Source organism: Priestia sp. FSL W8-0524 (genome assembly GCF_038005965.1).
Taxonomy (GTDB): domain Bacteria; phylum Bacillota; class Bacilli; order Bacillales; family Bacillaceae_H; genus Priestia; species Priestia zanthoxyli.
On the sequence record NZ_JBBOUG010000001.1, the window covers coordinates 4,621,036 to 4,736,378 of the forward strand.

Sequence of the window (115,343 nt, forward strand, 5' to 3'; positions counted from 1 at the left end):
TGTTAAGGAAGCAAAGAATAACATGCCAAACAGCTGTTTAAAGGCTGGAAATTCATTAATAATTTGCGGGAAAACAACAAAGGCTAGTCCTACGCCTCCCTGAACCACCTTATCGATTGGGATACCTTGCTGAGTAGCCATAAAACCAAGTGCGCTAAACACACCGATTCCTGCTAGTAATTCAAAAGCGGAATTACCGAATCCAGTAATAAACGCATTATTAGTTAAATCAGATTTTTTTGGAAGGTAACTGGAATAAGTGATCATAATAGCAAAACCAACAGATAAACTAAAGAAAATTTGACCATATGCTGCAATCCAAACCTTTCCATCTCCAATTGCGCTCCAGTTTGGTTTAAAAAAAGCGTGCAGACCTTCCATCGCTCCGTCCAATGTTACTGCTCGAATGACAATGATTAAAAATAGAACAATTAGTGTTGGTAAAAAGATTTTATTTGCCGCTTCAATTCCTTTTTTGATTCCTTTTAATAACACACCTAACGTCACAATCCATACAAGTACAAGCGGAATTAAAACATGTAATACGATGCTTCCTGTTTGTCCTGGTGCTTCGGCTAACTTTAAGTAATCTCCATATAAAAACGCTTCCGTATCCTTTCCCCAGCTTAACTTAAATGAAAAGATAAAATACGACATCGCCCATGCGATAATAACGGAATAGTAAACTGAAATAAAAAAGGAAATAGCTACTTGCCACCAGCCTAGCCACTCAGCCTTTGGACTTAGTCTCGCTAATGATAAAGGAGAAGAACCTTTATATTTATGACCTATAGCAAACTCCATGATTAAAATAGGAATCCCTGCCGTCAACAAAGCAAATAAATAGGGAAGAAAAAATGCTCCTCCTCCGTTTTCATATGCAGTAGCTGGAAACCTCCATATATTCCCTAGTCCAATTGCTGAACCTGCTGCTGCTAAAATAAACCCTGCTCTTGATCCCCACTGCGGCCTATTTTCCACCGTAATTCCCCCTCTTGTTCTCTCCCTACTCTCTTTTTATCGCAGATCAACGAGAATTTTTATAATTTTTAGATTATTCTTCCTATAACTTCCTATCTCAAATTATAGAAGGGAGAAGATAGTATGTCAAAATATTTTTTATAGAAAATTCAGACAAATTAACCAATGAATAAAAGCAGGTATGAAAGTCTTTTTGAACTTCCGTACCTGCTTTTTCAATAATACTTTATCACGTTAATATAATATTGTTAATTTTTCTTCGGAAGTTCAATCGCCGGAGAAGACGAGTTTCCACCGTTAAAATAGTCAGGAACATTTCCAGGAATAACGGTGCCTCCGACTGGGATTGTAGCCGTAACGGTTGTTTTTTTAGTTGCAAATGGGATAATGATTTGCATGTTTACTTTCACTTTGATAGATACTTCAAGAAACGCATTATTTATTCCATACTCCTCGATTTTTCGCACTACGTCTGTTTGAACGTCACCAATAGCATGAAATTTAACCGGAATCAGCGGACCCAGATTTCCAAGCAGCGCATTATTAGTCGCTTGCCCAAGCGGAACTTGGTAGACAATTCCTTGATTCCGCAACTTTTCATTTTTTTCAATACGAATATCTGTTGGAAGTTCAAGTGCATCTAAATTCCCTTTCTCTGCTTCTTTTAAGTTAGCCTGGACAAATGACGTAGTTTGAGCTCTAACTCGGTTCACAAGCGCTGTGTCAATTTTGGCTACTTGACCGTTAGGTGTAGATTCCACTTTAATGACATCTACGTCGAGCTGATCGAGTACCTGTTTATTCACCGCTTTATTAATAACTAAAGTTGCAATCTCTTTTGTTTGTGCTTCAGCATATTTCATCAACGTTGGTTCAATCCCTCTATTAATTAGCCATAATCCTACCCCTGTGGAAAGCATAAAAAAAAGAAAGGTGAGCAACAGAACGTAACGAAAAGGAAGCGGGCCTTTTCTTGTTAATTTCCGACGAAGTTTAACCAAAAAAAATCCCTCCTTACAAGCTATATGTATGCATGTATAAGGAGGTTCACGCTTCTTTTAAAAAGTTTTATCTTAAATTCTCGACTATATTAAAGCATTTTCAATAAAGCATCTTTGCCAATTGTGCCTTTAAAAATCCCTCTTTTTTCAGCTTCAAGCGTTACAGATTCAAGCGGCGCTTCAAGAAGCTGCTCAATTGTACGTACACCTACAGCTCTTCCAGCTATTATTTGACGATCAGCTAATTTATCATTTAATAGACCTACGTCTAGTGCTCCGCACATAATGTAGCCTTTATCTGATGAAATGGTTAACAAAGTTGTTTTTGGCAGCAATACGGTAACTGCATTAAACGTATGACCTTCAATTACGATAGGCGCTAAGGTAATCATAGTAGCTCACTCCTTTCTTAATCAATTTATGATTTTGAAAGAAAAAAGTGAGGTTTTACATATACTTTTCTACCTATTTAACGTTTAGAGTAATCCTTATACATTTTATAGACCTCGGTGCTAAAATTCGTTAAAAAAATCTAGTTGCTTAGGAGCTAAATTCTCATATTCAATATTTAATAAGCTCATGAGCTGTTTGGCATTATGTACAGCATCTCCGCCGGAGTTATTATTAAATAACAGGTAAATGTCCTTCGTTTGTTTTTGCAGCTTTTCAAGACGTTCTTTCCACTCTAGAAGCTCTTTTTCATTGTAGCGATACAAAAACCTTACCGCTCGCCAATTGCCTTCTGCGGGCTTATTCCAACCGTGTACGTTTCGTCCATGAAAACGTATAAGTGTTTTCTGTTTATCTGTAGCATGAATCACAATGGGAATAGATCCTTCTCCTGCCTGCGGTTCATCACAAATACCATGAATCCACTTCTCTTGTTCCATAAACGTTAACGTTTTATCATAGAAAAATGGTTTAAACCAAGATTGATTTCGAAACTCCAGTGCTACTGGCAAATCTCCAAACTTCTCACGGCTATACCTCAAATAGGCTACGTTTTCTTTTGTACAGTCAAACCAAGGCGGCATTTGAAATAAAATCATACCAAGCTTATTTGAACTTACGTACGGCTTCACTGATTCTAAAAATGCATGAAACATTTCTTCTTTGCTATCAAACGGATTTCCTTCTCTCATATGCCCCGTCATGCCTTGATAGGCTTTTACCACAAAACGAAAAGATTCCGGCGTATCATTCATCCACTTTTCTACATTTGACTTAGGTTGAATGGCGTAAAAAGATGAATCGACTTCAACAATTGGAAAATGGCCTGCGTATACGGCAAGCTTGTCTCTTGATGAAACACCCGCTTCATATAATGAATCATGATCTCCCCAGCCTGTAACTCCAATATAAATCATGCCATTCCTCCTCTATTTTCTTAGATTGCTTTTCTTTATTTTAATACAAACGATACAAAAAAACTCGTTTGCTTAAACAGCAAACGAGTTTTTATCTATTATTAACCGATTGAACCTTCCATTTCAAATTTGATTAGACGGTTCATCTCTACTGCATATTCCATTGGAAGCTCTTTTGTAAATGGTTCAATAAAGCCCATTACAATCATTTCTGTCGCTTCTTCTTCAGAAATACCGCGGCTCATTAGATAGAATAATTGTTCTTCAGATACTTTTGATACTTTCGCTTCGTGTTCAAGTGAGATGTTGTCATTTAAAATCTCATTGTACGGAATTGTATCAGAAGTTGATTGGTTATCCATAATTAGCGTATCACACTCAATGTTCGCACGTGCACCTTCTGCTTTACGGCCAAAGTGTACGATACCGCGGTATGTTACTTTACCGCCTTGTTTTGAAATTGATTTTGATACGATCGTTGAAGATGTGTTTGGTGCTAAGTGAATCATTTTTGCACCAGCATCTTGGTGCTGTCCTTTACCAGCAAGGGCAATAGATAATGTCATACCGCGTGCGCCTTCGCCTTTTAAGATAACAGCTGGATATTTCATTGTTAACTTAGAACCGATGTTTCCATCAATCCATTCCATTGTTGCGTTTGCTTCACAAACTGCACGTTTTGTTACAAGGTTGTATACGTTGTTCGCCCAGTTTTGAATTGTTGTATAGCGGCAATACGCGTCTTTTTTGATGATGATTTCTACAACGGCACTGTGAAGAGAGTTTGTTGTATAAACAGGTGCTGTACAGCCCTCTACATAGTGGACGTGTGAGCCTTCATCAGCAATAATTAACGTACGCTCAAACTGTCCCATATTTTCAGAGTTAATACGGAAATAAGCTTGTAATGGTGTATCTACTTTTACGCCTTTTGGTACGTAAATGAATGATCCACCAGACCAAACCGCTGAGTTAAGAGCAGAGAATTTGTTATCCGTTGGCGGGATAACTTTTCCAAAATGCTCGCGGAAAATATCTTCGTTTTCTTTTAGCGCCGTATCTGTATCTTTAAATACGATACCTTGCGCTTCAAGATCTTCTTTCATATTGTGATAAACAACTTCAGATTCGTACTGAGCTGATACACCCGCAAGATATTTTTGCTCTGCTTCAGGAATACCAAGTTTATCAAACGTTTGTTTAATTTCTTCAGGAACTTCATCCCAAGAGCGTTCAGACTTCTCAGATGGTTTTACGTAGTACGTAATTTCATCAAAGTCTAAGCTTGCCATGTCTCCGCCCCACTGTGGCATTGGCATGTTGTAGAAGTGCTCTAGAGATTTCAAACGGAAGTCAAGCATCCATTGTGGTTCCTCTTTCATACGAGAAATTTCTTCTACGATTTCTTTTGTTAAACCGCGTTTAGAGCGGAAAATTGATACGTCTTTATCGGAAAATCCATATTTATAATCGCCGATTTCTGGCATTTTTTTAGCCATCTTTTATTACCCCCTACTTGATAGGATTGGGAATGAATGAAGGTCTTATTTTTGTTCGTTAAGACCTTTTTCCATCGCTTTCCACGCTAGTGTTGCACATTTAATACGCGCAGGAAATTTTGCTACACCTTGAAGTGCTTCAATATCTCCTAAATCTATACTATCATCATACTCTTTACCTTGCATCATGTCAGAGAAGATATGGGCCATTTTAAACGCTTTGTCTACTTCTTGACCTTTAATTGCTTGTGTCATCATTGAAGCTGATGACATTGAAATTGAACATCCTTCACCTTCGAACTTTGCATCCACCACTTTGCCGTCCTCTACTTTTAAAGAAAGTTCAATGCGGTCTCCGCACGTCGGGTTATTCATATGAATGTTCACAGTATCTTCATTCAATGTTCCACGATTACGCGGGTTTTTATAATGGTCCATAATTACTTGACGATAGAGAGTATCTAAATTATTAAAAGCCATTTGTAAAATACTCCTTCGTTTTTATTAATGATGACACCAATTTATCTACTTCTTCTTCCGTGTTATACAGATAGAAGCTTGCACGTGCAGTAGACGATACGTTTAAATATTTCATCAGCGGCTGCGCACAGTGATGACCTGCACGAATCGCAATTCCATCAGCGTCTACTACTGTTGCAACGTCGTGCGGATGCACATCTTCAATATTAAACGTCACAACACCCGCTCGCTCTTTCGGTCCGTAAATCGTAATTCCATCTACTTGCGATAAGCGATCCAGTGCATATTGCGCTAGCTTGTGCTCATGTGCTTGAATGTTATCTAAACCAACTTCTTCTAAGAAATCAATCGCTGCACCTAAACCAATTGCACCTGCAATGATTGGCGTACCTCCTTCAAATTTCCAAGGAAGCTCTTTCCACGTCGATTCGTATAAGTTTACGAAGTCAATCATTTCGCCGCCAAACTCGATTGGTTCCATTTTTTCAAGAAGCTCTTTCTTTCCATAAAGAGCGCCGATTCCAGTCGGTCCGCCCATTTTATGTCCAGAGAAAGCAAAGAAATCACAGTCTAAATCTTGTACATCCACCTTCATGTGAGGCGTACTTTGCGCACCATCCACAACCATTACTGCACCGTTAGCGTGTGCAATTTCTGCAATTTCTTTTACTGGGTTAATTGTACCCAATACGTTAGATACTTGCATAATCGATACAATTTTTGTGTTAGATGTAATCGTGCTTTTCACCTCTTCTAGTGAAAGTGCATGATCTTCTGTTAATGAAATATATTTTAACGTTGCACCTGTTTCCTTGGCAACTTGCTGCCAAGGAATGATGTTACTGTGATGTTCCATATAAGTAATCACAATTTCATCACCAGGTTTAAGATTCGCACGGCCATAGCTTGCAGCTACTGTATTAAGAGCTGTCGTTGTACCGCGCGTAAAGATAATCTCTTCCGTTGATTTTGCATTAATAAACTTACGAACCTTTTCACGAGCGCCTTCGTATCCGTCTGTTGCTCTTGTACCAAGCGTGTGAACACCTCGGTGTACGTTTGAGTTATATTCTTTGTAATACTTCTCAATTGCTTCAATTACAGCAAGCGGCTTTTGTGAAGTTGCTGCACTGTCTAAATAAACGAGTGGGCTGCCATTTACCTCTTGGTCTAAAATAGGAAATTGTTTACGAATATCAGAGATATTCATTATCGAACTTTCCTTTCAATTAAATCCGTTAATTGTTTTTTAACCGTTTCGATTGGCAACTCGTTTACCACTGGTGCTAAGAACCCGTGAATAACTAGACGTTCTGCTTCTGTTTGCGGAATACCGCGGCTCATTAAGTAGTAAAGCTGAATTGGATCTACGCGTCCAACAGATGCAGCGTGTCCTGCTGTTACATCATCTTCATCAATTAGAAGAATTGGGTTTGCGTCTCCACGTGCTTTTTCACTTAACATTAACACACGGGATTCTTGCTCAGCGTTTGATTTAGATGCACCGTGTTCAATTTTACCGATACCGTTAAAGATTGAAGACGCGCTTTCTTTCATAACGCCGTGTTTTAAAATGTAGCCTTCAGAATGTTTTCCGAAGTGTACGATACTTGTTGTTAAGTTTTGAGACTGCTCTCCACGTCCAACTGTTACCGTTTTTGTATCTCCATATGAACCGTCGCCCATTAGATACGTTGTATTTTCTGAAACTGTATTTCCTTCACTCATTAAGCCTAAAGCCCACTCAATGCGACCATCTTTGCCCGCTACGCCGCGGCGGTTCACATAAGTAGTTGTACCTTTAGCTAAGTAGTCAACAGCTCCAAACGTTACTTTTGCATTGCTGTTAGCGAATACTTCCGTCACGATATTGACAACACCGTGTGACTCTTCAGCAGTAGCAATGTAGTTTTCTACATATGTTACTGAGCTGTTGTCTTCAGCTACAACAATAACATGGTTGAATAAAGCTGCTTCTTCATCTTCACGGACAAATACAGCTTGAAGAGGCTCTTGTACTTCTACATTTTTAGGAACGTATACAAATACCCCCCCGTTTAATAACGCTGCGTTTAATGCAGTTAAACGGTGCTCATCTACTTTAACTCCGTCTTTCATGAAGTACTTCTCAACAAGGTCGCTATGCTCTTTAGCAGCTGTTTGAATATCTGTGAAGATAACGCCTTGAGATTTTAGCTCTTCTGTTAACGTTGAGTATGCAGCTGTTTGGTCACGCTGAACATATAGATTCTTAACCGCTTCTGTATCAATCAGTGCTTTAACCACTTCTGGAAGCTCGTCTACAGATGAGATTGTGCTTGCCTGTGAAGTGTGCTTGTCAAAAGCAGTAAAGTTCCATTTCGAAATGTTTGTTTTATCTGGCTTTGGAAGTGCAAGATCTTCTGCTTTCGCAAGAGCTTGTAAGCGAAGATCTAGCAGCCAACTTGGTTCATTAGCTTCTTTTGAAAAGCTGCTGATGTACTCTTGATCAAATGGTAATTTCGTATCAATAGTCATAGAGATCCTCCTAACTCTTAAGCTTCTTGCTCTACAGTTTCGTCTTCAATACCTAATTCTTGTTTGATCCAGTCATAACCTTCTGCTTCTAGACGCTGCGCTAATTCTGGTCCGCCTGATTTTACAACACGACCTTGCATCATAACGTGAACTTTATCTGGTGTAATGTAGTTTAATAAACGTTGGTAGTGAGTGATCATTAAGCAACCAAACTCGCTGCCGCGCAGTTCATTAATACCTTTTGATACAACTTTTAACGCATCGATATCTAAACCAGAGTCGATTTCATCTAAAATTGCAATTCCTGGTTGAAGCATCATTAATTGAAGAATTTCGTTACGCTTCTTCTCACCGCCAGAGAAACCTTCGTTTAGGTAACGCTGAGCCATGTCTTGATCCATTTCTAAGAAATCCATGTTTTTGTCTAATTGACGGATGAATTTCATTAGTGAAATTTCTTCGCCTTCTTCACGACGAGCATTAATTGCTGAACGTAGGAAGTCTGCGTTTGTTACCCCGCTGATTTCACTTGGATATTGCATCGCTAGGAATAGACCTGCACGAGCGCGCTCATCTACTTCCATCTCAAGTACATCTTCGCCGTCTAGCGTGATGCTTCCTTGTGTAACCTCGTATTTAGGATGTCCCATGATTGCTGAAGATAATGTTGATTTACCAGTACCGTTTGGTCCCATGATTGCATGGATTTCGCCGCCCTTAACTTCTAAATTAACACCTTTTAAAATTTCTTTACCTTCAATTGCAACATGAAGATCTTTAATTGTTAAAGTTGACCCTGCCATATTAAAACCTCCAGTTATAGACGTATATAGTAAAAAACGATATACCTATATCTTTTTAATTATTCTCATTTTATTCTCATTACAATCTTATAACAAATGAAAACTTATAGCAACCTTTTGACCCAAAAGGTTTTAAACCATTATGTACGTTTTTTAAGACTAAATCCACTCATAAAAAAGTTGCCTTAAAAGACTCGATAGAGCCTTCTAAGACAAGCTTTTTACCCGCTTTATTTACTTAGTGCGTGTGGCTAGTCAGTTCTGAAACACACTCTTGGACAAGCGTAACGGACTGACTCATCGCTGCGCCTCCGCCAAATGCCGCTGATACTCCGCATGCTTCTAAAATTTCTTGCTCAGTTGCACCTTGATCAATGCAGCCTTTTGTATGATAAATCATACAGTACTCGTCTTGAGCTACTACGCTGATTCCTAGCGCGATTAACTGCTTTTCTTTTTTAGAAAGAGAACCTTCTCCAAAACATGCTTCAGTAAACGCATTAAACGTTTTTGTTACTTCCGGCAATTTTTCGCTAAATTTCCCAACACCCATTTTATAATCATGAAGTGCTTGCTCAGTTGAATGACGTGCTTCTTGCTGCATAACGTCAGCTCCCATCATCAGTAAAGTTTTCACGGTTAGTATGCGTGAGAAAAATAAGAGTTATTCGTTTTGATGCATACAAAAAAGCACTTGCCCAGAGTGGGCAAGCGCTTTTCTTCTATTATTTATTTACCGGCAATACTCCGCCTTTGTATTTTTCTTTAATGTAGTCTTGAATTTCTTTAGAGTGAAGAACTTTTACTAAAGCTTTCACTGTATCTTTATTTTCGTCACCTTTGTGAACCGTAATGATGTTTGCATATGGGTTGTTTTCTTTGCTTTCCACTGCGATTGGATCTTTTACTGGATCTAAACCAGCATCGATAGCATAGTTAGCATTGATAACAACAGCGTCACCTTCATTGTTTTTGTACATTTGAGGTAACAATCCGCCTTCAACATCGGCTTTAAATTTTAAATTCTTAGGGTTTTCTACAATATCTTTAATTTGTGCGTCTGTTTTCTTTACGCCTGGTTTTAATTTGATCACGCCAGCTTTTTCAAAAATCGATAAAATACGTCCTTGCTCTGCTACTGCATCACGCATAATAACTGTGCCGTTTTTCGGAAGATCTTTTAAGCTTTTGTATTTTTTAGAGTAGATACCAATTGGTTCAATGTGAATGGCACCGGCACTTACGAAATCATACCCTTTTTCACCTTTATGATCTTTTAGCACTGAATTCATATAAGGAACGTGCTGGAAGTAGTTTGCATCAATTTCATTGTTTGCAAGAGCTGTGTTCGGTAAGATGTAATCTTGGAATTTTTTAATCTCTAAATCAATTCCTTGTTTTTCCAAAATAGGTTTTGCTTGTTCTAAAATTTCAGCATGAGGCGTATTAGATGCACCCACGACAATTTTCTTTTCATCTTTTGATCCATTGTTAGATCCACACGCCGCTAATCCTACTACTAGCGCAGATGTTAATGCTAAAGCTGAAAGCCATTTTTTCATAATAAATAATCCTCCCTTTATCTTTTATCAATTTTTGCAGTAATCGCATCTCCAATAAGTTGGATAATAAATACAATAATCAAAATTAAGATCGTAGCGGCTAGCGTTACGTCATTATGACTGCGCTGGAATCCTTCTAAATATGCAAGGTTTCCAAGACCTCCAGCTCCAATCACACCCGCCATTGCCGTATAGCCGACTAACGCAATGGTTGTTACTGTCAAACCGGAAATCAAAGCTGGCAGCGATTCAGGTAACAGCACTTTAAAGATAATAGTGCTTGTTGTGGCTCCCATTGATTTAGCAGCTTCAATAACACCTTTATCAATTTCACGCAGACCAATTTCTACAAGACGCGCATAAAATGGTGCTGCTCCAACAATTAAAGCCGGTAACGCTGCATTAGCGCCTAAAATACTTCCTACCAATGCTTTGGTAAATGGAATCAGTAAAACAATTAAAATAATGAATGGAATGGAACGAAAGATATTTACAACCGCCGACACAATGGCATATAAAGGTTTGTTTTGCCAAAGCTGTCCTTTGGACGTTAAAAATAAAAGCAAGCCCAATAAAATACCTAGAACAAATGTGGCTACAACTGAAATAGCCGTCATATATAGTGTTTCATTTGTCGCTTGAATAAAATCATCTAAAATAACGTTTGGAAATAGTTTCTCAAGCATTTGTCATTACCTCCACTTCTACCTGCTGCTCATGAATGTATGCAATGACTTTTTCAACTTCTGTTAATTCTCCGTCTAAATGAACGAACAACGTCCCGTATGAACCTGTTTGTGTATGAGAAATCTTTCCTTGCAAAATATTAATCGTTACATCAAACTGTTTTAAAATCGTTGTAATGAGCGGTTGCTCTGCTTTTCCGCCAACAAACGTCAGCTGAATAATTTGCCCGCTTGGATACAGCTCTTTTACTTGTTCAATCGTTTCAAACGTTTCCTCTGGTTCAGAAATCTGTTGAACGAATCGTTTTGTAATCGGCTGCTTAGGTTTTCTGAATACTTCTAGCACTTGTCCTTCTTCTACTACTGCCCCATTTTCCATAACGGCTACTCGATGACAAATTTTACGAATGACGTGCATTTCATGAGTAATCAATACAATGGTTAACCCTAGCTTCTCATTAATATCTACTAACAGATCTAAAATAGAATCTGTCGTTTGAGGATCAAGCGCTGATGTTGCTTCATCACAAAGCAATACTTTTGGATTGTTCGCTAGCGCTCGAGCAATCCCAACACGCTGCTTTTGTCCGCCGCTAAGCTGTGATGGATAAGCATCTTCACGCCCTTCAAGCCCGACTAGCTTAATAAGTTCGTCTACTCGTTTCATTCTTTTTTCTTTTGAAATCCCTGCTATTTCTAACGGAAAGGCAATATTTTCTCGTACCGTACGCGACCACAAGATATTAAAGTGCTGAAATACCATACTAATTTCTTGTCTAGCTTTTCTGAGTTTTCCGCCTTTAATTTTTCCAATATCATTACCTGCTACTTCGACCGTTCCTGTCGTTGGTGTTTCTAATCCGTTTAGCAAGCGAATCAAAGAACTTTTCCCCGCTCCGCTATAACCAATAATTCCGTAAATTTCACCTTGGTTAACGGTTAGATTCACATTATCAACAGCTGTTACTTGACCGCTTTTGGCCTGATAAATTTTTGTAACGTCTGTTAATGTAATCATATTTCTTCACCTTCTTTAATAAAAACTTAATTATGTTAGGTTGCCCTATAGGATGAAAAAGCCGTAAAACAATTTTCCCCATTAAAAAAGCCTCTCTGCGCATGACAGAAAGGCTCGATATTTAATCCTTTCTCTCATCTTTCAAAGCGCATAGCTTTGCAGGAATTGGCACCATTTCAGTTAGTCTGACGGTTGCCGGGTTTCACAGGGCTCAGTCCCTCCACCTCTCTTGATAAGAGTTCGCAACAATTATTTTGTTTTTGGGAAATATTCATTCATTTATGAACATTCATGAGTGTGATTTTAGCATGTGTCAGATAGGCTGTCAACAGATTTTGTTCTTGGGATAATATCCCAAGATTTCAACAGCCCCAACGGTTCGCTCTCTTTCCACTTCTTCATTTTAAACAAACGTTTGATTATCGAAGCTCCTCGAGTACGTGCTCGATGGAATGAAACGCGTAGAGTTTTTTTACCATTTCACCATTTTCCACTTCAATCAAACAAGGTACGCTTTCAATAGAAAATAATTCTGCTTTTGAAGGCATATAATTTAAATTGCTCATTCCGATGGTTACATCCGGCAGCATCGCTTCTGCCACGGTTAACATTTTTTTTGCCAGCTGACATGTCCCGCAAAAAGGCGTATGGAAAAAGATAAAGGCTCTTTCTCCTTCTTTTAACTGATCATCCAGCTGTTTTTCGCTCCATTCTTGCATGTTGCTCATTCCTTTTATGTTAAAAATTCTGCATTAACATCGATATTGGCACTCAGCAATACTGTTGCTATGTGATGTCTAGGGGCGGCAGCAACTTCTCGGTACATTTTATCAATATATAGATGCTCTGCTTCCGGAAGCTCTCGTTTAAATTGTTTTCTCAGCTTATTCCCTGAATCATCAGAGTCAACGAGTATGTATACCTCTTTGTTAAACGTACAGTCAATAATTTCATCCAGCTTTGATAAACTAATCGTACCGTTTGTACAAATAATTTCAATTGGTTCTCGAATGATATCTTGAATACGCTTTTTATCTGACTTTCCTTCGACAATAATTACTTTTTCAATTTCAATTAGCCCCATTTTCATCACCCATAATCGTCAGTTGTATAGTAACATCATTTCTTTATGCTATACAATATTCGTTAATGTATCACAGTTCACCTGTTTTTTAAAAGAAATTTGCAAGAAAGAACTCTTTTAAAAGGCAGTTTAGGCCATATTATCTCTATAAAACAAGAAAAACAGCGGCAGTTGCCACTGTTTAGCACCATCCTGCTTCTTCATCGCAGTCTGTATATTTTTGCGTTTCACCTTGTTTTTGTACGTCCGCGTATTGATAGAACTTATTATTTTCTTGCGAATATCCTTCTTCAAAGCGGTATTCATTGCCGCTTGTTCCGTAGCTAACTTCACCAATTGGCTGCTTATCAACGTATAATTTCATACCGCCGTCATGAAATTTAGCTGTAACGCGATCTGTAACGTCCATTTTTTGTTTTTCAAACATAAAAAGACACTCCTTTAGCTTGTTTACTAATAGAGTGTCCAGTCAAAAACTTTTCATAAAGACAATTTATGGAGGAATATTATCCTTCGTTTGTCATTTCTTCGTATTGCTCTGCTGTCATCAGCTTGTCTACTTGAGAAGCATCAGATGGTTTGATTGTAATCATCCATGCTTCTTCGTATGGAGATTCATTAACAAGTTCAGGACTATCGCCTAAGTTGTCGTTTACTGCTACAACTTCACCGCTAATTGGTGCGTAAAGCTCAGAAACTGTTTTTACTGATTCAACGCTACCAAACGGCTCGTCAGCTTCTACTGTTGCTCCTACTTCTGGCAGTTCAACGAATACGATGTCTCCAAGCTCAGCTTGAGCGAAATGTGTAATACCTACGCGGACAACGTCTCCTTCTGTTTTTACCCATTCATGCTCTTCAGAATAACGCAAATCTTTTGGTGTACTCATCTTAATCCCTCCAAAATATGTATCGTAATTTGTTTATATAAAAAGCGCCTTCAACGTGGAGAACACTTTCTACAACCTAAAATAACTTCCTATTAACAGTGTAACGTAAAAGGTAAAAATTTTCTATTTGAAAACTTACTTCCACACGTCCTCAAACTGCTCTTCTTTGAAACCAAGCGTTACTTTTTGTCCATCTGTTAGCAGCGGACGCTTAATTAACATGCCATCTGACGCAAGAATAGACAGAAGTTCGTCTTCACTCGCACTGCTTACTTTATCTTTAAGACCTAACTCGCGATATTTTTTACCGCTTGTATTAAAGAATTTTTTTAATTCTAGGCCGCTGTTCTGATAGTAAGCTTGCAGCTGCTCTTTTGTTGGCGGATTTTCTACAATATGAATTTCTTCATATGCTACTCCGTTATCATCGAGCCACTTCTTTGCTTTTCGGCACGTACCGCACTTTGGATATGAATAAAAAAATAATGACATTTCGTCAACCACCCTTTATTTTAAGCTTTTTTCGTATTTTAACACATCCTTTATCATTTACCTAGATAGAGGCTTCTTAAACAAAAAGGAGCTCGCAAAACGAGCTCCTTTTTCCTTAAACTGTGAACTTCTCTACTTCTAGAAGCGTTTTTGCAACCTCGCGCTTTACGCTAATTACATTGATTGGTGTATAGCGAGTTAATTTGCGAAGAGACGAAAGCATGACTCTAAGCGTATCACCTTGTTCAACGCCAATTAACGTTTCTTTTGCATCTGCTTCGATTCGATTAAATGCTTCTTGGCAGAATACTTGCGTGTATTTTAATTTTAAGCTGTTTTGATCTACTCCTGTTTTGGAAATGGCTTTTTCAGTACGTAAAACAGTAGATTCCATTGCATATACGTTACTAATCATATCAGAAATATTAACGAGAATTTCTTGTTCTTTTTCTAATTCTTTGCCATACTTTTGTGCAGCTAATCCCAAAAGCAAGAGCGCAATTTTCTTCCCGTTTTGCACAAGCATTTTTTCTTGATCTAACGGCTCATTTCCTACTTCCTGCGGCATAAGCATCATCAATTCTTCTTGAAGCGTTTGTGCTTTTTGAAGCAGTGGAAGCTCTCCTTTTAGCGCTTTGCGTAAATATGTGCCTGGTACTAAAAGACGGTTAATCTCATTTGTTCCCTCAAAAATACGATTAATGCGAGAATCGCGATACAGACGCTCAATTTCATACTCGCTCATAAAACCGTAGCCTCCATGAAGCTGCACGCCTTCATCTACAATGTAGTCAAGAGCTTCCGTGGCAAACACTTTATTTAATGAACATTCGATAGCATATTCAGCAATGGAAGCAGCAATTTGTTTTCCGTCTTTTTGCTGTTCTTCTGAAAGCTGGCCCATATGGTCTTCAAAAAGTCCTACCGTACGATATACGGAGCTTTCAGTTGCATACAATTTAGAAGCCATTGTGGCTAACTTTTCTTGTGTTAATGAGAATTTAGCAATTGGCGTTTTAAACTGCTGACGCTGGTTAACGTATTGAGACGTAATTTCTAACGCACGTTTCCCTGCTCCAACTGCTCCAACTCCAAGCTTATAGCGCCCAATATTTAAAATGTTAAAGGCAATCACATGGCCTTTTCCAATTTCACCTAGCACGTTTTCTTTTGGAACAAGCGCATCTTCAAGAATCAACGTTCTGGTTGATGAGCTTTTGATTCCCATTTTCTTCTCTTCCGGGCCAACCGAAACGCCTGGAAATTCGCGCTCAACGATAAAAGCAGAAAATTTATCGCCGTCAATTTTTGCGTACACCACGAATACATCAGCAAATCCAGCATTCGTAATCCACTGCTTTTCTCCATTTAACACATAGTGTGTACCTTCTGCGTTAAGGCGAGCTGTTGTTCGAGCACCGAGAGCATCCGAACCAGAACCCGGTTCAGTCAGCGCATAAGCCGCTATTTTTTCCCCTACCGCTAAAGCAGGTAAATATGCTTGTTTTTGCTCTTCTGTTCCAAATAAGACGATTGGCAATGACCCAATTCCTACATGAGCACCATGAGTGATGGAAAATCCGCCTGCTCGAGACATTTTTTCAGCAATTAAAGCCGAGGTAATCTTATCTAAACCAAGCCCACCGTATTCTTCCGGTACATCTGCACCAAGCAAGCCTAATTCACCAGCTTGTTTTAATAGCTTTACAGAACGGTCAAATTCATGCTTTTCTAAATATTCCACTTGCGGAAGGACTTCGTTTTCTACAAATTCATCTGTCGTCTTGGCAATCATCTTTTGTTCAGATGTATAATCCTCCGGCGTGTAGACGCGGCTTGCATCGCCTTCTTCAATTAAAAAACTTCCACCTTTAATCATTTGTTTTGTTTTATTTGACATGTTCATATCCCCCTTTGAAATGATTATGCTAACAATTCAAATACACCAGCAGCTCCCATTCCTCCACCAATACACATGGTGACAATTCCAAACTGCTCATTTCGACGCTGCATTTCGTGCATTAAGCTAAGAGTCAGCTTAGCTCCAGTACAGCCTAATGGATGACCTAAGGCAATAGCGCCTCCGTTTACATTTACTTTATCTTCATTAATATTTAATTCACGAATAACGCCAAGTGCTTGAGAAGCAAATGCTTCATTTAATTCAAACAATCCGATATCAGAAAGCTCCAGCCCTGCTAGTTTAAGAGCTTTAGGGATGGCAGCTACCGGGCCAATCCCCATTACTTCAGGCGGAACTCCTCCAACTGCAAATGAGCGAAACTTAAGCAAAGGCTTTAAGCCTTCTGCTTCAGCTTGTTCTTTATCCATTAGAAAAACGGATGCAGCTCCGTCACTTGTCTGCGAAGAGTTTCCAGCTGTGACGGATCCTTTAACCGAAAAGGCTGGACGAAGTTTCCCTAATACGTCCGCAGTTGTGCCAGGACGAACTCCTTCATCTTGAGAGAACATCAGCTTTTGTTCACGTAGCTTATTGTTTTCATCGATTTTCCGAAGCGTCACTTCCACAGGAACAATTTCGTCGTTAAACTTCCCTTCTTGAAGTGCTTTTGCTGCTTTTTGATGGCTGCGTACGGCAAATGCATCCTGGTCTTCACGTGAAATGCCGTATTTCATCGCCACTTGTTCTGCTGTATGTCCCATGCCCATATAATACTCCGGCGCATTTTCAACCAGCTGAACATTCGGACGCGCTACGTTTCCAAACATCGGAACAAAACTCATTGATTCTGCTCCTCCAGCTAACACTGCTTTGGCTTGCCCTAGCATAATTCGTTCTGCACCGTAGGCAATACTTTGCAAACCTGATGAACAATAACGATTAATCGTTATTGCTGGCACCGTATAAGGCAAACCTGCAAGAGCGCCAATATTTCGAGCCATATTCAAACCTTGTTCTGCCTCAGGCATCGCACAACCAATAATTAAATCATCAATCGGTCCTTCGTATCCGCCTGCTCGGCGAAGAGTTTCTTTAACCGCAATAGCTCCCAAATCATCAGGTCTAACACTTGCCAATGAACCTTTTTTTGCTTTTCCGACCGGTGTCCTAGCACCTGCTACAATAACTGCTTCTCTCATTTTTTCTCCCCCTTAATTGCGCAGTGGCTTTCCTTTAACTAACATGTGCTGCATACGTTCTTGAGACTTCGCTTCTCCAACAAGGCTTAAAAATGCTTCTCTCTCTAAATCAAGCAAATACTCTTCATCCACTTTGGAACCAAACGCTACGCGTCCTCCAGCTAATACAAATGCTAACTTACTAGCAATTTTGTAATCATGTTCTGATATATATCCTGAATATTTCATGGATTGAGCTCCTAGCAGCAACGTTGCATATCCTGTTTCTCCAACGACAGGAACTTTAGTTTTTACAGGCGGTTTATAGCCCGTGTCGTGTAAAGCAAGGACTGAGTTCTTTGCATCATTCAGCAAGTGATCTCCGTTTACACTGATAGCATCATGGCGGTTTAAAAAGTTCAGCTGCCTAGCTTCTGCAGCAGAAGTAGATACTTTTGCAGTAGCAATTGTTTCAAATGTTTTATTGGCAATTTGCTGAAGATCGAGCGTTACACCGTTCGGTAAACCATTTAGCTGTTTGATATAAAGCTCCTTGTTACCTCCTCCGCCAGGAATTAACCCGACTCCTACTTCTACAAGGCCCATGTAAGTTTCAGCAGAAGCTTGGATTTTAGCTGACGGTAAGCAAATTTCTGCTCCGCCTCCAAGAGTCATCGCAAATGGAGCTGCAACAACCGGCTTTTCGTTATATTTCACCTTCATCATTGCCTGTTGAAATTGTTTAATGACAAGCTCAACTTCAAAATAATTGTCATCTTGTGCTTCCATCAAAATCATAGCTAAGTTAGCGCCAACGCAGAAATTTTTTCCTTGGTTTCCTATGACCAGCCCCTTATAATTCTTGTTCACTTCTTCAAGAGACTGATTCAATAAGCTGATAATATCTAGCCCAATCGCATTGTTAGGAGAAGTAAACTGCAGGCATGCCACATCATCTCCTAAATCAATTAAGCTCGCTCCGCTGTTTTCTAAAATGACATTATTTTGAGAGCGTAAAGATGACAGGTGGATCACCTTTTTATTTTCTTTTACTGCTTTATACTCATCCTCTTCGTAGTAAAGCGTTTGACCTTCCATTTCTTTATAAAAGCTTGTAAATCCATTTTCCTGCATTTGTTTTACCCACTGCGGGATGGCTAAGCCAGACTGCTCCATCTTCTCAATTGATTTTTCTAAACCAATTGCATCCCACGTCTCAAAAGGACCCATTTTCCAGCCAAATCCCCACTTCATAGCTTGATCAATGGCGACGATATCGTCGGCGATTTCATTTTTCAACTGTGCTGCATACACAAGAACGGGGCTGATAATGTTCCAAAGAAGCTGTCCAGCACGATCATCAGAATATATAAGCGCTTTCATTTTGTTTTGCAGCCCTTTTGCCTGCTTACTTAATTCGGTAGAAGCTGTTTTTAACTTCTTTCTTTCGACGTATTGAAGTGTATTAGGATCAAGTTCTAAAATTTCCTTGCCTTTCTTTAAAAAGAAGCCTTGCCCCGACTTGCTTCCCAGCCAGCCATTTTCCTGCATTTGTTTCATAAATAAAGGCACGTCGAATACCTCTTTTTCTTTGCCTTCCACTTTGTCAAACACATTGTTGGCCACATGAATAAATGTGTCTAGTCCCACTACGTCTAACGTTCGAAACGTTGCGCTTTTTGGTCTTCCAATTAAGGGACCCGTCACAGAGTCAACTTCTCCCACGCTGTAATTACCTTTTAACATTTCTTGAACGGTCACAAGTAAACCGTACGTACCGATACGGTTGGCGATAAAGTTAGGCGTATCTTTTGCAATAACTACTCCTTTACCCAATACATCTTCACCAAACGTTTTCATATATTCAACAATTTCTGATTTTGTGTCATGAGTTGGAATAATTTCTAATAACTTTAAATAACGAGGTGGATTAAAAAAGTGCGTTCCTAAGAAATGCGCTTTAAAATCTTCTGAGCGTCCTTTAGCCATTTCGTGGATCGATATTCCTGAAGTATTTGAACTTACAATACTTCCTTTTTTTCGTACGCCGTCAATTTTTTCAAACAACTGCTGTTTAATATCAAGGCGTTCCACTACTACTTCAATGATCCAATCGCAGTCGCTTAACTGCTGTAAATGATCTTCAAGGTTTCCCGGCGTAATTAACGATAGTGACGACTTCGACGTTAAAGGTGCCGGTTTTTGCTTCGTTAATTTAGCTAAAGCAGTTGTGCTCAACCGATTTCTGACTTGCCTATCTTCAAGCGTTAGCTGTTTTTTTTCCTCGTCTGGTGTTAATGAAGCTGGAACCACATCTAGCAAAAGCGTTGGAATTCCTACATTCGCTAAATGAGCTGCAATTCCAGAGCCCATAACTCCTGAACCTAAAACGGCGGCTTTTTTTATGTTCATAATTATCCCCACATCCCCTTTGATATATTGAATGAATGGTCATTCATTTTATGTGTAAAAAAAGAGAGTCACTGTTAATCTCTGTTTTTACTATAAAGCATTTTTAAAATTTTCGCAATATATTCACAATATTATCTCTAACTATTTTTAATGTGTTTGGTTATCTTAATACACAGGAGGTGATTTTGTGAGTAAATTAAAGAAAGATCCATCTTCAGCAGGCGTAAGCGCAGCAAGCGTTAAAGGAAATGCTGGACCGGTTAATGAACCGCACGGACGCGGCAAAAAGACATCTCAAAACCAGCAGTACACAAAGCATAATACACAAGGACATTAACCTCAAAATCGAACATGAGTAATCGAATCATGTTCGATTTTTGACTATTTCTTATTCTGTCATCACGACCATTTCATGGTTATTTTTTTACGATTCCTTTTAAGACAAATGCGACATTTGCAGGTCTTTCTGCAAGGCGCCTCATAAAGTACCCATACCAGTCCGTTCCATAAGGAACGTACACTCTCATTTGATATTGTTCTGCTACGAGCTGAACCTGCCTTTCTGGTCGAATACCGTATAGCATCTGGAATTCAAACTGATTCATTGAAATTCCATGCTTTTTAACAAACTCTTTTGTATACTGAATGATTCGTTCATCATGAGTAGCAACTGCTGTGTAGTGACCGTTTAATAAATGAAGTCCAATTATGTTTTTGAAGTTTTCGTCTACGTCTTCTTTATCAGGAAAAGCCACGTCTGCCGCTTCTTTGTACGCTCCTTTTACTAACCTTAATTTAGGAGCATAAGCATCTAATTCGCGAACGTCACTTTCTGTTCGATATAAGTATGCCTGAAGTACCGTCCCTACGTGGTCATACTCACTTTTTAATTGTTTAAACAGCTTAATCGTCTTGCTGCATCGCTTATAATCTTCCATATCAATCGTCACGAACACGCTATATTTTTCCGCTTCATTTAGAATATGACGCATATGATGAAGCGCCAGATCTTCAGAAATATCAAGTCCCATAGACGTTAATTTCAAAGAAATTTCTGAATCTAACCTTTCTTTGTGTATAAGATGGATGGCCTTTATGCATTGAGCCACAGCATTATTGACTTCAGCTTCACTTTCCACAAACTCTCCGAGATAATCAATCGTTACTTTTAATCCCTGTTCATTTAGCTTTTTTATCACACTAACAGCTTCATCGATGGTTTCCCCTGCAACAAACCTTGCTGCCCCAAAACGTAAACCATAGCGCTTAGCCAGCTTTGTTAACTTTTTGCTTTTTGATAACAATAAAAAAAATTTTCTTATCGTTTGTTCCAAAGCAACCCCCCGCCTTCACTTGTCATACACCTCACAAATTTTATCTAATTATCATTAATTTTACCATTTTATCAACCAGATAGATAGGCACCCTTCATTAACATATGCACACTAGATCAAAAAGCTACCTGGAGCTTTTTTGATAAAAAAACATTCATCAGCTTCGTGATGAATGTTTTTATTCTGGTTTTCGCTGTGACGCTCGATGCGCTTCATTCAGCTCTTTTATTTCCTTCACAATTTCAATCATTTCCGCTTTTGCGTCTGGATATAATTGATTCCAATGCTTTGTTAAAGGCGGCATAGATTTTGAGATATGGTTGTAAAGTGCCCACATTTTCACTTTTTCCTGCAGCTGTTCATCACTTTCTCCAACCATTAGTTCCGTATACTTTTCAATCAAACCGTCGAATTGCTCTTGAAAGGTTTTACTCATGCGCAGTCACTCCTTTCTTTGGTTTACAAATAACCGGACACGTTCGACAATAAGTCTCTTTGGCTCCTGTTTGGTAGGACAAACAGCACGTTTTTCGTACTCTTATCTCCTGCTTTTGTTTCTCTATATATTGAGGAGGTGAACTGTACCGAGCAAGCGGATTGTTATGATATGAACCAAAGTGACGTCCCTCAGCTTCTTCTAACACGTATCGTAAATTCTTTTGCACTTTCACATTGTCTATTTCTTCGTTTGCTAAAAGCAAATCATAAAGCCAGTGAATATAAACAGCTACGTTTTCCCACAGCGTCAGCTTTGAGATTTTTGTCACTTTACGCAGTACTGACCACATCGGCTCAATTTGATGAGCAAACAATTCATCAAGAAGTTCATCAAGAAGAATTTCGCGATTATCCTCTGTTACTTCTGTCGTCTCAATTTCTGAGATAAACACTTTTGGAAGCCACATCGTTTCAACTTGTTCGGTATGCAAAGATACATTTTTAGTCGATACATTTATCTTTTTTTGAAACACAATAAATGAATACAAAGCCGCAACCACAACAAAACTATACCGCTTTGCTAACATTGAAGCAGCTGCTCTCAAACTAGCGGCCTCCATCGTCTCTTGAATCCATAATAGCTGCACCTTCACCTTACTTTCATCCATGCAGCTGGCAGGAGAAAACCTGTACAGCGAGTTATCTTTAAACGTACAGCGGAATTTTTCTGCTAACTCGCTTTGCTCATTCCTACTGAGCATGCTGCGTTTCAACTCGCAGCTTATTCACAATACATCGTCCGCGCCCATGAGGAATACAAAGAGGCGTTCCAAATAACGGATCAACCGTCACTTCACAGTTCATATTAAAGACTCGCTGTACTAAATCGCAGTTAATGACTTCTTCTGGTCTTCCCTGTGCATAGATTTTTTTATCTTGAAGCGCCACAATATGATGAGCATAGCGGCAAGCTAAGTTTAAATCATGCAGCACCATTACGATGGTACGATTTTCTTTTTCATTCAGTTCAAACAACAAGTCCAAGATCTCAATTTGATGCGTCATATCTAAATATGTTGTCGGTTCATCAAGTAAAATAATATCTGTATCTTGCGCTAGTGTCATGGCAATCCATGCGCGCTGACGCTGTCCCCCAGAAAGCGAATCAACTTGACGATCTGCCAAGTCTGCTAAGCCTGTTGCTTCCAGTGCATTTTGCACTTTTTCTTCATCCTCTTGAGACCACTGGCGGAACCAATTTTGATACGGATAGCGCCCTTGTTTAACAAGCTGCAGCACAGTCAGACCTTCAGGTGCAACAGGACCTTGAGGAAGGATTGCTAGCTGCTTTGCAATTTCCTTGGTAGGAAGAGAAGAAATTTTAGAACCTTCTAGTAAAATAGAGCCTGCATGTGGCTTCAATAACCTTGCCAGTGAACGCAGCAGCGTAGATTTTCCGCATCCATTACTGCCGATAAAAACCGTAATCTCACCCTTTGGGATGGTAACGTCAAGCTCATCTATAATCATCGCTTCTCCATATGATAATGTTAGCGACTTTGTTTCTAACGAATGCATGCGAATCGCTCCTTCTACAAAGAATGCTATACGTTTCTTTGTTTGTATAGTAAATAAATGAAGTATGGTGCGCCAATTGCAGCTGTAAATACACCTGCTGGCACTTCGATTGGCAAGAAGAATGTTCGGCCAATTAAATCTGCTGCTGTGATTAAAATCGCTCCGATTAGTGCCGATAGCGGTATTAAAGCGCCGAATGACGAACCTACAAGCTTTCGGGCAATATGTGGAGCAAGTAACCCTACAAAGCTAATTCCACCGGCAAATGCAACGGCGCTCCCGGTTAAAGCTGTGCTCATCAGCAATAGTGCCAATCGATTTTTTTGAACGCGACTTCCAACGTTAGTCGCAATTTCTTCACCTAATTCTTGAACATTTAAATTTCGAATCATTAAAATCGTAATTATAACCAGCCCTGCAGTAACTGGAACTAGTACGGAAACACTGGCCCAATTTGAACCATACACCGTTCCGGTAATCCAAATATTTGCCTGGCTAGCGCGGTAGATAGGACCCATAATCATAAACAGCGTGGTCATAGCTTTCGTTAACGCTGTTAATCCAATTCCTATTAATACTAGTGTAATAGGAGAGACACCATTTTTCCAGGCAAACACATAAAGTAAAAGCGCCACTGCCACGGCACCTAAAAATGCGCTAACAGGCATCCAATTAATACTTACGGTTAACGAGTTGCTTTTATCACTAAATAGTGTCAAAAATAACACTACACCAACTGACGCTCCTCCTGTTAATCCAATTAAGTCTGGTGAAGCAAGCGGGTTTCTCACAAGCCCCTGCAAGATAGCGCCCGCAATAGCTAGACAAATACCAGCACAAATGGCAACAATAATACGCGGCAGTCTAAAAGATGTAACAACTAATCGTTCAAACTCCAACCCATGACCCGCTAAAATTTTAATTACACGAAAGGGATTAATAAATAAGTCACCCGTACCTGCACTTAACAAAAAGAGTGCAACAAGGACAGCTGAAAATCCGGTAATGATTAGAGCAGCTTTTATATTAACTAAAAATGAAATTCTCTTTAAGCGAAGAGATAAGTATGTTTTCATGACGTCTTCGCCCCTTTCCTTGCCATATAGATAAAGAAAGGTGTACCAATAACAGCAGTCATGACTCCAACAGGGATTTCTTGAGGCATAATGACGTACCTTGCGCCAACATCAGCTAATAAAATTAAAATCCCGCCGACAACCGCACTATAAGGAAATACCCAGCGATAATCTTGTCCTACGATTGCTCTTACAACGTGAGGAACAATGATTCCTACAAAGCTAATGGGACCGGCTACTGCAACGGCTCCCCCCGCTAAAATCGCAATAATGATGCCGCTTATAATTTTGACAAGAGCTGTTCTTTGACCTAATCCTTTGGCTACGTCTTCACCAATCGTTAAAATATTAATTTTTGAAGCGATAAAAAAAGTAACAATAATTGCTGGCACTACATAAGGCAGTATGCCATACAACATTTCAACCTTGCGTCCTTGCACAGACCCTGCCAGCCAAAAGAGGACTTGATCAAGCGAAGATTCATCCACAGCTAGCAGTCCTTGTGTTAAAGAAGAGAAAAAGGCTGCAATAGCCGCTCCTGCGAGCGTCAGTTTGATAGGCGTTAGCCCTTCTTTTCCAATGGACCCAAGAAAATAGACAACCACTACGGTTAGTGCCGCTCCTACAAATGCAATCCATGTAAAAGCTTGAAGTGAATTGACCGAAAAAATCATCACTGCAACAACAATAAAAAAGCTGGCCCCAGCGTTCACACCGATAATATCCGGTGAAGCAAGTGGGTTTTTCGTTAACGCCTGCATCATTGCTCCTGCAATTCCTAAACAAATACCTACCACAGCACCGATTATAGCGCGCGGCAATCGAATATTTTGAATAACTATGTGCTCATTCGAACCGTTAAACGCTTGAAAAGCTTCAAATGCTGTTTTGATACTTGTATCTGTGTATCCGAGTACGATACTTAATCCAATACAGATTAAAAGCAGCATGATTCCAATGATGAGCCCCATTACTTTCATTTGAACACTGCGTAGCATCATTTTCATTGCTCTCCTCTAAGATGATTCCTATATATCTAACCTTTAGTTTAGGAAACATTGAAAAAAGTGTCAATGATTTTGAGAATCATTTTCAATTTTTAATTGACACCGCTTAAAAGTTAGAATATTATCTTAATTGTTAATGAAAATCATTATCACTTACGAGGGGGAAAAGATGTGAATACATATTCTAAAGGCAAGTTGTCATATTTGTTGTCCATTCTTACCATTATGACACTGCTTGTGCTGGCAGCCTGCGGTAATTCAAACGGCGCTGACAGCGATAAAAAAGAAAAAACTGAGGGTTCTGGCGAAACTTACACAGTAAAACACGCAATGGATAAAACCGATATTAAAGGAACGCCTAAACGAGTGGTTGTTTTAACGAACGAAGGTACTGAAGCTCTTCTTGCAATGGGTGTAAAGCCTGTGGGCGCTGTTCAATCATGGTTAGGAAATCCGTGGTATGACCATATTAAAGGTCAGATGAAAGGCGTTAAAAGTGTGGGTACAGAAAGCGAGCCAAGCTTAGAAGCAATCGCTGCTTTAAAGCCTGACTTGATTATCGGAAATAAAATGCGACAAGAAAAAGTATACGATCAGCTTAGTCAAATTGCTCCGACTGTATTCTCTGAGGAGCTGCGCGGAGATTGGAAATCAAACTTTAAGCTATATGCAAAAGCTGTAAACAAAGAAGAAAAAGGTAAAGAAGTATTAGCTGACTATGACAATCGCGTAGCAGATTTAAAGAAACGCCTTGGAGATCAGTTAAAACAAAAAATCTCAGTTGTACGTTTTACAGCTGGAGACGTTCGTATCTATCATAAAGATTCATTCTCAGGTGTTATTTTAGATCAGCTTGGATTTGCTCGCCCTGAGTCTCAAGACAAGGATGATTTTGCTGAAATGAATGCAACAAAAGAACGCATTCCGGCAATGGACGGCGATCAGCTATTTTACTTCTCTTATGAAACGGGAGACGGTGAAGCAACAAAGCTTGAAAAAGAATGGATAAACGATCCTCTCTTTAAAAAGCTAAAAGTGGCTCAAGAAAATCATGTTCATAAAGTAGATGATGCTACTTGGAATACAGCAGGCGGTGTGTTAGCAGCTAATATCGTCCTTGATGATATTGAAAAAATCTTCTTAGATAAAAAACAATAATAATATGAAAGAAAGAGCTTCGACGAATCGAAGCTCTTTCTTTCATGTATAATGTATTTCCTTTCATCGCACACTAACCGTGGTCTCACTTTATTAAATAGGAGTGGTGAAAATGAATTCAAAAAAACAGCCTAAAAAGCAGCCAGATACAAATGAAATGGCTGACCGTCAGTTCGAAACAGAAGATTATAACCGACAAGATGCACTCTCACAAGGTCTAGCAGAAACACATGAGCAAATAAGCGACGCCTATCAAGAAGGATCATTTGAAGATACAGATCGTTAATAAAAAAAGAGCTGACTCTAAGTCAGCTCTTTTTTATTTTGAATGCTGCCATGCCGTTTTAGGCAATGACATGGACATCCACTGCTGGCGCTTTGATTTATCAATCGTCACTTTCTTTGCTTTAATTCCTTGTTGAATCAGCTGTTTCATTAGTTTATCAATTGACTTCATCGCTATTCACCTCAAAAGCGGAAATTTGTCTTGCTTCTACTCTTTTACTTTTTTGCGCTTAAACTTCATAAAAAACTCATAGACAATTGGAACGATAATGAGCGTAAGCAGCGTAGAACTTGTTAGTCCTCCAATCACGGTAACCCCTAGCCCTTTTGAGATAAGGCCTCCACCTTCAAATCCAAAAGCTAATGGAAGCAGTGCACCAATCGTTGCAATAGCTGTCATTAAGATCGGGCGAAGACGTGTCATTCCAGCTTCTAGTAAAGCTTCACGCGTTGAAAGACCCTCTTGCTCTTTATGAATCACGCGGTCAATCAGAACAATCGCATTGGTTACCACAATTCCAATCAACATAAGAGCTCCAATCATCGAAGAAATACTAATCGTTTCCCCAGAGATTAAAAGTGCCACTAGCGCACCAATGAGTGTAAATGGAAGTGAGAATAAGATAGCAAATGGCGCTAAACCTCCACCAAATGTCAGTACAAGTACGAAGTACACGATACCAATGGCTGCGAGCATGGCAATTCCTAATTGACTAAATGAGTCATTAATTTGCTCTGATGCTCCGCCAAAGTTAATGTCCATATCACTTGGCAAATCAATTTTCTTCACTTCTTTTTGGACGTTAGAAGAAACGCCGCCTACATCGTCACTCTTAATATCGGCACTTACCTCTGCATAAATTTTATTATCACGGCGCGTTACCGTATTCGACGTTTTACCTTTTTTAATATCGACAACTTCATTTAATGTAACTTCCTGTCCAGTTTGAGAGGTCACTTTTGTGCTTGAAAGTTCGGCAAAAGTAGAGAAATCCTCTTTTTCTTTTGGAAGGTATACGTTAATTTCGTTTCCGTCTTTTTGGATAGTTGTTAATACTTCACGCTGTCCAAGGTTGGAAATCTGCATTCCGATTTGACTAGCAGACAAGCCGAGTTCAGCGGCTTTCTTTTGGTTCGGTACTAGCGTATATTCATCAAACGTATCTGAAAGCGTAGAATCGACATTTTTCAGTTCTTTATGCTTTTCTAAAACGCGCTGAACTTTGTCAGCATAAGGTTTGATTTCGTCTAAGCTATCTCCGTAAATAAGGACGTTTAATGAATTATTGCTGCCGCTAGACGCCGTATTCATGGAGCCCCATTCACCTTGATTCGCTTGTTTATTAAGAGCTTTTAATACTTTATCCTGCTCTTTATCAAAGTTTTGTGTATCCTCGTCATATTGCACAAATGTTAAAACATTATTTTTGCTTCCCGGATTAAAAGAGTTACCTTCACCGAACGAATACTGAACCGTTTTGACACCATCTCGCTTCATCAAGTACGCTTCTGCGCGATTCGCTGCTTTTTCCACGTCGCTTTGAGACTGTCCGGCTTTCGGTGTATACGTAAGCGTCAGCGTTTTTTCTTGATCGGATGATAAAAAGCTAACCCCAATAGAAGGAACTAAAAATAAACTTCCTACTAACAGTAGTACGGCTAACCCAAAGGAAATAAGCTTATGGTTTAGCGTCCAGTTCAAAATTCGCTTATATCCGTGCGCTAGTTTGCTTGGCTTTTCTTCTTTGACTTTTACATTTGTTTTAAATAACGAATGAGCAAGCATTGGCACGAGTGTTACCGCTACTAGCAGTGATGCTAACAGTGCAAAAACAACCGTTAACGCAAACGGTAAGAATAGCTCTCCTACCGGTCCTTCTACGAGACCTAACGGTAAGAATACGGCCACGGTTACGACTGTAGAAGAAAAAATCGGAACAAACATTTCTTTCGTCGCCGCGACAATTAAATCTTTTCCTGTAAGCTTTTCTTCCTGATAAGCCATGCGGCGGTAAATATTTTCAATAACGACAATGGAATCATCTACAACCCTTCCGATGGCTACAGTCATCGCTCCAAGCGTCATAATATTTAAAGAGATATCCATTGATTTGAGCGCCAAAATGGCGATTAATAGCGAAAGCGGAATTGAAATAACGGCAATAATCGTTGAACGAATATCACGTAAAAATAAAAGAATAATAATAACCGCAAAGACCGCACCGATAATAGCTTTATTTAGCATCGTATGAACAGAATCTTCAATCGGTTTACCTTGATCAAAAATATTGTCAACGTGAAGGTCTTTATTTTTCTTTTCTAGGCTATTCATTTTTTCTTTAATATCATTTACAACATTTACTGTGTTCGCATCCTTCGCTTTGACAACTTGTACAGCAATTGAAGGTTTTCCGTTCGTGCGAGAAATGGATTCTGCTTTCCCCGTCACTTTAACATCCGCAATTTCTTTTAATTTCACAGTTGGAATCGAAGCTGCGGACGGCGCCTGCTGCACGGCTCCTTGTGTTTGCTGCTGGCTCATTCCTTGTTGCTGACCTTGAGCAGCTCCTTGACTAGGCACAGCTGGAATCTCTAAGTTTTCCAAATCTTTTTCTGTTGTCATCTTTCCGTCTACCACAACAGATTTTTGAGATCCATCCATCGTATACGTACCAGCCGGCACTTTTGCATCGGATGCTTGGATCAGCTTTTTCACCGTATCTTCATCGAGTCCCAGCTGCTTGAGCTTGTCTTGTTTGAATACAAGTTCTGCTTCTTCAACTTGTTCTCCTGACACGCTGACCGAAGAAATGCCTTGCACTTTTTCAACTTGTGGAACAACGGTATTTTTTACATACTTCGTTAAGTCTTCTAATGATTTTTTATCATCTGAAACACTTAATGAAATAATCGGAAAATCACTGATGCTTTGTCTTGAAACATTTGGTTCCTCTACATCATCTGGCAGATCCACGTTTGAAAGAGCTCGTCTGACTTCGTCTTCTGCCTTCTCCATATTTTTACTAAAGCCATATTCAACTTGAATGGTAGCCATATTTTCATAAGAAGACGAGCTAACTGTGTCAACGCCGCTCAGTCCCTGAAGCTTTTGTTCAATTGGCTTACTCACCTTGTCTGCCACTTGTTCCGGAGTGGCGCCCGGATAAGTTGCACTGACTGTTACAACAGGCGTTGATATATCAGGAATGGTCTCTAGCTTCATATTAAATCCTGAATACAGCCCTGCAATAATGACAAAGAGTGTTAACAGCCATACTGCAAATTTATTTTTCAATGAAAATTTAATAAACTTCCCCAATGCATATCCTCCTTCAAATATATGTATACTAATAAAATTGACTGATTGGTCACAACAACTTAAAATATAAATGACTAACCGGTCAGTGTCAACCCTAAGCAGTCTCTCTCCTAATATGTTCATAATAAAGACATATTTACGATAAATCTTTTTTAGAGGAACTGACTCCCGTTCTTAACTTTGATATATACCTTTATCTTTTTTAGTGTATGATACTATTATCTAACGAAATGAATGGTCAAATTGTTCAATAAAGGAGGTAGAATACTTGAAAGAAAAAGAAAAAAGAATAATTGAAGCTTCGATTAAGCTTTTTGCAAAAAAAGGATTTAATGCTACCTCTGTGCAAGAAATTGTAGATGAATGCAACATTTCAAAAGGTGCATTTTACCTGCACTTCAAATCTAAGGATGCACTTTTATTATCAATTCTAAACTTTTACTATGAAAAGCTCTTTAGCTCTGTTTATGCTCTCGACGAGGAAGTAAACGATGCCCGCAGCCGCTATATGAATCAGCTCATCTATTTCTATGAATTTATTACAGAGCACAGAGATTTTATTATCATGCAAATCCGGGAAAAATCGATTCCATTTAACAAAGAAGTGGAGACCTTTGTTCATAAAATGCAGCGAGAAACGTTTTACTTTCATCGCAAAAGCCTCGTTAGCGTATACGGAGAAGACGTAACTCCTTATATCTCCGATTTAACGAAAATGATTGAAGGTATTCATCATTCCTTTTTAGAAATTATTATCTTCAATCAATACGAGCTTACCTTTAAAGAAGTCGCGCAGTACATAATGGAACGAGTTGATGTATTAGTAGAAGATTTATTAGCTAGAAAACCTCGTCCCCTTATTCCCGCTTCTTTTGGTGAAGATATATACGGAAAGGAACGAACGACTTTTCTAAGTAAAAATGAGCAGGTAAAACAAGCTCTTGAGGAAATTAAACATCTGCTAGACACCAGTGATCATATTTCTGATGAACACGCAGACAGCTTTCACATTTTACAAACGGAGCTAAAAAAAGATAAGCCTACCGCTGCTATTGTAAAAGGCATGGTTGGAAATTTAACGGAACTTAAACCGTTGGAAGAACCGCTTAATCTTTTAACAGCTTTACTCCAACAAAAATAACAGAAGGCTTCAAGCCTTCTGTTATTTTTCTGCTTTTGAACTAGATACTCCCCCAGATAACACGAACTTCATTGCTTCTTCCGGCTTAATATCTAACCATTCAATTTCTTCTTTTGGAATCAAAAAAGTAAAACCGGCTACTTGAAAAGTTTGTGGAACATAGACAGCGACATGGTCTTTTAACGAGTGAATAACCTCTTCTACTTCTTCAGAGGTCACAAACCCTATGACTTTCATTGACGTGCCGGGCATTGGCACTAAAGCTACTTTTGAAAAAGACTTTTTCTCTCCAAGAAAAGATTGAAATGTATCTTTAATGACACTATATAGCGTTTTAACAAGCGGTATTTTTTCTAACAATCGATCAATTAAGTTAATAATTTTCCCAGCGAAAAAACGGGTAGATAACCACCCTAAGAACGTAATTAAGACAAGCGTTGCTAAGATTCCAATACCAGGTATATAATCCTGCTTCATATAGGGCTTCAATACGTTCCCTAAAATGCTGTCTAAAAAATTAAATACTCTTACCAAAATATAAATAACAAGGATAATAGGGACAATCGTTAAGAGTCCATTGATAAAACTTTTTATGATTGCTTTCATGCAAACACCTCATTTTTCCTGACATACTGCTGTTCATTATACAATGGATTTGTTTTGCTGCGTCTTTTTATTTCTATTCACATACGTATAAACTAGCGACGTTTTATCAAAATAATAGATGGGTACATGAACATACATACTTATATATTTATTTTTTCGGAGGGATACAATTGGGACGTTTAGAATCAAAAATTGCTGTTATTACAGGGTCAAGCTCTGGTATAGGAAAAGCAACTGCTGAGCGCTTTGCGAAAGAAGGAGCGGTTGTTATTTGTGCCGATATTAATTTGGACGGGGTAAAAAAAGTAGCAAAAGAAATTAAAGACGCTGGCGGCGAAGCATACGCCTACTATATCGATGTAGCTGAAGAAGAAAAAGTAAAAGAGTTCACAGCGGAAATTGAAAAGAAATTTGGAAAAGTGGATATTCTTTTTAATAATGCGGGGACAGACACAGAAGGCGGCAAGCTTCACGAATACCCTGTAGAACTTTGGGATCGCTTAATGTCGGTAGATTTACGTGGAACATTTCTTGTAAGCAAATACGTTATTCCGCTGATGTTAGAAAATGGCGGGTCGATTATTAATAATTCATCCGTATCTGGACTGGCAGCAGACTTAGACCGTTCTGGCTATAACGCGGCGAAAGGTGCTATTACCAACTTAACAAGAACCATGGCAATTGACTACGCTCGTGAAGGTATTCGCGTTAACTCAATTGCTCCTGGAACAATTGAAACGCCTCTTCTTGATGATTTATCAGGCGCTGAAGAAGGAAAAAAATTCAGAAAAGCATATGAATGGGTCGATCCCATGGGCCGTTTAGGCAAACCAGAAGAAGTAGCCGGTGCCGTATTATTTTTAGCATCCGATGACAGCTCATATGTAACGGGTGACTGCATTACGGTAGATGGCGGTCATATGGCGTATACATGGCCTGGAAAAATGCTTTACGATAAAATGTGAGAATACAATTAGCTCTATACCTTAATGTATAGAGCTTTTCCGTTTGCATTTTTTCTTTAAAATAGACGTGACATTATGTCAAGACAGGTGTAAACTTAAAGCAAAATTCTTTGCTTCTAGGAGGAAGACATGAAAACAAAACAATTATCAGAACGTCAGCTTCTTGGCATCGCAGGGCTAGGATGGCTCTTCGATGCAATGGATGTTGGCATTTTGTCTTTTATCATTGCAGCTCTTCACGCTGAATGGGGACTTTCCCCTACTGAAATGAGTTGGATAGGCAGCGTTAACTCGATCGGGATGGCCGTTGGAGCTCTCGTGTTCGGGCTGCTGGCTGATCGAATTGGGCGAAAAACCGTTTTTATTGTGACTCTTGTTCTTTTTTCAGTGGCAAGCGGACTTTCGGCTCTTACTACTACCCTTGCTGCTTTTTTAGTATTTCGATTTTTAATTGGAATGGGTTTAGGAGGAGAGCTGCCTGTTGCTTCTACCCTTGTGTCTGAGACCGTGGCGCCGGAAAAACGCGGTAAAGTGGTCGTCTTGTTAGAAAGTTTTTGGGCGTTCGGCTGGCTACTGGCAGCGCTTATTTCTTACTTTGTAATCCCAGCTTACGGGTGGCAGCTAGCTCTTATCCTAACGGCTATACCAGCATTTTATGCCATTTATTTGCGCATCAAACTGCCAGATTCTCCTCAATTTTTAGAGGCGACAAAGGAAAAGAAACCGTCTATTGCGGACAATGTAAGAAGCGTGTGGTCTAAGCCTTATCGTCAATCTACCGTTATGCTGTGGGTTCTGTGGTTTTGCGTTGTATTTTCATATTACGGCATGTTTTTATGGCTACCTAGCGTCATGGTCATTAAAGGATTTAGCTTAATCAAAAGCTTTGAATATGTATTGATTATGACATTAGCTCAACTGCCTGGCTATTATACGGCTGCTTGGTTTATTGAACGCATGGGCCGAAAATTCGTATTGGTCACATATCTGTTAGGTACGGCTGCCAGCGCATATATCTTCGGAAATGCAGAGTCACTTTGGCTGCTACTAACAGCAGGTATGCTGTTGTCTTTCTTCAACTTAGGCGCTTGGGGAGCTTTATACGCGTATACACCTGAGCAATATCCGACATCTATTCGAGGCACAGGGGCTGGAATGGCAGCTTCTTTTGGACGAATTGGAGGAATTTTAGGACCGCTGTTAGTTGGGTATATGTCAACCCAAGGTGCGTCTTTAACGATTACGTTCTCCATCTTTTGTGCAGCTATTTTAATCGGTGTTGGTTCGGTTGTTTTTCTAGGAAAAGAAACCAAACAAAAGCAGCTCGCATAAAAAAAAGACGCTCTTTTAGAGCGTCTTTTTTTTTGCTTATTATTTATTTTCTACTAGCTCTTTTTCGCCTGTATCTACTTCCACGTCACGCTGAGCAAATACTTTCTTGGCTACGCTTAAAGCATTTAACACGCGAGGGAAACCCGTATATGGAATTAATTGAATGATGCTCTCCACAATCTCATTCGGCTCTAGTCCAGCTGTTAAACCTGTGTTTAAATGCAGCTCAAGCTGAGGCTCTGTACCCTGAGTAACCAATGACGAAATGGTAACTAAAGCTCGCTGCTTATTCGTTAAACCTGGTCGTGAATAAATGTCTCCATAGGCAAATTCAATAATATATTTCCCAACGTCAGGAGCTAGGTCTTTTAAGTCTTCCGTAATTTTTAAATGAGTCGAAATATCATCGTTACTCGTTAACGTATATTCCATTAATTTATCTAAACCTTTTTGATAACTATTTTGTGCCATGTAAAATCAGCCTCCGTATTTTTTACTGACACCGCGCGGAATCAATGTTTGTTTTCGTGTATGTTTTCTACACTATCTACTTTAACGCACATTCTTTCTTTCGTAAAATACATATATTCAATACAACATATGCATTTTATCTATATAAAACAGAATGCTGTTCATTCATATAGTGAAGGAATTGTTTAGAGGCATATGAAATATATTTATCTTTTTTTAAAATCAATCCTAAATCCCATGAAATTGAAGGATTGGTAATAGGAATTGCTTTTACAACAGCAGAATCCACTTTTGCTGCAATGGACTGTGGAAAGATAGATACACCTAAGTTTTCCGCAATCATTTCACCAATAAAATCCCATTGAGAGCTCTCGTAAGCTACGTTAGGTTCAAATCCTGCTTGTTGACACGCCTGAATAAGCCGGTCGTGAAGCGTAAAATCTTCATTAAATAAAATAAATTTCTCTTGGGCTAGTTCATTAATTTCCACATGAGTTTTAGAGGCCAAAGGATGAGAATGGTGAACATATAAAAGCATTTTTTCAGAGATAAAAGGATTAATATCAAAAAGATGTTCATTTACTGGAAGCACCGCTACACCTAAGTCTAACTCTCCTTTTTCTACTGCTTTTTGAACACGATTGGCTCCGTATTCAATAAGTTTAATTGTGATATCTGGATAGAGCTGCTGAAACCCTTTAATAATCTTTGGAAAGAACAGGACTCCAATCAATGGAGGAATTCCAATTTTAATCATGCCTTTTTTCAGATTCATCACATCATATAGATAAGTCGATAGCTCATCAATGGATGCCATAACTTTTTGTCCTTGCGCATACACAACTTCCCCGGCATCCGTTAAATCAATCTGTCTTGCGGACCGATCAATTAATTCTACTTCCAATTCTTCTTCTAAGTTTTTCACCATTTTGCTCAAGGTCGGCTGTGAAATATGAAGACTTTGAGATGCTTTAGTAAAGCTCCTTAATTTAGCGACTTCTAAAAAATAATTAAGCTGACGAATATCCATCTCTGCTCCTCCTATAGATAAAGCGAATATATTTTATCTTATTTATTCATTTTACCTATTATTTTTTAAGATATACAGATAAAAAATATAAAGAAAAGATGGACACATAATAAATCAATTTACTCTAAATAAGGACAAATGGGATAAAGGCGCTAGTATGGACCGCTTGTGACACGGCTGTTGATTTCCGTGCAAGGCTTCGCTTTCCGCGGGCGGGCGCTGAGCCTCCTCGTCACTTGCGCTCCTGCGGGGTCTCACCTGTTCCGCTTTTCCCGCAGGAGTCTTCGCCTTGCCCTCCAATCAACACCTAAAAGCTACTACATGCACGAAACCTACGCTTACCATAACATCAAAAAATCCGAACGATTTATCGTTCGGATATACCTTCACCTAAAATACTTTTGTCCTGTCCTTTTTTACTACGGTTATTTAAAATATTTTGGCTGCTTGTGCTGCTTGTTCTAAGCCACTTTCAATAATTTCTTGAGCACGATCCGGAAACTGATTATGTCCTTCAATAATAACGGAGTTCACGTCCGTGATTCCAAAGAATTGAAGTACGCTGCTAACATATTTAACAGCCATTTCGACCTCAGCTGCTGGACCTTCTGAATATACTCCGCCACGCGCGTTTAATAACATCACCTTTTTATCGCCCAGTAATCCCACAGGACCTTCTGGCGTATACTTAAACGTTTTGCCTGCTTGATTTAAATAATCAAAGTACGTATGAAGCACGGCCGGCACAGTAAAATTCCAAAGAGGAAAGGCAATGACAATTTTATCAGCTTTCACAAATTGTTCTAGGTAACGATTAGCAATTTCTGCTGCTTTGTTTTCCGCTGCCGTCACTTCTAGCCCTCTTGCTAATTTAAACTGACCGTTTATCATGTCAGCACCTAAATAAGGAAGTTCTTCTTTGAACAAATTTAGCTCCATTATTTCTTCACCTTGGTGCGATTGTTGATAGCTTTCTAAAAACGCATCATATAATTTTACGCTGACCGCTTCACTTGCCGATCTGTCATTTGCTTTTATAAAAAGAGTATAACTCATACTAAAACCTCCACTGATTGTTGATACTCTTATTTTATTCGCTTTGTCCTTGCGTTTCGCACGACTTTATAATGAAATACTTTCATACTTTAGTCGGAGAAATCTTATATAAGTAAGAATTTTTAAAGAGCCAAAAATCACATTGACAACGATAATCATTATCATTAAAATTAGAGAGAAATTATTATTTATCATTTAACGTAAGGGGAGCTTTTTATGTGGTCAAGTTTGGCTTTGTCGCTTCGTGAAGGTTTAGAAGCATCGCTTATCATTGGAATTATTTTAGCTCATGTTACAAAAATCGGCCGAAAAGACTTAAAATATTCCGTCTTTATTGGCGCTGCTGCTGGCCTTATTTTCAGCTTAGTATTTGGCTTTATTGGTTTTAATGAGGCGAAAGAGTTAGAAGAAGAGTCAGAAGAAATTTTTGAAGGAGTCATGATGCTTTTAGCTGCAGGCCTTATTGCTTATTTTATTCTGTGGTTGCACCGAAGCAAAGAAGTGACATCTTCAGTTACATCAAAAATTTCCAAAAGCTCTTCCAAGTGGGGATTAATCGTTTTAGCCTTTTTATCTGTCTTTCGTGAAGGAACAGAACTAATCATTTTTAATCTGACACAAGTGAATCAACACGCCTCTTCTATTGTATTCGGCAGTATAAGTGGCATTTTGCTGGCCGTCGTTATTACATACATTTTGTTCAAAACAGCTATTAAGCTGAACCTTTGGATTATTTTTAAAGCGCTTGGTATTTTCCTTATTTTTATTGGGGGAGAGTTATGCGGTGAAGGTTTGGTTAAGCTATTTGAAGCTGGTGGAGAACCCCTTGAGATAATTGGATTTAGTGTATTTACAGTTGCATCACTGTATCTATTCTTCCAAACGGAGTTAAAAAAATTAAGAGTAAGAAAACAAAAATCAGCATCATAATCATAAAAAAGCCCCCTAATGGCGGCTTTTTTAGTTTATAGATGAAACGGGAAGATGAATCACAACTTCCGTTCCTTGTTCTTCTTCACTTTTAATAAAAATCTCGCCTTTATGCTGACGGACAATAGTTTGTGCAATCGATAGTCCAAGCCCCGTTCCTCCCGTAGCTCTGCTTCTAGCTTTATCCACTCGGTAGAAACGTTCAAAAATATGTGCAAGATCTTCTTTTGGAATACCAATTCCATAGTCTTTCACTTTGATAATGACATCTTCCTGCTTTTTTTCCACGGTCACTTCAATTTTATTCGTACTGTATTTAATTGCATTATCAAGCAAAATAATCAGCACTTGCTTCATTTTCAGTTCATCCACTTGAATCATAATGGGCGTTTGATCATAATGAAGAACTAATTCTCTTTTGTATACCTGCTGCAGCTGCTTAACGATTTGTTCAAAAATAAGAACAAGATCTGTTTGCTTCATATCAAGCGTTTGTTCTTTTTCCACACTTGCCAGATCAAGCAGCGTTTCAATCATTTTTTGCATTTTGGTTGCTTCCGCATAGATGGTGTCGATCGCATCCAGCGTAATTTCTTCATTTTTAATCCCTCTTCTTCTTAATAAATTAGAATAACTGCGAATAACGGTTAGAGGGGTTTTTAATTCGTGAGAAGCATCAGAAACAAACTGATTTTGCTTTTCAATATTTTCTCGCAAGCGGTCAATCATATGATTAAACGTAACGGTCATACCCTGCAGTTCATCTCTCGTCTCCGTTTGAATGAGAACTTTTTTAGGAACACCGCTCTCTTCAATCTCTTTCATCGTTGTGACCATATTTTTAATAGGATGCATAATGACGCGTGATAACCATCTTCCTCCTAAAAGCGACAGTAAAATGGACACAAGAGAACAAAAAATCAAAATTGATAGCAAAATATCTTTGCGGGTTTCAAAACCAGTCAGGAGCTCACCAATCTCAAGCGTTTCAACGACTTGATTATTGACTTTGACAGGCATGCGAATAACCAATACTTGTTTTTCTCTAATTTTGCGAAGCTTCACTTTTTTTTTCTTTGAAAATTCGGGCTTAATTTTCACCAGATGAGGATCATTTGATACTTGATTAATGACCGTAGAATTTTCTGAGACTGTTCGGATAAATGAATGGTTGGTCAAATAAAATTTTAGTAACTCTGGCGAAAGCTCCACGGAATGATCTTGCTGACCTTTTTGAATAATCTCGCGTGCTTTTTCGAATAAAATGTCCTGTTCCATATTCACCGTAGATTTAGTGAAGGAGAAAAAAACAACGATGTTCATGATTAATAAAATAACCACTAGCCATGCTGTTGTCAGCAAATTAATCTTCGTCGTGATCTTCATGTTTCTCCTCTTTCATCATATATCCTACGCCCCGCACCGTATGAATGAGAGAAGTAGAAAAACCTTCATCTACTTTTTTTCTTAAGTGGCGAATATACACATCAATTACGTTTGTTTCTCCTTCATATTCATATCCCCAAACGTTTGTGAGAATCCCTTCTCTCGTGACAATTTTATTTTTATTCGTAAGCAAATACACGACTAAATCATACTCTTTCGGTGTCAACGTAATGGATTCATTGTTTCTTAGGACTTCCCTTGTTTCAAGATTAATGGTCAAATCACTGATCGTTAAGAGCTCTGCTTCAGCTTCTTTCGTTCCTGATGCTTCTACGAGCGAACGATAGCGAATACAAGAGCGAACTCGTGCTAACAGCTCTTCAATTTCAAACGGTTTTGTAACATAATCATTAGCCCCTTGGTCTAACCCCATTACCTTATCTAACGTCGTATTTCGGGCAGTTAATAAAATAACTGGCGTAAACACTTCCGCTTTCCGAAGTCTTCTTAACACCTCAATACCGCTCAGACTTGGAAGCATCACGTCGAGCAAAATGAGGTCATATTGAGCGGATATTGCCGTCTCTAAACCCGCTTTCCCGTCGTACTCAACATCTACTTCATAATCTTCAAATTCCAATTCAATCTTTAGCACTTTCGCAATTTGCGCTTCATCTTCCACAATTAAAATTTTCTCTTTCATATTATGCACCTCTCACCACATGTCTTAAGTGAAAGAATAGCTTCTTTAGATAAAAAAACAACACCTTTTTCAAAAGATGTTTGTTTTTTTATCTAAACCCTACTTTTTCAACATACTTGTTCTTTAGCTTATCCTTATTGTTTGTAAACATGAATGTTTTACGCATGAAGACCAATCGTTTGCTTTTCACCTAGAATCCAATTGACTACTGCTAAAAGTTCTTCAGGCGTTTGTGCTTCGATTTCTTTATGGTAAGCAGCAATCGCGTTATACAATGTGCTCATTTTATCAGCATCCTGCAGCACTGTCTGCAGCTGACTTTCTAACGATTGATCCGCCTTTAGTTCTTGAACTAAGTTTCGCTCTGTTAAATAGCGTAAATTCACCTCTTCTTGACCCGGTAAAGCAGAATGAACAAAAATCGGTAAATTTTTGCGAAGAGCTTCACTGACCGTGATACCACCTGGTTTTGTTACAATAGCATCCACTCGCTCATACAGTTCATTCATTTCTGTGCGTGATGAAATGTACGGAATTGGTGTAACGTGTTGTAGTTCCCACCCTTTGATTTCTTCATATAACTTTTGATTTTTGCCGCATAAGACAAAGTAATGAAAATGGCGCGCGTCTTTTAAATCATTGTAAAAATCCATAATATTGCCTAGACCGCTGCTGCCTCCGGCAATTAAAATATTTCGGTTACCATGATGCTTAACAGTTCTTGTTTTTGTTATTTCTTCATGTACCGGTATCCCTGTGACCATCATATTTTGAAGTGGAATTTCACTTTGAGCACGAAGCCCTCTTTTTACTTCTTCACTAGGAAGAAAGTGAAAGTCAATCTCTTCTTTTCCCCATAAATTATTAATAAAGAAATCCGTGTAGACATTTATAATAGGAACATTGCACTTGCCTTTTGCTTTTAATTGGCTGAGCAAATAAGAAGGAAATCCATGTGTGCATATAATTAAATCCGGATTTTCTTCTTTAACTAAGTGCTCCATTTTTTTTGCAAATACGTGATGATACCATTTAAATGAATGAACAGGCGGTTCATAAAAGAGATGTTTGTATGCCATATTGTATGTTTCTGGAGCATAACGAATCCATTTCAAATATGTGCCTGTAACCACTTTTTCTAATAGTTCGTTTGTATAACTTAATAAATCTATTTTTTTATAACAAATATTTGTTGTTCTTCTTTCCAATATATCCATTAACGCCTCTGCCACTTGATGATGGCCAGAAGGCATTTTTAGAAGAGGTAAAAATAAAACCTTTTTCAACTGTTTCATCTCCTATTCTAAAAGCAGTTTCTTCCTCTCCTTTTTATATCATTAAATGCCCTTGAATTTCGGATTTTAATTGATTTTTAATGTGAAATTCATCGTTTTTTTAGAGTGTCAATCTAAACTAAGAGTGAAAAGTACTGCATAAGGAGAAAACAAATGAACCTCAATTACGAAGTATTTCAATGGATTAACTCGTTTGCTGGTAAATCCAGCGCAATGGATTCTGTCATGGTTATCATTACGAATAGCGTTCCTTATTTTATAATGGCTTGTTTGCTTTTGCTTTGGTTTAGCGGAAAAACAGAAAGAACAATTTATCACCGTTATACGGCTTTATACATGTTGTTTACAATTGTCCTTTCTCTTTGTATCAATGAAGTCATTCACCTGGTGTATTACCACCCGCGTCCGTTTGTGACTCATCATGTTCATAAGCTGATTCCGCACCCGGCTAATTCATCTTTTGTCAGTGATCATTCGATTTTAGTCTTTTCTGCTGCTTGGATCATGTGGTTACGAAAAAACAAATGGAGAAGCGTCATTTTTATATGGGCTGCCATCTCAGGCCTTTCACGCATTTACGTAGGTGTCCACTATCCAGCAGATGTACTTGGAGGCATGGTAATTGCGGGAGCTATCAGCTGCTTTGTTATCTATCTTTCAGATAAAACAGCTCCTCTTATCCAGCGATTATTCTGGATTCACGATGTGATTATCAAGCGTATTCCGTTTCTGTCTCCTTACACGCATGAACAAATTAGTAAAAAAAATCATTCAGCTTAAAGACGCTGAGACAAAAATAGTATAGTTGAAGTGAAAAACGAACCACTAATCAAACCGTTTGATCAGTGGTTCGTTTTTTTTGGTTACAATGAACGTAGATTTTATCTGTTTCGTTCCTTCTGGCAGTTGATTGGAGGACAAAGCGAAGTCTTGCACGGAAATCAACTACCGTGTCACAAGCGGTCCATACGAGCTCATTTATCCGATTTGTTCGTCTTTAGATTGCATTGATTTCGTTATATCTCAATCTCTTTTTATTATTTATAAAAAAAAGATTGTTCACTTTCTTGACTTTCACTTTTATTTATTTTATATTAGTTGATGTATCAAACATTGATGTATCAAATATTAATCCATCAATAAATATCATAGAAAAAAGGGAGCGACTTTCTTGTCACATTCATGTTCTGAAAAAGCAAATGTTCTGTATGCTCTGCAAGAAGTTAATAAACAAATTAATCAAAAGTTTGAGCATTGTACCGGTGTTAGCCAATCACGTCTTGATATTTTACATCAGCTTTATGAAACAGGTGAAATGAGTCAAAAGGCGCTTCAACAGCAAGTAAACATTGATAATGCTGCAATTACAAGGCATTTAAAGCAGCTAGAAGAAAGAGATGTTGTATCACGCCGTAAAAATCCTGATGACAACCGCGTAACATTTGTAAAGCTTACGAAAAGCGGACATGAAAAAATCGGTGCATTTCGAAACGAAAAAGCTCGCTTTATTGATGAAGCATTTAAAGATTTCAGCGAAGAAGAACAGCTGCTGCTTTCAAAAATGCTTGAGCGTTTAAAAGTAAACATTTCGGCCATTGAACGGTCATAACATTTTTAACATAAAGGAGAGTTCATCATGACACAAACAAAAACACTAAACAATGATTTCCAAGATATTATTACAGGGCGCAGATCTATTCGTTATTACGATCCATCTGTCAAAATCAGCCGTGAAGAAATGAAAGAAATTTTAACAGAAGCGACGCTAGCTCCATCTTCTGTTAATGCACAGCCTTGGCGCTTTCTAGTAATTGATAGCCCTGAAGGAAAAGCAACACTAGCTCCGCTTGCTAAATTTAATCAATCACAAGTAGAAACATCGGCAGCTGTTATTGCGATATTCGGCGATTTAAAAAGCGAAGAAAATTTAGATGAAATTTACGATAAAGCTGTTGAACTAGGCTATATGCCACAAGAAATTAGAGATATGCAAATTCCAAAAATCAAAGCGCACTACGCAGCTGCTTCTGAAGAATTAAATAAAGAAACGGTATTAATTGACGGCGGTTTAGTATCTATGCAGTTAATGCTTGCTGCACGTGCTCACGGTTATGATACGAATGCTATTGGCGGTTATGAAAAAGATCAAATTGCCGAAGCATTCGGTTTAGACAAAGAACGCTATGCACCGGTTATGTTACTTTCAATCGGCAAAGCAGCAAATAGCGGTTACCCTTCTGTACGTTTACCAATTGAAAAAGTAGCTCAATTTAGATAATAAAAAAGGTGCTGTGTATTCAGCACCTTTTTTTATCCTCCACTAACGGGTGGAATAAATGCAACGGTATCTCCCGTTCCAATGATTTCTTCATCTGTTACAAACTCTTCGTTGACTGCCGTCATCGTTTGATTCAGAGAGGACAGCTTATATGTTTTTTGTACATATTCCTTTAATTCCTTCACTGTTATATCTTGCTTATCAACTGTTACTTGTTCCACTCCAGCCTCTTCACGTATAGCAGCGAAAAATAAGACGTTAATCATTTTTACATCTCCTTCAATGGCTTTCCTTCAGGATATTCTTTTGTTTCTAACTGATCGCCAATCCATTTTGTTCCATCTTCCCAAAATTCCTTTTTCCAAATTGGCACAATTTGCTTAATACGTTCAATAGCATACTCATTTGCTTCATAAGCTGTTTTGCGATGCGGAGAAGAAACCGCAATAACTACTGCGACTTCTGTTATATCAAGCTTTCCGATTCGATGAGTAATAGCTGTCAAAGCATCCGGCCACTTTTCCTGAATTTCGTCACCAATTTGGCTGAGCATTTTCACTGCCATTGGCACATAGGCTTGATATTCAAGAGAGAGCGTCTTTTTGCCTTTTGTAAATTCTCTTACCGTTCCAATAAATGTCGTAATAGCTCCCGCGTCTCTTCTAGAAACTTTTTTAATTATTTCATCTACCGCAATTGGCTGATTTACTACTTCAAATAAGTGCTGGTTCATCTTCTTTCCCCCACTTCTTTCAATAAAAAATTAAGATAAAGCTCGTCTTCTTGTAAGTGAAACATTGGATATGCTCGCTGCACTTCGTTTTTAAGCGGAATGTGACTAATCACGCATATGATATTGGTTAGAGAGGAAAGCAGAACAAGATCTTCTTCACTTCGAATCAAGACTGCTTTTGGATAGGATTCTTTTTTATATCCTTCAACAAAAATGACATCTGGCGAGAAAAATTGATAAAAATCAATCAGCTTTTTTAGGCTCCAGTCTTTACTGTTTGCCGTAAGCTGAAGGATCCCACCTCCTTCTACACCTGCCACATCGGCACCTGCTTGCTGGTGGCGATGACTGTCTTTTAGCTCACTGCTGCTATCTGGAGGTCCGCCGTGTCCATGGTGCTTAATAGAACCTACACGTAGATCGAATTGTTTCGCTTTTTTAATTAGCTTTTCCACTAAAGTCGTTTTTCCGCTGTTTTGAAATCCAACTACTTGTAAAACGGTGCAACTTGCTACCAAGGCCATTCACTTCCCTGCACGTCATCTAGCAATAAGACGTCAACCAGCATTCCTTCTTTGTACCCTCTCGTCCCTCCGGGAAATATAATTAACGTATCCGCATGAGCTAAAGAAGAAACAGCACTAGATTTTGTAAAGCTTAATGGAGAAGCAATCAGCTGTCCTTCCCTGTATGAAAGCCTGCCAGATACAAATCGCATAAAAGGATTTGGCTTTAAGAAGTCTTTTCCTAACAAAGCTTTTTCTTTCCGGAGGTGAGGGGTTCTTTTCCCCGCATATGTACTGATGACCGGACGAGCTAGCAGTTCAAAACCAACGTAGCAGGCCGTAGGGTTTCCCGATAGACCAAATAAAAGCTTGTCTTCCATACGTGCAACTGTTGTGACACTGCCTGGTCTCATCGCTATTTTATTAAAAAGAACTTCGGCCTGTAATTGCTTATACACCTCTGGTAGATAATCATAATCTCCTACTGAAACGCCCCCCGTTGTAATCAGCATGTCCACTTCTGATAGCGCAGATTTTACCGCGCTGTAGCACTGACTTAAATCATCGGGCATAATACCAAAATAGTTTACTTCTCCTCCAGCTTTTTCAATTTGGGCACGAAGCATATGAGCATTGCTATTACGAATTTTCCCTCGCTGAACAGGATCACGTACTTCCACTAGTTCACTTCCCGTTGCAAGTAATCCAACTACAGGCTTTTTGAAGACAGCTACGTTACTATAACCAAATGTGGCTAGAAGAGCAGCTACTCCCGGAGTGATATACGTTCCTTTTGAAACTAACATAGTGCCTTTTTTTGTTTCTTCTCCTTGAAACGAAATGTTATCTCCGCTGTTAAACGACCGCTTGATTTGAACGACGGGCTGGTTGTCTTTTGTATATTCTTTTGTTACTTCAAGCATTGCCACCGCATCGCAGCCTTTTGGAATAGGAGCTCCTGTCATAATACGCACAGCCTGCATCGCGTTGACTGTATGTTCAAAAACAGAACCCGCTCCTATCTCTCCTCGAACATCCAGTTCTACTGGATGAAGTGATGATGCTTTTTTCGTATCTTGTGACCGAATAGCAAAACCATCATATGGAGAACGATTAAAAGCAGGAACATCATGATCTGCCATTAAATCTTCTGCTAAAAATCTGCCGTGAGCTTCTTCAAGCGCAATGATTTCTTGCTTTCCGCTTTTGACATACTGCATCACTCGCCCAACGCATTCTCCGACAGGGATAGGAGTTCGCTTTTCTCTCATTTTTTCACTCCTTTACTCATCCTAATAAACGATAATATAAACTTCTCGCAAATTGAATATCATTCGTTCCATGAATAAATACACGGCCATCTTGAAAAATAACAAAGCGCTGCTCTGGAAGCTGACATGACAGAAGATATGGGTTGCGGTCTACTTTCCCTTGGTTTTTTAAACGCTTTTCCAATTCATCAAAGTTGTGTAAATGCTGCTGCGAGGGTCTGATCTGAACCGTCTCTCTGCCGCAAAGAACTTCTGTTTTAAGCTGATTTTCATACGCTAAGTACGGATATGTGCGTGCCGATCCGCAAGAAGAACATTCATAACTTTTCATTTTACCCGTCTTAAATTCAGCGTGCTGATTATTCCAGACGTCAAAAGTTAGAAATGTGTGTCGCAAAGCTTCAACGTCTCCCACTAAAATTTTTAATGCTTCGGTTATTTGATAGGCTGCCACAATTTGAACGGCTGGACTGATAATTCCTGCTGTCTCACACGTCGCTCCTCCCACAGGCACTTTTTTCAATATGCAGTGCAGACAAGGGGTTACGTTTGGGATAACGGTATAAGTGGTGCCATAACTCCCTACACATGAGCCGTAGATCCAAGGAACTTCATACTTATGTGACAAATCATTTAAAATAAAGCGAATGTCGAAATTGTCTGTCGCATCGATAATCAAATCAGCTGTTTGGACGATACTTTCTAAATTAGCAGGCTGAGCATCCATCACCAGCGCTTCGATTTTCACTTCTGTGTTTATTTGACGCAAACGATTTTTGGCTGCTACAGCTTTAGGCAGTTTGTTTTGCGCATCTTGTTCTGTATAAAGCTGCTGACGCTGCAGATTACTCCATTCTACATAATCACGATCTACAAGAGTCAATTTTCCAATTCCAGCACGCACGAGAGCTTCTGCACTAGCGCTGCCTAGAGCCCCTGCGCCTACAACTAAAACATGCTTACTTCTAATTTGCTGCTGCCCTTTGTTTCCAATGGGCTGGAAAAGCTGCTGACGTGAATAACGTTCTGTCACTCTTTTCTCTCCCTTTCTCGTTCAATCTATGACTTCACTATCTATTCCTTCGTCAAAGATATTTCTTTAAAAACATGCTATTATACACATAAAGCTAAGCTGCTTTACGGACGCTTATGTGCATAAATATACAAATATATTTTGATGGAGGTATTTAATAAATGTCCATTGCCGGCATTGTATTAGCAGGAGGAAAATCTTCTCGCTACGGTCAACCAAAAATGTTTGAAACCTATAACAAGAAATCATTTTACGAATATAGTATAGATGCATTAAAAGAAAATTACGTCACACCTATACTTGTGTCTACCAACCAAGATTTACTTCCTTATTTTCAAAGAAAAGATGTTTCATTTGCAGTTGAAAAATGCCCGTATCAAGGACCTTTGTATGCAATTCATCATGCTTTAACTGCAATTGATTGCCGTGCTGAATGGTTCTTTATTCTTTCGTGTGACATTCCTTTTGTTAATGCTGAGTTTGTTCATAATATGATTACCCTAACTCAGGCGAACTCAGCTGATATTGTTCTTCCTGTTCAGCCAAATCACATGCACCCGCTTCTAGCCCTCTATCACCGTAGAACGCTTCCTCTTATTGACCAACTCGTTACACAAGGTGAAAGAAGGCTTACAGGATTGTTGAATCAGGCAAACGTCCTTCGCGTGCCTTTTTCAGCAGAAGATCCTACTTTTATAAATGTGAATCATCGCAGTGATTGGCATTTATAAGGCTTTTTTTGAATTATCCACCAATATGAGACATTTCCACTTTCTCAGCGCCTTGGACCTGTCTTCCGTTAGCCCGCTCATCTGAGTAACGATCTTTCCGATGATTCCAGATATCAGAAATGGTGTCACAAACAGTATGATCAGATGCTTGTGATCGTATCAGTTTCCGGAGGTCGTACCCTTTTGACGCAAACAAGCAGGTATAGAGCTTTCCTTCAGCCGATACTCTTGCGCGTGAACAAGTCGAACAGAATGAATCTGTCACGGATGAAATGATACCAATTTCCTCTTCTGTCCCAACATACCGATACCTGGTAGCTACTTCTCCCGTGTAATGAGGCGGAATTTCTTCAAGAGGCATTTCTTGTCCAACTATATCAAGAATTTGTTTCTTTGTTATAACCTGATCCATTTTCCATCCGTTTGAATTTCCAACATCCATGTATTCAATAAAGCGCAGCGTATGTTTTTTGCCTTTAAAATATTGGGCCATCGGAAGGATATCCTGCTCGTTCTTGCCTTTTTGGACAACCATGTTTATTTTGACTGAAATCCCCGCAAGAGCTGCTGCCTCTATTCCTTCTAACACTCGTTTGACGCTTCCTCGATTTCCGTTCAGCTCTTGAAATCTCACTTCATCAAGCGAGTCTAAGCTGACGGTTACTCTTGATAATCCCGCTTTTGATAAGGCTTCTGCATGCTTCTTTAACAGTGAGCCGTTTGTTGTTATGGCAATATCATCTATACCCTCAATTTGCTTCAGACGATTGATTAGATCTGGCAAGCCTTTTCTTAGCAGTGGCTCTCCTCCCGTTATACGCACTTTTTTTACTCCTAGCGATGCGAATAATCTCGTGAGTCTCTCTAATTCATCAAACGAAAGAATATTTTCGGCAGGTAAAAATGGATAGTCTGCCCCAAAAATTTCTTCAGGCATACAATATCGACAGCGAAAGTTACAGCGATCTGTTACGGACAAACGCAAGTCTCGTAAAGGGCGCTTTAACGTATCAACTATAGTGTATGACATCTGCCTCATCTCTCCTCTCTAGCTGTCAGCTTCTCCACAGCAGATTAACTTTCTCTTAAAATTCTTTCCGGGCATGTATAAATATTCAACGAATCACTTCGGATAAACCCTACCGTTGTAATTCTCAATTCTTCTGCTAGATTTAAAGCAAGTTCAGTCGGAGCGGATTTTGAAAGAACCACTTCACACCCGATCTTCGCTACTTTCAACAAAATTTCTGAAGAAATACGGCCGCTGAAAACGACTACTTTATCCCTAATTGAAATATGGTGTTTTAAGCAATACCCATATAGTTTATCTAGAGCATTATGCCTGCCAATGTCCATTCTGCTAAGCATGAAACCATTTTTATCACAAATGGCAGCGTTATGAACGCCACCCGTTTCTTGAAACGTAGCAGCAGATTGCTGCAGCTTATTCATGAGTTGAAAACAATCCTTAATTGAAAGTTCTACCGATATATCATTCATTTTTTTAGCAGTCAGCGCATCATTTATAAAGACAAACCCTTGTCTGCTCGCCCCGCAGCAAGACGTGATATATCGTTTATTTTGAAGGTTTTGAAAATACGGGTTTAATTTATCTATTGTAACATGAACATACCCTTCTTTTTCTTGAACCCATATGTTTTTAATGTCTTTGTATTCTCGAATAACCCCTTCAGATGCTAAATAGCCAATTACCATATCTTCAATGTATTGAGGGCTACATACCATCGTGACAAACTCTTCTTCATTAATTTTCACAGTCACAGGAAACTCCGTTACAATTTTATCTTCCACGCTTTCCATTTCACCATTTTTAAATCTAAGAACTGTACGCTTCTTAACGGTCGAATTCATGTGATGTCTCCTTTTTTAAATAATGTTTTTATCAAAAACAAATACGGAAACCGCTATATTTTCTTTTATTTTCATATCTGAAAATAAATTAACCAGCTTTGCTCCTACCAATTCTTCTAGCCCTTCCGGCGGATTCGATGCATATACATCTTGAATCATTTTTGTTCGAGCTAAATGAACCATGTCACACCCTTCAGAAGTGCTTGCAATAAATGTTTCTGTCGGAGTTAAATTTCCATACAGTGTTGAGACAGCCATATTTTCAACAAAAACCGTATGTATTCTTTCCGGTCCTTTTCCAAATAAATCTTTTCGAAGCTTCCGAATAATATCATTAAATTCATGAATTGTTTTTGACATAATCAACGCTCTCCCACCGATTAAAATTAAATTGTGCATTTTATTCCTACAGTTTTTTTATCATAAATCAACACTTCAAAAAATAAAAGCCTAAAATCTTTGTAGCAAAACTTTTGAAGAGAGTTGGGTATTTAAAAAAGTTGTGCATTTAAAAACGTAGCGATATAATTATAAATAACCGAGATGGAATAATAATAATAATGAATTGTTATTACTCTATCACTTTTTCTTAACGATATAAATGGGCCGGATTGGCATATTAGTAAGACCTGCTAGTAAACTATTCCACCATGATTGCACTTCCCTTATTTAATTAGGCATGTGTATTCATGGTGGTTTTTTGTTTTATATAAAGGAGGAAAACAAATGAGTCGTGAAATCATCACTGTTCATATAAATGGCAACGAATACAAGGCAGCTTCAGGTTCTACCATACTCGAAATTATTAACCAGCAAAACATCGAGCATCCTCAGATTTGTTATGTGCCTGAAGTAGACCCTATTCAAACTTGTGACACATGTATTGTTGAAATGAATGGCGAGTTAGTTCGTTCTTGTTCTACAAAAGCTGAAAACGGCATGAAGATTGAATTACAATCAGCACCCGCAAAAGCGGCACAGACGGAAGCAATGGATCGCTTATTAGAAAATCATTTGCTATACTGCACCGTTTGCGATAATAACAACGGAAACTGTAATTTACATAATACAGCCGAAATGATGGAGATTGAACATCAAAAATACCCCTATACGCCAAAGGCCTCAGAGGATGAAGTCGATATGTCTCATCCGTTTTACCGTTATGACCCTAATCAATGCATTGCTTGTGGACAATGTGTAGAGGTTTGTCAAAATCTTCAAGTTAATGAAACGCTCTCTATCGACTGGGAAGCGAAACGTCCCCGCGTTCTCTGGGATGATGGTGTAGCAATCAATGAATCTTCTTGTGTGAGCTGCGGTCAATGTGTAACAGTATGCCCTTGTAATGCCTTAATGGAAAAATCTATGCTCGGAGAAGCTGGATTCATGACCGGACTTCCAAAAAGCGTTTTGAATCCAATGATTGATTTAGTTAAAGAAGTGGAACCAGGGTACAGCGGAATTTTTGCTGTTTCAGAGGTGGAAGCAGCTATGCGTGAAACTCGGACGAAAAAAACAAAAACCGTCTGTACATTTTGCGGAGTTGGATGTTCATTTGAAGTGTGGACAAAAGGCCGCGAAATCCTTAAAGTTCAACCTAGCTCAGATGCTCCCGCAAACGCTATTTCAACCTGTGTGAAAGGAAAATTCGGCTGGGATTTTGTAAACTCTGAAAAACGTATTACTAAGCCTTTAATCCGAAAAAATGGCGCATTTGTAGAGTCGTCATGGGAAGAAGCGCTCGATTTAGTAGCAAGCAGGTTAAACTCCATCAATCAGCAGTACGGACATGGATCCGTTGGTTTTATCTCTTCTTCTAAGATTACAAACGAAGAAAACTATGTTATTCAAAAGCTGGCTCGCCAAATGTTTGAAACAAATGACGTAGACAACTGTTCTCGCTACTGTCAGTCTCCTGCAACCGATGGATTATTTCGAACAGTCGGAATGGGAGGCGATGCCGGCACGATAAAAGACATCGCAAAAGCTGGACTGGTTATCATCGTTGGAGCTAACCCTGCCGAAGGTCACCCTGTATTAGCAACTCGTATCAAACGCGCGCATAAGCTTCATGACCAAAAACTAATCGTCGCAGATTTGCGCAAAAACGAAATGGCTGAACGCTCTGACATTTTTATCAGTCCAAAACAAGGTACGGACCAAGTATGGCTAATGGCTGTAACAAAATACATGATTGATCAAGGATGGCACAACGAAAAATTTATCCAAGAAAACGTCAACTATTTTGAAGACTTTAACTTTTCACTTGAAAAGTACACGCTTGAATATGCTGAACAAATTACGGGTATTTCAGCAGCAACACTCATTCAAATAGCTGAAATGATTCGAGACGCCGATGGAACCTGTGTGCTGTGGGGTATGGGCGTGACGCAAAATACAGGAGGCTCTGATACATCAGCGGCTATCTCAAACCTGTTGCTTGCTACTGGAAACTATCGACGCCCTGGTGCAGGCGCTTATCCACTCCGAGGCCACAATAACGTGCAAGGCGCATGCGATATGGGAACTCTTCCCGCTTGGCTTCCAGGTTATCAGCACGTCACGGACTCAGTCGCTCGAGAAAAATTTGAAAAAGCATACGGCGTGAAAATTAAAGACAAGCCGGGTCTTGATAATATCCAAATGCTTCATTCAATTGATGAAGGAAAAATGAAAGCTATGTACCTTGTAGGAGAAGATATGGCTCTTGTCGATTCGAACGCTAATCACGTACACGAAATATTATCAAATCTAGATTTTTTTGTTGTCCAAGACATTTTCCTTTCAAGAACGGCTCAATATGCTGATGTTGTACTCCCTGCTGTTCCTTCTCTTGAAAAAGACGGAACGTTTACCAATACGGAGCGACGCGTACAAAGATTGTATCAAGCATTGCCAACGCTTGGTGATTCGAAGCCGGATTGGTGGATTGTTCAAGAGATTGCAAACCGCTTAGGTGCAAATTGGACGTATACACACCCTGGTGACATCTTTTCAGAAATGGCTAGTCTATCACCTCTGTTCAGCCAAGCCAGCTACGAAAACCTTGAAGGCTGGGATAGCTTCTTATGGGGGAGCTTAGAGGGGAAAAGCACGCCTTTACTTTACGTCGATGGGTTTAATTTCCCAGATAAAAAAGCGCGCTTTGCTTTATCAGATTGGGTTCTTCCTGCTGAATTTCCAGAGGAATATGATTTGCACATTAATAACGGACGAATGTTAGAACATTTTCATGAAGGGAATATGACCAATAAATCGAGCGGTATTCAATCAAAGGTACCGGAAGTATTTGTAGAAATTTCACCTCAGCTTGCCAAGGAGCGTGAAATTGAAGACGGTTCGCTTGTCAGATTAATCTCACCGTTTGGAGCAGTAAAAGTACAGGCATTAATTACAGAGCGAGTAAAAGCAAATGAGCTGTATCTTCCGATGCACTCCGTTCATAAAGATTCGGCTATTAACTTCTTGACGGGACCTGCAGTCGACCAACGAACAAATACGCCGGCTTACAAACAAACAAAAGTACGGATGGAAGTATTAAGCAAAGGTGGAAAAACGCCTTTACCGTCTACAAATCCGCGTAACAAAAAACGTCATCCTCAAAATGGGGTCGAGGTTCAGCGTAAATGGAATCGTCCTGGCTACGTCCATTTAACAAGTAAATAGGAGGAGAAAAGATGGCACAACCTATTACAGAAATTAAAAAGCCTCTTCTAAGCGAGGAAGAAAAAAAACAGCAAAAATTAGAAGACTTGACTTCTCTGCTGGCAGATAATGAAGAAGCGCTGAATCGTATTCTCGGTATTGTCGGAGAACTTAACGACATGGGTGTTCTTGAAGCTGCTGATTCAATGATTCAAGCAAAAGAAAAAATCTCAAAAATTGCGCTTCATCAAATTTCTAGAGAACCCGTAACCAATTTAATTAATACCCTTATGGGTGCAAGCAGCGGTTTGATGAAGGCAGACCCAGAGGTAACTGCTAAACTTGTGAACAGTGCAACAGCTGGTATGAACGAAGCAAATGAATATGTAAAAACAGGAAAAAAAGTAAGTGCGTTAGCTCTTATAAAAGCGCTAAATGATCCAGATGTTAATCGTGCAATTGGATTTGGACTTCACTTTTTAAAAGGAATGGGCAAAGCGTTGGAAGAGTAAATAAGGCAGCGACTTGAAAGTTTTTCCCTTTCAAGTCGCTGTTTTCTTTTTAGGAAGTCCTTTTCTAAGTGAACGTGATATAGTTATACTAAATTGCTCTACTAAAACTAATTGAGGTGACACGATGCAACAATACTTTAAACCCTTATTCGCACTATTATTTTTAATTATGTTTACTGCTGCTTGTTCGAACGGAACAAATACGAGTCAATCAGCGGCTCAGCACCAAAACGTCAGCTTAACGATATCCGCTGCAGCCAGCTTAAAAGATGCGCTTACCGATATTCAAAAGCAATATGAAACAAAGCATCCGAATGTCGACTTAAAATTTAATTTTGGGGCTTCAGGCTCGCTGCAACAGCAAATCGAAAACGGCGCACCGGCTGATTTGTTTTTTTCAGCAGCGGAAGATAAGTTTGATGCACTGGTAAAGTCAGGAGTTATTTCTAAAGAAAATGGAACTGACTTGGTTGGCAACGATCTTGTGCTTATCGTCCCAAAGAATAATTCGGCTGCCATCAAAAATTTTGAAGATCTATCAAAGCCTGCTGTTCAAAAAATTTCACTTGGCATACCGGAATCCGTTCCTGCCGGACAGTATGCAAAAGAGACTTTTGAACACATGAATCTGTGGACAAACATTGAGCCTAAAACCGTCTATGCAAAAGACGTACGCCAGGTGCTTTCCTATGTGGAGACAGGAAACGTTGAAGCTGGAGTTGTTTATAAAACCGATGCGTTGATTTCAAAAAAAGTGAAGATTGTCGCCACTGCAGATCATAGCACTCACAAACCAATTGTATATCCTGTAGGCGTTATTAAGGATTCGAAACATCCACAAGAAGCAAAGGATTTTTATCAATTTTTACAAAGTAAGACGGCTCTTAACACGTTTAAAAAATACGGTTTCACTGCGAATTGAGATTGCTATGATTCAAGAGTTTTTATCTCCTCTTCAGCTATCGCTTAAAATTGCATTAGTAGCGGGATTTGTCGTGATTATTCTAGGCACTGTTATAGGAAAACTGTTATCAAGGAAACACTTTAAGGGAAAAGTGATGGTTGAAACGGTGTTGATGCTACCATTGGTCCTGCCTCCGTCCGTTGTTGGGTTTTTATTGATTGTCATATTCGGAAAACACAGCCTACTCGGCCGAGCAATTGAATGGGTCTTTCAACAACCCGTTATTTTTACGTGGTGGGCAGCTGTTATTGCATCCGTTGTCGTTGCGTTTCCCCTTATGTATCAATCTGCCAAAACGGGCTTCCAAGGCGTTGATCATGAAATTGAAGACGCAGCTCGAGTAGATGGTGCAAGCGAATGGAAAGTCTTTTTCTTTATTTCCATTCCTTTAGCTTCTAAAGCTATCGTAACAGGAGGTGTGTTAAGTCTGGCAAGAGCACTCGGAGAATTTGGAGCCACTTTGATGTTTGCTGGCAATATTCCAGGTGAAACTCAAACTGTTCCTACCGCTATCTACGTCGCGATTGACTCTGGAAACATGAATCTCGCTTGGCTATGGGTTATCTCGATCGTCTTTCTTTCCTTTCTTATGCTGCTTTTTGTTCAGCTTAAACAAAAGTAAAAGGATGCCTCTTACACAAAGAGGCATCCTTTTACTTTTGTACCGCTTTTTCAATTTTACATACATCATAAATTAAAAAGGAGCTAATCAAATGTAGATCATACATTTGATTAGCTCCTGTTATAAGTAAGGTAAGCCACCAAAAATATGTATTTGGTGGAGACGGTGGGAGTCGAACCCACGTCCAGAAATATCGCCACTTAAGCGTCTACGAGTGTAGTTGGCATATTGATCATTCGCGAGCTGTTCTGCCTACCAACAGGCGTCCCAGTCGCTAGTCTGATTATTCTCTTCCTTCGTCCTCAGACGGCGAACTCCGGCGTAGCCCACTTAAAGTGAGTCCCTTACCCTACCACATGGGCGATGGAGGGAGGAACCGCTAAGCTACTATTATGCAGCTAAAGCGAAGTTATTGTTAGATTTGCCAGTTATTATTGGCGTTGATGTTTTAACGAGGCCATCTCCTCGACTCGCAACCTAAGCTCGAACTATCCCTGTCGAATCCGTAACGTCCCCATATAAAAGGGAGTCGGAATGTGTAAGAAAAATTCTTACATCAGATAGCGACTTCAGTGTGCAAAATGAAATCTAACTGATAACAATATTTATTATATCACAAAATGAGCATTTTGCAATTGTAAGATTTTGTAATTTTACATCTTTTGACGATCACGAAATGCTCGTTCGATATCACGCTTGGCTTCTTTACGCTTTAAGTCTTCACGCTTATCATATTTCTTTTTACCCTTACCAAGCCCTAGTAAAACCTTTGCGTATCCATTTTTCAAATACACTTTTAACGGAACTAGTGAATAACCTGTTTCTTTTGAATAGCCAATTAGCTTGCTGATTTCGCGTTTATGCAGCAATAGCTTTCGTGTACGAAGTGGCTCATGATTGTATCGATTTCCTTGTTCGTAAGGACTAACGTGCATATTGTGTAAAAATACTTCTCCGTTTTGCACACGAGCAAAAGAGTCCTTTAAATTCACACGACCATTACGAATTGATTTAATTTCCGTTCCTTGTAGAACAATACCCGTCTCATATGTTTCTTCAATAAAAAAGTCGTGGCGGGCTTTTTTGTTTTGTGCAATTAATTTCCCTTCACCTTTTGGCATAAAACGTTCCTTCCCTTCAGCCGTACTTACGTATATGTATGATATTATGTATCATTTTACTGTATGGAAATCTAAACAACAACTAAAACGTTTAATAGAGCTGTTTTGAAGCAGAAGGTCTATCCTTCTGCTTCACTGCTGTCGATTATTTGCGCTTTTTCTTTTTACGCTTAACGTTTGGAGCGCCTTCGAAGAATCTTTTTTTCTTTTTCTTCTTTGGTTTTTGAGTAGACCACTCTTCATTTTTGCTTCGGCTGCCCTCTCGACCTTTTCCTTTATCGTCTTTGCGTGACTTTTGTTTTGCCTTAATCACTTTAGGACGATCTTTAGATAAGCGTTTGCGGCCTTCTTTCATTCCCACAATAACAAAGTCCACTGAACGCTCGTCTTTATTCACATCGGCAACTTTCACTTCAATTTCGTCTCCAATTCGGAAGACGTTGCCCGTTCTTTCTCCAATCATCGCATAATGACGTTCGTCGTAACGATAATAGTCATCCGTTAAGTCACTAACATGAACTAACCCTTCAATCGTATTTTCTAGCTCCACGAACATCCCAAAGTTTGTAACAGAGCTAATAATACCATTGAATACTTCCCCAACTTTATCAGCCATAAACTCAGCTTTTTTCATATCGTCCGTTTCTCGCTCAGCGTCAACTGAACGACGTTCCATATTAGAAGAATGCTCAGCAACATCAGGCAGAAGCTCGCGCCATTTTTCTTGCGTTTGCTGATCTGTTTTTCCTTCAATTAAATACGTACGAATGAGACGATGAACGATTAAATCCGGATAACGACGGATTGGAGACGTAAAATGCGTATAGAATTCAGCTGATAAACCAAAGTGGCCTAAACTTTCTGCTTCATATTTCGCTTGTTTCATCGAACGAAGCATAACAGTTGAAATAACCATCTCTTCAGGCGTACCCTTTACTTCTTCTAAAATATCTTGCAGCGCACGCGGATGAATATCGTTGCCTGTCCCTTTCACTGTATAACCAAAGTTTGTAATAAACTCTAAGAAACGAGTAAGCTTCTCTGCATCTGGATCTTCATGAATACGATAAATAAACGGTACGTTCATCCAGTGAAAATGTTCTGCTACTGTTTCATTCGCCGCCAGCATAAATTCTTCGATTAGCTTTTCAGCAACTGAACGTTCACGCAAAATAACATCGTGAGGATGTCCATCATCATCTACCAATACTTTTGCTTCTTTGAAATCAAAATCAATGGCACCGCGATCCATTCTCTTTTTACGAAGAATAGCTGCCAGCTTTTCCATACGCTCAAACATCGGAACGATTGGCTCGTAGCGTTCTAACACTTCTTCATCTTTATCCACTAAGATTTTGTTCACATCTGAATACGTCATTCGTTCTGTCGTTTTGATGACACTTTCAAAAATCTCATGTTTTACTACTTCACCTTGTGGATTAATTTCCATCTCACAAGAAAGTGTAAAACGGTTAACTTTTGGATTTAATGAGCAGATTCCGTTAGATAAACGGTGAGGAATCATCGGAATAACTCGGTCTACTAAATAGACGCTTGTTCCGCGCTCTGCTGCTTCTACATCAATCGGAGAACCTTCTTTAACGTAGTGACTTACATCTGCAATATGAACACCTAATTTGTAGTTTCCGTTTTCAAGCTCTGTAACCGTTACAGCGTCATCCAAATCTTTTGCATCTGCTCCGTCAATGGTTACAATAACTTGATCCCGAAGATCGCGACGGTTACCGATATCTTTTTCATCAATCGTCTCAGGTGTATCAATTGCTTGCGTTAAAGCGTCAGCAGGAAATTCTTGAGGAAGACCGTGCTTATGGATAACAGAAATGATATCGATCCCCGGATCGTTTTTATGTCCAAGAATTTGAACAACTTTTCCTTCTGCATTCATGCGGCCTTCCGGATAGGTTGTGAGCTCTACTACTACTTTATGGCCTTCAACTGCACCGTTTCTTGCTGCTTTGGGAATAAAGATATCACCTGCAATTTTTTTGTCATCCGCAATCACAAAGCCGAAATTCTTGCTTTGCGTATACGTACCTACAATTTGCTGGGTACCTCGTTCTAAGATTTTTACAATGGTTCCTTCACGACGAGCACCTGATGATTCTGATAACACTCTTGCAAGCACAATATCTCCGTGCATAGCATTGTTTGTTTCAGTAGGGGGAATAAATACATCACCCGCATCTTTTTCTTCAGGAACTACGAACGCAAACCCTTTTGCATGTCCGCTTACTTTCCCTTTGACAAAATTCATTTGTTCCGGCAGCCCGTAGCGGTCATTTCTTGCTCGGATAATTAAACCCTTCTCTTCCATAATAACAAGTGCCTTAACAAACTCTTTGAATGACTCTGCATCCTCCGTATTAAATTCTTTTGCAAGCTCTTGGACAGTCAAAGGTTTGTAATTATCCCTTTTCATAAAATCCAATATTTCATTCATATAGGGCTGATTTTCTTCTTTCACATCATGTCCCTCCTTTTTCCTTATTCGTATTATCTCTATTACCAATCAAGTGATTCCAAAAATGCATATACATCCTCGTGAAGCTGATCTCGCTCTTTATCAAAGGTAATGGTATGACCAGATTCTTCGTACCACTTTATATCTTTTGTAGGAGACTCGACGCTATTATAAATAATATTGGCGCTGTCTGTATTAATCATATGATCATGACGACCTTGTACAACAAATGTCGGTGCATAAATCATATCAACTGAATTTCGCACTTCAGCGATTAATTCCTGTAAAGACTTTAACGTGTTCATTGGTGTTTGTTTGAACTCTTCCATTTCTTGTTCAATCTGTTCAGACGATTTACCTTCACGCTTTTTATATTCGCGTGCATACGCTAAAACACCTTCATACATGACTTCTTCACTCTTTATATACATAGGCGCGCACATAGGCACAATACCCTTTATAGGTACAGTGTAACCTAATTTCAGTGAAAATACGCCACCTAGTGAAAGACCTACAGCGGCAATACTTTCATGGCCTTTACTTTTCAAAAACTCATAGCCTTCCATGACATCTTTCCACCAATCTTTTGGACCAGTATGAACAAGCTCTTCAGGCGCTACACCGTGTCCTTTATAGTGAGGTGCGTGGCATGTGTATCCTTTTTTCTCTAAAAAACGACCTAACATACGAACATCAGCAGAATTTCCGGTAAAACCGTGAAGTAATAAAACAGCCTTTTCGCCGCCTTCAAATGTAAATGGCTTTGGTTGTGCAATTTTCATATATCATTTAACTCCTTTTAGTTATAATATCTGCAGTCATAATAGAAAAAAACATGTATTTATGTGACGGTCATCACATATCAAGAGATGTGTCCGTCAACTTTTACGCTTTTATACTATATTTAGTACTTTTTTCTAAAGCTATATTATATCATTACTTAAAAATGAAATTAAAGTATTCAACACGCCCATTAAAAAAGCCACCTAATACATAAGTTGGTATACACCAAGTACGTATGCATTAGGTGGCAGTCTATCCAGTAACATATTAAAGTTTGAAATAAGATACAGCAAGTGTTAACGCAAAGAATAAGATAGATAACACTACTGTCAAACGGTGTAAAACTAAGTCAATTCCACGTGCTTTTTGTTTTCCAAATAACGTTTCAGCTCCACCGGAAATAGCTCCAGATAATCCAGTAGTTTTGCTTGATTGTAAAACGACCACAACAATCAATGCAATTGAAACAATCACTAGCAAAGTAATCAGCAATGTATGCACTAAGACACACCTCCTACACCAAGTAATAGTCAATCAGCGGGGTTTCTTCATCCCTTCTGATTGGCATTACCGGGGATAAAGTACGCGCACTACGCTAAGGTTAATTTATCATAAAAAACCCTCTCATACAAGTAATGACAGCGAAATACACCGGATTTTAACATAAAAAAACGGATGACAATCGTCATCCGTTTTTTATGATTTCAACTTATTTTTTTAAGTTGTAGAAAGATTTAGCGCCATCGTATACAGCTAGAACACCTAGCTCGTCTTCGATACGTAGTAATTGGTTGTATTTCGCAATACGGTCTGTACGGCTCATAGAACCAGTTTTGATTTGACCAGCATTTGTTGCAACAGCGATATCAGCGATTGTTGCATCTTCAGTTTCACCAGAACGGTGAGAAACTACTGCTGTGTAACCAGCACGTTTAGCCATTTCAATAGCTTCGAACGTTTCAGTTAATGTACCGATTTGGTTAACTTTGATAAGGATAGAGTTACCTACGCCTTGTTCGATACCTTGAGAAAGTTTTTTCGTGTTTGTTACGAATAAATCGTCACCAACAAGCTGTACTTTGCCGCCAATGCGCTCAGTTAATAGCTTGTGACCATCCCAGTCATTTTCGTCTAAACCGTCTTCGATTGAAACGATTGGGAATTCGTTAACTAACTGCTCGTAGAAATCTACCATTTCAGCAGAAGTTACGCCTGTACGACCTTCGCCTGCTAAGTCATATTTACCAGTTTCTTTGTTGAAGAATTCAGAAGAAGCAACGTCCATACCTAATTGGATGTCTTGACCAGCTTTGTAGCCAGCTTTTTCGATTGCTTCAACAATTACTTCTAATGCTTCACGGTTAGAACCAAGGTTTGGAGCGAATCCACCTTCGTCACCTACAGCTGTGTTTAAGCCTTTTGCAGATAAAACAGATTTTAACGCGTGGAATACTTCAGCACCCATACGGATTGCTTCTTTGAATGTAGGAGCTCCTACAGGTAAAATCATGAACTCTTGGAAGTCAACGTTGTTATCAGCATGAGAACCACCGTTGATGATGTTCATCATTGGAGTTGGTAATTGCTTCGCGTTGAATCCACCAAGGTAACGATATAATGGAAGACCTACGAAATCAGCTGCTGCGTGAGCTACTGCCATAGATACACCAAGGATAGCGTTAGCACCTAATTTACCTTTGTTTTCCGTACCATCTAGCTCAATCATAAGGCGGTCGATACCGATTTGATCAGTTGCGTCCATACCTACTAATTCAGGAGCGATAATTTCGTTTACGTTTTCTACTGCTTTTAATACACCTTTACCTAGGTAGCGAGATTTGTCACCATCGCGTAATTCTACTGCTTCGTGTTCACCAGTAGAAGCACCACTTGGTACGATTGCGCGTCCGAAAGCGCCTGATTCAGTATATACTTCTACTTCAACTGTTGGGTTACCGCGAGAATCTAATACTTCGCGTGCATAAATGTCAAGAATTGTTGGCATTTTAAAACTCTCCTTTATAATTAATTATTTAATTAATGTTTTACCTGTCATTTCTTTTGGCTGTGCTACATCTAGAAGAGTAAGCATTGTAGGAGCTAGATCCCCTAGAATACCGTCTTCACGAAGCTCTAAGCCTTGTTTTGTTACAATTACCGGAACAGGATTCGTTGTATGAGCCGTCATTGGATTACCTTCAAGTGTAATCACTTCATCAGCATTACCATGGTCTGCTGTGATAATTGCTGTACCGCCTTTAGCTAAAATTGCATCTACAATTTTGCCTAAGCACTCATCTACTGTTTCAATCGCTTTTACCGTTGGTTCTAACATACCTGAATGACCTACCATATCAGGGTTTGCAAAGTTTAATAAAATAGCGTCCTGCTTGTCGCCCTCGATTTCTGCAAGCAACGCGTCCGTCACTTCATAAGCACTCATCTCAGGTTTCAAGTCATATGTTGCTACTTTTGGTGAATCGATTAAGATACGTGTTTCACCAGGAAACTCTGCTTCACGTCCACCGCTCATAAAGAACGTTACGTGAGGATATTTTTCCGTTTCAGCAATACGAAGCTGCTTTAAGTTATTTTGAGATAATACTTCACCAAGCGTATTATCTAAGTTAATTGGCTTAAAGGCTACATATCCGTCAACTGTTTCGCTGAAGTGAGTTAGACATACAAAATGTAAGTTTTTCGGATGTTTCTCACCGCGATCAAATGAGCGGAAATCTTCGTTTGCGAACGTATTTGAAATTTGAATTGCGCGATCGGGACGGAAGTTGTAGAAAATGACTGCATCTTCGTCTTGAATTGTCGCAACTGGCGATCCGTCTTCCTTTGTAATAACAGAAGGTAAAACGAATTCGTCATAGATTCCATTTTCATATGAATCTTTTACGCACTCTTCAGCGCTTGTATATGATGGACCTTCACCGTACACCATTGCGCGGTATGATTTCTCTACGCGCTCCCAGCGTTTGTCGCGGTCCATTGAGTAGTAACGTCCTGAAAGTGTTGCAATTTCCCCAACGCCGTACTCTTCAATTTTTTCATTAAGTTCTTTTAAATACGTTTCAGCAGATTGAGGTGCTACGTCACGACCATCTAAGAACCCATGAATGTAGACTTTTTCTAAGCCTTCACTCTTAGCTAGACGCAATAATGCATAAAGATGTTCGATATGACTGTGTACACCGCCATCAGATAAAAGTCCGAAAAGATGAAGGTTTGTACCCTTTTCTTTTGCGTGCTTTACAGCTGCTACAAGCGTTTCGTTTTGTTCAAACTCGCCTTCACGAATTGCTACGTTTACACGAGTTAAGCTTTGGTACACAATTCGGCCTGCACCGATGTTTAAGTGACCTACTTCAGAGTTACCCATTTGGCCTTCCGGTAAGCCTACAGCTTCTCCAGACGCCTGAAGTGTAGCATGAGGATACTCGTTCCAGAAACGGTCGAAGTTTGGTTTTTTTGCATGTGTTACCGCATTACCTTTATCTTCATCGCGTAATGCAAAACCATCTAAGATGATTAATGCTACTGGCTTTTTACTCATTACTTACCAGCCTCCAAAAGCTGTAAGAAAGAATCTGCTTCTAAGCTTGCTCCACCTACTAAAGCTCCGTCAATGTCTGATTGAGACATATATTCTTTAATATTAGCAGGTTTTACGCTACCGCCGTATTGAATACGTACAGCATCTGCAACATCTTGAGAGAATTGTTCTGCAACAACGCTACGGATGTATGCACAAACTTCGTTTGCACCTTCAGCAGTTGAAGATTTACCTGTACCGATTGCCCAGATTGGCTCATATGCGATAACCGTTTGTTTTACTTGCTCATCAGTTAGACCAGCTAATGCTTTTTGTACTTGATTAGCTACAACTGTTTTTGTTTGGTCTTGTTCATACTCTTCGTTTGTTTCACCGCAGCAAACGATTGGTGTTAAACCGTGTTTGAATGCAGCAATTGTTTTTTGGTTTACTGTTTCGTCCGTTTCAGCAAACATTTCACGACGTTCAGAGTGTCCTAAAATTACGTAGTTCACACCTAGGTCTGCTAATGCAACAGGGCTCACTTCTCCAGTGAACGCACCGTTTTCTTCGAAGTGCATGTTTTGTGCACCAATTTTTAAGTCTGTGCCTTTAGTCGCTTCTACTAAACGATCTAAAAATAGTGCAGGTGCACATACTACTGAATCTACGCTTTCAGGAGATGGTACTGCTCCTTTTACTTCTTCAACAAAGCTAGTTGCTTCAGAAAGTACTTTATTCATTTTCCAGTTTCCTGCAATAATTGGTTTACGCATGTGTAACACCGTCCTTTGTTTATTGTGGGTTTTCACTTCACGCGTTAGATGTCCAAGAGGGTGCTGTTAAAAGTGATTCGGTCCCTTTTATCTCTTGGTCATCCTTCTTCGCTGCTTGATAATTATTTATATTATCAGTCGTCAGGTCGGTCCTCCGTCTTACTGAAACATAAACTTACTTATCGTTTAGTGCAACTACGCCTGGAAGTTCTTTACCTTCCATAAACTCTAGTGACGCACCGCCACCTGTAGAAATATGGCTCATTTTATCAGCTAGGTTGAATTTTTCAACAGCTGCTGCAGAGTCTCCTCCGCCGATTACTGAATATGTGTCAGTTGCTTCTGCTAAAGCTTCAGCTACTGCTTTTGTTCCATTAGCAAATGCGTCTAATTCAAATACACCCATTGGTCCATTCCAAATAACTAACTTAGAGTTTTTGATTACGTCAGCATAGATTTCACGCGTTTTCGGTCCTGCGTCTAAGCCTTCCCAATCGCTTGGAATGTTTTCAATTGATACAACTTGAATATTAGCATCATTTGAGAAGTCATCTGCTACTACCACGTCCACTGGCATGTAGAAGTTTACTCCGTTTTTCTTAGCTTTTTCCATGAAAGATTTTGCAAGTTCAATCTTGTCTTCTTCAAGAAGTGATTTACCTACTTCATGGCCTAGCGCCTTAATAAATGTGTAAGAAAGTCCTCCACCGATGATTAAGTTATCTACTTTATCAAGTAAGTGGTCAATTACACCGATTTTGTCTTTAACTTTTGCTCCACCAACGATTGCAGTAAATGGACGTTCTGGGTTCGATAATGCTTTTGAAAGCACATCAAGCTCTTTTTCCATTAAGAAACCTGCTACTGCTGGAATGTGTTGAGCAATTCCTTCTGTTGAAGCATGCGCACGGTGAGCTGCACCGAATGCATCGTTTACGTATACATCTGCTAATTCAGCAAACGCTTTTGCTAATTCAGGATCGTTTTTCTCTTCGCCTGGGTAAAAACGTACGTTTTCAAGTACTAAAACATCGCCTTCGCTCATGCCGTCGATTGTTTTCTTTACTTCTTCACCAAAAGCTTCGTCAGCTTTTGCAACGTCTTTACCAAGAAGAGCTTGTAAACGTTCTGCAACAGCATTTAGACGTAATTCTTCAACAACTTCGCCTTTTGGACGTCCAAGATGGCTAGCTAAAATTACTTTTGCACCTTGTTCTACTAAATATTGAATAGTAGGAACAGCTGCACGAATACGAGTTTCGTCTGTTACTTTTCCGTCTTTCATTGGTACGTTAAAGTCTACGCGACAAAATACTCGCTTTCCTTTTACATCGATGTCTTTCAACGTTTTTTTGTTCATCGTTAAAAGGCCTCCTTAAGTATTTATGGTACTAAGCAAGTAGGCTTCTATGTAATCATCAATCCACAAACCAACGTACATTTCATTTTATATATTGGCGCCTTTCTATATAAAGTGAAACTCGAGTTAGCTGTTTATGACGCTTTTTCATGTAGAAGCCAATACATAAATCAAGGAAGAGGGGGTATGCCCCTCTCTTCCTTAGCAAGTCTTATTATAGTCGTTCTATTTTCAGATATCCAATAAAAAAGGAAAGTCTAGTCGATTTCTGTCTTATTGAATCAAATAGAAGCGAATTTTAAGTTATTCTTATAGTCCTTTAGCAGCGATGTATTGAGCAAGGTCTACTACACGGTTAGAATATCCGCTCTCGTTATCGTACCAAGAGATAACTTTAACCATGTTACCTTCCATTACCATTGTAGATAATGCATCGATTGTAGAAGAGTTGATGTTACCATTGTAGTCACCAGATACTAGTGGCTCTTCGCTGTAACCAAGGATGCCTTTAAGATCGCCTTCAGCAGCTTCTTTAAGAGCGTTGTTTACATCTTCAACAGTTACTTCTTTATCAAGTTCAGCAACTAAGTCTACTAAAGAAACGTTTGGAGTTGGAACACGCATAGCTCCACCGTTTAATTTACCTTTTAATTCAGGTAATACTAGAGATACAGCTTTAGCAGCACCAGTTGAAGTTGGGATGATGTTTTCAGCAGCTGCACGAGCACGACGGTAATCTTTGTGTGGTAAGTCTAAGATTTGTTGGTCGTTTGTGTAAGAGTGAACTGTTGTCATCATTCCGCGTTTAAGACCGAACTTGTCGTTTAACACTTTAGCAAATGGCGCTAAGCAGTTAGTTGTACAAGAAGCATTTGAAATTACGTTGTGGTTAGCTGCATCGTATTTGTCTTCGTTAACACCCATTACGATTGTGATGTCTTCATCAGATGCTGGAGCAGAGATAATTACTTTTTTAGCTCCTGCTTCTAAGTGTTTTGCAGCGTCAGCGCGTTTTGTGAAGAATCCAGTAGATTCAACAACAACTTCTACGCCTTGTTTGCCCCAAGATAATTGAGCTGGGTCGCGTTCAGCAGAGATTTCGATTGTTTTACCGTTTACTACTAAGTTGCTACCATCTACTACTACTTCTGCATCTAATTTTCCGTGTACAGAATCATATTTTAAAAGGTGAGCAAGCATGTTAGCATCTGTTAAGTCGTTGATTGCTACTACTTCAACGTTATCATTTTTTAAAGCTGCGCGGAATACATTACGGCCGATACGACCAAATCCGTTAATACCAATTTTTACTGCCATGGGTATTTCCTCCTTGAATGTAAAAAGTATTTTTTTATATGAGGGATTAATTAAAATCCCTTACTAACTCTTTTGCGGCGCCTTCATCTGTAATGAGAATCGAATCATGCGCTTGTTGCATAAACGCTTTAATTGCCTTTGCTTTTGATGAACCTCCTGCAACAGCAATAACACATTTATTGTTCTTTAAATCATCGAGTTGTATGCCAACTGTTTTAACTTTATGAACAACTTCGCCTTGATGATTAAAATAGTATCCAAATGCCTCACCTACAGCATGTCCATTTTTCACTTTTTCTAAGTCAGCTTGTGGTGTTTTACGGCGTTCTGCCATTGTCATAGCGTCTCCTATTCCGTGAACAACCATACCAGCGGACTTGATTAAATGAAGCATGTCTTTAATAGATGGCTCACCGATAATGGATCGGTATGCTTCATCACTAAGCTGATCTGGAACATGAAGCAAGCGATAGTGACTCATGGACTTTTCAGCCATCTTAGCACAAATCGTGTTTGCTTGGTTTTGTACATTTTCACCTAGCCCTCCGCGAGCAGGTACAAAAAGTACATCAGGGTGTTTTGAATCAGGTGTCATCATTTCGGCAACGGCGGCAAGCGTTGTACCACCTGTAACAGCAACGGTATTTTTTTCACCAACAAGGCGCTCCTTGATACACGAAACAGATGCTCGACCCATTTCATTTTTGACCCAAGGAGACTGATCACTATCTCCAGATACAACAACAACTTCTGATAAAGAAAACGCCTCTTTTAATGTTGTTTCCAATAATCGAAGTCCTGAAACTTCCTTCATTACTTCTTCTAACTCAGCTAGAAGTAGTTCTCCCTCGTTTGTAAGCGTCATCCCACTAGGGTAAATGTCAATCAAATCTTGTTCTTTTAAGAATGTTACTTCGCTTCGTAACACACGCTCTGTTAGCCCAAGGCTTACAGCTAAGTTTCTGCGGCCAATCGGCTGCATTAAACGTATGTATTGCAAGATTTGATAGCGCTTTTGCATAACTGAGAGAAGTTCAGGTAATAATTTTCGTTGTACTTCTATTAAAGAACGCATGTTAAAATCCCCTTAAGGCATAAACTTGCTGGACATATTTTGTCCCATATAGACATATTATGTCCCACCTTGCGTAAAAAAAATTCACCCCGCTACAAAATCTATTCTAACAGGAGTGAATCCTTTATTCAACTCATGTGTTGCCTATTTTTAAAAGTAAGCGTTTTCTTAATGGAATACCTGTTATTTTTCCATATTCCACTTCTTCTCCATCCATTTCTACTACAGGAATCGCAAGGTGATACTTTTCCAGCCACTCATCGTTTTTGTAAATATCTCGTTCCATAAGCTGAAAGGGAAACTCAGACTGCATCTCTGCAAGCAGCTTCTTTGCATCATCGCATAAATGACAGCCATTTTTGGTATATAGTACGACTTCCACATTCCCACTCCTTTACTGCGTGACAAAAAGTTTTCGTTGACTGGATGGTAGAACGTTTAATTGGTCTCGATATTTGGCTACCGTTCTTCTTGAAATAGTAACGTTATAATTGCTTTGCAAGACGTTAGCCAACTGCTGATCTGAAAGCGGACGCTGTTTGTTTTCTTCTGATACTAGCTTTTTAAGCAGTTCTTTTACGTGAGTTGTAGAAGTCGCTTCGTTGTTGCCCAGTTGAATACTAGTTGAGAAAAAAGATTTCATTGAAAAGGTGCCAAAAGGCGTTTGAATATATTTGTGCCGAGTAGCACGGCTAATCGTTGATTCATGCACAGAGGTTTGTTCCGCTACTTCCTTCATCGTTAACGGCTTCAAATACGAAGGGCCCTTTTTAAAAAATGCTTCTTGTTCAACGAGTAAAGTATTCATTAATGCGTTTAATGTGTCTTTGCGTGTGTGTAAACTTTTCATAATCCATTGAAATTCACGATATTTCTCTTGCAAATAAGAAAACATTTCTTGGTTCTGCTTATTTTTCAGCTGAAGTTTGTATTGTTCGTTCACTGAAAGACGAGGTTCCAAATCCTCATTTGCATAAGCAACGACATTTCCATCTTCAATTTTCACAATAAAATCCGGTACAATGAATCGTTCATTGGACTTCATATAAAATGATCCAGGACGAGGATTTAATTTCTTAATCTGTTCATGTAATTGTTGAAGAGCTTCAAGTGAGATTTGACATAACTTTGAGATTTTCATCCATTTTTTATAAGCAAATTCCTCAAAGTGATGTGTCAAAATTTGCTCTATTTTTTCTGTCCATTGATTACTTCTTTTTAATTGGAGCATTAAGCACTCCTGCAAACTTCTCGCCCCTACTCCTGCCGGGTCCATCTGCTGCACAAGTTGAAGAGCCTTTTCAACCTGCTCTTGATCTTGGCCAAGCTGGTTAGCAAGTATGATTAACTCATCGTGCAAATAGCCAGCATCATCCAGACTATGAATAACAAACTCAACGGCTGCCTGCTCACATTCATCTAATTTTAATAATGCGGATTGATTCATTAAATGTTCGTACAGCGTTTCTTTAGGAGCTGGTATACTGCTCATATAATCTGTTGAATCAGAAGTTGCATGATTTTTTTGATTGTGAGATGTATTGACGGGCAGCTCTGAAAAATCTATAAGCGGATTTTGAAGCGCCTGCTCATGTAAAAACGCTACAATATCCATCGATGAATATTGTAAAAGAGAAATAGCTTGTGATAATTCTTTTGACATCGTCAGTTTTAACGACTGCTGCTGAAATAATCCAATCTCCATTATTTCTCCCCTCCCCTTCATCTATTTTACTATAAAAACGCTTTCAAAGAGCATGTAACTATTTTTTATATGTAATTTTTTCATCAAAAAATCTCCGTCAACCTTTGTTAACGAAGCATTTCATCCTATTTTTAGTTACTAACCATCAAAAAAGTAATAGAGCTATACACCTTTATAACTTTTCATTATAATTCGCGCCTACTACATGATCCGAGTACTAATTCGACATGACGTTTTCTTCGTCATGTCGAATTTTCTGCATTTGTATAATATATAGAAGAATTGCTTATTGAATAGTTTGTGCCATTTGCATAAACTTGTCTAAGTTTTCTGCGTCATTTTTCGTAAAAATGGTTAGCTTCATTGGTTTCTTTCCTTTAACCAACACGGCGTTTACCGTATGATCGCCAGATGTGGCTTCATACCAAACAGAATCTTTGAAGATTCCATTCTCTTCAAGATTCTTTTTCTCTGCTGCATTTTTATTAACTGCTGTTGCCGTTTGTTTAACAGATTGAGCAGCGTCATCCAGCGATGCTTCTGATGAAAGCATTTCAATACGCATAAATTGAGAATCATCTGAAGTTAACACTAACGCATCTTTTCCAGGTTCTTCACCCGTTAGTTTATAGCCGTCCATTACTTGAATAGAATAATCTTGTTCTGGGCTTTTTGTTAGTTTTGTTTCTGAAGAAGACCTTGACTGTCCACCTTCCGCCGTTTCGCTAGTCGATGATTGACTTCCTGAAGGTTCGGCTGAGACCTCAGCAGAATCCGCATCTTTTTTCGACTCTTCTTTTGCAGCGCCTGATGTTTGATCAGATTTAGAAGCTGTATCCTGCTGAACATTTTCTGCTTGATCATTAGACTTCGGCTGAGCAGAATCTTCGTTCGTCCCGCATGCAGATAGTAATAGGGCTACCGATGCACTGACAATGAAAAGTTTGTTCATGTATTTCATATTTATTCCTCCTCCGTGTTTCTTTTCCTTATATACTGTTTTATAGTATTCTGACAAATTCCGCAACCGGTACAATGGAATTAATTTCTTGCTTCCTTACGCGTATAAAGGGTTATAGAAGGAAAATAAATATTATTTTTTGAGAAGATGAGCCTTTTTACTCAAAATAAAAAACGTTGCGTAATCCGCAACGTTTTAAGACGCCCTCGACAGGATTCGAACCCACCCTAAGAGAACCGGAATCTCTTGTGCTATCCACTACACTACGAGGGCATATTTGTCACAACTTCCATTATAGGAGAGAAAACTTCTCTTTTCAATAGAATACTACGTTTATTTTTTTTAGAAGGGGGAAAAATTTTAATAATGTTAAAGAGGAATACATAGTCTTTTAAGCGAATATGTGTAGTAGAGGTTCTTTTGTTTGACCTTTATTGACCATACGTGTATTATAGGTACATAACAAATTATTCTTGTTAAGGAGGAATTTAATATGAACTTAATTCCTACAGTTATTGAACAAACAAACCGTGGTGAACGTGCTTATGACATTTATTCACGTTTATTAAAAGACCGCATTATTATTTTAGGTAGTGCTATTGATGATAATGTAGCTAACTCGATCGTTTCTCAGCTTCTATTCTTAGCTGCTGAAGACCCAGAAAAAGATATCTCACTTTATATCAACAGCCCAGGTGGCTCTATTACAGCTGGAATGGCTATCTATGATACGATGCAATTCATTAAGCCAAAAGTTTCTACAATTTGTATCGGTATGGCTGCATCAATGGGTGCTTTCTTACTGGCTGCTGGTGAAAAGGGCAAACGTTTTGCTCTTCCAAACAGCGAAGTAATGATTCATCAACCTCTTGGTGGTGCTCAAGGACAAGCTACTGAAATCGAAATTGCGGCAAAACGTATTCTATTCTTACGTGAAAAACTAAATTCAATTTTAGCTGAGCGTACAGGTCAACCGTTAGAAGTGCTACAACGTGATACAGATCGTGATAATTTCATGACTGCTGAACGCGCTTTAGAATACGGTCTAATTGACAAAGTATTAGAAAACGACCCTAAATAAGAAAAAAGCCTTTCCCACTTTGGGAAAGGCTTTTTTATGCATCGTTCTCTACGTAAGCGACTAACGCATCCATTGCTTCTTTTTCATCTACCCCTTCAACAATGAGCGTAATAAGAGAACCGTTATTAATCGCTAAGCTCATTAACCCCATGATACTTTTAGCGTTGACTACTTTCTCATCTTTCTTCAAGTACACATCAGATGTAAAACGAGTTGCTTCTTGCACGAATAGTGCCGCAACACGAGCTTGTAATCCCGTTTTTAATTTTACTTCTACTTGTTTTTCCATGATAAAATCCTCCCCCTTGCAATTCCCCTTATGTGACTGGCTGACCGGCGCGAAGCTTGTCTGCTATTTGGTCAATTTTACGCAATCGATGGTTAATGCCTGATTTGCTAATTTGACCTCCAGATACCATCTCACCAAGCTCCTTTAACGTAACGTCTTGATATTCCACACGCAAACGAGCAATTTCTCTCAGCTTTTCTGGTAAGATATCTAATCCAGCTGTTTCATCAATATAACGAATGTTTTCCACTTGACGAATGGCCGCTCCGATTGTTTTGTTTAAGTTAGCTGTTTCACAATTAACTAAGCGATTAACGGAATTTCGCATATCTCGGACAATTCTTACATCCTCAAACCGTAAAAGAGCGTTATGGGCTCCAATGATATTTAGAAACTCCGTAATTTTTTCAGCTTCTTTCAAATAGTTAATATAGCCTTTTTTCCGTTCTAATGTTTTACTATTCAATTGAAATTCGTTCATTAAATTGCATAAAGCTTCGTTGTGCTCTTCATACAATGAGAAGATTTCAAGATGGTACGATGATGTCTCCGGGTTATTAATAGAGCCACCGGCTAAAAATGCGCCTCTTAAGTAGGATCGCTTACAGCATTTCTTTTGTACTAGCTCTGGTGAAATACGATGTGTAAACGTGAATCCTTCTTCTACAATTTTTAAGTCTTCCAAAAGCATTCTTGTTTTCTCTACTAATCGAACAATATACACATTGTTTTTCTTCAGCCGCATTTTCTTACGTACAAGCAGTTCTACTGACACATCATAATTTTTCTTAAGCAGGACATAAATGCGTCGAGCAATCGCTGCATTTTCAGTTTGGACATCAACTGTGAATTTTTTATTCGAAAAAGAAAGTGAACCATTCATTCGAATTAATGCAGAGAGCTCTGCTTTTGCACAGCAATCCTTGACTTCTAAATTCGTTAACTCTTTTTTTGTTTCTGATGCAAATGACATAACTTCACCTCCAATCTACATACGGAAATAGTGTTAAACACCAGTATTCGCTTTACCTTGCAGCGATGTCAGCATAGAATACACAAGCTTTGCTACTTTTTTTGTATCATGCCTAATTACGCTGCCGTCATACTGAATAATTTGATCTTCAATCACTTCTAACCCTAATTTTAGCAATACTTCACGGTCATATTCTACAGGCTGAGCCTGCTCTACTTGATATTTCTTTTTTAAAGGTGCCGGAATAGGTGCATTATTGACAATAATCGCATCTAAAAACGCACACGGCATATGGTTGTAAAGCGCTTTAATATGATCACTTGCCTTAAAACCCAATGTCTCACCCGGCTGCGTCATCACGTTGCACACGTACACTTTCTTTGCTTTTGTCGAACAAAGCTCATTACAAATATCTTGCACCAGTAAATTCGGCAAAATACTTGTATAAAGACTTCCCGGCCCCAATACAATTAAATCGGCGCGTCGAATAGCTTTTATTGTCTCGACAAGCGGTTTCACATCGGCAGGCGATAAAAACACTTTATTAATTTTTTTATTAACTTCTGGAATTTTAGATTCACCTGTTACGATGGATCCATCTTGCATCTCCGCATGCAGCACAACACTTTGATTAGCTGCCGGAAGCACTTTCCCTCTGACGTTTAGTACTTTGCTCATTTCTCGTATAGCATGCACAAAATCGCCAGTAATAGACGTCATAGCTGCAAGCAACAAATTGCCAAGAGAATGGCCTGTAAGCTCATTTCCTGTATCAAATCGATGTTGAAAAAGCTCTTCAACTAGTGGCTCTACATCAGATAAAGCAGCTAGCACATTTCGAATATCACCAGGAGCAGGGATTTCAAGTTCATCGCGCAATCGGCCAGAACTTCCCCCGTCGTCTGCTACGGTTACGATAGCTGTAAGATCAAGAGGGTATTCCTTCAACCCTCTTAACAGCACTGGTAAACCCGTTCCTCCCCCAATGACGACAACTTTTGGAAGCTGTTCACTGCTCATCTATGATTTTCCTTTCTCCTCTCAATGTCACGATGAGAAATATGAGTTTTGTATTCATTCTGGAAATGGTGACCTAAATATTCAGCTAATGTGACGGAGCGATGCTGTCCCCCTGTACACCCTATAGCGATGACCAGCTGGCTTTTACCTTCTCGCTTGTACTGCGGAAGCATAAACGAAAGTAGGTCTACTACTTTTTCAATGAACTTTTGAGTTTCCGTCCATTTTAATACGTAAGAAGAAACCTCTTCTTCAAGCCCTGTTTTAGGACGCATATGGTCAATATAGTGAGGGTTTGGCAAAAAGCGCACATCAAAGACTAAATCAGCGTCAATAGGCACCCCGTATTTAAAACCAAATGACATCACATTAACAGTAAAAACTTGTGAAGCGTGCGAAGAAAACTGAGTTAAAATCTTTTCTCTAAGCTCTCTTGGCTTTAACTCTGATGTCTCATAAATAAGCTGAGCTCTTCCTTTTAACTCCTCAAGCAGCTCCCGTTCCATACCAATTCCTTCTAACGGTAAACCCGAAGGAGCTAGCGGATGTGAACGTCTCGTTTCTTTGTAGCGCGTCACCAGTACAGAATCTTTTGCATCTAAAAATAAAATTTGTGGCGTGACCCACGTTGTTTCACTCATGTTATCTAATGCTTCAAATAGGCTTTCAAAAAACTCTCTGCCTCGCAAATCCATAACAAGAGCAACTTTATTCATTTTATTCCCTGACTCTTTCATGAGTTCCAAAAATTTCGGTAGCAATGTAGGGGGTAAATTATCTACACAAAAGAACCCTAAATCTTCAAAACTCTGAATTGCTACTGTTTTTCCTGCACCTGACATTCCAGTAATAATCACTAATTGAATATCGCTTACAGACCCAGTACTCATTTTTCATCCCCCTCAATCTATGCATACATGTCTATTTATCATTAACAAGGATCAATTCGATAAGATAATAACTCGAAATCCGTTGTATACGTAAAGTTGCCATAAATAACACCCGACCCTTTTGCTACATAATCGATAATGTGATGATCTCCCGGGGCCATCGGCAATTCACTTACTTCACTCAAATTATGCCAACCGAGTTTGCCTTCTTCTGATTCTAGCACATTTGTCCCATCAAAATCTGTAGCAAAAAAAGTAAACATCATCCACTCAGATGAAATTTGATCGTTTTCTTTCATCGTAAATGTAAAAATACCTTTTACAGTGGGATTTTTCAAATAAATTCCTGTTTCTTCACGAAATTCTCTTACAACAGAGTCTTTTACAGATTCTCCTTGCTCCATTTTCCCACCCGGGGCCACCCACCAGTTTCTTCGTGGCTTTTGAAGCAACAATACTTTATCGTCTTTCATTAATACACAATTTGTGACCCTTTGCATGTTTTCCACCTCATCATATGTATACTGACATTTTCTTTTATTATACTACGAAACAAACTTCTCTCACAACGGAGATGAACTAACTATTACTAAATTTTCTGAAAATAAACGCTTGCTGTTATATACGTAAATTCAATCTGTTATAGTCAAAAAAAAGAGGCATAGGAACACGTCCTATGCCCGACATACATATATTTTATAAAAGGGGGTCAATTACTATCTATATAGTACCCCATCAATGTTTCACAGGTGTTACAGAACAGTTAAAACCGAATTACGTTTTGTAAACGATTGATTTCAGCCTTATTGCTGAATAGCTTTTAACTTTTCTTTTAACTCTTCTACATAGTGCTGAGCCGCTTGAGCAGCAATGCTGCCATCACCTGTAGCTGTTACAATTTGACGAAGAGCCTTTTCACGAACGTCTCCAGCTGCGAACACACCTGGTACTTTTGTTTCCATTTGCTCGTTCGTTTCAATATATCCTTCTTTATTCGTGATGTTTAGGCTTTCGAATGGTTTTGTTAGTGGAACCATTCCAACATAAATGAATACGCCGTCCGCACCAAACTCGCGCTCTTCACCTGTTTTTGTGTCTACTAACGTTACGCTGCCTACTTTACCGTCTTTTTCATTTACTTCTTTGACTGTTGTATTCCAAATAAAATCAACTTTTTCGTTGTCAAATGCACGCTGCTGTAGGATTTTCTGCGCGCGAAGCTCATCGCGTCGGTGAATAATTGTTACTTTTGTTGCGAAGCGTGTTAAATATACGCCTTCCTCAACCGCAGAGTCTCCACCGCCTACAACGACTAGCTCTTTACCTTTAAAGAATGCACCGTCACATACAGCACAATAAGATACGCCGCGGCCGCCTAGTTCTTTTTCTCCTGGCGCACCTAATTTTTTATATTCAGCACCAGTAGCAACGATTACTGAACGTGTTTTATATTCTTTGCTGCCTGCACGAACTGTCTTGTATTCTTCTCCGTCGATGATTTCTTTAATATCACCGTACGCATATTCCGCACCGAATTTTTTTGCATGCTCAAACATTTTGTTAGAAAGGTCAGGACCAAGGATATGATCATAACCTGGATAGTTTTCTACATCTTCCGTATTAGCCATTTGACCGCCTGGAATTCCGCGTTCAATCATTAGTGTTGATAAATCTGCACGAGATGTATATACAGCAGCAGTCATACCTGCTGGACCTGCCCCAATAATAATGACATCATAAATTTTTTCTTCTGTCATTTCTTTACACTCCTTTTAGGAAATTCCTTCGTAGTTGATTCCAAATTTATGGATAATTATTTCGTTACCACTATCCTAATATGTTCTTCCTATTATCGTCTATTTTTTTGCTCAATTTAATAACGTATTCACAATTTTACTGTACTTTCTAACTGTTGCAGCCGAAATGGAATATTGTTTTGCCGCATCGGCTTGAGTAATAGACTGGTTTTGTTCTTTCGCCCATATATATGTGACGGCTGCAGCCCATGCATTTACGTTCACATGCTGAAAATCATAGGATTGTTTATATACCTGTACATATACATAAAACCAAAAGCTTAAAAGATCCTGGGTATCACTTTCAGTCTGCGATTCCATCTCCAGTTCAATAACATCTGCCACCTCAAAAATCACATGTTGTTTATCCTGCCATACATACGTATATACTTCATCCAAAAGTGTACTCATATGTATGGACGATTTGATTTCTTCTAAAAGAAGCAGACGCTGCTGTTCAGGAAGCTTTTTTGCCATATACAAGCTGTAAAGCTGATCGTGAACATTGTTTGTTGCACACTTCTTTTTCGCTGTAACATCCACTTTCGATTGAAAAACCTTCGCAGCTTTTTGACTGATGCGCCAAGGCTCCTCTCCTTCTTTATCAGGAACGTCTTCCAATGCCAGCTTCCACATTTCTTTAGAGAAGGCTTCATGTCCAGTATAGTAAGAGGCGTATGAAAGCCAATAATGAAATGAGTTGTCTCCTTGAAAACCTTGTGTATAAAGCTTTTTTAACCATCTGTATGATAGTTTGTATTGACCAATCAACGCAAATGTTGCTCCAAGCTTATAGCGGTGTTCAAATGACATCGGATAAACGCGGCTAAGCCCGTCTGTAAGCTCCTCAACTTCTTTATGCTTATGGCAATAATAATAGAAAATCAGCTGATTGCATAACGCATGAAGATTTCCAGGGTTTTTCTCCAATACTTCATTCAGCAAATCCATTGCCTCATCAATTTTATTTAAATAAAAATAAGCTAACGCTAAATTATTATATGCAGACCAGAATTCTGGATACTCATCAATTATTTCAGTTAACAAATCCACTGCTTCTTCAAAATTCGTTGCTTCAAGCAGTCGTTTTGCTTGTTCTTGTTTTATAATCAGCATGTCGCCTAGCTGATTTTTAGGCTCTTCATCTTCTTCATCCACATCAATTGATAGTAAATCTAACAGATCTGTAGCCGATCGAAAGAGGTCACCATTTGGAAAATGCTCAATGTAATACATCGCGTATTTTTTTGATTCTTCAAACAGTCCAAGATGCGCATAGCTGTTGGCTATATAGTAGTAACAGCTTCCTAATGTATCGTCCATATGATGAATCACATGGAGAAAAAGCTCGTTGGCATCTTGATAATCTCCCTGCTCCGTTAAAGCTACTCCAACGTTTGTAAGAAGCTGTGGATTACGGGCATTTTCTTTGTTTGCACGCGTTAAATACTTGAGCGCTTTATCTGACTCCTCTTCTTCAAACGCCTGCAGCGCTTTTTCGAAATAGAAGTCACCCGTTTGCGAAAATGGAATTACTTGTGCCATTTTTTGAATTACTTTTGAGTGTTTTTCCATTAAGCCCTCCAAATAAGTTGATAATTTCGACGTTCGTAGTATATCACATTTGCCAAGAAGTTTAATACCTCTATTCAAAAAAGGAGCCTGCAAGCAGTCGTTTCTTGACGCAAATAAGAGAAGGTTTTGCCTCTTTTATCTAAAATGAGACAACTCCTTCTCTCCTTTCACTATGTAGCTATTAGCTAGAGTGACGTTCCTTTAATACTGATAGGACATCGTCCAAAGGCAGCTTTTGCTCACGAAGTAAAACAAGTACGTGGTACAGTAAATCCGCAACTTCCCACTTCAGCTCATCATGGTCACGATTTTTTGCTGCAATAATCACTTCACCTGCTTCTTCTCCTACTTTTTTGAGGATTTTATCTACGCCTTTATCGAATAAGTACGTCGTATAAGCTCCTTCTGGCATTTCAGCTTCACGCTTAGCAATCACTTCTTCTAGCTCATTAATAATAGCAAACCGATTATCATTTTGTTTATTTTCGCCAAGAATTGTTTCATTAAAACAGCTGTAAGCCCCCGTATGACAAGCAGGACCTTGAGGCTCCACTTTTACAACAAGAGAATCAGCATCACAGTCATATGCCATGCTCACAATTTTTTGTGTGTTCCCAGAGGTTGCGCCCTTGTGCCATAACTCTTGTCGAGAACGGCTGTAAAACCATGTTTCACGTGTATCAATTGATTTTTGAAGTGATTCTTCGTTCATATAAGCCAATGTTAAAACTTCTTTGCTCACAGCATCTTGTACAATAGCTGGCACAAGTCCATCACTGTTGAATTTAATGTTTTCAATCGTCATCGAATGCTCACTCCTTGTTGTTTTGCATAGCTTTTAATTTCTTTTACAGATGTTTCTTTATAGTGAAAGATCGAAGCCGCCAAAGCCGCGTCAGCTTCTCCTTTTTCAAACGCATCGACAAAATCTTGACCATTTCCTGCGCCGCCAGAAGCAATAACAGGAACGCTCACCGCTTGGCTGACTGCTTTGGTTAACGCTAAATCAAACCCTGACTTTTCGCCGTCTTTATCCATGCTCGTTAACAAGATCTCACCCGCACCGCGCTTCACTGCTTCTCTTGCCCAGTCGATTACTTCCCAGTCCGTTGCATTGCGGCCTCCGTGTGTATAGACTCGCCATGATTGTAAGCTTTCATCGTACTTAGCATCGATTGCTACCACAATACACTGAGCTCCAAAAAAGTCGGACCCTTCTGTAATCAGTGCTGGATTGAGTACGGCCGCTGTATTTAATGACACTTTGTCTGCACCAGCACGAAGCATTCTCTTCATATCTTCTAATGCATTAATTCCTCCGCCCACCGTAAAAGGAATCGCTAGCTGAGATGCTACTTCTTCTACAACATGTACCATTGTTTTGCGTCCTTCATGAGAAGCAGAAATATCTAAAAAGACTAATTCATCTGCGCCTTCTTCATCATAAAATTTCGCCAACTCTACAGGATCTCCTGCATCTCGAAGTTCCACAAACTGAACTCCTTTTACCACACGGCCGTCCTTTACATCTAAACAAGGAATGATTCGTTTTGTAATCATTACGCTTTCACCTCTTGAAGTGCTTCAGCTACTGTAAACTTATTTGTATAAAGTGCTTTCCCTACAATCGCACCAATAACGCCGTCAGCTTCATATTTCTTTAGTGCATCTAGATCAGCAAGCTTACTAACTCCCCCTGATGCAATCACACCTTTTCCAGTAGCCTTAGCCATTTCAACAATTCCTTCCACATTAGGACCAGACAGCATACCATCTGTAGAAATATCCGTGAAAATAAATGTTTCCGCACCAGCATTAGCCAATTCTTTTCCTAGTTCTGTCGCTTTGATTGTAGATGTTTCCACCCAGCCTTCCGTCGCAACATAGCCATCACGTGCATCAATACCAATAGCAATACGCGCACCATATTCCTTCAACATTTTTTTCACAAATTCAGGATTTGAAATAGCTGCACTTCCTAAAATAACGCGGTCAATTCCGTTTTCTAAATAGTAAGCAACGTCAGCTTCTGAGCGAATGCCTCCTCCAATTTGCACACGTACATTTAATTTCTTTTTCACGCCTAGCACAAATTCATCATTCACGCGCTTAGCCGCTTTTGCGCCGTCTAAATCAACCATGTGAATCCACTGAGCGCCTTCACTTGCGAATTGTGTGGCCATATCTACCGGAGAGTCTCCGTACACCGTTTCTTTTGTGTAATCTCCTTGAAGCAAACGGACGCACTTCCCTCCGCGCATATCAATGGCTGGATATATTTCAAATTTGCTCATACGATGGGCTCCTTTTCTCTACGAAGTTTGCATAATTTTGAAGCATTTGCATTCCGATTGCACTGCTTTTTTCAGGGTGGAATTGAGTGCCAAATACGTGTTCTTTTCCAACAACTGCTGGAACTTCAACATCATAAGGACTTGTTGCTAAAAGCACGTCTTGGTCGTTTGTTTTTACGTAATAAGAGTGAACAAAGTACACGTGACCTGCACTGATTCCATCAAGCAGAGCGGACTGCTGATGAAAATCTAAAGAGTTCCAGCCCATATGCGGAACTTTATATGTCTGTCCTTCGGCAGTAATGCCGGGAATACGCTCGACTCTCCCTTTTAACAGTTCCAGCCCTTTTGTTACACCGTTCTCATCGCTTTCTTCAAATAAAAGCTGCATACCTAAACAAATTCCAAGCAAAGGCATTCCTTTTTCTACTTCTTCTTTAATAAAGTCCGTCAGCTTTGTTTGATTCAGCTGTTCCATCGCATCTTTGAATGCTCCAACTCCAGGAAGAATCAGCCCTTTTGCCTTTCTTAGTTCTGCAGGATCTGCGGAGATGATATAGTCATAGTTTAATCGTTCAAGAGCTTTACTTACGCTGTATAAGTTTCCCATCCCATAGTCAATAATGCCAATCATTTACAACATCCCTTTCGTCGAGGGCACACCTTTGACACGCGGATCAATCGTTGTCGCTTCGTCCAAAGCACGTGCTAATGCCTTAAATACCGCTTCAATAATGTGGTGCGTATTTTTACCGTAGTGTACGATTACATGTACATTCATGCGAGATTCTAATGCAAATTTCCATAAAAATTCATATACAAGCTCTGTATCAAATGTACCGACGCGCGAAGCGGGAATGTCACCTTTAAATTCAAAATGAGGACGATTGCTTAAATCTACTACGACTTGGGCTAACGCGTCATCCATTGGTACAAACGCATTTCCATAGCGTTTAATTCCTTTTTTATCACCGAGCGCTTCTTTGAAGGTTTGACCAAGGCAAATACCGATATCTTCCGTTGTATGGTGATCATCAATCTCCGTGTCTCCATCTGCTTTTACATCAAGGTTAAACTGTCCGTGTTTTGTAAATAAATCGAGCATATGATTTAAAAAAGGAACGCCTGTATCAATGTTCGCTTTTCCTTCTCCATCGATTCCAATCGCTAATGCAATATCCGTTTCGTTTGTTGTACGTTTAATACTTGACTCTCTCATTGTGAAACTCCTTTCAACTGTGCATGTAATAAGTAAAGAAAAGAACATTTCTACTCTTTTTTTTAATCTCCGCCTTATTTTTTAAAGCGTTCTTCAACCGCCCTTGCATGAGCTTCTAGCCCTTCTAAACGAGCAAACGCTGCGATTTTTGAGACATTTTTATGCAGGGCTTGTTGGCTGTATGAAATAATACTAGACTTCTTCACAAATGAATCAACTGATAAAGGACTTGAGAATTTTGCTGTCCCATTGGTTGGAAGAACATGGTTTGGTCCAGCGAAATAATCGCCAACAGGTTCTGAACTGTATCTTCCTAGAAAAATAGCACCGGCATGACGAATGGAACCTAAAAGTTCAAGCGGACTTTCAGTCATAATTTCTAAATGCTCAGGGGCTAATTGATTCACAGCTTCAACCGCTTCTTCTAATGACCCGGTCACATAAATAGCGCCATGGTTATCAATAGAAGGTTTGGCAATTTCTTTACGTGGTAAAGATTCTACTTGCCTTTCCACTTCTTCTTTAACAGCTTCGGCTAACTTCATAGAAGGCGTAACTAAAATACTTGAAGCTAATTTGTCATGTTCTGCTTGAGACAATAAATCAGCGGCCACTTCGTTCGGCTTAGCCGTATCGTCTGCTAGTACGACAATTTCACTAGGTCCAGCAATTGAGTCAATGTCTACTAAGCCATATACTTCTCTCTTCGCCAATGCAACAAAGATATTACCAGGCCCTACAATTTTATCGACGGGTTGAATTGTTTCTGTTCCATAGGCAAGTGCTCCTACTGCCTGAGCTCCCCCTACTTTATAAATCTCTTCGACCCCAAGCTCACTCGCTGCTACAACTACTCCAGCAGGAAGCGCGCCGTCTTTTCCTGGAGGTGAAACCATCACGATACGTTTTACACCTGCCACTTGAGCAGGAATGACATTCATTAAAACGGAAGAAGGATACGCTGCAAGACCTCCCGGTACATAAACACCTACTGCATCTAAAGGCGTTACTTTCTGCCCTAAAATGGTGCCGTCTTCTTTTGTTGTCATCCAAGACTGCTCGACCATTCTTTCGTGGTAATCACGAATGTTGTCAGCAGCTTCACGAATGATTGACAGCATATCTGCATCAACCAGCTCATAAGCACGCTTCTTTTCTTGTTCTGTCACAAGCAAAGAAGAAAGCTCAACGCCGTCAAATTGGGCTGTATATCTTTTTAAAGCTTCGTCTTTTTGCTCTTGCACTTGTTTTAAAATATTTACGACAATTTCTCTTTGAGCACTCGTCCCTTGATCAATCGTACGCTTTAAGCTCACTTGTTCTGTTACACGTGTAATTTTCAATGTATGTCACCTCTTTTATACAGGTTGAACCACTTGGGCTAAACGATTCACTAAATCATCAATTCGTTCGTCTTTTAAACGATAGCTTACAGGGTTCACAATCAAACGCGATGTAATATCTTCAATGTGCTCCAATTCAACAAGTCCGTTCTCTTTTAGTGTTTGTCCTGTTGATACAATATCAACAATCCGATCAGCAAGGCCGATTAAAGGCGCTAATTCAATCGAACCATTCAATTTAATAATCTCTACTTGCTCTCCTTGCTCCCTGAAATAAGTAGATGCTACATTTGGATATTTGGTTGCCACTTTTTGAGCAATTTCTGATTTTTTAGCATTAGGCAAGCCGGCAACGGCCAGATGACATTTACTAATATTTAAATCCAACAGCTCATAGACATCTCGTTCTTCTTCTAACATTACGTCTTTGCCTGCAATACCAAGATCCGCTACTCCGTATTCTACATAAGTAGTAACGTCCATTGGTTTCGCTAAAATAAAGCGCATGTTCTCTTCAGGAATGTCTACAATCAGCTTGCGCGAATCGTCAAATTCTGGCGGCAATTGAAAGTCTGCTTGACGCAAAAGTTCAGCTGCTTCTTCAAAAATACGTCCTTTTGGCATTGCAATTGTTAATAGTTCACTCATTATTGTCCCCCCTTGCCTCGTTTTCCAATTAGAAACGTGACTTCTTCAAACTGTGCAGTAAATACATCAACATCATCAACGCCCGCAATTTCCTGAGTCACTACCCGGTATCCTTGCTTGCGCTGTTCAGCAGCTAAAGCTAATGCCTCATCTAAACGCTCTTGACTATATAATATGCCGTATACTACTGAAGGCTCATATACTTCTTCGCCCAGCGCTTCAATTAAGCGGTCGAGCTGAATTCCAAATCCTGTAGCTGGTGTTTTAGACGCGAATTTTTCAAGAAGCTGGTCATAACGTCCTCCATTACCGATATGGAAACCAACGTTTTCAGCAAAAACTTCAAATAAAATACCTGTGTAATAGCTCATATGACTGACTAAGTTAAAATCAATTTTAATTTCATCCGTTACACCGTACGCATCAAGCATATTCCATAGCTTTTTCAAATCACCAGCTGCTTTTTGCCCAGCTTCGTTTTCAACGAGTTCAACCGCTTCTTCAATCTTCTTTTCATCTCCACGCAGGTTAAGCAGCTGAAGGAGACGCTGTTTATCGATAGAAGATAAATTCAAATCTTTTACATGATTACGATAACCCACGTAATTTTTCTCATATAAAAAGCGGCGAAGCACGTTAGCACGTTCTTCATTTCCGACAATCTCTAAAAAAAGCGAATTAACGAACCCGATGTGGCCAATTGCGACTTTAAATGATTTAAGTCCCGCTCTTTTTAATGCGCCGATCATGAGAGCAATGACTTCAGCATCGCTGCTCATCGTAGCATCTCCAATTAGCTCAACGCCTATTTGTTCAAACTCCGCCGGGCGGCCACCCTCACGCTGCTGAGCTCGGAATACATTTGCTTCATAAGCTAAGCGCAAAGGAGAATTATTTAAAAGTTTTGAAGCGGCCACACGTGCAAATGGCGTTGTTACATCCGGTCGCAGCACAAGCGTATGCCCTTCTTTATCTAAAAGTTTAAACAATTGTTGATCTAAAATAGCTGATGCACTTCCTACCGTCTCGTAGTATTCCACAGTAGGTGTTGCCATATATTGATAGCCCCAGCTGCTGATTTCATCTGCCAGCTGACTGCGAACTTGTTTTTTTCTTTCAAAAAGAGCTGGCAGGGTATCTCTCATTCCAAGGGGTTTTTCAAACATAAATAACTTTGACATTCTGACACGTCCTTTAAGCTTGATTTTATCTATTAAGGAACCATTGATAGGTTGATTTTACTTTATCGCGCTAATGTATTAGCGAAATAACAAATTAAAGTTATTGATAGTTTACACCCGATAAAGTCAGCCGTCAACCGCCAGCTGTTCAAATTTACAAAAAAAACCACAGCTTAGTTCTTGCTAAGTTGTGGCTTTAGGTTCTGCTTCCCTGCGCTTTTCCATTTCTTCTTTTGTATAGATGACACGCATAGGGTTACCTCCAACAAAGAAACCGGGTGCTACATCTTTATGAACCACCGTTCCAGCCGCTACAACCGCTTCGTTGCCGATTGTTACACCTGGAAGGATGGTGCTATTTGCTCCAATCATCACTTCATCCCCAATGATGACATCTCCAAGACGATATTCCGTTATCAGATATTCATGAGCGAGAATAGTGGTATTGTATCCAATGACCGTATTGCGTCCTACTTGTATTTTTTCAGGAAACATAATATCAAGCATCACCATAAGGGCAAAGGATGTTTGAGGTCCTACTTTCATCCCTAAGCACGCTTTATACAGCCAGTTTTTCATCGAAAGAAAAGGCGTATAACGAGCGCATTGAATGATGAGGAAGTTGCGCACTACTTTCCAAAAAGGCACGGTCTTATAGACATGCCAAAGGGAGTTAGCTCCTTTAACCGGATAGCGCGTTGTTTTTCTCACTGACGTTCTCCTTTTAATATATCAATTAAATCCGTCATATTTTCTAAAATAATATCAGGGTTATAAGAAGCGATATGATCTCTTCCTTTTGCACTCCAAGCAACTCCAGCTGTTTTCGTGTAAGCTCTTTGGCCGGAAACGATATCGTGATGGTTATCTCCTACCATCAGCGCTTCTTCAGGTTTAGCATCAAGCAGATTCAGCGCTTTTTCGACCGGCTCAGGATGCGGCTTTGCATTTGTTACGTCTTCAATTGCGACAATCGTATCAAAGAACTGATCTAACTTTGTTAACTTAAGCCCCATCATGACCGTATTTCTTTGCTTAGTTGTGACAATACCTAATTTATAATTCTGCTCGTGCAGCCATTTAACTGTTTCAAGTACGCCTTCAAATTCTTTCACAAGCAAATCATGATTGGCTAGATTATGCGTGCGATACATCTCAATCATTTCGTTTACTTTCGTTTTATCCATTTCTACAAACGTGTCGTATAAAGGCGGACCCATGAACTGTAAAATATCTTCACGAGTGTATTGTTCAGGATAATAGTGATTAAGCGTATGAGTAAACGAAGCAATAATTAATTCATTTGTATCAATTAACGTACCGTCTAAATCAAACAAAACCGTATTAATCGTCATTATTTATTTCCTTCCCTTGCGTCAAATCAAATTTGTCTAAACCTTGTAGCTTTTCTTCATTTACGCCTTAGATTGTGTTTCTTCATTCTCTAAGTATTTCTGTTTACTCATTCCCGTCACGCGGCGGATAATAATTAAAATAATGGCTATGACAATCAGTGCAAGTGAAACAACTTGAGCGATTCTGAGTGTATGCGTCAGCATTAAACTATCCGTGCGAAGCCCTTCTACAAAGAAGCGTCCAACTGAGTACCAGATTAAATAAGATAAGAAAATTTCTCCTTTTCGCAGACTGGTGCGGCGAAGTACCATCAACAGGATAAATCCGGCAAAATCCCATAATGATTCGTATAAAAACGTAGGGTGATAATATGTACCATTAATATACATTTGGTTAATAATAAAATTTGGAAGGTGCAACCCTTCTAAAAAAGCACGGGTAACCGGCCCCCCATGTGCCTCTTGATTCATAAAGTTGCCCCAGCGCCCAATGGCTTGGCCAAGGATTAAACTAGGCGCAGCAATATCAGCCAACTTCCAAAATGAAATCTTTTTTACTTTCGAATACACAATGGCAGTTAATACGCCTCCGATTAAGCCACCATGAATGGCGATCCCGCCTTGCCAAATCTGAGGTATTTCGTTCAAATGCTTTGAATAGTATCCCCATTCAAAGGATACATAATAAATTCGTGCACAAATAATAGCTATTGGCACAGCAAATAGAATAAGATCAACAAATGTATCTTTTGATAAGCCTCTTCTTACGCTTTCTCTTGTCGCAATATAAAGACCCAACAGAACACCTGCACCGATAATGACACCATACCAGTAGACCGTTAGAGGGCCAATTTCAAGGAAAACGCGATCTAACGGCTGAATAGTTGCTTCCACAAGTTAACACCCTTTCTTATAAATCTTCACGGTCTCCTTCTTCAATTACATCTGTTAGACGTGCAGAAAATTGTTCTGCTGCGTTAATACCCATACGCTTTAAGCGGAAGTTCATTGCTGCCACTTCAATGATAACAGCTAAGTTTCGTCCCGGACGTACTGGCAATGTAATTTTTGTAACGTCTGTATCAATAATTTTCATTTTATCTTCTTCTAAACCAAGGCGATCATAATGTTTCTGCTGATCCCATGTCTCTAACTGAATAACAAGTGAAATTCGCTTATAGCTTCGTACAGCTCCTGCGCCGAATAGCGTCATCACATTGATGATCCCTAGTCCTCGAATTTCAAGCAAATGCTCGATTAAACCAGGCGCATTTCCTACAAGGGTGTCTTGATCTTCTTGACGGATTTCCACACAGTCATCGGCTACTAGACGATGCCCCCTCTTAACAAGCTCTAGAGCTGTTTCACTTTTACCAACGCCGCTTTTTCCCATGATTAATACACCAATTCCGTATATATCAACTAATACGCCGTGCAGGGCAGTCGTAGGTGCTAGCCTGCTTTCAAGAAAATTCGTTAAATGGCTGGAAAGTCGCGTTGTTTTAAAGCTTGAACGCAGCACGGGAACTGATTCACGCTCTGAAGCTTCGATAAGTTCTTTCGGTACATCCATTTCGCGGGAAACAATGATAGCCGGCGTGATATCTGTACACATTTTTTCCATTCGAACTTTTTTTTGTTCCTCATCTAACTGTTTAAAAAATGATAGTTCTGTTTTACCTAACAGCTGGATACGTTCTGCTGGGTAGTATGTAAAATAACCTGCCATTTCAATACCTGGACGTGAAATATCACTCGTTGAAATAGGGCGGTCGATTCCTTCTTCTCCGCTAATAAGCTCTAATTTAAATTTCTCAATGATGTCTTTTGTACGTACTTTAACCACCGTGCATCCTCCTTTTATAAACAGTCATATACCTGTTCATGTCTACAGTATATCCAACTCTCGCTTTTATGTCGCGTTTGGTTCTACTAGCCACTTTATTTTATCATTAATACAGAAAGAAAAGAAAAAAAAGATGGCATAGGCTGCATCGCCTTACCATCTTTTTTAGAAAATTAAATATTGCAAGAAAGTTATCTTCTATTTTGAAGCGGTTCAACAATCACTCGTTGAATAAGCGCATTTAGAAGCGACATAATTACCGAGGCTAAAAGCGCTGTACCAAACCCGTCAATATTAAAAGAATCTCCCATAACACTTTGTGTAATCATCAGCGTAATGGCATTAATGACGAATAAGAATAGGCCAAGCGTAAGAAATGTCACCGGCAGGGTAAGTAAAATTAAAATCGGCTTAACAAACACATTCAAAATCGATAGAATTAAGCTCGCGATAATAGCTGCACTGACCGATTCCAAGTGAAAGGTGTCAATATAACCTGCGATTACGATTAATACGAGGGCATTGATTAAAATACTAATGATTCCACGCAATAACATTTTTAGAAATCTCCTTCTTCATTTGGAACTAAAAACACAAAAATCATATATAAAATGACCGGAGTACCTACTGTAAAAAATAAACTGATGATAAACAATACGCGGAGTAGTGAAGCATCTATTCCGATATACTGAGAAATACCGCCGATAACACCCGCAAGCTTGCGATTTGTTCGCGAACGATACAACTTTCGCACGTTAATCATCTCCTTTGTTTTTTTACTAAAACAAGCATTTTCTATTTTATAACAATTGAGCCTGTTTTGGATTCAGCTAACAATTTATAGCCTTTCGGCGAAGCGACATTTGCTTTGAAACGAAGTTGTTTCATCACCGTTTCTTTTTTCTCATCTACTATTTCCATCTCAGGAAGTGTACACGTAAAATTCCCAAAGTTAGATTTCAAATCTCCATCAACGGAGAGGTGGGACGGCGTATAGAGCGTAATGCTTCCTGTAGTCGTTTTGAAAAATGCTTTTTCAATGCGCTCTCCTTTTAAATACGTATCAATATCCCCGTTAAATGTCTGAACATCAATCTTTTTTGTATCTCCATCAAATTTAACCGTTCCATTGATTGTTTCAAGCTCACATTTCGAAGCGAGTATTCGAGAAAGTTCCATATGCCCGTTTGATGTCTCCATTTCAAGAGAATGGCTATTCACATCGTAAAAGCGGATGGTGCCATTAGCTGTTTTGGCTTTCAGGTCTCGTACGCTTAGTCTTTCCCCATCGATTGAACCATTAAACATACGGAGCTTGACGCGTTCATATTCCATTTCTGGAATATAAATAATCGCTTTCACCTTCATTTGCTTTTGCTGAATTGCAAAGCGCAGTTTGCCATTTTCGATGGAAAATGCGGTATGCTGCAAGAAAGTGCGGCGCGCTTCATCCGAATTCTCTACTTTGTAGATAGCAGCTTCACACTCTATTCGTACTTCTGTACTTCCCCAAGGTCGGAGTTGAACGCTTCCATTTGCTAAATCTACGTCAATCTCTTGAATATATGCTTCTGATTGCTGAAAGATGTGCTGAACGTCAATCGAAGGACCAAAGTTAAAATCTAAATCTCCTTCTTTTACTTTTTTTACCGTTTGATCTACAAATGTAAATAATTTTTCCTTTAAAGAGCTTTGAGATGACTTAGAAGCGTACGTTTTTTTCTGTTTTCCTCCTACATAAGGGGATAGCTCAGCTTTATCAGGCGTAGCATAGTAAGAGTCATTAGCTGAGTCTTTTTCCAGTGAATTCAGCAAGGTTAAAGCCTCATCTACGCTAAGTTTCCCTTCTTCTACCATCTGTAAAATTTGTTTGCGCTTTTCACTCATACCTTCCATCTCCTCTTTACGTTTTAGTCATTTAACTTTTATCTGCTTAATATTTGTATCCCTTTTACAATATTCCATACAAACACAACAACATTAACTAAAGAAACAACAACTAAAGCTACAATTAAAAGAATAAATACCGTTCCACTAGAGCCAGTAAGAGCAGGAAGCAAGAAAAATAAGAACAAGATCGCTGTAGCGATAGGTAATAAATGTGACAAAAATGCAGTTTTTGCATGTTTCTTTACTTCTATGTTATGAACAACAAAATAAATAATAATAGGTAATAAAAATGGTGCAAAGAAAACGCTAAAATAATTTAAGGAAGATAGTATGCGATTTCCTTCCATAATAATCAGCTCCTTATATCATGTATTACGTTTTAATGAGTTAAAAAGTTTCATTCTTTATAAAAAAGACACCAATGCTGGTGTCTTTTAACGAGTTAATGCCTCTGCTTTTTCAACTTTTTTCTCCATACGCTTACGGTCACGTTCTAAAATTGGCTTCAAATAATGGCCCGTATAGGATTCTTTTACTTTCGCCACTTCTTCTGGCGTACCCGTAGCCACAATTTGTCCGCCTTTATCTCCACCTTCAGGCCCTAAATCAAGTAGATAATCAGCTGCTTTGATCACGTCTAAATTATGTTCGATCACTAGAACTGTATCTCCATTTTCAACTAAACGCTGAAGCACTTTTAATAAACGTGCGATATCATCGACATGAAGACCGGTAGTCGGTTCGTCTAAAATGTACAGCGTTCTTCCTGTTGAGCGACGGTGAAGCTCTGAAGCTAACTTTACACGCTGGGCCTCTCCACCCGATAAAGTAGTGGCCGGCTGTCCAAGCGTGATATAGCCAAGTCCTACATCGTAAATGGTCTGCAGCTTCCGCTTAATCTTTGGAATGTTTTCAAAGAAGTGAAGCGCGTCTTCAACTGTCATATCCAACACATCTGAAATGTTTTGATCTTTGTATTTTACTTCTAAAGTTTCCCGGTTATATCGTTTGCCGTGGCAGACTTCGCAAGGAACGTATACATCTGGCAGGAAATGCATTTCGATTTTAATAATACCGTCTCCTCGACAAGCTTCACAGCGGCCGCCTTTCACGTTAAAGCTAAAGCGGCCTTTTTTATATCCGCGCACTTTTGCTTCGTTTGTTTGGGCAAATACATCTCGAATGTCATCAAATACACCTGTATAGGTTGCAGGGTTTGAACGAGGCGTACGGCCTATGGGAGACTGATCAATATCAATGACTTTATCTAAATGTTCAATGCCTTTGATTTCTTTATGTTCTCCTGCTTTGCTTTTTGCTTTATGCAGCTTTTGCGCCAATGATTTGTGAAGGATATCATTTACAAGCGTACTCTTACCTGATCCAGATACACCTGTAACAGCTGTGAATACACCTAACGGAAGCTTTGCTTTTACATTTTTTAAATTGTTTTCTTTTGCTCCTATAATTTCAATCATCCGATCTTTATCTATCGAACGTCTTTCGGCTGGAAGTGGAATAAACTTCTCTCCTGATAGATATTGACCCGTTAAGGAATTTTCATCATCCATCACTTCCTGAGGCGTGCCTTGAGAAACAACGGCACCCCCGTGTACGCCCGCTCCTGGTCCGATATCAATTAAATAATCAGCTGCCATCATCGTATCTTCATCATGCTCTACAACAATCAACGTATTCCCAATATCGCGCATGTCTTGCATTGTGCGAATTAAGCGATCGTTGTCACGTTGATGAAGACCGATAGAAGGTTCATCTAAAATATAAAGAACCCCCGTCAAACGAGAACCGATTTGAGTAGCCAAGCGAATGCGCTGCGCTTCCCCTCCTGAAAGAGTTCCAGCAGAGCGGTTCAATGTTAAGTAATCAAGTCCCACGTTAATGAGAAAGCTTAGACGCTCACGAATTTCACGCAGTATCATATCCGCAATCTTCATGTCTTTTTCAGATAAACTGAGACTTTCAAAAAAGTCATATGCTTCTTTTACTGAAAAGCGTGTTGTATCTCCTATATGCTTTTCGTCAATAAGCACCGCTAAGCTTTCGCGTTTTAAACGATTTCCTTTACATTTTGGACAAGCTTGCTGAGCCATGTATTTTTCCATTTGCTCACGGATATAATCAGAACTTGTTTCATGATAACGGCGTTCTACGTTCCGAAGCACACCTTCAAATTCGATATGATTTTCTCTTACTTGGCCAAAATCATTTTCATAGCGAAAGTAAATTTTTTCTTTACCGCTGCCATATAATACTTTATCAAATAAATGTTCCGGGATATCTCGAACCGGCACATCCATGTCGATGCCGTAATGTGTACATACGGCTTCAAGCAGCTGCGGATAGTATTGAGAACTTGTTGGCTCCCAAGGTGCAATTGCGTGCTGATGAAGTGTTAAGTCATAGTTAGGAATCACTAAATCTTTATCCACTTCCAATTTCGTTCCTAACCCGTCACACGTCGGACACGCCCCGTACGGACTATTAAATGAAAACATGCGGGGCTCAAGTTCTCCAATGGAGAAGCCACATTTTGGACAAGCATGATGCTCGCTAAAAAGTAATTCTTCCTCACCTATTACATCAATAATTACTTTCCCATCTCCAAGGCGAAGAGCTGATTCCAAAGAGTCCGACAAACGAGCGGCTACACCTTCTTTGACAACAACGCGATCAATCACTACTTCAATGGAGTGCTTTTTGTTTTTTTCCAATTCAATTTCTTCTGTTATTTCACGCATTTCTCCGTCTACTCGAATGCGAACGTACCCTTCCTTTTTAATATCTTCTAATACTTTTACATGGGTGCCTTTTCGGCCAGATACCACAGGGGCCAGTACTTGAAGTTTTGTACGTTCAGGGTACTCTAAAATTCTATCTACCATTTGCTCAATCGTTTGAGACGTAATTTCAATTCCATGATTAGGACAAATCGGCTTTCCTACACGAGCAAACAAAAGGCGCAAATAGTCATAGATTTCGGTCACAGTTCCGACGGTTGAACGAGGGTTTCGGCTCGTTGTTTTTTGATCGATTGAAATAGCAGGCGACAATCCTTCGATCGAATCTACATCTGGCTTATCCATTTGACCTAAAAACTGTCTTGCATACGCCGAAAGTGACTCGACATAACGTCTTTGTCCTTCAGCATAGATTGTATCGAAAGCTAAAGAAGATTTACCAGAACCTGACAACCCTGTTAATACCACTAATTTGTCTCGCGGGATTTCAATATCGATATTTTTCAAATTGTGGGCTCGTGCACCTTTTACCACGATTTTTTCCATCGCCATGTTTTATCACCCTTCCGCTTTTAATTCTAGAATCAAGTCACGAAGCTCAGCTGCGCGTTCAAAGTTAAGCGCTTTGGCTGCTTCTTTCATTTCTTGTTCCATTTCTTCTACGAGCTTTGCTTTTTCTTTTTTATTGAGTTTATCAAATGCCGGTGCTTCTTCATACGTTTCTGTATCTTCTGCTACTACTGTTGCACGAATTGAGCCTCGAACTTCTTTTTGAATCGTTGTCGGTGTGATACCATGCTCTTCGTTGTAAGCTTCTTGAATACTTCTACGACGCTTGGTCTCATTGATAGCAATGTCCATGGAGTTTGTGATGCGATCTGCATACATAATGACATGTCCATTAGCATTTCGCGCAGCACGTCCGATGGTTTGAATAAGCGATCGTTCTGAACGCAAGAATCCTTCTTTGTCCGCATCTAATATGGTTACTAACGAAACTTCTGGAATATCTAAACCTTCACGAAGTAAGTTAATCCCTATGAGCACATCATATTTTCCAAGCCGCAGCTCTCGGATAATTTCAATACGCTCGAGCGTCTTCACCTCAGAGTGAAGATATTGAACTTTAATGCCAATTTCTTTTAAGTAGTTCGTTAAATCCTCAGACATTTTCTTTGTTAACGTCGTGACGAGCACTCGTTCATTTCGCTTAATCCGGTCGTGAATTTCTCCAATTAAATCATCAATCTGCCCTTCAATTGGTCGAACTTCAATATTTGGATCTAATAATCCCGTTGGACGGATAATTTGTTCAATCACCTCAGGCGCCTTCTCAAGTTCGTAAGGACCTGGTGTTGCTGAAACATGGACGATTTGTTTAATATGCTGTTCAAATTCATCAAATTTAAGCGGACGGTTATCTAATGCAGACGGCAAGCGGAAACCATGGTCCACCAACACTTGTTTACGCGCTTGGTCTCCATTATACATTCCTCTAACTTGAGGAATGGTAACGTGGGATTCATCCACCACAAGAAGGAAATCTTCCGGGAAGAAATCCAGCAGTGTATAAGGTGTAGAACCAGCCGGACGAAGCGTTAAATGACGAGAGTAATTCTCGATTCCTGAACAAAATCCCATTTCTCTCATCATTTCTAGGTCGTAGCGAGTGCGCTGCTCCAAGCGCTGCGCTTCTAAAAGCTTTCCTGCTTCTTTTAACTTCTCTAGCTGTTCTTCTAGTTCTTTTTCAATGTTTTGAATGGCCACACGCATTTTTTCTTCCCTCGTGACGAAGTGAGATGCCGGGAAGATAGCCACGTGTTCACGATCTCCAATAATTTCTCCTGTTAAGGCGTCGACTTCGCGAATGCGGTCAATTTCATCCCCGAAAAATTCCACGCGAATACAGTGTTCATCTCGAGACACAGGGAAAATCTCAACAACATCACCGCGAACGCGGAACGTTCCGCGCTTGAAGTCAATATCGTTTCTTTCGTACTGTACATCCACTAGCGTACGAAGCAGCTGATTGCGTTCTTTTTCCATTCCTACTCGAAGAGATACGACCATTTCTTTGTATTCTTCCGGAGACCCTAATCCATAAATACAGGATACGCTGGCAATAATAATGACATCTTTTCGTTCAAAAAGAGCAGAAGTTGCCGAGTGACGAAGTTTATCAATCTCGTCATTAATGCTTGCATCTTTTTCAATAAATGTATCTGTTTGAGGTACATAAGCTTCAGGCTGATAGTAATCATAGTAACTGACAAAGTATTCGACTGCATTATTAGGAAAAAACTCTTTAAACTCACTGTACAATTGACCAGCAAGCGTTTTGTTATGAGCCATAATTAATGTCGGCTTATTTATTTCCTTAATAACATTAGACATAGTGAAGGTTTTTCCCGTTCCTGTAGCACCTAATAATACTTGATGCTGCTTACCTTCTTTAATTCCTTTCACAATCTTTTCAATTGCCTTTGGCTGATCACCTTGCGGTTGATATGGGGATACTAATTCAAACTGATCTTTCAAATGAAGGCCTCCGTTTCTATTTTCTTGTTTTATCTATTTTTATTACGATATGTAAAAACCGAAAACACGAACTGATATTCGTATTTTATCACTTTATACTCATAAATGAAACTAATGAGTATTAATCTTATATAGTGTTTGTTTGTTTTGATTTTTTACCCTGTTACTTTATTACCCACTAAATTCTTATACTACCCTTTTCGAGGGGAATACAACTCTTTAGATGAAAGCAATAAAAGAAAGTAAGCTGCCTAATTGTTTGAAAAAGATAGGCTTTTGCGCCAATTTCTAAATTATGATACAGTATAAAAAATATGTACTGAGAGGGGTTTAGTATGGCAAGCGTTGATCAAGTTCTTATAAATAACTCCTTTATAACAGTTGAAGAATCAACTTCTTTAGCTAAAGTGAAATCTGAACTTTCCAACTATGATTTCGTTGTAGTCACAGCAAGTACCTTTTATGTAATACAAAAAGATGAACGATACCTTTTAACAGGTCATGACGAGGCATCGTCCATTAAAAAAGTAATAGCGGACACAAATTGGCCTTCATCTTCTACTTCTACGTTAGCCAATTTACAAGCCAACACAAACTGGAATAGACCAGTCCTCATTCAAGCAGAAAACCAAGAAACCACAATAGGACTTGTAACACCTTCACAGTGGATTACACATTTGCATAGCCAAAATGAGATATTAGCTTCCTATTTTGATACATTGGCAGAAACCATTAATGATGCAGTGACAGCGGTCGATCATGAAGGAAATGTAATCTTGTGGAATACTGCTGCGGAACATACGTATAAGATTCAGAGAGATAATATTATTGGTAGAAAAATCGGAGAGCATTTTAAAGATGAATCCATCATTCTACATACGATTCTAAATGAAGGGCGTCCTGTGCGCGGAACGTATCATCGTCCTAATGAACAAACTCACGTGCTCATCAATGCATCTCCTATTATAAGAAACAACCGAGTCATAGGTGGAGTCGCAACCGAACATGACATTACCAATATTGTAAGACTAAATGAAGAAATTGATGTATCTCTTCTCATTCCGAAAGATAATCCATTTTCTTCTTTTGCGGGTATCAGTCCTGAAATTAAGCAAGCCGTTGACATTGCCAAAAAAGTGGCATCTACAGATATGCCTATTTTATTAACAGGAGAACCTGGTTCTGGGAAAGAAATGCTGGCTCAGGCCATCCACTACGGGGGATCCAAACATAAAGAACCTTTTTTATCTTTAAATTGCGCCACTATTCCATCTGGACTTCTGGAAATTGAACTCTTTGGTCATCAAAAAGACGTCTTTTCAGAAGATCCAACGACCATTGCAGGAAAACTGGAGCAGGCTCATAACGGGACGTTATTTATTGAAGAAATTGATAAAATGCCTCTTGAAATTCAAGTTAAGTTTCTCCGTTACTTGGAAGAACGAGCCTTTTATCACGTTGGAGGCACGGAAGAAATTCAAGTCCAAACCCGAATTGTAGCCTCTACTACGACGCCTTTGGAAGAGTTGCTAAAAGCCGGTGAATTCCATGAAAATCTTTACTATTTGCTGACCGTCATTAATATTATCATTCCGCCGCTTCGAGACCATAAAGAAGACATTGAAGCATTAACGCAGCAATTTGTACAGGAATTTAGTAAAAAGTATAAAAAGAAGGCTCCTTTCATCAGCTCTGAAGTTCTCGAAGCCTTTATGCAATACGATTGGCCAGGAAATATTCGCGAGCTGAGAAATACGATTGAACGAATGATTTTTCTTAGTGATCAGTCGTTGATTACCCTTACGCACCTTCCTGACAATCTGAAGGATGCCAGTTCTTTCACAGAAGTTCAAAAAGAAGAAGATTCTCTCCAAGAAGCTAGGCTAATAGAAGAGACTCTTCAAAAAACCTATGGAAACAAAAGTGCAGCAGCAGATCTGCTTGGCATTTCGCGCGGCACCCTTTATAACAAAATCAAAGAATACGGATTAAACTAATTAAAAAATTCGACACGAAGCTCAGGATACTTGTGTCGAATTTTTTATGTTTCTTGGACTGAACTTATTTGGAGAAATTTTTTAATACGAACCATACGTTGGCGGGGCGTTCGGCTAGGCGTCTCATGAAATACCCAAACCAATCAATTCCGTAAGGAACATAAACCCTGACTTTATATCCTTCTTTGACCAGACGATCCTGTAGCTCTACGCAAATTCCATAAAGCATTTGGAACTCAAACTGATCATTTGAAATGCCGTTTTCTCTTACTAATCGTTTTGTATACTGAATCATTTCCTCATCATGACTTGCTACAGCTGTATAGTGTCCATTTAATAAATGCATTTTAATGATTTTTTTATAGTTTTCATCTACGTCTTTCTTTTCCGGAAACGATACTTCTGGCGATTCTTTGTAAGCTCCTTTTACCAGACGTAAATTGGCTTGATATTGATGTAAGTCATTCATATCTTGTTCTGTACGATAAAGATACGCTTGAATCACAATTCCAATATTATCAAATTCTTTGCGTAATTCTTTATACATATCAAGGGAGATTTGGCAGTGCAAGTAGTCTTCCATATCAATTCGAACAAAAATATCATTCACTCTGGCTGTGTGTAGAATTCTGCGCATATTTTCCATACAAAGCTCTTTGCTAATATCCAATCCTAAAGAAGTCATCTTTAATGATAAATTTGATTGAACGCCCGATGCTGCAATGGCTTCTAGTGTCTGAATGCACATGGCTGTAGATAACCTAGCTTCCTCTTCTGTAAAAACAAATTCGCCTAAATGATCGAGTGTCACAACTTTCCCACCATTGTTAAGCTCCTTGGATGTTTGAATTGCTGATTCAATTGAGTCTCCAGCAACAAAACGAGCTGCCCCCATCCGCAATCCATACTTTTTAGCTAATTTATTCATTGAATGATTTTTGCCAAGCGACTGAAACATCGTTCTCATTAACACTTCCATCGATACTAAACCTCCTTCTATTTTTAAAAATCAAAATAAATATAATTTTCAGATTAATTTCTTTATTTTTCTATACCCCAACTACATATTTGTACACACATTTAAAATAATTTACACAAAATTGTTTAAGTTATTTTATTTACAAACATATTTGTATAATTAATTTAATTATACTCATTTATCGATGGAACCGTAACAACAGTGTTATGAGTTCTAACTCGTTTTTCGACATAAAAAAGCTCTCCACATTTCGTAGAGAGCTTTTGCGTACGTTTTGATAATAGGACGATTCACTTATCATCAAAGCAACAATCTTTATTTTCCAGCTGCTAGCATGCCTTTTGCATATATAAAACCAATGGCTGCTGAAAGTAAATCTATTAAAATAATAAGCGGATAATCTGCGTACCCTTTATATACAGAAACAGCTATCAACAAAAGCGTCAGCGCTGTGGCAACATATAGGTTATATGTTACTCTAGCAAACAGAACAAGCAATATGGCGGGTAGAAAAACTGCGGCAATCGTTTTGACTTCCACAAACATTTCTCCTTTTTATCCGTCTTTTAACCAGCTTGTGAATTACGTTTTGTATAATTGTGTACAAACAAAATACCTAGTTCATGATGTTCGTTGTCATACAATGCTCGCTGAGTAAAGCGAACTTCTCCATTTTCGTCAATAACTTCTAGCTTACAAAAAGCACGGTTATTCACTTGTAATGCTTCATAAAATTTATGGACTTCAGATATAGCGATTCCATTTACTTTAATAATCACTTCTCCTACTTTCAAACCCATTTTCTCTGCCGGAGAATGAGGGATGATTCCTAACACAACCAAACCTTGTGTACGCTTAGTAAATAGTGCGGGCGCTTTTTCATCGCTTCGACGCTGCTGCAAACGAATCCACTCTCTTCCTATGATCGCTAGAATAACAACAGCGACAGCGGCAGGAGGATAAAAAATAGCAGCAATTGTAATAATCGTTAATCCCACGCCTAATGCTAATACACGCTTACCGGTAAATTCAATAGATTTAAATGGAACCATACTTTGAATTCGCTGATAAAAACCGATAGCAAAAGGAACAAAAAACAGGCTAAATGATGTTCCGTCAATAGATAACACAGGCCACCATGGAAACACAGACGTAATGGCGCTGCCTGGAATTAAGACAAAAAGCGGAACAACCCATAATTTTTGAGAATAATGAGCCCCAATTTCCTGCCCTCTTTTACTTTTCACAATGGCTGGAGACGTACCTTTTGCTCCAAACTTCCAAATTAAATATCCTTCTGCTAATACAAGCAGCGACATTAAAATAGTAAGAGAAGGTAAATCTGCGTTATGAGCTTGCACAGACCACGTTTGAATAAATCCTTCACCGAAACCAGCTGCAGGAATAAGCAAGGTCGCAAGCACAGCCAGTCCTACGGTATAAGAAGGAGAAAGCCATTTAAACGTCCACGGGCCGCTTATGATAAAAGTTAAAACAGCTACAAGTACAATCGTTCCTATAGATACATAGACACCTAGCAACACGGTAACAACGGATAAAATCAAACCAATAATGATACCTGGAAAAAATAAATATTTTGCTTCTAAAATAAAATCAAACACGCGAACATGAAAATTCTGACGCTCTCTCTTGACGCGAGAAAGACCTACAAAAAACGAGACGAGCAGAAATAAATAAGTTAACGGGTGCAAAAATAAACGCCCGATACCTTTTAAAAGCTCTAATGCAAAATCCATTTTTTCACCACCTGTATTTTTCACATTTTTATTACAACATTTACGATTGATTGTTATGTATCATAGGCTTCTTTATTTTATCAAAATGCATCACTAACCGACAATGTTGTTTTTACTAAAAAAAGTTCCGTGCTTTGGAAAAGCACGGAACTTTTTCTGCTTCTTATTGACTAGCTAGCTTTAAAGCCGTTTGAAGCTGACGATCTTCATCTTTGGATTTAATTTTTTCTAATAGTTTTGTTTGTAAAAGCGCTGCTGTATCTTCATCAATTTCACCTGTAGCTTTTTGCTTATTGGCTTTTTGGAATGCAGTTACAGCTGTTTCTGTCTCTTTACTAAAATATCCGTCTGTACGTCCAGGTTCAAAGCCAAGGCCTTTTAGCATCACTTGAGCATTCTTCACTTGGTCACCTGTCATATCACGTGTTAATGGCTTTTTATCAACTTGAATTGGATTTGCATAATAGTAATCCGGCTGCTTGACTTCTACCGTTGGTTTTATACCTTTTTCGTTAATCCAGTTTCCATCAGGCGTTAGCCATTTATAGAACGTTAATTTTAAATTACTGCCGTCTTCCATTGGAACAGCTTGTTGAACCGTTCCTTTTCCATAGGATTTTTCACCGACTAGCTTGTATCCGCCTGCTTCTTTTAATGCCCCGGCAAGAATTTCAGAAGCAGATGCACTTCCTCCATCAATCAAGGCCACAATTGGATAATCCTTTTGCTTTTTCATTGAAGAAACCACTTTTTGACGTTCACCGTTACGATCTTCAATTTGAATGTATGGCTTTTTATTCGTTACTAATTTATCGAGCATTTTTTCAACACTCGTTAAATAGCCACCAGGATTTCCACGAACATCTAGAACTAAACCATCAATATGTTTATTTTCAAGTTTTTTCAACTGTTTCGTAAATTCGTCTCCCGTTGATTCAGAGAATGACGTAATTTCCATGTAACCAATTTTTTTATTGTTTACATTTTTAACAGAAGAATAGACGGTTTCAATTGGAATCTCATCTCTTACAACTTTTACTTTCATCGTTTCTTTCACGCCTGGTCTTTGAACATCTAATGTCACGGTAGAGCCTTTTTTACCTCGAATTTTTAATACCGCTTCATTCAATTCAAGACCCGCGATACTTTTACCATCGATCTTTAAAATCTGATCATTTGGTTTTAATCCTGCTTTTTCCGCAGGAGATTGTTTAAACGGAGCTACGATTGTTACTTTTCCATCTACCATGCTTACTTCAGCACCAATCCCCTCAAACGATGAATCAAGAGACTGCGTGAATTGCTGTGCCGTTTTCTTATCCATGTAAGATGAGTGAGGGTCTCCTAAGGTTTGTACCATTCCTTGGATTGCGCCATCTAATAATTTTTTGTCATCTACATCTTTGTAATATTTTGAAGATATCAGTTCGTAAGCCTGCTTGATTTTGTCTAGCTCTTCCTTTTCCACTTTACTATCATTTGAAGAAGTTGTAAGGGGGGTACTGACCGTTCCAGCATTTGCATACTGAATGCCAAAATATGTACCTGCTGCTCCAACAACTAAGGAGAGTGCCATTAATAGTGCAACGATTTTCCGATTCAAGTTCTTTCATCCTCCTCAACCTTAAGCCATCTCTTCTTATTATAATAGATACAACCAAAACTATGTAATAAAAAGGATGCATGTGTTATTTGTAGCAAAAGGCACCACACAAATCAAGTGCGATGCCTTTTTGTTAAACTATATGTTGAGCTTGTACCACGTATGCTAGGAACTTAAAATTTAATATAACGTTCAGGGTTTACAGCAGAGCTTTTGCCTTTCCAATCGCCCTTATGCAATTCAAAATGCAGGTGAGCACCAAACGAACGTCCTGTGTTCCCTATATAACCTAATTGTTGACCTTTATTGATAGATTGACCACTTGAGACGCTGTAGCTCTCTAAGTGAGCATAAACTGTAACCCACGTCTGACCTTCGACATTGTGACGAATAAATACGGCATTACCAAAAGAAGAAGAATGATATGCTCTAATTACTTTTCCGCTTGCTGCGGCTACAACTGGCACACTTTCTCCTCGCTTTCCAATATCAATACCGTAATGTCCTCTTCCAAACGTTTCTCGATATCCAAAATGAGATGTTACCGGGCCCTTTGCCGGCCTCATAAACGACCCGCTTGTAACAGGTGGTGCCTCCTCTGTTGCCCCGGCTTTTTCAATTTCTTGCTGTTGAGCTTGTGCTGCATTTTTTTGATCGGCTAAAATAGAAGCTTGCTCTTCTAATCCAACGGCTTCTTCATTAAATTCTTTTTCCTGATCTTTGAGCGTTTGCATGAGGTGATTCTTTTCATCCACTTGTTTTTGCAGCTGCGCACGAAGATTTTTAAGTTCTTCAAGCGCTTGATTTACTTCCGTTAGCTTGTTTTGAACTTTTGTTTCTTTCTCTTCTTTTGCCTTTTTATCAGCTTCATGCTGCATTAACAAATCGCGGTCAGCCCCTACAATTGTCGAAACCGCACTCACTCTGCTAATAAAGTCTCCGAAGCTTTCAGAGCCTAGCAGTACATCTATGTAATCCACAGACCCGCCGTTTTCTTGTAAAGCACGAGCACGCTTTTTTAATAGCTCATTTCGTTTTTCAATTCTTTTTTTTACAACGTCAATTTCATTTTTCAGCTTTTCGATGTCTTGCTTTGCTTTTTCTACTTCAGCTTCACGGCTGCGGATGTCTGCATTTGTCTGTCCGACTTCTGAATCCAAACGCGCAATCTCAGCTTCTTCGTTTTTTTGCTGTTCTTGAACTTCTTTTAATTTCTCTTTATTTTGATTAATATTTTGGTTCACATCGTTACTTTTTTTCTCTAAATCACTGAGTTTAGTAGTGCTGGCACTTTCTGCATAAGCAACTTTTTCATTACCTATCCAAGCTGTACCTAGTCCAACTAAAACTGCTGCTGTCATTACTAATGTCTTACGTGTCATTTGTTTCTCCCCATTTGCACATATTTCCCCGTATAAACGGGCATTAGCAAGACCCCCATTAGCACTTTTTTCTATTTTTATCTGTAATTACACAACAACCTCACATCTGATAAACATCAAATGTGAGGTTGTTATAATCTATTATGTTAAAAATCTATCTTTATTTTCGTAAGAATTTACGGATGGATAATGTACTTCCCCACATCCCAATTAGACCACCGATTACAAGTAGTAATAGCGATACTTGAAGCACGAATGGAAAAGCAGGTAAAAGTTCAAAGAATCCATCGAACTTAGGCTGAACTTCATTATATAAAACGCTGTACACACCGATAATAACAGCAATTGGCACAATAGAACCAAGCACTCCTAAAAACAGACCTTCAATAAAGAACGGCCAGCGAATAAAGGAGTTTGTGGCTCCAACTAAGCGCATAATTTCAATCTCTTCACGGCGAGCTACAATCGTAATTTTAATTGTATTTGAAATGAGGAACATCGCTGTAAATAGAAGCCCTAAAATCAGTACTACTCCGATATTACGAGCTACTTTCAGCACTTTAAATAACTTTTCAACTTGATCTTGTCCGTATTGAACTTTTGCTGCATACGGATATTTCTCAATTTGTTTAGCTACTTTTGCGACATCAGTCGGCTCTTTTGTTTTAACAACAAACACATCATTTAATGGGTTTTGCTGCTCAAACGGTTCAAAAGCTTGTCCTTCATCACCCATACTATTAATTAAATCTTTTAACTCTTTATCTTTAGAAGAAAACGTCACCGTATCAACTTGCTTAATTGCATCTAGCTTTTCTTTCATTGCTTTTCGATCATCCGCTGTCGCTGCAGCATCAACGTGAACGCGAATTTCCACATCATTTTCAATCAATTTAGCAATGTGGTTTAAATTCATCATCAACATAAAAAATACGCCTACAAGCAAGAGCGTCACGGTAACCGCGCTTGCAGATGCGAATGTCATCCAGCCGTTTCTTCCTAAACTTTTAGATCCTTCACGTAAGTGGCGACCGAATGTCCTAGCCTTCATATCCGTATTCACCTCTTACTTCATCACGCACAACATTTCCATTTTCAATCGCAATTACGCGCTTTCGAATTGTATTTACAATTTCACGGTTATGCGTTGCCATTAAAATAGTCGTACCGCGTTTATTAATCTCCTCAAAAATATCCATGATTTCCCACGAAGTCTCCGGATCAAGGTTCCCTGTCGGTTCGTCGGCGATGACAACCTTAGGACTATTCACAATTGAACGCGCAATAGACACACGCTGCTGCTCTCCTCCAGATAATTCATCAGGGAAAGAATCCATTTTACCCTTTAACTTAACAAGCTCTAGCACCTCTAGCACTCGCTTTTTAATTTCTTCGGGACTTTGCTCAATTACTTCTAGTGCAAAAGCAATGTTTTCATAGACCGTTAATTTTGGAAGCAGCTTGAAATCTTGAAAGACTACACCAATATGACGTCTAAAGATAGGAACTCTGCTATCTTTTATTTTTGCTACATTTGCACCGTTTACAATGATATTTCCTGAAGAAGGCTTTTCTTCACGATACATCATTTTAATAAAAGTGGATTTTCCTGCTCCACTTGGTCCTACGATATAAGCAAACTCACCTTGATTAATCTTGATGCTAATGCCATTGATTGCTTTTACACCGTTCGGATACGTTTTATATACATTTTGCATTTCAATCATAAGTAATCACCTAATCAAGTGTGTTATTTTAATACTATGTAAAACTTGTCAAAATACGACAAAACTCTACAATTCAAACCAAAAATTCGACTCTTCTCACGCGCTTTCTCATTATAACATCACTCTTCGTGAAAATAAGCCCCAAAAATATTACATTTTTATTCAAATATGACATAAGTAGGATATTTTTAGCAGGGTATGAGAATTTATCCTTATTTTTAATTCTGTTGTTTTTTGCTGTTCATTTTTTTACGAATATCGTTAGACAAAGCACATTCATGTCTACTTTTTTACAAACAAGGTATGATAAATAAGAAAAACGATGAGGAGAGATAACATGATCACTATTTATGGAAGTTCACGGGAAAACGGAAATACGGAAGAATTGGCTAAAGCAGTCTTAAAAGATATCAATACTGAAGAAGTTTACTTACGTAGGCATACCATTAACCCCATTACTGATATGCGTCACGATGAACATGGATTTACCAATCAACAAGATGATTATTATGATATAGCGAAAAAGATGGCAGCGCACGATACTATTTTATTTGTTACGCCTCTTTACTGGTACGGTATGAGCGGATTGATGAAGAACTTTGTGGATCGTTGGTCTGAAAGCCTTAGAGATTCGACAATCAACTTTAAAGAACAAATGAAAAATAAGCGCGTCTATGTATTAGTAGTCGGGGGCACAGGCGCATCTGTAAAGGCCCTTCCTCTTATTATGCAATTTCAATACATTGTCGATTTTATTGGTTCTTCCTTTAGCGGATACATCATTGGAGAAGCCAATGCACCTGGAGACATAGCAAAAGATGTCAAAGCTCAACAGCAAGCTATTGTCTTAAATGAACAATTAAAGCAGCTTTAACACAAAAATAAGACGGATACCCGTCTTATTTTTTCTTTGCCAGCCAAGCCGCAACTTTTTTGGCATCTTCTTCATTAATCAGTCCTTTTGGCATACCGCCTTGACCATTGTTAATAATGTTTTCAATTTCAGCTTCTGAGTGCTTGCTGCCTACATGCTGCAAGCTTGGCCCATTTGCTCCTCCTAAATCTACACCGTGACAGCCTGTACAGTTTTTCTTCACAATATCTTCTGCACTCGCTGAAGATTCACCGGCAGATTCATTTTTGGAACTGCCTCCGCCGCACGCGGACAAAACAAGCGCTAGGCCAATTGTTAACGTTAATAATACTTTTTTCAAGCCTTCTCCCCCTTGCTGTAGAGTTTTCACTCTATTATAACCTACTCAAGAATGTTTAAAACACTCTGTTTACAAGGACTTTGTTTCAATTTCATGAATTCTCTCATCGTATTTATGTATGAGGTCAAGCAATTGATTCGTTTCCTAAACGTTTTTTGTATACTACGCGTGAAATTGTCACACTGAGCTCATATAAGAGCAGAAGCGGGACAATGACTAAAATATCCGAAATAAAATCAGGAGGAGTAATAAGCACAGATATCACAATTAAAGCAAAATAAGATAACTTCCTTGCTTTAGCTAACCTCACTGGATTTAGAACCCCTAAACGCGTTAAAAATAAGACAACTAAAGGCATTTCAAATAAAAAACCAAATGGTAAACACAGATTAAGCATAAAACGGAAATAATGCTCCGCCGTAAACATGAGTGAAAACTGATCATTCGACAAACCTGTTAAAAATGCTAAAACCATTGGAAATAAAACAAAATAACCAAACCCCAAGCCACTTACAAATAAGAGAAAAAAGAATGGAATGAAGGTAATCATAATCTTATACTCTTCCTTTTTTAATCCCGGTGAAACAAACCGAAATACTTGATAAGCAGCTACTGGAAGTGTAAAAGCAAGCGCAAAAACAAATGCAATCACCATATAAATCCATACAATTTCACTTGGTCCAAGTACAGCAAGCTTGCCGTCCAAATCTTTCACTAGCCACTGATAAATATCTTGTACAAATACAAAACTGACAATAAGTAAAACTACAAATGCACAAAGTGTTTTAATAATACGAACACGCAATTCTTCAAGGTGCTCCATCAAGCTCATTTCTCCCATTGTCTATTTCTCCTTTCTGACAAGTAGAAATAGACGAGTTTCCTCGTCTATTTCCTTACTTACAATGTCGATTCATTCCTTTTTTGTTCAGAAACGGTTGCTGCCTGCTTTTCTTTAACACTTTCATCATCTGATACGAGCCCTTTTGCTGCTCCTTTAAATTCAGTTAATGTTCGCCCAAACGCCCGTCCAACTTCCGGCAGCTTAGACGGCCCAAAAATAATTAACGCAATGACCAAAATAATAACTAAACCAGGAATTCCAATATTAGAAAGCATACTTGACCTCCTTTCCATTACTCAATTTACTGCTGTACTTTTTCTTTCTTTTTCAACTCTTGTTTTTCATGTGCTTTCCCGTGTGCCCGCATACGATCTTCCTCTACTTCCTTAGAAATCTTTAGCCCACGCGGCACGTTATTTACTTCAACTTCTGTCATACCTTTTCCATCTTTTTTATATTGAAAGGAAGCTCGAGTTGAAATTTCCGCACCAGGTTCTGTTACAAAAGGCACAACGCGATAATCAGCTTGCCATATATCAGAAGTGACCGTACACCTTACATATCCTCTGTAATCATTAAAGAATGTGAGATGTGGATTTTGACTTAAAATTTTATCCGTATCAGCTCGTTTATCTGCTCCGTTCCCTCCGGAAGTGATGGAGGTGCCAACGAACTCTGCACCAATAATTCTTGAATTAAGATTGGCAAAATCCGTGTGTAAATTAGAAGCCCAGTTAGCGTGCACATCTCCAGTTAGTACAATGACGTTGTCCAACTTTTTCTTTTCAATAAAATCAATAACACGCTGACGATTCGCCGTATACCCATCCCATGCATCCATGCTGTATGTAGGCTTAGCCGCCGTTCCAAATTTTCTGGGAGCAAAGAAAATTTGTTGAGCCAGTACGTTCCAATGACACGCTGATTTTTCAAGATTAGTAAAAAGCCATTTTTCTTGTTCAATCCCTAATAGCGTACGTTTAGGATCAAGAGATTCTGGCGTTTGCGGCTTTGTTCCGTCTCCATTTGCTTGATCGTCTCTGTATTGACGCGTATCCAACACTTGAAAGGAAGCTAGTTTCCCATATGAAAAGTCACGATACAATCTCATATCCGTTCCGTGAGGCAAGGATGTTTGACGCAAAGGCATATGTTCGTAATAAGCTTGATAAGCTGCCGCGCGGCGTTGAATAAATGCTTCTACTGATTGTCCTTTTTCAGGAATTACATTTGCATAATTGTTTTCTACTTCATGATCATCCCACGTCACAATCCAAGGAAAAGCAGCATGAGCAGACTTCAAATTGGCATCTGACCTGTACTGAGCATGCCTGTTTCGATAGTCTTGAAGCGTTTGAATTTCTGCGCTGCTGTGAGTACGAACATTTCCGCTTGCAGCCACATACTCGTTTGGTCCATATTCATAGATGTAATCGCCCAAATGAACCACAAAATCCAATTGTTCTTTAACCATATGTTCATAAGCTGTAAAGTAACCATGTTCATACTGTTGACACGAAGCGAATGCAAACGTCATGCTGGCTACTTCTGCATTTGCTGAAGGAAGTGTTTTTGTTTTTCCAACCGGGCTTAACTCATGACCGCTTTTAAATCGATAATAATAAATACGGCCTGGCTTTAATCCTTTTACATCAACGTGAACAGAGTGAGCAAGTTCAGGTCTAGCTATTTCTGTTCCTCGTTTGACAATTCGATGAAAGTCTTCATCTTCGGCAAGCTCCCATTTTACTGGAACGGGTTGATTAGGCATTCCCCCGCCATTCAATGGGTCTGGTGCTAATCTTGTCCAAAGAACAATACTATCTGCTAAAGGATCTCCCGATGCGACGCCTAAAGTGAACGGATAACTTGAAAATTTAGGCGCTGCCGCTGAAACTTCTACTGCATTTAAACCGATAGACTGAGCAATTGTTAAGCCAAGTGATACTCCTGCTACTTTTCCAGCTCCTTGTAAAAAACGCCTTCTATCAAACCCTTTACTCGAAGAAAAACTGTTCTGTTTTACTTGCTCTATTAATTCGTGTAACGATTTATTTGCCACTGCACATGCCCCTTCCTCTTGATTTAACTCAAATTATAAAAGCTGTTTGTAAAAGAGGTATAAAGGATTGTAAAGAAGCATTTACCATAAAATAGGTATTTTAAACCATTTTATTTCATTGACAAAATAAGCGAACGGACGACAGCAACCTTTAAATTTCTGCATTTTCTTAATTTTCTATCTACAAATAGTTCTTTACGCTCGTTTTTCTTCATTCAAATTTTACAAAGTCCTAACAACTAAAAAAAGGCAGCATACCGAGGTATACTGCCTTTTGATTAAATATGAGAACGTAAATACGCATCAATAAACGGATCTAGATCTCCATCCATTACACTTTGCGTGTTTCCGACTTCGGTATTTGTGCGGTGATCTTTTACTAACGAATACGGATGGAATACGTAAGAACGAATTTGACTTCCCCATCCAATATCTTTTTGTTCTCCGCGGATTTCAGCTAGCTGTTCTTGCTGCTTCTCAATTTCTAACTGATACAACTTAGATTTTAACATCTTCATTGCTTGCTCACGGTTTTTAATTTGTGAACGTTCCGTCTGACAAGATACGACTACATTAGTTGGGAGGTGAGTAATACGAACAGCTGAATCTGTTGTATTGATATGCTGACCTCCGGCACCGCTTGCACGGTACGTATCAACCTTCAAATCTTCCGTACGAATATCAATTGAAATTTCATCGTTAAATTCCGGCATTATGTCGCACGATACGAATGACGTATGGCGACGGCCTGATGAATCAAACGGAGAAATACGAACGAGACGATGAACGCCTTTTTCAGCTTTTAAATACCCGTACGCATTATGGCCTTTAATTAAAAGCGTTACACTTTTAATACCAGCTTCATCCCCAGGTAAGTAATCAAGTGTTTCTACTTTGAAACCTTTTTTCTCCGCCCAGCGCGTATACATACGTAGTAACATTGAACCCCAATCCTGTGATTCTGTTCCACCAGCACCTGGGTGCAATTCTAAAATGGCGTTATTTTTATCATACGGCTCGCTTAAAAGCAGCTGTAATTCAAAGTCGTTCATGCCTGAAATAAGCTCTTTTAGTTCACTAACTAGTTCTTCTGCTAAATCTTCATCGTATTCTTCTTTTACAAGTTCATGAGATATCTGTAAATTTTCGTATGTTTCATCTAAGTGGTTAAATTGATTTACTGCATCTTTTAAACCATTGGCTTCATTAATAACAGTCTGAGCTGCCTGCTGGTCATTCCAAAAATTTGGATCAGCCATAGTCTCATCTAATTCATCGATACGAGCTTGTTTTGTATCGAGGTCAAAGAGACCCCCTAAAGTCCGCTAATCGCTTAGCTGTTTTGTCAAGTTCTTGCTTAATTTCTACTAAATCCATGAGTTAAACACCTCTATTTTATTTTTGACGCACAGGAAGGAAATGAGAAGACTCATTTCCTTCCTGTACTAGTTCATTCTATACTAATTGACTCTTATTTTATGATTCTTTACCGCAGCAGTTTTTATACTTTTTGCCACTTCCACAGATACAAGGATCATTTCGGCCAACTTCTATCGCATTTACTTTTGGCTTCTTCTTAGCCGGCGCGTCTCCTTCTTTTGGATGAACAGCCGCCTGACCTTGCGCTACTTCTTGACGCTCAAGGTTGTTGTTAATTTCTGCTTTCATGATATACTTCGTCACTTCTTCTTCAATGGTTGCAATCATATTTTCAAACATCGCAAAACCTTCCATTTGGTATTCGCGAAGAGGATCTGTTTGACCGTACGCACGAAGGTGGATACCCTGGCGAAGCTGATCCATCGTATCGATATGATCCATCCATTTAGAATCAACTGCTCTAAGAACAACTACTTTTTCGAATTCACGCATTTGTTCTTCAGGGAGCTGCTCTTCTTTTTCATTATAACGAGCTTTTGCATGATCTACCAGCAGTTCTACCATTTCTTCAGGCTCTTTACGGCGAAGATCTTCTTCTGTGACTTCGCCTTCCTCAAGAACATTAGCATTTACGTAATCAATAATCGCTTGTAAATTCCATTCTTCTTCTAATTCTTCACGCGGTGTATTTACCTCAACCACACGCTGTAGCGTTGATTCAATCATACGTTCTACAATCGCACGTAAGTTGTCTGAATCAAGCACTTCAAAGCGTTGTTTGTAAATAACTTCACGCTGCTGACGAAGAACATCATCATATTGAAGCAATTGTTTACGCGCATCAAAGTTATTACCTTCAACGCGTTTTTGAGCGGATTCAACAGCTCTTGTTACAATTTTACTTTGAATTGGCTGTGAATCATCCATACCAAGACGATCCATCATCGCCATCATATTATCAGAACCAAATCGGCGCATTAATTCATCTTCCATGGATAGATAGAATTGAGACACCCCTGGGTCCCCTTGACGTCCAGCACGTCCGCGGAGCTGATTATCAATACGGCGTGATTCATGACGCTCTGTACCAATTACAGCAAGACCTCCAGCTTCAACGACACCTTCACCTAGTTTAATATCCGTACCACGACCGGCCATATTCGTTGCGATTGTTACCGCACCTTTGTGACCCGCATTCTCGATAATATCCGCTTCACGCTCATGCTGTTTTGCATTTAAAACGTGATGGCGAATGCCTTTTTTCTTTAATAATGCTGATAAAACTTCAGATGTTTCAATCGCAACTGTACCAACAAGAACAGGCTGTCCTTTTGCGTGGCGCTCGGCAATATCTTCCACTACCGCATTAAACTTGCCTTCCATTGACTTGTAAATTAAATCCGCTTTATCATCACGTGAAATTGGCTTGTTTGTCGGAATAACGACAACGTGCATGTTGTAGATATTACGGAATTCTTCTTCTTCCGTTTTAGCTGTACCCGTCATACCTGATAATTTTTCATACATACGGAAGTAGTTTTGGAATGTAATTGTAGCTAACGTCATGCTTTCATTTTGAATCTCAACGTTCTCTTTAGCTTCGATAGCTTGATGCAAGCCGTCACTAAAACGTCTTCCTTTCATCAAACGACCAGTAAATTGGTCAACGATTACGACTTGATCTTCATCAATTACATAATCCACATCGTTTTGCATCGTTACATGTGCTTTAAGCGCTTGGTTGATGTGATGGTTTAGCGCTACGTGTGAAATATCAAATAAGTTTTCAATGCCAAATGCGCGCTCGGCTTTTGACATACCTTCTTCGGTTAGCTGAACGCTTTTTGTTTTGATATCAAAAGTAAAATCGGTTTCTTTATCAAGCGTGCGAACGAATGCATTAGCTTGAATATAAAGCGCAGTCGATTTCTGTGCGCTGCCGGATATAATAAGCGGCGTACGTGCTTCATCAATTAAGATAGAGTCAACTTCATCGATTACAGCAAAATGAAGCGGACGTTGAACCATTTGTTCTTTATAAAGCACCATGTTATCACGTAAATAGTCAAATCCTAGTTCATTATTTGTACTATACGTAATATCCGCTGCATATGCTTCTTGTTTTTCTTCACGCGTTAAATGGTTTAAGTTTAACCCTACTTTCAAGCCTAGGAATTCATATAAACGACCCATTTCACTAGCATCACGGCTCGCTAAGTATTCATTGACTGTTACTACATGTACACCTTTGCCTGTAATGGCGTTTAAGTATACAGGCATAGTAGCTGTCAACGTTTTACCTTCACCCGTTTTCATTTCCGAGATATTCCCTTCATGCAGAGAAATACCCCCCATTAGCTGAACTTTGTACGGATACATGCCTAACACACGTTTCGCTGCTTCACGTACAACCGCAAAAGCTTCATCTAATAGGTTATCGAGCGATTCACCATTTTGGTAGCGTTGTTGAAATTCAGCTGTTTTTTCACGAAGCTGATCGTCCGTTAAAGACGCTATTTCAGGACCTAACGCATCAATTTGGTCCGCCATTTTTTCTAAACGGCCGATTTGGCGCTGATTGCCGTCAAACACTTTTTTAAATAATCCAAGCATATTAAAACGCTCCTCTATTTATAATCAGTACATTTTATACTATTTTCATTCATATCTGTATCTTTCATTATAAAACATTCTGAGTAAAATTGTAACATTGCAGCTAAACAAGTAGCAACTTGTACCCTTTTTCGTCTGTCTCTTTACTAGTACTACTCTATTAAGGAGTTATTTTCTATTGTGATTTTCCCTGCCTCACTCTTACAATAAAAAAGGGGAATGTAGAATGAACGTTCAAACGATTACGAAAGAACAAGCTTGGGAAGTCCGACATATCGTCATGTGGCCTCATAAAGATTTCAGTTATGTTCAGCTGAAAGAGGATCCATCAGGCATGCACTATGGACTGTTTTCAGAAGGAGAGTTAAAATCAGTTGTTTCCTTATTTATAACAGGTGATGAAGCTCAATTCCGGAAATTTGCTACGCTCAAAGAAGAACAAGGAAAAGGGTACGGCAGTCATTTGCTAAAAGAGGTTTTGTTCAAACTCAAGAATCTTGGGATACGAAGGGTCTGGTGTAACGCACGAGAAAATAAAGTATCTTTTTATCAGGCATTCAAAATGAAAGAAACCACGCGTGTATTCACCAAATCTTCTACACGCTATGTAGTTATGGAACTATTTTTTTAAACAGCTAAAAAAGCAGCGTGCGGAAGCACGCTGCTTTTATTTTGCTGCTCTTATTTAAGAAAGACTGTAACCTTTAGTTTGGTTCAATCAATCCATATCGGCCATCTTTTCTTCGGTACACAACGTTTGTAATGTTTGTCTCAGCATTTGTAAATACAAAGAAACTATGTCCTAACATATTCATTTGTAAAATAGCCTCTTCGCTATCCATTGGTTTTAAATTAAATCGTTTTGTACGAACTAGCTCTAATTCATCCTCTTCAGTTGCAACAGCTACGTTCGCTTCACTTTCTAATGCTGCAAATAGATACTTCTCAGCACCTTTTTCACGCATTTTTCGATTCACTTTTGTTTTATGTTTACGAATTTGACGCTCTAATTTATCTAGGACAAGATCGACAGCTGCGTATAAATCACTGTGGGTCTCTTCAGCTCTCAATACGAGATCATTCATTGGGATTGTGACTTCTATTTTTTGATCGTTATTGTAGACTTTTAAGTTTACATTTACGTCAGCAGTTGGTGTCTCGTCGAAATAACGCTCTAACTTACCAAGCTTTTTCTCTACGTATTCCCTAATTGCTGGAGTCACCTCAATGTTTTCACCGCGAATGTTATACATCATGTTCGAACTCCTCCTTTAATCCATTGCTATACCTCTACAATTCTACAATACCCGACACAATCCCTTCCTAAACTATTAAAATTTTTAGAAAATTTAGTGAAAATTTTTGGAACCTGAGAAAAGTTTATGAAAAAACCAAAAAAATAGACCTTCTTCATAAGAAGAAGGGTTGTATTTTTTACGCAAAATTAATTTTTTTTATCGTAAAACATCCCATCAAACGATTTCATTTCATAAGGGTTTACATAGCTGTTATTATGCTTTTTTTTCACTTTTAGCAAACGGAGATCTTCCATGATTCGATGCCGGATGAAGATCAGATTTTGATCAATCGTCTTATTCATTTCGACAATTTTCTTACCCATCCATTCATGATCTCTACTTTTTGGCGGCAGCTTCTCCATGAGGTCACGTCTTTTTAATAGAAGATACTCTAATTTCTGAATGTCCTCTTCTCGATTTTTGTCAGAAAATATTTGAGTAAGTCGGTAAATCTCGTCAGTTATCTGATACAGTTCGTTTATCATATTTATGCTTGGCCGCCGCTTCCATGGACTTGCTGGCGATGAAGCTGCACAACTTGCTTCCACGTATCGCGGAACTCTGTTACATATTGTTCGGCTTCATCCAAGCTCTCTATGTCATTTTTTGTGTTCGCTTCAATTAAACACTGGTTGATATAGTCATACATAGTCATCATAGACTTAGCAACTTGCACGTTTGTATCAAGGGTAATCATTAATTCTTGAATAATATTTTGTGCTTTTAACAAATTCGTATTTTTTAGCTCAATATTTTTTTCCTGTATGCCTGTTCGTGCAAGTTTGATAAATTTCAAACACCCGTTATACAGCATAAGCGTTAACTCTCCTGGAGAGGCAGTCTGAACAGCTCCCTGCTGATACGCTTGATATGGATTATTTGCTGCCATAAACGTTCACTCCTTCTTAACTAAAATATTGCGATAACTGCGCGCTTTGAGCATTTGCATTTTGAATGGCTTTCTCCATTGCTGTAAACTGACGATAATACCGGTCCTCTACTTGTGTGAGCCTGCTTTCAAAACTAGTAATTTGGCTGTTTACGCTTTTTAAATTCCGCCCAAGCAAAAATTGTTCACTTGTCCATGTTGAACGGCCAGCGCGCTGCTCAACTTTGGATACGGTTTGAGTAATCGTATCTCGTAAACGTCGTACAATCCCTTTTTCACTTGTTGTACTTCCACTTTTCATAAATAAATCCATAACAGACTGCGGGTCTTTTTCAATTGCTTCTTTTAATTTAGTCCCGTCACCTTCAATCACTAGCTTGCCTCGATCACTATAGTTTGCGCTAGTTGAAATACCGATGTCCGTTAGCTGTGAAAATGCTCCGCTCACTCCTGATACAGAGGCATACCAGTTAGAACGCATTTGATTCAGCCCGCTTGATAAAATTGTGTCTCCTTTTAACAAACCGCTTTTTGCTTTATCATCCCACTGCTCAGCTTGTTTGTCCGTTAGCTTTTCTCTTTCTTGATCCGTCAAAGGCTGATAGTTTCGGTCTCTTTCTTCGGTAA

At 39.1% G+C, this 115,343-nt stretch carries 118 protein-coding genes, 1 tRNA gene, 1 other RNA gene, 1 pseudogene and 1 riboswitch (2 of these 122 only partly in view); of the genes and pseudogenes, 19 read left to right on the forward strand and 102 right to left on the reverse strand.

Going from position 1 to position 115,343, the window contains the following annotated elements:
• The 21 genes from NST66_RS24210 to NST66_RS24310 form a co-directional block, all read right to left on the reverse strand.
• Window positions 1–981: the 5' portion of a sodium-dependent transporter gene (locus NST66_RS24210; RefSeq protein ID WP_028412627.1), read on the reverse strand. It extends 534 nt beyond the left edge of the window; only the first 981 of its 1,515 coding nucleotides appear in the window; the start codon lies at window positions 979–981; its stop codon lies off the left edge, out of view.
• A gap of 248 nt (window positions 982–1,229) precedes the next feature.
• Window positions 1,230–1,982, reverse strand: coding sequence for a sporulation protein YunB (yunB, locus tag NST66_RS24215; protein WP_034264201.1), 753 nt, complete (start codon window positions 1,980–1,982; stop codon window positions 1,230–1,232).
• A gap of 89 nt (window positions 1,983–2,071) precedes the next feature.
• Entirely contained in the window at window positions 2,072–2,374 is a 303-nt protein-coding gene (locus NST66_RS24220) for a YunC family protein (RefSeq protein WP_013059641.1), read from the reverse strand.
• Between the two features lie 120 nt (window positions 2,375–2,494).
• Window positions 2,495–3,349: a DUF72 domain-containing protein gene (locus NST66_RS24225; protein ID WP_033580447.1), complete on the reverse strand. Its 855-nt coding sequence runs from the start codon at window positions 3,347–3,349 to the stop codon at window positions 2,495–2,497.
• A gap of 101 nt (window positions 3,350–3,450) precedes the next feature.
• Complete coding sequence (sufB, locus tag NST66_RS24230; protein WP_013059643.1) at window positions 3,451–4,848, reverse strand: Fe-S cluster assembly protein SufB; 1,398 nt, start codon at window positions 4,846–4,848, stop codon at window positions 3,451–3,453.
• Window positions 4,849–4,893: 45 nt separating this feature from the next.
• Window positions 4,894–5,328 (reverse strand): Fe-S cluster assembly sulfur transfer protein SufU, encoded by a 435-nt coding sequence (gene sufU, locus NST66_RS24235; RefSeq protein WP_013085338.1) that lies wholly within the window; start codon window positions 5,326–5,328, stop codon window positions 4,894–4,896.
• A complete protein-coding gene (locus NST66_RS24240; protein WP_013059645.1) occupies window positions 5,318–6,538 on the reverse strand; it encodes a cysteine desulfurase in 1,221 nt (406 codons plus the stop codon). The genes sufU and NST66_RS24240 overlap by 11 nt, the downstream gene beginning before the upstream one ends.
• The gene (gene sufD, locus NST66_RS24245; RefSeq protein ID WP_028412089.1) at window positions 6,538–7,845 is read right to left on the reverse strand and encodes a Fe-S cluster assembly protein SufD; all 1,308 of its coding nucleotides are present in this window, start codon (window positions 7,843–7,845) and stop codon (window positions 6,538–6,540) included. The genes NST66_RS24240 and sufD overlap by 1 nt, the downstream gene beginning before the upstream one ends.
• A gap of 17 nt (window positions 7,846–7,862) precedes the next feature.
• On the reverse strand, window positions 7,863–8,648 hold the full coding sequence (gene sufC, locus NST66_RS24250; protein ID WP_013059647.1) for a Fe-S cluster assembly ATPase SufC: 786 nt from the start codon (window positions 8,646–8,648) through the stop codon (window positions 7,863–7,865).
• 238 nt (window positions 8,649–8,886) lie between these two features.
• Complete coding sequence (locus tag NST66_RS24255) at window positions 8,887–9,252, reverse strand: carboxymuconolactone decarboxylase family protein (RefSeq protein WP_016765828.1); 366 nt, start codon at window positions 9,250–9,252, stop codon at window positions 8,887–8,889.
• 121 nt (window positions 9,253–9,373) lie between these two features.
• The gene (locus NST66_RS24260) at window positions 9,374–10,210 is read right to left on the reverse strand and encodes a MetQ/NlpA family ABC transporter substrate-binding protein (protein WP_014457885.1); all 837 of its coding nucleotides are present in this window, start codon (window positions 10,208–10,210) and stop codon (window positions 9,374–9,376) included.
• Between the two features lie 17 nt (window positions 10,211–10,227).
• A complete protein-coding gene (locus NST66_RS24265; RefSeq protein WP_016765829.1) occupies window positions 10,228–10,896 on the reverse strand; it encodes a methionine ABC transporter permease in 669 nt (222 codons plus the stop codon).
• A complete protein-coding gene (locus NST66_RS24270; RefSeq protein ID WP_034264210.1) occupies window positions 10,889–11,914 on the reverse strand; it encodes a methionine ABC transporter ATP-binding protein in 1,026 nt (341 codons plus the stop codon). Before NST66_RS24270 ends, NST66_RS24265 begins: the two co-directional genes overlap by 8 nt.
• Window positions 11,915–12,045: 131 nt before the next feature.
• A riboswitch (SAM riboswitch) is annotated at window positions 12,046–12,153 on the reverse strand.
• A 180-nt stretch (window positions 12,154–12,333) separates the two neighbouring features.
• Window positions 12,334–12,633 (reverse strand): thioredoxin family protein, encoded by a 300-nt coding sequence (locus NST66_RS24275; RefSeq protein WP_033580445.1) that lies wholly within the window; start codon window positions 12,631–12,633, stop codon window positions 12,334–12,336.
• Window positions 12,634–12,647: 14 nt separating this feature from the next.
• Window positions 12,648–12,998, reverse strand: a complete 351-nt coding sequence (locus tag NST66_RS24280) for a toprim domain-containing protein (protein WP_025752660.1) — start codon at window positions 12,996–12,998, stop codon at window positions 12,648–12,650.
• 181 nt (window positions 12,999–13,179) lie between these two features.
• Window positions 13,180–13,425: a YusG family protein gene (locus NST66_RS24285; RefSeq protein ID WP_014457881.1), complete on the reverse strand. Its 246-nt coding sequence runs from the start codon at window positions 13,423–13,425 to the stop codon at window positions 13,180–13,182.
• Between the two features lie 79 nt (window positions 13,426–13,504).
• On the reverse strand, window positions 13,505–13,888 hold the full coding sequence (gcvH, locus tag NST66_RS24290; protein ID WP_014457880.1) for a glycine cleavage system protein GcvH: 384 nt from the start codon (window positions 13,886–13,888) through the stop codon (window positions 13,505–13,507).
• 135 nt (window positions 13,889–14,023) lie between these two features.
• Complete coding sequence (locus NST66_RS24295; protein ID WP_028412087.1) at window positions 14,024–14,380, reverse strand: arsenate reductase family protein; 357 nt, start codon at window positions 14,378–14,380, stop codon at window positions 14,024–14,026.
• A 115-nt stretch (window positions 14,381–14,495) separates the two neighbouring features.
• On the reverse strand, window positions 14,496–16,280 hold the full coding sequence (locus NST66_RS24300) for an acyl-CoA dehydrogenase family protein (RefSeq protein ID WP_033580444.1): 1,785 nt from the start codon (window positions 16,278–16,280) through the stop codon (window positions 14,496–14,498).
• 23 nt (window positions 16,281–16,303) lie between these two features.
• Complete coding sequence (locus NST66_RS24305) at window positions 16,304–17,482, reverse strand: acetyl-CoA C-acetyltransferase (RefSeq protein ID WP_165635037.1); 1,179 nt, start codon at window positions 17,480–17,482, stop codon at window positions 16,304–16,306.
• A gap of 12 nt (window positions 17,483–17,494) precedes the next feature.
• Window positions 17,495–19,876: a 3-hydroxyacyl-CoA dehydrogenase/enoyl-CoA hydratase family protein gene (locus NST66_RS24310; protein WP_204247895.1), complete on the reverse strand. Its 2,382-nt coding sequence runs from the start codon at window positions 19,874–19,876 to the stop codon at window positions 17,495–17,497.
• A gap of 184 nt (window positions 19,877–20,060) precedes the next feature.
• Here NST66_RS24310 and NST66_RS24315 point away from each other — a divergent pair, with 184 nt between their 5' ends.
• On the forward strand, window positions 20,061–20,210 hold the full coding sequence (locus tag NST66_RS24315; RefSeq protein ID WP_013059660.1) for a YuzL family protein: 150 nt from the start codon (window positions 20,061–20,063) through the stop codon (window positions 20,208–20,210).
• 79 nt (window positions 20,211–20,289) lie between these two features.
• On the opposite strand, the gene NST66_RS24320 is transcribed toward NST66_RS24315, so the two are convergent.
• From NST66_RS24320 to NST66_RS24345, 6 genes are all read right to left on the reverse strand, one after another.
• Window positions 20,290–21,207, reverse strand: coding sequence for a proline dehydrogenase (locus NST66_RS24320; protein WP_340843717.1), 918 nt, complete (start codon window positions 21,205–21,207; stop codon window positions 20,290–20,292).
• Window positions 21,208–21,385: 178 nt separating this feature from the next.
• Window positions 21,386–21,643: a YusU family protein gene (locus tag NST66_RS24325; protein WP_028412083.1), complete on the reverse strand. Its 258-nt coding sequence runs from the start codon at window positions 21,641–21,643 to the stop codon at window positions 21,386–21,388.
• Window positions 21,636–22,406 (reverse strand): IucA/IucC family C-terminal-domain containing protein, encoded by a 771-nt coding sequence (locus tag NST66_RS24330; RefSeq protein ID WP_047749606.1) that lies wholly within the window; start codon window positions 22,404–22,406, stop codon window positions 21,636–21,638. The genes NST66_RS24325 and NST66_RS24330 overlap by 8 nt, the downstream gene beginning before the upstream one ends.
• Complete coding sequence (locus tag NST66_RS24335; protein ID WP_013059664.1) at window positions 22,396–23,223, reverse strand: ABC transporter ATP-binding protein; 828 nt, start codon at window positions 23,221–23,223, stop codon at window positions 22,396–22,398. Before NST66_RS24335 ends, NST66_RS24330 begins: the two co-directional genes overlap by 11 nt.
• Before the next feature lie 26 nt (window positions 23,224–23,249).
• Window positions 23,250–24,299 carry a FecCD family ABC transporter permease gene (locus NST66_RS24340; RefSeq protein WP_028412081.1) on the reverse strand — a complete coding sequence of 350 codons (1,050 nt, stop codon included), beginning with the start codon at window positions 24,297–24,299 and terminating at the stop codon, window positions 23,250–23,252.
• The gene (locus NST66_RS24345; RefSeq protein ID WP_028412080.1) at window positions 24,296–25,300 is read right to left on the reverse strand and encodes a FecCD family ABC transporter permease; all 1,005 of its coding nucleotides are present in this window, start codon (window positions 25,298–25,300) and stop codon (window positions 24,296–24,298) included. The genes NST66_RS24340 and NST66_RS24345 overlap by 4 nt, the downstream gene beginning before the upstream one ends.
• A 177-nt stretch (window positions 25,301–25,477) precedes the next feature.
• On the opposite strand from NST66_RS24345, the gene NST66_RS24350 reads away from it, so the two are divergent.
• Entirely contained in the window at window positions 25,478–26,464 is a 987-nt protein-coding gene (locus NST66_RS24350; RefSeq protein ID WP_028412079.1) for an ABC transporter substrate-binding protein, read from the forward strand.
• A 112-nt stretch (window positions 26,465–26,576) separates the two neighbouring features.
• The gene (locus NST66_RS24355; RefSeq protein WP_080754494.1) at window positions 26,577–26,750 is read left to right on the forward strand and encodes a YozQ family protein; all 174 of its coding nucleotides are present in this window, start codon (window positions 26,577–26,579) and stop codon (window positions 26,748–26,750) included.
• A gap of 33 nt (window positions 26,751–26,783) precedes the next feature.
• Here NST66_RS24355 and NST66_RS24360 read toward each other — a convergent pair whose 3' ends face one another.
• Window positions 26,784–26,921, reverse strand: a complete 138-nt coding sequence (locus NST66_RS24360; RefSeq protein ID WP_014457868.1) for a hypothetical protein — start codon at window positions 26,919–26,921, stop codon at window positions 26,784–26,786.
• A 36-nt stretch (window positions 26,922–26,957) separates the two neighbouring features.
• Complete coding sequence (locus NST66_RS24365; RefSeq protein WP_028412078.1) at window positions 26,958–30,068, reverse strand: efflux RND transporter permease subunit; 3,111 nt, start codon at window positions 30,066–30,068, stop codon at window positions 26,958–26,960.
• Between the two features lie 268 nt (window positions 30,069–30,336).
• Between NST66_RS24365 and NST66_RS24370 the strand changes: the two genes are divergently transcribed.
• Complete coding sequence (locus NST66_RS24370; RefSeq protein ID WP_028412077.1) at window positions 30,337–31,209, forward strand: TetR/AcrR family transcriptional regulator; 873 nt, start codon at window positions 30,337–30,339, stop codon at window positions 31,207–31,209.
• 21 nt (window positions 31,210–31,230) lie between these two features.
• Here NST66_RS24370 and NST66_RS24375 read toward each other — a convergent pair whose 3' ends face one another.
• Window positions 31,231–31,815: a DUF502 domain-containing protein gene (locus NST66_RS24375; protein WP_028412076.1), complete on the reverse strand. Its 585-nt coding sequence runs from the start codon at window positions 31,813–31,815 to the stop codon at window positions 31,231–31,233.
• 170 nt (window positions 31,816–31,985) lie between these two features.
• Between NST66_RS24375 and NST66_RS24380 the strand changes: the two genes are divergently transcribed.
• The gene (locus NST66_RS24380) at window positions 31,986–32,780 is read left to right on the forward strand and encodes an SDR family oxidoreductase (protein WP_028412075.1); all 795 of its coding nucleotides are present in this window, start codon (window positions 31,986–31,988) and stop codon (window positions 32,778–32,780) included.
• Between the two features lie 129 nt (window positions 32,781–32,909).
• Complete coding sequence (locus NST66_RS24385) at window positions 32,910–34,112, forward strand: MFS transporter (RefSeq protein WP_033580435.1); 1,203 nt, start codon at window positions 32,910–32,912, stop codon at window positions 34,110–34,112.
• 39 nt (window positions 34,113–34,151) lie between these two features.
• Here the strand turns inward: NST66_RS24385 and NST66_RS24390 are convergent, their stop codons facing one another.
• The 4 genes and pseudogenes from NST66_RS24390 to NST66_RS24405 form a co-directional block, all read right to left on the reverse strand.
• Window positions 34,152–34,583: a carboxymuconolactone decarboxylase family protein gene (locus NST66_RS24390; protein ID WP_033580434.1), complete on the reverse strand. Its 432-nt coding sequence runs from the start codon at window positions 34,581–34,583 to the stop codon at window positions 34,152–34,154.
• A gap of 136 nt (window positions 34,584–34,719) precedes the next feature.
• On the reverse strand, window positions 34,720–35,613 hold the full coding sequence (locus NST66_RS24395) for a LysR family transcriptional regulator (protein ID WP_033580433.1): 894 nt from the start codon (window positions 35,611–35,613) through the stop codon (window positions 34,720–34,722).
• A 124-nt stretch (window positions 35,614–35,737) separates the two neighbouring features.
• Window positions 35,738–35,917, reverse strand: a pseudogene (locus NST66_RS24400) (hypothetical protein).
• A gap of 125 nt (window positions 35,918–36,042) precedes the next feature.
• A complete protein-coding gene (locus NST66_RS24405; RefSeq protein ID WP_048021813.1) occupies window positions 36,043–36,669 on the reverse strand; it encodes an FMN-dependent NADH-azoreductase in 627 nt (208 codons plus the stop codon).
• Between the two features lie 216 nt (window positions 36,670–36,885).
• Between NST66_RS24405 and NST66_RS24410 the strand changes: the two genes are divergently transcribed.
• Window positions 36,886–37,599, forward strand: coding sequence for an FTR1 family protein (locus NST66_RS24410; protein ID WP_028412072.1), 714 nt, complete (start codon window positions 36,886–36,888; stop codon window positions 37,597–37,599).
• Between the two features lie 30 nt (window positions 37,600–37,629).
• Here the strand turns inward: NST66_RS24410 and NST66_RS24415 are convergent, their stop codons facing one another.
• The 3 genes from NST66_RS24415 to NST66_RS24425 all read right to left on the reverse strand — a co-directional run bounded on the left by NST66_RS24415 (window position 37,630) and on the right by NST66_RS24425 (window position 40,974).
• Window positions 37,630–38,985 carry a sensor histidine kinase gene (locus tag NST66_RS24415; RefSeq protein WP_033580431.1) on the reverse strand — a complete coding sequence of 452 codons (1,356 nt, stop codon included), beginning with the start codon at window positions 38,983–38,985 and terminating at the stop codon, window positions 37,630–37,632.
• Window positions 38,963–39,688 carry a response regulator transcription factor gene (locus NST66_RS24420; RefSeq protein ID WP_025752630.1) on the reverse strand — a complete coding sequence of 242 codons (726 nt, stop codon included), beginning with the start codon at window positions 39,686–39,688 and terminating at the stop codon, window positions 38,963–38,965. The genes NST66_RS24415 and NST66_RS24420 overlap by 23 nt, the downstream gene beginning before the upstream one ends.
• 158 nt (window positions 39,689–39,846) lie before the next feature.
• Window positions 39,847–40,974, reverse strand: coding sequence for an MGDG synthase family glycosyltransferase (locus tag NST66_RS24425; RefSeq protein WP_033580430.1), 1,128 nt, complete (start codon window positions 40,972–40,974; stop codon window positions 39,847–39,849).
• Window positions 40,975–41,136: 162 nt separating this feature from the next.
• On the opposite strand from NST66_RS24425, the gene NST66_RS24430 reads away from it, so the two are divergent.
• The 3 genes from NST66_RS24430 to NST66_RS24440 all read left to right on the forward strand — a co-directional run bounded on the left by NST66_RS24430 (window position 41,137) and on the right by NST66_RS24440 (window position 43,261).
• Window positions 41,137–41,763 (forward strand): undecaprenyl-diphosphatase, encoded by a 627-nt coding sequence (locus NST66_RS24430; protein ID WP_028412069.1) that lies wholly within the window; start codon window positions 41,137–41,139, stop codon window positions 41,761–41,763.
• A gap of 391 nt (window positions 41,764–42,154) precedes the next feature.
• Window positions 42,155–42,592, forward strand: a complete 438-nt coding sequence (locus NST66_RS24435; protein ID WP_013085370.1) for a MarR family winged helix-turn-helix transcriptional regulator — start codon at window positions 42,155–42,157, stop codon at window positions 42,590–42,592.
• Between the two features lie 27 nt (window positions 42,593–42,619).
• On the forward strand, window positions 42,620–43,261 hold the full coding sequence (locus NST66_RS24440) for a nitroreductase family protein (protein ID WP_013059680.1): 642 nt from the start codon (window positions 42,620–42,622) through the stop codon (window positions 43,259–43,261).
• A 32-nt stretch (window positions 43,262–43,293) separates the two neighbouring features.
• Here the strand turns inward: NST66_RS24440 and moaD are convergent, their stop codons facing one another.
• From moaD to NST66_RS24465, 5 genes are read right to left on the reverse strand one after another with little or no spacing between them, the layout of a single operon-like run.
• Window positions 43,294–43,527, reverse strand: a complete 234-nt coding sequence (gene moaD / locus NST66_RS24445) for a molybdopterin converting factor subunit 1 (RefSeq protein ID WP_028412068.1) — start codon at window positions 43,525–43,527, stop codon at window positions 43,294–43,296.
• 2 nt (window positions 43,528–43,529) lie between these two features.
• The gene (locus NST66_RS24450; protein ID WP_025752620.1) at window positions 43,530–43,994 is read right to left on the reverse strand and encodes a molybdenum cofactor biosynthesis protein MoaE; all 465 of its coding nucleotides are present in this window, start codon (window positions 43,992–43,994) and stop codon (window positions 43,530–43,532) included.
• A complete protein-coding gene (mobB, locus tag NST66_RS24455) occupies window positions 43,991–44,518 on the reverse strand; it encodes a molybdopterin-guanine dinucleotide biosynthesis protein B (RefSeq protein ID WP_033580429.1) in 528 nt (175 codons plus the stop codon). The genes NST66_RS24450 and mobB overlap by 4 nt, the downstream gene beginning before the upstream one ends.
• Window positions 44,506–45,771, reverse strand: coding sequence for a molybdopterin molybdotransferase MoeA (locus tag NST66_RS24460; protein ID WP_028412066.1), 1,266 nt, complete (start codon window positions 45,769–45,771; stop codon window positions 44,506–44,508). Before NST66_RS24460 ends, mobB begins: the two co-directional genes overlap by 13 nt.
• A gap of 16 nt (window positions 45,772–45,787) precedes the next feature.
• Window positions 45,788–46,804 carry a molybdopterin-synthase adenylyltransferase MoeB gene (locus tag NST66_RS24465; protein ID WP_028412065.1) on the reverse strand — a complete coding sequence of 339 codons (1,017 nt, stop codon included), beginning with the start codon at window positions 46,802–46,804 and terminating at the stop codon, window positions 45,788–45,790.
• A gap of 161 nt (window positions 46,805–46,965) precedes the next feature.
• Here NST66_RS24465 and mobA point away from each other — a divergent pair, with 161 nt between their 5' ends.
• Entirely contained in the window at window positions 46,966–47,535 is a 570-nt protein-coding gene (gene mobA, locus NST66_RS24470) for a molybdenum cofactor guanylyltransferase (protein WP_328171368.1), read from the forward strand.
• Between the two features lie 13 nt (window positions 47,536–47,548).
• Here the strand turns inward: mobA and moaA are convergent, their stop codons facing one another.
• The 3 genes from moaA to NST66_RS24485 are packed head-to-tail and all read right to left on the reverse strand — an operon-like array spanning window position 47,549 to window position 49,767.
• Window positions 47,549–48,565, reverse strand: coding sequence for a GTP 3',8-cyclase MoaA (moaA, locus tag NST66_RS24475; protein WP_154992144.1), 1,017 nt, complete (start codon window positions 48,563–48,565; stop codon window positions 47,549–47,551).
• 44 nt (window positions 48,566–48,609) lie between these two features.
• Window positions 48,610–49,407 (reverse strand): formate dehydrogenase accessory sulfurtransferase FdhD, encoded by a 798-nt coding sequence (gene fdhD / locus NST66_RS24480; protein ID WP_033580428.1) that lies wholly within the window; start codon window positions 49,405–49,407, stop codon window positions 48,610–48,612.
• A 15-nt stretch (window positions 49,408–49,422) separates the two neighbouring features.
• The gene (locus NST66_RS24485) at window positions 49,423–49,767 is read right to left on the reverse strand and encodes a DUF2294 domain-containing protein (RefSeq protein WP_013059689.1); all 345 of its coding nucleotides are present in this window, start codon (window positions 49,765–49,767) and stop codon (window positions 49,423–49,425) included.
• 366 nt (window positions 49,768–50,133) lie between these two features.
• On the opposite strand from NST66_RS24485, the gene fdhF reads away from it, so the two are divergent.
• From fdhF to modB, 4 genes are all read left to right on the forward strand, one after another.
• The gene (gene fdhF / locus NST66_RS24490) at window positions 50,134–53,073 is read left to right on the forward strand and encodes a formate dehydrogenase subunit alpha (RefSeq protein ID WP_154992145.1); all 2,940 of its coding nucleotides are present in this window, start codon (window positions 50,134–50,136) and stop codon (window positions 53,071–53,073) included.
• Between the two features lie 11 nt (window positions 53,074–53,084).
• Entirely contained in the window at window positions 53,085–53,564 is a 480-nt protein-coding gene (locus NST66_RS24495; protein WP_033580426.1) for a DUF1641 domain-containing protein, read from the forward strand.
• Between the two features lie 124 nt (window positions 53,565–53,688).
• Window positions 53,689–54,486, forward strand: a complete 798-nt coding sequence (modA, locus tag NST66_RS24500; RefSeq protein WP_033580425.1) for a molybdate ABC transporter substrate-binding protein — start codon at window positions 53,689–53,691, stop codon at window positions 54,484–54,486.
• A 7-nt stretch (window positions 54,487–54,493) separates the two neighbouring features.
• Entirely contained in the window at window positions 54,494–55,150 is a 657-nt protein-coding gene (modB, locus tag NST66_RS24505) for a molybdate ABC transporter permease subunit (protein WP_034264255.1), read from the forward strand.
• A 154-nt stretch (window positions 55,151–55,304) separates the two neighbouring features.
• Here modB and ssrA read toward each other — a convergent pair.
• From ssrA to NST66_RS24580, 15 genes are all read right to left on the reverse strand, one after another.
• Window positions 55,305–55,666: a transfer-messenger RNA gene (gene ssrA / locus NST66_RS24510) on the reverse strand.
• Between the two features lie 137 nt (window positions 55,667–55,803).
• A complete protein-coding gene (gene smpB, locus NST66_RS24515) occupies window positions 55,804–56,271 on the reverse strand; it encodes an SsrA-binding protein SmpB (protein ID WP_013059694.1) in 468 nt (155 codons plus the stop codon).
• A gap of 145 nt (window positions 56,272–56,416) precedes the next feature.
• Window positions 56,417–58,759 (reverse strand): ribonuclease R, encoded by a 2,343-nt coding sequence (gene rnr / locus NST66_RS24520; RefSeq protein ID WP_028412057.1) that lies wholly within the window; start codon window positions 58,757–58,759, stop codon window positions 56,417–56,419.
• A gap of 38 nt (window positions 58,760–58,797) precedes the next feature.
• Entirely contained in the window at window positions 58,798–59,538 is a 741-nt protein-coding gene (locus NST66_RS24525; RefSeq protein WP_028412056.1) for an alpha/beta hydrolase, read from the reverse strand.
• Window positions 59,539–59,806: 268 nt separating this feature from the next.
• The gene (gene secG / locus NST66_RS24530; RefSeq protein WP_014457843.1) at window positions 59,807–60,040 is read right to left on the reverse strand and encodes a preprotein translocase subunit SecG; all 234 of its coding nucleotides are present in this window, start codon (window positions 60,038–60,040) and stop codon (window positions 59,807–59,809) included.
• A 208-nt stretch (window positions 60,041–60,248) separates the two neighbouring features.
• Window positions 60,249–61,544, reverse strand: coding sequence for a phosphopyruvate hydratase (gene eno / locus NST66_RS24535; protein ID WP_028412055.1), 1,296 nt, complete (start codon window positions 61,542–61,544; stop codon window positions 60,249–60,251).
• A 24-nt stretch (window positions 61,545–61,568) separates the two neighbouring features.
• Window positions 61,569–63,101 (reverse strand): 2,3-bisphosphoglycerate-independent phosphoglycerate mutase, encoded by a 1,533-nt coding sequence (gpmI, locus tag NST66_RS24540; RefSeq protein ID WP_028412054.1) that lies wholly within the window; start codon window positions 63,099–63,101, stop codon window positions 61,569–61,571.
• Window positions 63,101–63,856 carry a triose-phosphate isomerase gene (tpiA, locus tag NST66_RS24545; protein WP_013085385.1) on the reverse strand — a complete coding sequence of 252 codons (756 nt, stop codon included), beginning with the start codon at window positions 63,854–63,856 and terminating at the stop codon, window positions 63,101–63,103. Before tpiA ends, gpmI begins: the two co-directional genes overlap by 1 nt.
• Before the next feature lie 175 nt (window positions 63,857–64,031).
• Entirely contained in the window at window positions 64,032–65,216 is a 1,185-nt protein-coding gene (locus NST66_RS24550; RefSeq protein ID WP_028412053.1) for a phosphoglycerate kinase, read from the reverse strand.
• A 309-nt stretch (window positions 65,217–65,525) separates the two neighbouring features.
• A complete protein-coding gene (gap, locus tag NST66_RS24555; RefSeq protein WP_014457839.1) occupies window positions 65,526–66,533 on the reverse strand; it encodes a type I glyceraldehyde-3-phosphate dehydrogenase in 1,008 nt (335 codons plus the stop codon).
• 46 nt (window positions 66,534–66,579) lie between these two features.
• A complete protein-coding gene (locus tag NST66_RS24560) occupies window positions 66,580–67,608 on the reverse strand; it encodes a sugar-binding transcriptional regulator (protein WP_014457838.1) in 1,029 nt (342 codons plus the stop codon).
• Window positions 67,609–67,741: 133 nt separating this feature from the next.
• Entirely contained in the window at window positions 67,742–67,990 is a 249-nt protein-coding gene (locus tag NST66_RS24565) for a glutaredoxin family protein (protein ID WP_033580423.1), read from the reverse strand.
• Between the two features lie 12 nt (window positions 67,991–68,002).
• Window positions 68,003–69,313, reverse strand: a complete 1,311-nt coding sequence (rpoN, locus tag NST66_RS24570; RefSeq protein WP_028412050.1) for an RNA polymerase factor sigma-54 — start codon at window positions 69,311–69,313, stop codon at window positions 68,003–68,005.
• Window positions 69,314–69,599: 286 nt separating this feature from the next.
• Window positions 69,600–70,274 carry a hypothetical protein gene (locus tag NST66_RS24575; protein ID WP_028412049.1) on the reverse strand — a complete coding sequence of 225 codons (675 nt, stop codon included), beginning with the start codon at window positions 70,272–70,274 and terminating at the stop codon, window positions 69,600–69,602.
• A 201-nt stretch (window positions 70,275–70,475) separates the two neighbouring features.
• Window positions 70,476–70,547, reverse strand: a tRNA-Arg gene (locus tag NST66_RS24580).
• Window positions 70,548–70,767: 220 nt separating this feature from the next.
• Here NST66_RS24580 and clpP point away from each other — a divergent pair.
• Complete coding sequence (gene clpP / locus NST66_RS24585) at window positions 70,768–71,355, forward strand: ATP-dependent Clp endopeptidase proteolytic subunit ClpP (RefSeq protein ID WP_013059707.1); 588 nt, start codon at window positions 70,768–70,770, stop codon at window positions 71,353–71,355.
• 34 nt (window positions 71,356–71,389) lie between these two features.
• Here the strand turns inward: clpP and NST66_RS24590 are convergent, their stop codons facing one another.
• The 25 genes from NST66_RS24590 to uvrB all read right to left on the reverse strand — a co-directional run bounded on the left by NST66_RS24590 (window position 71,390) and on the right by uvrB (window position 94,971).
• Window positions 71,390–71,644: an HPr family phosphocarrier protein gene (locus NST66_RS24590; RefSeq protein WP_013059708.1), complete on the reverse strand. Its 255-nt coding sequence runs from the start codon at window positions 71,642–71,644 to the stop codon at window positions 71,390–71,392.
• A 28-nt stretch (window positions 71,645–71,672) separates the two neighbouring features.
• Window positions 71,673–72,617 carry a DNA-binding protein WhiA gene (gene whiA / locus NST66_RS24595; protein ID WP_013085390.1) on the reverse strand — a complete coding sequence of 315 codons (945 nt, stop codon included), beginning with the start codon at window positions 72,615–72,617 and terminating at the stop codon, window positions 71,673–71,675.
• Between the two features lie 33 nt (window positions 72,618–72,650).
• Window positions 72,651–73,637, reverse strand: a complete 987-nt coding sequence (locus NST66_RS24600) for a gluconeogenesis factor YvcK family protein (RefSeq protein WP_028412048.1) — start codon at window positions 73,635–73,637, stop codon at window positions 72,651–72,653.
• A complete protein-coding gene (gene rapZ / locus NST66_RS24605) occupies window positions 73,634–74,527 on the reverse strand; it encodes an RNase adapter RapZ (RefSeq protein ID WP_013059711.1) in 894 nt (297 codons plus the stop codon). Before rapZ ends, NST66_RS24600 begins: the two co-directional genes overlap by 4 nt.
• 41 nt (window positions 74,528–74,568) lie before the next feature.
• Complete coding sequence (locus NST66_RS24610) at window positions 74,569–75,027, reverse strand: 8-oxo-dGTP diphosphatase (RefSeq protein ID WP_013059712.1); 459 nt, start codon at window positions 75,025–75,027, stop codon at window positions 74,569–74,571.
• A gap of 303 nt (window positions 75,028–75,330) precedes the next feature.
• Window positions 75,331–76,284 (reverse strand): thioredoxin-disulfide reductase, encoded by a 954-nt coding sequence (gene trxB / locus NST66_RS24615; protein ID WP_013059713.1) that lies wholly within the window; start codon window positions 76,282–76,284, stop codon window positions 75,331–75,333.
• 111 nt (window positions 76,285–76,395) lie between these two features.
• Window positions 76,396–77,898, reverse strand: coding sequence for a tetratricopeptide repeat protein (locus NST66_RS24620; protein ID WP_099000234.1), 1,503 nt, complete (start codon window positions 77,896–77,898; stop codon window positions 76,396–76,398).
• Window positions 77,899–78,079: 181 nt separating this feature from the next.
• Window positions 78,080–78,703 (reverse strand): bifunctional phosphoribosyl-AMP cyclohydrolase/phosphoribosyl-ATP diphosphatase HisIE, encoded by a 624-nt coding sequence (hisIE, locus tag NST66_RS24625; RefSeq protein WP_013059715.1) that lies wholly within the window; start codon window positions 78,701–78,703, stop codon window positions 78,080–78,082.
• Window positions 78,700–79,458, reverse strand: coding sequence for an imidazole glycerol phosphate synthase subunit HisF (hisF, locus tag NST66_RS24630; RefSeq protein ID WP_025752585.1), 759 nt, complete (start codon window positions 79,456–79,458; stop codon window positions 78,700–78,702). Before hisF ends, hisIE begins: the two co-directional genes overlap by 4 nt.
• Window positions 79,458–80,192 (reverse strand): 1-(5-phosphoribosyl)-5-[(5-phosphoribosylamino)methylideneamino]imidazole-4-carboxamide isomerase, encoded by a 735-nt coding sequence (gene hisA, locus NST66_RS24635; RefSeq protein WP_025752584.1) that lies wholly within the window; start codon window positions 80,190–80,192, stop codon window positions 79,458–79,460. Before hisA ends, hisF begins: the two co-directional genes overlap by 1 nt.
• Window positions 80,179–80,826, reverse strand: coding sequence for an imidazole glycerol phosphate synthase subunit HisH (gene hisH, locus NST66_RS24640; protein WP_034264272.1), 648 nt, complete (start codon window positions 80,824–80,826; stop codon window positions 80,179–80,181). Before hisH ends, hisA begins: the two co-directional genes overlap by 14 nt.
• A complete protein-coding gene (hisB, locus tag NST66_RS24645; protein ID WP_013059719.1) occupies window positions 80,827–81,411 on the reverse strand; it encodes an imidazoleglycerol-phosphate dehydratase HisB in 585 nt (194 codons plus the stop codon).
• Window positions 81,412–81,485: 74 nt separating this feature from the next.
• On the reverse strand, window positions 81,486–82,754 hold the full coding sequence (gene hisD, locus NST66_RS24650; protein ID WP_099000235.1) for a histidinol dehydrogenase: 1,269 nt from the start codon (window positions 82,752–82,754) through the stop codon (window positions 81,486–81,488).
• A gap of 15 nt (window positions 82,755–82,769) precedes the next feature.
• A complete protein-coding gene (gene hisG, locus NST66_RS24655) occupies window positions 82,770–83,402 on the reverse strand; it encodes an ATP phosphoribosyltransferase (protein WP_013059721.1) in 633 nt (210 codons plus the stop codon).
• Window positions 83,402–84,583, reverse strand: a complete 1,182-nt coding sequence (locus NST66_RS24660) for an ATP phosphoribosyltransferase regulatory subunit (RefSeq protein ID WP_028412043.1) — start codon at window positions 84,581–84,583, stop codon at window positions 83,402–83,404. Before NST66_RS24660 ends, hisG begins: the two co-directional genes overlap by 1 nt.
• A 183-nt stretch (window positions 84,584–84,766) precedes the next feature.
• On the reverse strand, window positions 84,767–85,294 hold the full coding sequence (locus tag NST66_RS24665) for an acyltransferase (RefSeq protein WP_013059723.1): 528 nt from the start codon (window positions 85,292–85,294) through the stop codon (window positions 84,767–84,769).
• Window positions 85,291–85,938, reverse strand: a complete 648-nt coding sequence (ppaX, locus tag NST66_RS24670) for a pyrophosphatase PpaX (RefSeq protein ID WP_033580418.1) — start codon at window positions 85,936–85,938, stop codon at window positions 85,291–85,293. Before ppaX ends, NST66_RS24665 begins: the two co-directional genes overlap by 4 nt.
• A 60-nt stretch (window positions 85,939–85,998) precedes the next feature.
• Window positions 85,999–86,832: a prolipoprotein diacylglyceryl transferase gene (gene lgt / locus NST66_RS24675; RefSeq protein WP_033580417.1), complete on the reverse strand. Its 834-nt coding sequence runs from the start codon at window positions 86,830–86,832 to the stop codon at window positions 85,999–86,001.
• Window positions 86,833–86,848: 16 nt separating this feature from the next.
• Window positions 86,849–87,784 carry an HPr(Ser) kinase/phosphatase gene (hprK, locus tag NST66_RS24680; protein WP_028412040.1) on the reverse strand — a complete coding sequence of 312 codons (936 nt, stop codon included), beginning with the start codon at window positions 87,782–87,784 and terminating at the stop codon, window positions 86,849–86,851.
• 191 nt (window positions 87,785–87,975) lie between these two features.
• The gene (locus tag NST66_RS24685) at window positions 87,976–88,341 is read right to left on the reverse strand and encodes a phage holin family protein (protein ID WP_013059727.1); all 366 of its coding nucleotides are present in this window, start codon (window positions 88,339–88,341) and stop codon (window positions 87,976–87,978) included.
• A 2-nt stretch (window positions 88,342–88,343) separates the two neighbouring features.
• A complete protein-coding gene (locus NST66_RS24690; protein WP_013059728.1) occupies window positions 88,344–88,538 on the reverse strand; it encodes a PspC domain-containing protein in 195 nt (64 codons plus the stop codon).
• Between the two features lie 41 nt (window positions 88,539–88,579).
• Window positions 88,580–89,671, reverse strand: coding sequence for a DUF4097 family beta strand repeat-containing protein (locus NST66_RS24695; RefSeq protein ID WP_028412039.1), 1,092 nt, complete (start codon window positions 89,669–89,671; stop codon window positions 88,580–88,582).
• A 38-nt stretch (window positions 89,672–89,709) separates the two neighbouring features.
• The gene (locus NST66_RS24700; protein ID WP_013059730.1) at window positions 89,710–90,021 is read right to left on the reverse strand and encodes a hypothetical protein; all 312 of its coding nucleotides are present in this window, start codon (window positions 90,019–90,021) and stop codon (window positions 89,710–89,712) included.
• A gap of 87 nt (window positions 90,022–90,108) precedes the next feature.
• Complete coding sequence (uvrA, locus tag NST66_RS24705) at window positions 90,109–92,985, reverse strand: excinuclease ABC subunit UvrA (RefSeq protein ID WP_028412038.1); 2,877 nt, start codon at window positions 92,983–92,985, stop codon at window positions 90,109–90,111.
• 6 nt (window positions 92,986–92,991) lie between these two features.
• Window positions 92,992–94,971 carry an excinuclease ABC subunit UvrB gene (gene uvrB / locus NST66_RS24710; RefSeq protein ID WP_033580416.1) on the reverse strand — a complete coding sequence of 660 codons (1,980 nt, stop codon included), beginning with the start codon at window positions 94,969–94,971 and terminating at the stop codon, window positions 92,992–92,994.
• Window positions 94,972–95,306: 335 nt separating this feature from the next.
• Here uvrB and NST66_RS24715 point away from each other — a divergent pair, with 335 nt between their 5' ends.
• On the forward strand, window positions 95,307–96,968 hold the full coding sequence (locus tag NST66_RS24715; RefSeq protein ID WP_033580415.1) for a sigma-54 interaction domain-containing protein: 1,662 nt from the start codon (window positions 95,307–95,309) through the stop codon (window positions 96,966–96,968).
• Between the two features lie 64 nt (window positions 96,969–97,032).
• Here NST66_RS24715 and NST66_RS24720 read toward each other — a convergent pair whose 3' ends face one another.
• The 7 genes from NST66_RS24720 to ftsE form a co-directional block, all read right to left on the reverse strand.
• Window positions 97,033–97,947, reverse strand: a complete 915-nt coding sequence (locus NST66_RS24720; protein WP_028412035.1) for a proline dehydrogenase family protein — start codon at window positions 97,945–97,947, stop codon at window positions 97,033–97,035.
• Between the two features lie 315 nt (window positions 97,948–98,262).
• Window positions 98,263–98,487: a DUF2198 family protein gene (locus NST66_RS24725; protein ID WP_028412034.1), complete on the reverse strand. Its 225-nt coding sequence runs from the start codon at window positions 98,485–98,487 to the stop codon at window positions 98,263–98,265.
• 26 nt (window positions 98,488–98,513) lie between these two features.
• The gene (locus NST66_RS24730) at window positions 98,514–99,704 is read right to left on the reverse strand and encodes a PDZ domain-containing protein (protein ID WP_028412033.1); all 1,191 of its coding nucleotides are present in this window, start codon (window positions 99,702–99,704) and stop codon (window positions 98,514–98,516) included.
• A 163-nt stretch (window positions 99,705–99,867) separates the two neighbouring features.
• A complete protein-coding gene (locus tag NST66_RS24735; protein ID WP_028412032.1) occupies window positions 99,868–101,307 on the reverse strand; it encodes a S41 family peptidase in 1,440 nt (479 codons plus the stop codon).
• A 173-nt stretch (window positions 101,308–101,480) separates the two neighbouring features.
• Complete coding sequence (locus NST66_RS24740) at window positions 101,481–102,689, reverse strand: murein hydrolase activator EnvC family protein (protein ID WP_033580413.1); 1,209 nt, start codon at window positions 102,687–102,689, stop codon at window positions 101,481–101,483.
• Between the two features lie 160 nt (window positions 102,690–102,849).
• A complete protein-coding gene (ftsX, locus tag NST66_RS24745; RefSeq protein WP_014457813.1) occupies window positions 102,850–103,740 on the reverse strand; it encodes a permease-like cell division protein FtsX in 891 nt (296 codons plus the stop codon).
• Window positions 103,730–104,416, reverse strand: a complete 687-nt coding sequence (gene ftsE / locus NST66_RS24750) for a cell division ATP-binding protein FtsE (protein WP_013085414.1) — start codon at window positions 104,414–104,416, stop codon at window positions 103,730–103,732. The genes ftsX and ftsE overlap by 11 nt, the downstream gene beginning before the upstream one ends.
• A gap of 337 nt (window positions 104,417–104,753) precedes the next feature.
• Between ftsE and NST66_RS24755 the strand changes: the two genes are divergently transcribed.
• Entirely contained in the window at window positions 104,754–105,290 is a 537-nt protein-coding gene (locus tag NST66_RS24755) for a flavodoxin family protein (RefSeq protein ID WP_028412030.1), read from the forward strand.
• Between the two features lie 25 nt (window positions 105,291–105,315).
• Here NST66_RS24755 and cccB read toward each other — a convergent pair whose 3' ends face one another.
• From cccB to secA, 6 genes are all read right to left on the reverse strand, one after another.
• Window positions 105,316–105,630 carry a cytochrome c551 gene (gene cccB / locus NST66_RS24760; protein WP_013059743.1) on the reverse strand — a complete coding sequence of 105 codons (315 nt, stop codon included), beginning with the start codon at window positions 105,628–105,630 and terminating at the stop codon, window positions 105,316–105,318.
• A gap of 124 nt (window positions 105,631–105,754) precedes the next feature.
• Entirely contained in the window at window positions 105,755–106,471 is a 717-nt protein-coding gene (tatC, locus tag NST66_RS24765) for a twin-arginine translocase subunit TatC (protein WP_028412029.1), read from the reverse strand.
• A gap of 59 nt (window positions 106,472–106,530) precedes the next feature.
• Complete coding sequence (locus NST66_RS24770) at window positions 106,531–106,749, reverse strand: twin-arginine translocase TatA/TatE family subunit (RefSeq protein ID WP_028412028.1); 219 nt, start codon at window positions 106,747–106,749, stop codon at window positions 106,531–106,533.
• A gap of 26 nt (window positions 106,750–106,775) precedes the next feature.
• Window positions 106,776–108,509, reverse strand: a complete 1,734-nt coding sequence (locus NST66_RS24775; RefSeq protein WP_445326395.1) for an alkaline phosphatase D family protein — start codon at window positions 108,507–108,509, stop codon at window positions 106,776–106,778.
• 305 nt (window positions 108,510–108,814) lie between these two features.
• Window positions 108,815–109,913, reverse strand: a protein-coding gene (gene prfB / locus NST66_RS24780) for a peptide chain release factor 2 (protein ID WP_114896991.1) whose coding sequence is annotated in 2 segments (ribosomal slippage) — window positions 108,815–109,849 and window positions 109,851–109,913 — 1,098 coding nt in all. Because the reading frame shifts where the segments join, the coding sequence is not laid out codon by codon here.
• A 99-nt stretch (window positions 109,914–110,012) separates the two neighbouring features.
• Window positions 110,013–112,529, reverse strand: a complete 2,517-nt coding sequence (gene secA, locus NST66_RS24785) for a preprotein translocase subunit SecA (protein ID WP_013059748.1) — start codon at window positions 112,527–112,529, stop codon at window positions 110,013–110,015.
• Between the two features lie 226 nt (window positions 112,530–112,755).
• On the opposite strand from secA, the gene NST66_RS24790 reads away from it, so the two are divergent.
• Window positions 112,756–113,160, forward strand: coding sequence for a GNAT family N-acetyltransferase (locus NST66_RS24790; RefSeq protein ID WP_328173976.1), 405 nt, complete (start codon window positions 112,756–112,758; stop codon window positions 113,158–113,160).
• A 73-nt stretch (window positions 113,161–113,233) separates the two neighbouring features.
• On the opposite strand, the gene hpf is transcribed toward NST66_RS24790, so the two are convergent.
• From hpf to NST66_RS24810, 4 genes are all read right to left on the reverse strand, one after another.
• Window positions 113,234–113,785 (reverse strand): ribosome hibernation-promoting factor, HPF/YfiA family, encoded by a 552-nt coding sequence (gene hpf, locus NST66_RS24795; RefSeq protein ID WP_013059750.1) that lies wholly within the window; start codon window positions 113,783–113,785, stop codon window positions 113,234–113,236.
• A 188-nt stretch (window positions 113,786–113,973) separates the two neighbouring features.
• Complete coding sequence (locus NST66_RS24800; protein ID WP_028412024.1) at window positions 113,974–114,312, reverse strand: hypothetical protein; 339 nt, start codon at window positions 114,310–114,312, stop codon at window positions 113,974–113,976.
• Between the two features lie 2 nt (window positions 114,313–114,314).
• Entirely contained in the window at window positions 114,315–114,716 is a 402-nt protein-coding gene (gene fliS, locus NST66_RS24805) for a flagellar export chaperone FliS (protein ID WP_028412023.1), read from the reverse strand.
• Window positions 114,717–114,732: 16 nt separating this feature from the next.
• Window positions 114,733–115,343 carry the final stretch of a flagellar hook-associated protein 2 gene (locus tag NST66_RS24810; protein WP_340843722.1) on the reverse strand. The gene runs 1,186 nt beyond the window's last position, so 611 of the gene's 1,797 nt are visible here — the last part of the coding sequence; the start codon falls outside the window, past its right edge; the stop codon is at window positions 114,733–114,735.

What these genes read in the sequence shown, in the direction of transcription:
- NST66_RS24220 (WP_013059641.1), bottom strand. Translation starts at nt 2,374, where the DNA reads ATGATTACCTTAGCGCCTATCGTAATTGAAGGTCATACGTTTAATGCA.
- NST66_RS24225 (WP_033580447.1), bottom strand. Translation starts at nt 3,349, where the DNA reads ATGATTTATATTGGAGTTACAGGCTGGGGAGATCATGATTCATTATAT.
- sufB (WP_013059643.1), bottom strand. Translation starts at nt 4,848, where the DNA reads ATGGCTAAAAAAATGCCAGAAATCGGCGATTATAAATATGGATTTTCC.
- sufU (WP_013085338.1), bottom strand. Translation starts at nt 5,328, where the DNA reads ATGGCTTTTAATAATTTAGATACTCTCTATCGTCAAGTAATTATGGAC.
- NST66_RS24240 (WP_013059645.1), bottom strand. Translation starts at nt 6,538, where the DNA reads ATGAATATCTCTGATATTCGTAAACAATTTCCTATTTTAGACCAAGAG.
- sufD (WP_028412089.1), bottom strand. Translation starts at nt 7,845, where the DNA reads ATGACTATTGATACGAAATTACCATTTGATCAAGAGTACATCAGCAGC.
- sufC (WP_013059647.1), bottom strand. Translation starts at nt 8,648, where the DNA reads ATGGCAGGGTCAACTTTAACAATTAAAGATCTTCATGTTGCAATTGAA.
- NST66_RS24255 (WP_016765828.1), bottom strand. Translation starts at nt 9,252, where the DNA reads ATGCAGCAAGAAGCACGTCATTCAACTGAGCAAGCACTTCATGATTAT.
- NST66_RS24260 (WP_014457885.1), bottom strand. Translation starts at nt 10,210, where the DNA reads ATGAAAAAATGGCTTTCAGCTTTAGCATTAACATCTGCGCTAGTAGTA.
- NST66_RS24265 (WP_016765829.1), bottom strand. Translation starts at nt 10,896, where the DNA reads ATGCTTGAGAAACTATTTCCAAACGTTATTTTAGATGATTTTATTCAA.
- NST66_RS24270 (WP_034264210.1), bottom strand. Translation starts at nt 11,914, where the DNA reads ATGATTACATTAACAGACGTTACAAAAATTTATCAGGCCAAAAGCGGT.
- NST66_RS24275 (WP_033580445.1), bottom strand. Translation starts at nt 12,633, where the DNA reads ATGCAAGAATGGAGCGAAAAACAGCTGGATGATCAGTTAAAAGAAGGA.
- NST66_RS24280 (WP_025752660.1), bottom strand. Translation starts at nt 12,998, where the DNA reads ATGGGGCTAATTGAAATTGAAAAAGTAATTATTGTCGAAGGAAAGTCA.
- NST66_RS24285 (WP_014457881.1), bottom strand. Translation starts at nt 13,425, where the DNA reads ATGTTTGAAAAACAAAAAATGGACGTTACAGATCGCGTTACAGCTAAA.
- gcvH (WP_014457880.1), bottom strand. Translation starts at nt 13,888, where the DNA reads ATGAGTACACCAAAAGATTTGCGTTATTCTGAAGAGCATGAATGGGTA.
- NST66_RS24295 (WP_028412087.1), bottom strand. Translation starts at nt 14,380, where the DNA reads ATGTCATTATTTTTTTATTCATATCCAAAGTGCGGTACGTGCCGAAAA.
- NST66_RS24300 (WP_033580444.1), bottom strand. Translation starts at nt 16,280, where the DNA reads ATGTCAAATAAAACAAAACAAATGATTAAAGGTGGAAGTTTTTTAATT.
- NST66_RS24305 (WP_165635037.1), bottom strand. Translation starts at nt 17,482, where the DNA reads ATGAGAGAAGCAGTTATTGTAGCAGGTGCTAGGACACCGGTCGGAAAA.
- NST66_RS24325 (WP_028412083.1), bottom strand. Translation starts at nt 21,643, where the DNA reads ATGAGTAAAACCTTTCAAGAGCAATTCGACGGTTTGATTGAAAAGTAT.
- NST66_RS24330 (WP_047749606.1), bottom strand. Translation starts at nt 22,406, where the DNA reads ATGCTCAGTAGGAATGAGCAAAGCGAGTTAGCAGAAAAATTCCGCTGT.
- NST66_RS24335 (WP_013059664.1), bottom strand. Translation starts at nt 23,223, where the DNA reads ATGCATTCGTTAGAAACAAAGTCGCTAACATTATCATATGGAGAAGCG.
- NST66_RS24340 (WP_028412081.1), bottom strand. Translation starts at nt 24,299, where the DNA reads ATGAAAACATACTTATCTCTTCGCTTAAAGAGAATTTCATTTTTAGTT.
- NST66_RS24345 (WP_028412080.1), bottom strand. Translation starts at nt 25,300, where the DNA reads ATGATGCTACGCAGTGTTCAAATGAAAGTAATGGGGCTCATCATTGGA.
- NST66_RS24355 (WP_080754494.1), top strand. Translation starts at nt 26,577, where the DNA reads ATGAATTCAAAAAAACAGCCTAAAAAGCAGCCAGATACAAATGAAATG.
- NST66_RS24360 (WP_014457868.1), bottom strand. Translation starts at nt 26,921, where the DNA reads ATGAAGTCAATTGATAAACTAATGAAACAGCTGATTCAACAAGGAATT.
- NST66_RS24375 (WP_028412076.1), bottom strand. Translation starts at nt 31,815, where the DNA reads ATGAAAGCAATCATAAAAAGTTTTATCAATGGACTCTTAACGATTGTC.
- NST66_RS24385 (WP_033580435.1), top strand. Translation starts at nt 32,910, where the DNA reads ATGAAAACAAAACAATTATCAGAACGTCAGCTTCTTGGCATCGCAGGG.
- NST66_RS24390 (WP_033580434.1), bottom strand. Translation starts at nt 34,583, where the DNA reads ATGGCACAAAATAGTTATCAAAAAGGTTTAGATAAATTAATGGAATAT.
- NST66_RS24395 (WP_033580433.1), bottom strand. Translation starts at nt 35,613, where the DNA reads ATGGATATTCGTCAGCTTAATTATTTTTTAGAAGTCGCTAAATTAAGG.
- NST66_RS24405 (WP_048021813.1), bottom strand. Translation starts at nt 36,669, where the DNA reads ATGAGTTATACTCTTTTTATAAAAGCAAATGACAGATCGGCAAGTGAA.
- NST66_RS24410 (WP_028412072.1), top strand. Translation starts at nt 36,886, where the DNA reads ATGTGGTCAAGTTTGGCTTTGTCGCTTCGTGAAGGTTTAGAAGCATCG.
- NST66_RS24415 (WP_033580431.1), bottom strand. Translation starts at nt 38,985, where the DNA reads ATGAAGATCACGACGAAGATTAATTTGCTGACAACAGCATGGCTAGTG.
- NST66_RS24420 (WP_025752630.1), bottom strand. Translation starts at nt 39,688, where the DNA reads ATGAAAGAGAAAATTTTAATTGTGGAAGATGAAGCGCAAATTGCGAAA.
- NST66_RS24430 (WP_028412069.1), top strand. Translation starts at nt 41,137, where the DNA reads ATGAACCTCAATTACGAAGTATTTCAATGGATTAACTCGTTTGCTGGT.
- NST66_RS24440 (WP_013059680.1), top strand. Translation starts at nt 42,620, where the DNA reads ATGACACAAACAAAAACACTAAACAATGATTTCCAAGATATTATTACA.
- moaD (WP_028412068.1), bottom strand. Translation starts at nt 43,527, where the DNA reads ATGATTAACGTCTTATTTTTCGCTGCTATACGTGAAGAGGCTGGAGTG.
- NST66_RS24450 (WP_025752620.1), bottom strand. Translation starts at nt 43,994, where the DNA reads ATGAACCAGCACTTATTTGAAGTAGTAAATCAGCCAATTGCGGTAGAT.
- mobB (WP_033580429.1), bottom strand. Translation starts at nt 44,518, where the DNA reads ATGGCCTTGGTAGCAAGTTGCACCGTTTTACAAGTAGTTGGATTTCAA.
- NST66_RS24460 (WP_028412066.1), bottom strand. Translation starts at nt 45,771, where the DNA reads ATGAGAGAAAAGCGAACTCCTATCCCTGTCGGAGAATGCGTTGGGCGA.
- mobA (WP_328171368.1), top strand. Translation starts at nt 46,966, where the DNA reads ATGTCCATTGCCGGCATTGTATTAGCAGGAGGAAAATCTTCTCGCTAC.
- moaA (WP_154992144.1), bottom strand. Translation starts at nt 48,565, where the DNA reads ATGTCATACACTATAGTTGATACGTTAAAGCGCCCTTTACGAGACTTG.
- fdhD (WP_033580428.1), bottom strand. Translation starts at nt 49,407, where the DNA reads ATGAATTCGACCGTTAAGAAGCGTACAGTTCTTAGATTTAAAAATGGT.
- NST66_RS24485 (WP_013059689.1), bottom strand. Translation starts at nt 49,767, where the DNA reads ATGTCAAAAACAATTCATGAATTTAATGATATTATTCGGAAGCTTCGA.
- fdhF (WP_154992145.1), top strand. Translation starts at nt 50,134, where the DNA reads ATGAGTCGTGAAATCATCACTGTTCATATAAATGGCAACGAATACAAG.
- NST66_RS24495 (WP_033580426.1), top strand. Translation starts at nt 53,085, where the DNA reads ATGGCACAACCTATTACAGAAATTAAAAAGCCTCTTCTAAGCGAGGAA.
- modA (WP_033580425.1), top strand. Translation starts at nt 53,689, where the DNA reads ATGCAACAATACTTTAAACCCTTATTCGCACTATTATTTTTAATTATG.
- modB (WP_034264255.1), top strand. Translation starts at nt 54,494, where the DNA reads ATGATTCAAGAGTTTTTATCTCCTCTTCAGCTATCGCTTAAAATTGCA.
- smpB (WP_013059694.1), bottom strand. Translation starts at nt 56,271, where the DNA reads ATGCCAAAAGGTGAAGGGAAATTAATTGCACAAAACAAAAAAGCCCGC.
- NST66_RS24525 (WP_028412056.1), bottom strand. Translation starts at nt 59,538, where the DNA reads ATGAAAATTGCACAACCAAAGCCATTTACATTTGAAGGCGGCGAAAAG.
- eno (WP_028412055.1), bottom strand. Translation starts at nt 61,544, where the DNA reads ATGCCAACAATTCTTGACATTTATGCACGCGAAGTATTAGATTCTCGC.
- gpmI (WP_028412054.1), bottom strand. Translation starts at nt 63,101, where the DNA reads ATGAGTAAAAAGCCAGTAGCATTAATCATCTTAGATGGTTTTGCATTA.
- tpiA (WP_013085385.1), bottom strand. Translation starts at nt 63,856, where the DNA reads ATGCGTAAACCAATTATTGCAGGAAACTGGAAAATGAATAAAGTACTT.
- NST66_RS24550 (WP_028412053.1), bottom strand. Translation starts at nt 65,216, where the DNA reads ATGAACAAAAAAACGTTGAAAGACATCGATGTAAAAGGAAAGCGAGTA.
- gap (WP_014457839.1), bottom strand. Translation starts at nt 66,533, where the DNA reads ATGGCAGTAAAAATTGGTATTAACGGATTTGGTCGTATCGGCCGTAAT.
- NST66_RS24560 (WP_014457838.1), bottom strand. Translation starts at nt 67,608, where the DNA reads ATGCGTTCTTTAATAGAAGTACAACGAAAATTATTACCTGAACTTCTC.
- rpoN (WP_028412050.1), bottom strand. Translation starts at nt 69,313, where the DNA reads ATGGAGATTGGATTATTTCAGCAGCAGTCGTTAAAACTGACGATGTCA.
- NST66_RS24575 (WP_028412049.1), bottom strand. Translation starts at nt 70,274, where the DNA reads ATGAAATACATGAACAAACTTTTCATTGTCAGTGCATCGGTAGCCCTA.
- clpP (WP_013059707.1), top strand. Translation starts at nt 70,768, where the DNA reads ATGAACTTAATTCCTACAGTTATTGAACAAACAAACCGTGGTGAACGT.
- NST66_RS24590 (WP_013059708.1), bottom strand. Translation starts at nt 71,644, where the DNA reads ATGGAAAAACAAGTAGAAGTAAAATTAAAAACGGGATTACAAGCTCGT.
- whiA (WP_013085390.1), bottom strand. Translation starts at nt 72,617, where the DNA reads ATGTCATTTGCATCAGAAACAAAAAAAGAGTTAACGAATTTAGAAGTC.
- NST66_RS24600 (WP_028412048.1), bottom strand. Translation starts at nt 73,637, where the DNA reads ATGAGCAGTGAACAGCTTCCAAAAGTTGTCGTCATTGGGGGAGGAACG.
- rapZ (WP_013059711.1), bottom strand. Translation starts at nt 74,527, where the DNA reads ATGAGTACTGGGTCTGTAAGCGATATTCAATTAGTGATTATTACTGGA.
- NST66_RS24610 (WP_013059712.1), bottom strand. Translation starts at nt 75,027, where the DNA reads ATGCAAAGGGTCACAAATTGTGTATTAATGAAAGACGATAAAGTATTG.
- trxB (WP_013059713.1), bottom strand. Translation starts at nt 76,284, where the DNA reads ATGACAGAAGAAAAAATTTATGATGTCATTATTATTGGGGCAGGTCCA.
- NST66_RS24620 (WP_099000234.1), bottom strand. Translation starts at nt 77,898, where the DNA reads ATGGAAAAACACTCAAAAGTAATTCAAAAAATGGCACAAGTAATTCCA.
- hisIE (WP_013059715.1), bottom strand. Translation starts at nt 78,703, where the DNA reads ATGACGATTGAAAACATTAAATTCAACAGTGATGGACTTGTGCCAGCT.
- hisF (WP_025752585.1), bottom strand. Translation starts at nt 79,458, where the DNA reads ATGATTACAAAACGAATCATTCCTTGTTTAGATGTAAAGGACGGCCGT.
- hisA (WP_025752584.1), bottom strand. Translation starts at nt 80,192, where the DNA reads ATGAGCAAATTTGAAATATATCCAGCCATTGATATGCGCGGAGGGAAG.
- hisH (WP_034264272.1), bottom strand. Translation starts at nt 80,826, where the DNA reads ATGATTGGCATTATTGACTATGGGATGGGAAACTTATACAGCGTAAGT.
- hisB (WP_013059719.1), bottom strand. Translation starts at nt 81,411, where the DNA reads ATGAGAGAGTCAAGTATTAAACGTACAACAAACGAAACGGATATTGCA.
- hisG (WP_013059721.1), bottom strand. Translation starts at nt 83,402, where the DNA reads ATGAGTGAACTATTAACAATTGCAATGCCAAAAGGACGTATTTTTGAA.
- NST66_RS24660 (WP_028412043.1), bottom strand. Translation starts at nt 84,583, where the DNA reads ATGTCAAAGTTATTTATGTTTGAAAAACCCCTTGGAATGAGAGATACC.
- ppaX (WP_033580418.1), bottom strand. Translation starts at nt 85,938, where the DNA reads ATGACGATTAATACGGTTTTGTTTGATTTAGACGGTACGTTAATTGAT.
- NST66_RS24685 (WP_013059727.1), bottom strand. Translation starts at nt 88,341, where the DNA reads ATGTTATTGCGTGGAATCATTAGTATTTTAATCAATGCCCTCGTATTA.
- NST66_RS24695 (WP_028412039.1), bottom strand. Translation starts at nt 89,671, where the DNA reads ATGAGTGAAAAGCGCAAACAAATTTTACAGATGGTAGAAGAAGGGAAA.
- NST66_RS24700 (WP_013059730.1), bottom strand. Translation starts at nt 90,021, where the DNA reads ATGGAAGGAAATCGCATACTATCTTCCTTAAATTATTTTAGCGTTTTC.
- uvrA (WP_028412038.1), bottom strand. Translation starts at nt 92,985, where the DNA reads ATGGCGATGGAAAAAATCGTGGTAAAAGGTGCACGAGCCCACAATTTG.
- NST66_RS24715 (WP_033580415.1), top strand. Translation starts at nt 95,307, where the DNA reads ATGGCAAGCGTTGATCAAGTTCTTATAAATAACTCCTTTATAACAGTT.
- NST66_RS24720 (WP_028412035.1), bottom strand. Translation starts at nt 97,947, where the DNA reads ATGGAAGTGTTAATGAGAACGATGTTTCAGTCGCTTGGCAAAAATCAT.
- NST66_RS24730 (WP_028412033.1), bottom strand. Translation starts at nt 99,704, where the DNA reads ATGGATTTTGCATTAGAGCTTTTAAAAGGTATCGGGCGTTTATTTTTG.
- NST66_RS24740 (WP_033580413.1), bottom strand. Translation starts at nt 102,689, where the DNA reads ATGACACGTAAGACATTAGTAATGACAGCAGCAGTTTTAGTTGGACTA.
- ftsX (WP_014457813.1), bottom strand. Translation starts at nt 103,740, where the DNA reads ATGAAGGCTAGGACATTCGGTCGCCACTTACGTGAAGGATCTAAAAGT.
- ftsE (WP_013085414.1), bottom strand. Translation starts at nt 104,416, where the DNA reads ATGATTGAAATGCAAAATGTATATAAAACGTATCCGAACGGTGTAAAA.
- NST66_RS24755 (WP_028412030.1), top strand. Translation starts at nt 104,754, where the DNA reads ATGATCACTATTTATGGAAGTTCACGGGAAAACGGAAATACGGAAGAA.
- tatC (WP_028412029.1), bottom strand. Translation starts at nt 106,471, where the DNA reads ATGGGAGAAATGAGCTTGATGGAGCACCTTGAAGAATTGCGTGTTCGT.
- NST66_RS24770 (WP_028412028.1), bottom strand. Translation starts at nt 106,749, where the DNA reads ATGCTTTCTAATATTGGAATTCCTGGTTTAGTTATTATTTTGGTCATT.
- secA (WP_013059748.1), bottom strand. Translation starts at nt 112,529, where the DNA reads ATGCTTGGATTATTTAAAAAAGTGTTTGACGGCAATCAGCGCCAAATC.
- NST66_RS24790 (WP_328173976.1), top strand. Translation starts at nt 112,756, where the DNA reads ATGAACGTTCAAACGATTACGAAAGAACAAGCTTGGGAAGTCCGACAT.
- hpf (WP_013059750.1), bottom strand. Translation starts at nt 113,785, where the DNA reads ATGATGTATAACATTCGCGGTGAAAACATTGAGGTGACTCCAGCAATT.
- NST66_RS24800 (WP_028412024.1), bottom strand. Translation starts at nt 114,312, where the DNA reads ATGATAAACGAACTGTATCAGATAACTGACGAGATTTACCGACTTACT.
- fliS (WP_028412023.1), bottom strand. Translation starts at nt 114,716, where the DNA reads ATGGCAGCAAATAATCCATATCAAGCGTATCAGCAGGGAGCTGTTCAG.